This is a genomic window from Bacillus sp. AFS017336 (assembly GCF_002555445.1).
Taxonomy (GTDB): Bacteria; Bacillota; Bacilli; order Bacillales; family Bacillaceae_G; genus Gottfriedia.
The window spans coordinates 57,672-152,552 of the sequence record NZ_NUCO01000017.1 but is presented as its reverse complement, the minus strand read 5'-3'; the positions used below and the strand labels follow the sequence as shown (position 1 = coordinate 152,552).

Genomic DNA, 94,881 nt, shown 5'->3' with positions numbered 1-94,881 from the left:
ACTTAGGTTGACATTTATAATAAATAAAGTAAAAGTTTAAATAAGTGTATATATAAAGTATAGTTATTTTTCTTCGCTATAAGTAGTCCAGAGTCTGTGCCATGAATAAGCTCTTCGATATTAGATGAACCACCATCAAATGAACTTCGAATATAACCTTCTAATGAAAGTAAATATGATGCAGATTCGGAATCCTTCAGTAACATCGATTCTTTGTAGTATTTACTAGCATCCTTATAATGTTTACCTCTATATAATTCATAAGCTAAGTTATGCAGTACTTTTGCTTTTCGCTCAGGTGCATTGCATAGTTCGCAACTTCTAATTAAATTTTTAAAACGATTAATAATTTCTTCATCTAATGTATCACCTTGAACTTGTATAATCATCAACATTTCAGCGTCAATCACTCTAAGATAGTTATTGATTTGTTTGAAAAAATGATGAGATTTTTCAGCATAATAATAGGCTAGTACAGGAGCATTTAAAGTATGGTAAGCCGATGCTAAATGGTAATTATATTCAGGGTTTTTATAAATTGTATTATCGATCGATTTTAAAATTTGGATTACTTTACTATATTCTTGTTTTGCTAAATAATAAATTCCTAAAATATGCTTTAATAAATTTCTTTCATATTGTGCTAATTTATCTTCTTTTTTTTGAATCTTTTTGATGATTTTAAATGCTTCATTACATTTATCATACACTAGAAAATATTTAGCTCTTAGCAGCTGATACATATCATTATATTCAGAGATTTGAATTAATTCTTCCATTTCAAATTCATAATAGATTTGATCCATCTCTTCGAATAATTGCATGATAATAACATCATGCCAATGAAGTAAACGTTGTTTTATATTCGTAAAATTTGTTACTTCTAATTCCATATCAATGCCAAGTCTTTGTGATAATAAATTTAGTATTTCTGGTGCGTACTTTGTTTGAGCACACTCTATTTTACTTATATGGGTAACGGAGCAAATGTTTTTTCCTAATTGTTCTTGCGTTAGCTTGTACTTTTCTCGATAAAATTTAATGATTTTTCCTTCATACATAACTAAGTCCTCCTCCCATTCTAGGTTTCAAAAATAGTACCTAATACTAAAATTCTACATTTAACAACAAAATTAGTATATTTAGAATAGTGGTATAGCATGTGAAGTAATACTTAAAGATATGTTAAGAACTGGTAAAAAGGAAAAAGCAGGAAAAGAAAGGGGGAGAAGGAAGTAATTTTTTGCCATCCCTTTCCCGAACTTCATTTTTTTACCTTACGTTGAATTATTTCTCTATTTTATTACCGATTCTAAAGAGCATAGATAGTTGCTTTGCTAGATATTGCGGAGTATAGGGCATATCATTTCTTAACCAAGATACAATTGTACCGATCAATGCTGATGATCCGTACCAAATAATAATATCCTTTTGAATATCAGTTTTAATATGTAAGGAATCAATTTCTCTTCTTTGCGTTATTGTTTCGGTAATGATTTTTAATAATTGCTCCGTAAAGATAGGTGTTTTAGTAGAGGCAAGAACTACTTTATAAAATTTAGCATTCTGAGCTATATGTTCGAGCAATTTTAAAAGCTTCACTGAATCTGTTTCTTCTATAGATTTATAATCCGTTGAATCCCTCATAATTTGGCCAAGCTTTTCGCCCATTTCCAAAGCCATATTCTCCATCATATCTTGTATGTCACGATAATGTAGATAGAATGTAACTCGGTTAACGGTTGCACGCTCAGCAATTCGATTAACTGTGATTTTGTTTAGATCCATTTCATGAAGTAGATCGATAAATGCATCTTTAATCAATTGGCGTGTACGAATGATCCTAGGGTCTACTTTTATTTTATCCTTCAAATCAAATCACCTTTTCCATAAAATTTACAATTTTTTTAGATGTGTATATTAAGTTGGATTTTTGCTACAGAACTAAAAAGTGTGATAACTACAATACATTTCTACAAATATTGTTGGTTGTAAGAACTAACTATATAACTATAATTAATTTATATCATGTTAATTATTAAACACTTTGTAAATTATGTCCATGATAAAGATAGAAGGAGTTGATGGGGGATTGAGTAAAATTACTGTTTCAGACACAAATTCAATAAAAAAAGGACCTATTATGTTCATATTGATTTTAGGTGCTTTTTTAGCAACGTTAAATCAAACGCTTATGAGTGTTGCCATTCCTGAGCTAATGGTTGATTTTCAAATCAAGGCAGCAACAGCACAGTGGTTAACAACAGGTTACATGCTAGTAAATGGTGTGTTAATCCCGATTACAGCATATTTAATGCTACGTTTCACTACGCGCCAGCTTTATCAAGCTTCAATGATTATCTTTTTAGCAGGAACAATTGTATCGGCAATTGCGACTGACTTTCCTGTTTTGTTAACAGGGCGATTGATTCAGGCTGCAGGTGCAGGAATTATTATGCCACTACTTACGAATGTTATTTTGACAATATTCCCACCAGAAAAACGTGGGGGAGCAATGGGGATGGTCGGGCTTGCGATTATTTTCGCACCAGCAATCGGACCTACTCTTGCAGGTTACATTATGGAAAACTACAAATGGGAAACGATGTTTTACGGAATGATTCCATTTGCTATTTTAGTAATCGTACTTGGGTTTATTTATTTACGTAACGTATCCGATCGTGTCGTAACAAAATTTGATTTACTTAGCGTAACATTATCGACAGTCGGTTTCGGTGCAATGCTATATGGTTTCAGTCGAGCTGGAAGCCTAGGCTGGAAGAGCGCCGAAGTCATTACTACGATTGCTGTTGGAATTTTAGCGCTTGTACTTTTTTCTTGGAGACAAATAGTTTCAAAAAATCCTTTACTTGATTTGCGTGCATTCAAGTTTAGTATGTTCTCATTAACGACAGTTATTAATATCGCAGTAACGATGGTCATGTATGCAGATATGATGCTACTCCCTCTTTACTTACAAAATATTCGTGGCTATACACCTGTTGAGTCGGGTCTACTATTACTTCCAGGTGCATTGGTAATGGGCTTTCTTATGCCAGTTACTGGAAGGCTTTTCGACCGAGTGGGTGCGAAATGGCTGGCTATTTTCGGGATGATTATTACAATTGCAACAACACTTGGCTTCACAAACTTAACGGATTCAACGAGCTACACTTACCTAGTTCTAATGTCCACTGGACGCCGAATTGGAATGGCCTTAATGATGATGCCGATTCAGACAGCTGGTTTGAATCAACTTCCAAAGCAATTAAATGCTCACGGTACAGCAATTACGAATACAATCCGTCAAGTTGCTGGGGCAGTGGGTACATCACTTCTAGTTACAGTTATGACAGACCGTACAAAAACACATATTCAAGAATTAATTCCTACAGCGGCAACTAAAGGTTTAACACAAGCTCAGCTTATAAAAGAAGCTTCAATAAATGGAATAAATGACGCTTATTTAGTGATTGTTGGAATAGGAATTCTTGGATTATTGCTTTCTTTCTTTATTAAAAGAGGGAAACAAACAGCTTCTGAAGACGCATCTATTAAGTTAGATAAAGTAACAGTTAAAGCATAAAACATCATAATTAATTGGAGGAATAATCGTGAGACTTCAAAATAAAGTAGCTGTAGTAACTGGTGCAGGTTCAGGTATGGGGAAAGCAATCGCTGTCCTTTATGCAAAGGAAGGTGCAAAAGTAGTAGTATCTGATATTAATGTAGATGCTGCTAAAGCAACCGTTGAAGAAATAAAATCAAACGATGGAGATGCAATAGCTGTAATGGCAAACGTTGCACTCGAAAATGATGTTCAAAACTTAATTGATTCTGCCGTTAATACTTTTGGCACATTAGATATTCTAGTTAATAATGCAGGAATAATGGATAACTTTGAACCTGCAGGTGATATTGAAGATGAAAAATGGGAAAGAGTTTTTGCAGTAAACACAACAAGTGTCATGCGCTCAACTAGAAAAGCCTTACCAATCTTTTTAGAAAAAGAGCATGGAGTTATTATTAACATAGCTTCCGCTGGCGGTTTACAAGGTGCTAGAGCAGGAGCGGCATACACAGCTTCTAAGCATGCTGTTGTTGGATTTACAAAGAATACTGGATTCATGTACGCAACGAATGGAATCCGTTGTAACGCAATTGCCCCTGGTGGTGTTGAAACAAATATCGGCTCATCAATGACAAATATCAACGAGTTTGGTATGGGACGAATTCAATCAGGACTAGGTATAAACCCTCGAGTGGGTAAACCAGAAGAGATTGCAAAGATCGCTTTATTCCTTGCTTCAGATGAATCGAGTTTTGTGAATGGTACTGTTATTACTGGGGATGCAGGTTGGACTGCATATTAAAGCAGGAATTTTATAGTAGGGTGCTATTAGTAAAAGTTTGCCTTTAAAATATCGAATCTTTCATGATCAAATTTGATATAAACATTGAAAAAACCATCATAAATCTAATTTTAGATGGTTTTTTCATGTTTTTGGATCTACTTCCAATTAAACTTTAAAATATAAAATAGAATGAGAATATCTTAGAGGTCCATTTCGAGCGGTGTCATTATTTGGGGATTTTCAAACAAACTATTGTTTCAAATATCTAGCTACTTTTTCTAAAACAACTTGATATTGAAATTATTAACAGAATCACGAAATACAGTACTATAAATGATGAAAGTAGTACTAAAAGACCGATGTAAAGTCCTTTTTCAAAAGCACTTAAAAACTGTTCGAAATTTAAAATTACTTGAATTACAGTCAGTGAAAACCAAAAAATGGTAGTGTAATAAAATGATTTTTTTGTTCTCTTAATAAATCGCTTCATATATTTTGTCCTTTTTTATTCAAAGTATCTTAATAGAGTAATAAAAATAGAAGCAATAATAAACAGTAAACCCCACTTATACCTCTTCATTTTAAAATTCAGAATGGTGATGGGTAAAAGAGCGAACATAAAAAAGAATGGGGCTAAAATAGAATTTGTACTAATTACTAGGCATAGGATTACAAAACTAATCGTGAAAGTAAATACAATTAACCTCTTTTTTATGGAATATGTCATTTTTAATCCCTCACTTTTTTAGCATATTAATAAGGCTTCGTGGCAAACCACCAACTCCCAATGCTGGTATAAACCGTATCAAAATTTTTATTTTTCATGTTAAATTTTGCACCGATGTTCTGATATCTGTATGCATAATGATTTGAACCGTATCCAGTTGGAACTAATCCAGTTGTTTGATATAGGCTATAATAACTTGAAACAGTCATTGCAAGTCCCCCAGCAAGTGCTGTGCTAAAACCAACTGCACTTACCCAATTTGAGATAGAAGTAGCTAATCTAGAAGATGATAATGAGCTACCAAGTAATGCACTTATGCCAATAATGCCTCCAATAACTGTGGCAATTTGTCCTATTGAATTAAAAGTTTTTAATACTCTATTCTCATATGTCGCTAAATATTTTGGTTCCCATGGTGAACTTGCTCGATTTAGAATATCAGTTCCTGTACTTTCTGCTAAAGTTAAGTCATAAGTGGATGTTCTTTGGATTTCAATTTTTTCTCCATCTAATATAAGGAAGTTATCACCTTCATTATAAGACAAATTATGTACCTCAGTTTCATCAGTAACTGTGTTAAATTGAAATGAAGAATCGGTAGTTTTCTTAACTTCGAAATCGATTTGAAGCTTTTCATTGTCTATTGAGAAGCTTGATGAATTATCAGTGGCTTTAAAATCAGAAACTATAGTATTTGTTGAATTGAGCGAGGCATTGGTTGTATCAATATTATTTATTTCTGCAAAAGTATAAGAGATTGGAGATAATGTCAGTACAGCAATAATTGAGATGGTTAGTAAATTTTTTTTCATCAATAGACTCCTCCTAATATTGAATTTTTTTATAATTTAACACATATTTAGCAAGGATGGAGAAGAGTATATTGAAAGTTTTGTGAATGTATTCACAAAATGTAAATTGATAGAACAAGAGTTTTTCATTCATTTGAAGAGATAATGAAAATCATGGGTGCCATTAAATAAAAGATGAATTAACCTGAGAATAAATTACTGAATTAAAAAGCAAAAACCATCATTCAAAGAATGATGGTTTTAATTTATTTTCCAACCTGCTTCTTAACATCCTTCTTCTCATCAATCCAAGCCTCTAACTGATCACGGCCAGGTATGTTATCAATCTGATCAGCAGAGAAAACAGGATCCAGACCTTGTTTCTTTTGAGAAATATAATCTATTAATAAGGCTTTTACTACTTTAGCTAAACGTGTAATTGCGTAAAGATTAACGATTACCATTAATCCCATGAAGATATCTGCTAAGGACCAAATTAATTCAGCGCTATATAGTGCTCCGAATAATACCATTCCAATTACTGCGAAACGGTATAGATAAATTGATTTTTTTGAATGCTTCATGAAGCTTATATTTGATTCACCGTAGTAATAGTTACCCATAATAGTACTTAATGCAAATAGGAATACTGAAATTGAGACGAATGTGGCAGCGAAGTCTCCAAGACTTGCGCGCAAAGATTCCTGTGTTAAAGGTATACCAGTAAGTTCAGTTGTTTTATATACGCCTGAAACTAATACGATCATTGCTGTCGATGAACAGATGATGAATGTATCTACAATTACACCTAAAGCTTGAATAAAGCCTTGTTTAACTGGGTGAGTTACTTCAGCAGTTGCTGCTGCGTTTGGAGCAGAACCCATTCCGGCTTCGTTTGAGAATAATCCGCGACGAATCCCGTGAAGAACTGCGGCACCCATTACGCCACCAAACATTTGTTTAAACGTAAAAATTCCTTCAGAGAAAATTGCACCGAAAACGCTTGGTAAAATATCAAAATTCGAAATCATTACCCATAAAGCTAAAATGATATATACACCAGCTTTAATTGGAACTAAAACAGTTGAGAATTTTGCAACTGAATGTACGCCACCAAAAATAATTAAAGCTGTAATAATTCCTAATACAATTGCTGTAGTTTTTGTATTTACACCGAATTCATTATTAATAGAAGCAGCAATCGTGTTTGCTTGTACTGCATTAAAAATAAGACCAAAAGATAACGTAATTAAAATACTAAAAATAACACCAAGCTTTCGATTACCTAAAGCTTTTTCCATATAATAAGCAGGCCCGCCGCGCCATGAAGAACCATCTTTCACTTTATAAAGTTGAGCTAAAGTACTTTCTACAAATGCTGAGGCTGAACCAATTAATGCCATTAACCACATCCAAAATACTGCGCCTGGTCCACCCAATGCTACTGCAGTGGCAACACCCGCAATATTACCTGTTCCAATACGTGCAGCCATTCCGATCATAAATGCTTGTAATGAAGATACCGTTTTTTTACTTTTGTCTCTGTTTCGACCATCAGCTAATAATCGAACCATTTCAGGGAAGAATTTAAACTGAATAAATCCTAAATACGCTGTTAAAAATAGGCCAATTGCAACTAATAAAATGACAATTAATTTAGCCCATAGATAGTCGTTGATTACTGTAACCAATTCTGTCATGAATCCCTCTCCTTTGTATGAATATTCGCAAAATTATACGATAATTTTGACTATAAAGTGTAATAATAAATTATTACGCTGATGATGACAATGGTTTTTTAATGAAATTTTAATGAAATTAGGTTGAATTAAAAAAAGATTAAAAAAGTGAGCGTTCACTTACTTTTTTGTTGACGAAATGATTTTCGGTTAATATACTAGAAAAGTGAATAAACACTTACTTTTTTTGAGGCATGCTAAAATATAGGTTTAATTCCTTTTTTAACATTAATTCGTAAGGAGGTAAATGGTGAATAAGGGTGAAAGAACAAAGCATCATATATTAGAACAATCTAAACAGCTTTTTGCGAAGAACGGCTATGATGGAACGACAATTAATCAAATTGCAAAGGAAAGTAAAATTTCTGAAGCAACAATTTATAAGTATTTTAAAAGTAAATTAGATGTATTAATTACTTGCGTAAAGCCTGATATTCAAGACGTTTGGATGGAAGAGGATTTTAGTAACTATTCGATTGAAGATTTGCTTAGATTATATGTAGAGAAACGAATTAAATGGGTAGAGATGAATCGAAATCAAATTGAAATTTTGATAAGCGAAACTTTACGCCATCCTGAGTTATCAGAAATTTTCTTTCAACAAATCTATCGCAAAACACCAATTGAAGAAGAAATTGAAGCTAGAATGCTCGCAAAAGAAACGAATCTGCATTTAGAAATTCCTATACTAAGCTTAAGTATGATTACGACAATTATATCGATTCTAAATCTGCAAAAGAGTGTAATGGGTAAAGATCCAATGCATATAACAGATGATGCTATCAATAAAATGGTGCAATTAATTTTATTTGGTTTAATAGGAAATAAAAGTCCTGAATAAACATGAATATGTATTTAGTTTTTAATGAATAAAACGGGAGAATGGTTTAGTATAACCTTTTATTTTTTTATAAAAGGGAGTATTAAACTATTTAAATGACAAAAATTGACCAAAATATAAATTCGGTCAATCAGTCTAAAAGGGGAGTGATATTGTGTTTAAACAAGAATGGAAAAATATTTTTAAGAAGCCAATGACTATAGCAACAATCATTGCAATTGGACTTGTACCGATGCTATACTCATTAATTTTCTTATCTGCTTACTGGAATCCTTATAACAAAACAGAGAAACTTTCTGTCGCAGTTATTAATAATGATAAAGGTACTGAGTTTAATGATAAAAAGCTTAATGTCGGGGAGGATTTTGTCGATGGTTTAAAAGATAATAAATCTTTTAAATGGAAAGTGACAAGTAAAAAACAGGCAATGGATGGACTAAACGATGAAAAATATTATTTGGTCATCGAAATCCCTTCTAATTTCTCTAAAAATGCAGCTACGTTATTAGACGAAAAACCGAAAAAAATGAAGTTAAATTATTACACGAATGCGGGCAAAAACTATGTAGGTGCACAAATCGGTACTAATGCAATGAAAGAAGTAAATGCTAATATCTCTAAAGAAATTACAGAGCAATATGCTAAATCTGTCTTTGATAACTTCAAGGATATTGGCGATGGAATGACAAAGGCAACTGATGGTGCTGGTAAAATCAATGATGGCGCATCAAAAATAACAGATGGAACAGATGTCTTAAATAAAAATTTAAAAAAATTAAATGATAGCATGCTAACATTTGAAAACGGAAGTAGTCAGCTTAAAAGTGGCGCAACACAACTTTCAGATGGGATTAAACAATCAAATGATGGAGCAAATAAATTAAACACTGGTTTAAACGCACTACTAGAAGGTACTGGCACATTAAAAGCCGGTTCTAGTGAATTAAATAATGGTCTGTCACAGTTAGTTGATGGTGGAACTAAAATTGAAGCAGGGTCTTCTAAGTTGGAATCTGGAAGTAATCAATTAAATGCTGGATTAAAACAATCTTATGAAGGTGCAAGCCAACTGCAAAAAAGCGAGGCAGGTTTTAATGAGAACCTTGGTGCTACAAATAACGCATTAAAATCAATTGTTAGTGGATTACAAGATGGCTCATTAAGTAAGGAAGATTTACAAAAATTACAAGCAATCTCAAATAGCTTAAATCAGCTTTCGCAAGGAAGTAACCAAATTAAAGCTGGTATCGATCAAGTTGCTACAGCGCAAGGTCAATTATATGAAGGCTCAAATAATTTACTTGCAGGACAAAAAGAACTAAATTCAAATTTAAGTTTATTTAATAGTAAATTGCAACAAGCGTCTAACGGAGCGAATCAATTAGCCGGGGGAAATAATGATTTATACAATGGCACTAAACAATTAAGTGAAGGAAGCTCATTACTTTCATCAGGTTTAGGTAAATTAAATACAGGTGGAGACCAACTAGTTCAAGGTATTGATCAACTAAATGATGGTTCTAAGCAACTATCTGATGGAACAAATAAACTATATAATGGGTCTGGAGACTTATTAAAAGGTGCAAGCGATTTATCAAAAGGAACGAATGAACTTCATAAATCATTAAAAGATGGTGGAGATGAAGTAAACAAAGTTAAAACAAGTGATAAAACCGATCAGTTCTTTGCACAACCAACAGAGTTAGTTGCTCATAAAATCAATAATGTTAAAGAGTATGGTGTTGGATTAACGCCTTATATTTTATCAATTGGATTATTTGCAGGTGGATTAATGTTCACTTCAGTTTATCCAATGAGAAAGAACTCAATCACTCCAACAACTGGTTTAGCTTGGTTCTTTAGTAAATATAGCGTTCTAATTTTTGTGGGGATTATGCAATCGATTGTAGCGGATATCGTTTTAATTTACGGTATGGGTCTTGATGTGAAAAACGTAGGATTATTCGTTCTGTTTACAATCATCACTAGCTTAACATTCTTCTCATTAATTCAATTCTTAACAGTTACATTAGGGAATATAGGACAATATTTTGTGTTTGTAATGATGTTATTACAAATTGGAGGAACTTCAGGTACTTTCCCAATTTCATTAACACCGACATTTTTCCAAACGATTCATCCATATTTACCGATGACATACGCTATAAAAGGATTTAGGGAGTTAATCTCAAATTCTGTTAGCAAAGGATTTGTATGGGATCAAGTCTACTATTTATGTGGATTTGCAGTGCTATTTATCATCCTAACAAATGTAACATTTGCAGTTAGCGTTAAATTATCAAAGAAAAAACAACTAAGTGAAATCGAAGCATAAATCATAAATTAATAAAAAGGATTGAAGTCTAACTAAAAAAAGATTTCAATCCTTTTTTACTATAAATGAAATAAAAATCCAGTATCTTTAGGGGAATATTTTATTGTAAAATTAGAGATGAAAAATGGGCATATTGAAGGAAAAATTTTAGTTTTGCTTTACATTGTAAAGTAATTATCGGTAAACTTTAACATGGTAATTATATAGGGGTGCATTTAAGTTCGATTAAATATAAAAAAACAAGGAAGCGTTTTCATTCGTAGGAAAAGTGGTGAATAAATGAAGTTAACTGAGGTTGATAAAAGAATTTTAGAGATGCTCACTAAAAATGGTCGGATGTCTTACGCCGATATTGGAAAAGAACTCAACTTATCAAGAGTTTCGATTCGTGAGCGTGTGAATCAATTAATAAAAAACGAGGTTATAGAGAGATTCTCGGTAGTTATTAATTCTGAAAAAGTAGGAAAAGGAGTATCTGCTTTCTTTGAGGTTGATTGTGAACCAGCTTTCTTAGTAGAAGTAGCTGAAGCACTCGTAGATAATCCTGTTGTAGCTAGTTGTTATCAAATGACGGGTCCAAGTACTTTACATATGCATGTATTAGTCGATGATTTTGTCAGATTAGAACAATTTATAAATAATGAATTATATGCTTTAGAAGGTATTACGAGAGTAGAAAGTCATATACTGTTGCGAAGATTTAAAAGTAGAAATGGACTAAAGTTATAGGTATTTTTAACCGAGAGATGTCGTATCTCTCGGTTTTTTTTACTATTTTTTGTAAAAATTCATAAAATTATAGAATATTCTGTCTACCGGGGGTATAATCGAAAATAATTAAATTTACATTGTTAGGTTATTTATTATCATTAGTTAACAAACGTATGTGATTTTAATTAATATACTTACAAATGGAGTAGGTGGAAAGATGGCAGCACTCATATTGAGAAGATTGTTCCAATTGTTTTTACTTTTACTAGGTATCTCTTTTTTAGTCTTTGCTTCGATGCATTTAGCACCTGGTGATCCAGCTGCAGTCATTGGAGGACCTACAGCAACGAAGGCCGATCTTAGTGCCATTCGAGAAAGCTTGGGATTGAATGATCCTTTTTTTGTTCAATATTGGCATTATTTATCAGGTGTATTACACGGGAATTTTGGATATTCCTTTCAAACGAAACAGTCAGTTGCAGAGGCAATTTCAATTCGTTTTCCCAATACATTAAGTTTAGCAATCGCGAGTATGGTTGTTGCGGTAATAATCGGAGTAGTAACTGGCATTATTTCTGCACTTAAGCAAAACTCGTGGATGGATGTATCAAGTACAATTATTGCACTTGCAGGTATATCAGTACCTAACTTTTGGCTAGGGGCGATCCTAATTCTCATATTTGGGGTTAACTTACAAATATTGCCTGTTGGGGGATTAGATTCACCAATTTGGACATTAGCCGGGCTGAAGCAAATTATTTTACCAGCCATCGCATTAGGGACAGCTTCAGCTGCTATGATTGCAAGAATGAGCCGTTCTTCTATGCTTGAGGTAATTCGAGCAGATTACATACGAACTGCTAGAGCAAAAGGTGTAAAAGAAAAATCGATTGTTTGGATTCATGCATTAAAGAATTCGATGATTCCAGTCATTACTGTAATTGGACTAAATTTCGGATTTCTTCTTGGAGGAACAATTATTACTGAACAAGTATTTGCGATTAACGGCGTTGGCAGATTGATGATTGATGCAATTGCATCTAGAGATTTTCCAATGGTTCAAGGGGCAGTATTACTAGTGGCAACTCTATTTGTAATCGTAAACTTATTCGTTGATATTTTATACGTATTTATAGATCCAAGAATTAGCTACGATTAATCAGTGAAAGGAGGAAGGGAATTGTCTACGGAAGTTGTCATTAATAATATAGGTACAAAACAAGTTAGTTCTAAAAAGAAAGAAAAATTTATTGTTCAAACGTTTAAACGACTAGTAAAAAATCGATTAGCCGTCTTTGGATTAATTATTATTATTTTACAAATTTTAATGGCAGTGTTCGCTCCATTAATTACGATTCACGATCCAATTAAACAACATTTATCATCAACGGAGCTACCAGTATTCTCAAGTGGACATTGGTTAGGGACTGATAATTATGGACGTGATATGTGGAGTCGAATTGTCTACGGATCACGAGTATCACTTCTTGTTGGGTTTAGCGCAGTAATTCTTGGCTTAATCGGCGGAATTACAATCGGTATGCTAGCAGGATATTACTCAAAACTAGATGGCTTGCTAATGAGAATTGTCGATTTACTCTTTGCTTTCCCAGGAATACTATTAGCTATGCTAATTATCGCAATACTTGGGACTAGCCTTGTAAATGTTGCAGTTGCGATTAGTATATGGGCAATACCTTCATGTGCGAGAATCGTTCGTGGTTCTGTATTATCAATAAAAAAGCAAGAATACATACAAGCAATGAAGACTTTAGGAGCTAGTGATTTACGCATTATGGTGAAACATATTTTACCAAACTGCATGGCACCAATAATTGTTTTTGGCACAATGAAGATGGCCACGGCTATTTTAGCAACGGCATCACTTAGTTATTTAGGTCTTGGAGCTCAACCGCCAACAGCAGAATGGGGGTCAATGATTTCGCAAGGGCAAGATTATATGTTTTCTTCACCACATATGACAATCGTACCGGGTATCGCGATTATGTTGATCGTTTTCTCTTTTAATGTCGTAGGTGATGGGTTAAGAGATGCTTTAGATCCAAATATGAATATAAACAATTAAGGAGATGGATATATGAAAAAGTGGATGTTTATCGTATTTAGTGCAATTCTTTTACTTGCTGGTTGTTCTAGTAAAACGACTGGATCAAATAGCACTAATGTTTCTCAAGAACTTACTTATGCTTCAACATCAGATGTAGTTGGTTTATCACCAATTTTAACAAATGACTCAGTTTCGGCTAATGTGATCAGTCAGGTTTATGAAACTTTATTTAAACGAGATCCAAAAACAATGGAAATTGAACCACTTTTAGCAGAATCATATACAAATCCAGACAATAAAACTTGGGATATTACGCTTAAAAAAGGAATTAAGTTTCAAGATGGAACAGATTTCAACGCAGAAGCAGTAAAGTACACATTCGATAAATTCCGTGACCCAAAAACGGCTGCTCCACGTGCTTCTTTATTAGAACCAGTCCAATCTATTAATGTAGTTGATGATTACAAATTAGAAATTAAAACGAAATATCCATACGGACCTCTTTTAGCGGCACTTGCTCACTCAGCTGCTTCAATTGTAAGTCCAACAGCAGATAAAAATGGAGATTTAATGAAAAAACCTGTAGGTACTGGGCCATTTAAGTTTGTTAGCTGGACACCTGGTGACCAAATCGTTCTTGAAGCGAATAAAGATTATTGGAATGGTGCACCTAAACTGAAAAAAGTTACGTTTAAAGTTGTTCCTGAAGTATCTACAGCAATCTCAATGTTACAAACTGGAAAAGTACAATTTATTGATGCAATACCAGCAGAGCAAATTAAACGTCTAGAATCAATTAAAAAAGTAAAAGTTACAAAAGCAGAAGGAACACCTGTTTATTATTTAGGATTTAATATGAAAAAAGCACCAATGAATAACTTAGCATTCCGTCAAGCAGTTGCTTATGGATTAGATCGTAAAGCGTATATTAATCAATTAAACGGATTAGGTATTGAAGGGAATAGTGTAATTGGTCCAAAAGTTTTCGGATATGACCAATCTGAAGAAGAAGCAGGCTATTCTTATGATGTAGAAAAAGCTAAGAAACTGATTAAAGATAATGGATTTGAAGGAAAAGAAGTGAAAATGTTAGTTCCAAACAGAGATATGTATATGAAAATGGCAGAAATTGCTCAAGCTCAAATGACTGATATTGGCTTAAAAGTTAAGCTTGAAACGATGGAATGGGGTACGTTCCTAGATGCAACAATGAAAGGTCAATACGATGTAACGTTCTTAGGATGGGCAAATAGTACAGGAGATGGTAGTGAATTATTATATCCAAACTTCCACTCTGACAATGTTGGAATATCTAACCGAATTTCATATAGTAATCCTGAGTTTGATAAGTTAGTGAATGAATCTCGTCAAACAATTGACCCAGATGCTCGAAAAGAAAAACTAAAAGAAGCGGATGATTTATTAGTAAAGGATGCTCCGGTCATCGTTATGAATCAAGGTGTAGTAACATCTGCAGTTGATCAAACGGTGAAAGGTTTAGTAATTGACCCTACTGGACAATGGTCTTTATATAACGTACACAGAGAGTAGGTAGCATGATGACGACAGAACTTCTATCTGTAAACAATTTAGTAACAACGTTTCGAACAGCTGACGGAGAAATCCCAGCTGTTCGAAATGTATCCTTTTCAGTAAACAAAAGCGAGACTTTATGTATCGTTGGAGAATCTGGTTGTGGGAAAAGCATTACATCATTATCCGTAATGGGATTATTGCCAAGTAATGGATCAATTAAAAGTGGCTCTATTCAATTAGAAGGAACAGATTTAACTAAGCTAACAAATGATGAACTAAGAAAAATTAGAGGTAATAAAATATCGATGATTTTTCAAGAGCCAATGACTGCTTTAAATCCTGTTATTACAATTGGGTATCAACTACGTGAACCACTAATGATTCACCAAAAGCTTACTAAACAAGAAGCAAATAAAAGAGGTATTGAACTTTTAAAACAAGTTGGTATTCCTTATCCAGAAAAAAGAATGCATCAATATCCTCATGAATTAAGCGGCGGAATGAGACAGCGGGTTATGATTGCCATTTCATTAGCTTGTACGCCAGGACTTTTAATAGCGGATGAACCAACAACAGCACTTGATGTCACGATTCAGTCACAAATTTTAGATTTAATCCATGATTTACAAGAACAGCTTGGAATGGGTGTCATCATGGTTACACATGATATGGGAGTCGTTGCTGAAATTGCTGATAAAGTGATGGTTATGTATGCAGGAGAAAAAATTGAAGAAGGCCCTGTTGAAGAGATCTTTAATAATCCAAGTCATCCATATACAATTGGTCTATTAAACTCTGTACCAAATGTTGATGATCCAGATTTTGAATTGGAAGCTATTCCAGGCTCGACGCCGAGCTTAAACGAACAAATAACTGGCTGCCGTTTTCATCCACGCTGTGAACGTGCCCTTGCGCGATGCAAAGTTGAAGTGCCAAAGGAATTTAAAATAAAAAATGGGCACACGGTTAAATGTTGGTTAAGTGAGGAGGATGCACTATGACTCTAGTAAAAAGTAAGTCACCTTTATTAGAGCTTCGAAATGTAAAAAAGTATTACCCAATTCGTGGAGGATTACTAAAAAAAGTACAAGGTCACGTTAAAGCCGTTGAAGCAGTAAGCCTTTCATTATTGGAAGGTGAAAGCTTAGGAGTTGTAGGAGAATCGGGCTGCGGTAAATCTACTTTAGGTAAGACAATTTTAGGTCTTGAGGAAATTACAGATGGAAAAGTAATTTTTAGAGATACAGAAATTCAGCATTTATCGAATAAAAACCGAAATGATTTTAAGAAGCAAATGCAGATGATTTTCCAAGATCCATATGCTTCATTAAACCCGAGACAACGAATTGGCGATGCGTTAGAAGAAGTATTTGTAATTCATACTAATCTATCAAAACAAGAACGAAAAGAGAAAGTAATCGGATTGCTTCGTGAAGTAGGTTTAAATGAAGATCATTACGATCGCTATCCCCATGAATTTAGTGGTGGACAACGCCAACGTATTGGAATTGCTAGAGCGATTGCTCTAAATCCATCACTAATCATTTGTGACGAAGCAGTATCTGCACTTGACGTGTCAGTACAAGCACAAGTATTAAAGCTCTTAAAATCATTACAAGCAAAATATCAATTGACTTATTTATTTATCTCCCATGATTTAGGAGTAGTTAGATATTTCTGTGATCGAGTTTTAGTAATGTATTTAGGTAATACTGTTGAGCTAGCTCCAGTAGACAAATTATATAAAAATCCACTACACCCTTATACAAAGGCGTTATTATCTGCGATTCCCCGTCCAAAAGTCGGAAAAAGACATGAGAAAATCCGTTTGACAGGTGAAATTCCAAATCCAGCTAATCCACCTTCTGGTTGTACATTCCGTACACGTTGTCCACTTGCGACAGATCTTTGTGGCCAAAAAAAGCCAGAGTGGAAGGAAGTAGAAGAAAATCATTTTGTTGCATGTCACCATGTAGAAGCATAAAGGAGAAGATACTAAATGCAGTTTGATCATTTAAATAATCCATATTCAGCACAACGTCATACAACATTTGGAAAAAATGGAATGGTGGCAACATCCCAGCCTTTAGCAGCACAAGCAGGGCTAGATATATTGAAAAAAGGTGGTAACGCAATTGATGCTGCAATTGCTACCGCAGCCGCTTTAACGGTAGTTGAACCAACATCAAATGGAATAGGTGGCGACGCCTTTGCATTAGTTTGGGTGAAAGGGGAGCTACACGGCTTAAATGGTAGTGGGCCAGCACCAAAATCAATTTCAATCGAAAAGTTAAAAGAACAAGGAATTGAGAAAATGCCAACTCACGGTGTTATTCCTGTTACAGTACCAGGAGTTCCTGCCGCATGGGCAGCATTATCAAAACGATTTGGTAAATTACCATTAGAAGAAGTTCTCCAACCAGCAATTACCCTTGCAGAAGAAGGCTTTCCGATCTCACCAATTTTAGGGAAGTTTTGGAATATAGCTTATGAAAAGTTTAAAAAACAATTTACTACATCTGAGTTTGACGAATGGTTCAAAACATTCACTCCAGATGATCGAGCTCCGGAAATCGGTGAAATGTGGTCATCCAAATCGCATGCTAAAACTTTACGAGAAATTGGAGCAACAAATGCAGAAAGCTTTTATCGTGGAGAGTTAGCAGAAAAAATTGCTTCATTTATGAAAGAGCATAATGGATATTTAAGTTTAGAAGACTTAAGTGAATATAAAGTGGAATGGGTAAAACCAATCTCTACTAATTATCGTGGATATGATGTATGGGAAATCCCGCCGAATGGACAAGGCATGGTCGCGTTAATGGCACTAAATATTGCCAGAGGTTTTAATTTTTCTACAAAAGATGAAGTTGATACATATCATAAACAAATAGAAGCTATGAAACTAGCTTTTACTGATGGAAAAACATTCATTACCGATTCAGAACATATGAATATCGATGTCGATGAGCTATTGTCTGAAGAATATGCTGCTTCACGCAGAGAATTAATTGGTGATAAAGCGATTGAACCAGAAAATTACACTCCTCCAAAAGGTGGTACTGTTTACTTAGCTACTGCTGATGGGGAAGGGAATATGGTTTCATTTATTCAAAGTAACTATATGGGATTTGGATCAGGAATCGTCATTCCAGATACGGGTATCGCACTTCAAAACAGAGGACATGACTTTTCGTTAATTCCAGAGCATTCAAATTCACTTAAACCAGGTAAAAGAACATATCACACGATAATTCCAGGATTTTTAACAAAAGATGGCGAAGCGGTAGGTCCATTCGGCGTAATGGGCGGATATATGCAACCACAAGGCCACGCACAAGTTGTAATGAACACGGTAGATTTTCTATTAAATCCTCAAAGTACATTAGATGCACCTAGATGGCAATGGATGGAAGGGAAAAAAGTGGTAGTTGAACCTCATTTTCCAAATCATCTTGCTCAAGCACTTGCTCGAAAAGGCCATCAAATTCAGATTGCTACGGATTGTAGCAGCTTTGGAAGAGGCCAAATTATATGGCGTAATTCACAGAACGGTGTGTTAATGGGAGGAACAGAATCTCGAACAGATGGCGCAATTGCAGTTTGGTAAAGGAATGATTCAATGTTAAATCAATGGCAACTTTTTTTAGCTTTTTTTAGAGTAGGAATGTTAGGTTACGGGGGAGGTCCATCTTCCATACCACTTATACATACAGAGGTTGTAGATAAGTATAAATGGTTAAATAAAGATGACTTTTCCGATGTATTAGCAATTGGAAATGCTCTTCCTGGACCAATCGCAACAAAGCTTGCGGGATATATTGGATGGAGGATAGGTGGGGTAGTGGGTATGCTAAATGCAATAATCGCAACAACGCTACCGACTGTCATCCTACTTATGATTCTATTATCAACGTTAAATCATTTTAAAGGCATTGCTTGGGTACAAGGTATGTCAAAAGCGGTTGTTCCAGTAGTAGGAGTGATGTTAGCGACTTTAACATGGGATTTTGTAGAAAAATCAAGAGAATCTCTCGGTTGGAAAATTACTAGTATAATTGTAGTAACTAGTTTTATCCTTCTCTATTTTTTAAATGTACATCCTGCAATACTAATCGGATGTTTAGTTGGATATGCCTTTTTCTCAAAAAGTAAAAATGAAAAGAAGAAGAAGGTGAAGGCATCATGATCTTTTGGAAAATATTCTTGGCATTTTTCTTACCTGGAATTTTCGGATACGGTGGTGGACCAGCCTCTATTCCTCTGATTGAGAATGAAGTTGTAGATAAATACGGATGGATGAGTTCAGTTGATTTTAGTAATGTGCTTGCATTAGCCAATGCACTACCAGGTCCAATAGCTACAAAGCTGGCAGGGTATATTGGTTATGCTAAAGGAGGAGCGTTTGGCGCATTTGTTGGATTATTTGCTTCAATCGCACCATCACTTATTTTGATGATTGCATTATTAAGCATATTAATGAAGCACAAAAATTCACCTAAAGTTAAAAAAATGACTGCATTTGTTAAACCGCTAATTGCAGTATTACTTGGCATTATGGCTTTTGACTTTTTCAATGATTCATATAATGGTGTAGGTGTAACTCAAACAATCATTATTAGTGTACTTTCTCTATTATTTTTGGAGCGTTGGAAAATTCACCCTGCATATGTAATCGGGGGAGCACTTGTATATGGAGCTGTATTCTTAGCATAGGTAGTGGAACATTATTGAAGCAACAGTTAATGTGGTGTTGCTTTAATAATGTTTTTTTGCGTGGAGTCTTTTTAAATTTATTACCATAATGTGAAGTGTCATAAAAATAGCAATTATTATAGCATGTAAAATTTATACACATCAACATTTGTGAATTTAGTCACAAAATAGACAATTTATTGACACGAATTTGACATATAAGATTAAGTCAAAAACCCTTTTAGAAAAGTAAACTATAAGTAACAAGAGATACCGTATGTGCTTCTCTAGAAATTACTTAATGAATTATTTGTGAAAAAATGTTCAAAGTTATCCTGAGCTTTATGAAATTTTTTTTGAAATATTCTTTATCCTAAGGGGGATGGACCGTGAGTGTGTTAGAACTTGCAAGATTACAATTTGGTTCCACGACGATTTTCCATTTTTTATTTGTACCACTTTCTATTGGTTTAGTATTTATGGTTGCAATTATGGAAACATTGTATGTTTTTCGAAATAACGAGACATATAAAAAGTTAACAAAATTCTTTGGGCACTTATTTTTAATTAATTTTGCTGTTGGTGTTGTTACTGGTATTATTCAAGAATTTCAGTTTGGTATGAACTGGTCTGAGTATTCTCGATTTGTAGGGGATGTATTTGGAGCACCGCTAGCAATTGAAGCACTTTTGGCGTTTTTTATGGAATCTACGTTTTTAGGAATATGGATTTTTGGTTGGGAAAAACTGTCTAAAAAAATTCATTTATTGTGTATTTGGCTAGTTGCATTTGGAACTGTCATGTCTGCATTTTGGATTTTAGCAGCTAATTCATTTATGCAGGAGCCAGTTGGTTATACGATCAAAAATGGACGTGCACAAATGAACGATTTCTTGGCAATCATTACAAATCCTCAGCTAAAAGTAGAGTTTCCTCACACGATTGCTGGCGCTTTAGCAACTGGTGCATTATTTGTAGCCGGTGTAAGTGCATATAAAATTTTAAAGAAACAAGAGATCGCAATCTTTAAGAAAGCATTCAATCTAGCAATGGTTGTCGCTTTAATAGCAGGAATTGGCGTGGCGTTTAGCGGCCATTCTCAAGCGAAGCATTTAATGGAATCACAGCCAATGAAAATGGCTGCAAGTGAGGGGCTTTGGAAAGATAGTGGCGACCCTGCAGGCTGGATGCTCTTTGGTCTGATCGATTCGAAAAAGAAAGAAAATAAATATGAGGTAGAAGTACCATATTTATTAAGTTATCTAGCTTACGAGAAGTTTGAAGGTAAAGTACCTGGAATGAATACATTACAAAAGCAATATGAGAAATTATATGGTCCCGGAAATTATATTCCACCAGTTAATACGACATTCTGGAGCTTTAGAATTATGGCAGGAGCAGGAATGGTCATGATTTTAATGTCGATGCTAGGATTATATTTTAGTTATCGTAAAAAATTAGAATCAAAAAATCTATTCTTAAAGGCAACGATTTTCCTTATTTCATTACCATTTATAGCAAATACAGCTGGATGGGTTATGACGGAAATAGGCCGTCAACCTTGGACTGTGTTCGGTTTAATGACGACAGCTGCATCTGTGTCACCTAATGTTTCAAAAGGATCACTTATATTCTCTATCATAACTTTTACTTCAATGTACGCAATTTTAGCAGCCGTTTTAGTTTACTTGTTTGTGAAAGAAATTAAAAAAGGAACACATCATGTTAAAAAAGAAGAGGTTCCTACTGTTGATCCGTTTGAAAGGGAGGCTACAATTGTATGATTGGGTTAAATGAATTATGGTTTTTACTTGTTGCAGTTTTATTTATTGGCTTCTTCTTTTTAGAAGGCTTTGACTTTGGTGTAGGTATATCTACGAAGCTACTAGCTAAAAATGATACTGAAAGAAGAATATTAATAAATACAATTGGACCATTTTGGGACGCAAATGAAGTTTGGTTATTAACTGCTGGTGGAGCAATCTTTGCAGCATTTCCGAATTGGTATGCAACGATGTTCAGTGGCTATTATATTCCGTTTGTATTCGTCTTAATGGCATTGATTGGACGCGGAGTTGCTTTTGAATTTAGAGGGAAAGTTGAAAGTTTGAAATGGGCAAAAGCCTGGGATTGGGTAATTTTCTTCGGTAGTTTATTACCACCATTTTTATTCGGTGTACTATTCTCTAGTATCCTTAGAGGGATGCCAATCGATAAAAATATGAATATATCTGCTGGATTTACTGATTATGTTAATTTATTCACTGTAGTCGGCGGTATAACTGTGACGCTTTTATGTCTATTACACGGATTAATGTTTTTAACATTAAAAACGGTTGGAGACTTAAGAGATCGTGCACGTTCTCTAGCACGTTTAGTAATCATACCAGTATTCCTATTCTTAGTTGCATTTACTGGTATGGCATTTTTTGAAACGGATATGTTTAAAGTAAAAGCGCAAATAACTGTGCCACTTATTTTATTAATCGTATTATCTTACGTTCTTGCTACAGTCTTCATCTTTAAGAAAAGAGACGGTTGGTCATTTACTATGACAGGACTTGGTATTGTACTTACTGTAGGAACTCTATTTACTTCTCTGTTCCCAAGAGTCATGATTAGTTCAATAAAAACAACTTATGACTTAACAGTTTATAATGCTTCATCAGGCCCATATTCATTAAAAGTAATGACAATTGTAGCATGTACACTATTGCCATTCGTATTAGGTTATCAAATTTGGAGTTATTATGTGTTTAGAAAAAGAGTGGATGAGAAGGATTTGACTTATTAATGGGAAGAGATCTTATTAAATACAAAGGGATAAAGAGTTTATTCATTATCTTATCTTTTTTAACAATTATACAAGTGGCGACAATTATTATTCAGGCATATATGCTTTCACAAGCTATTGTCAAATTGTTCAATGGAAAAAGTAGTAGCGATATTTTATACGCTACTATTTTCTTCATCGTCGCATTTGTCTGCCGATATATTGTCTCAACAATCAAACAGAAGTGTTCGGAAAGCTTTGCAGACATTGCATCGACGGAAATAAAGATGGAAGTGTTAGAGAAGCTTTTTAGACTTGGACCTAGATATGCAAGAAAATCAGGAACAGGAAGCATTGTAACACTAATTATGGAAGGAACTACTCAACTAAAACAATATTTAGAAATCGTTCCTTTGAAAATGATTAATTTAGCCATCATTTCACCAGTAATTGTGATCTATATTTTCTTTGTTGATAAAGTTTCTGCAATTATATTAATCGTAACATTTCCAATCATTATTATTTTTATGATCTTACTTGGATTAGCGGCTAAAAAGAAATCAGATAAACAATGGAAGATTTACCGAATTTTATCGAATCATTTTACAGATTCACTGCGCGGTCTGGAAACATTAAAATTTCTTGGATTAAGTAGAAAACATATTAAAAAAATTGAAAATGTAAGTGAAAGATACAGAGAAGCAACGATGGGAACTCTGAAAGTAGCTTTTTTATCATCATTTGCGCTAGATTTATTTACTATGCTTTCAATTGCTACAGTTGCCGTCTTTTTAGGTCTTCGCTTAATTGACGGAGTAATATTATTAGGTCCGGCACTTATGATTTTAATCTTAGCTCCTGAATATTTCTTACCAGTTCGCGAAGTTGGTGCGGATTATCATGCTACATTAAACGGTCAAGAAGCTGGAAAGGCAATGCAGAATATTTTAGATGAGCAGGAGTTTAAAGCTCAAGATATTGCTCCTCTTTCTGATTGGAGCCATAATAGTACCATTAATTTGCATGACCTATCCGTAAGCCCTGAGAAAGATGGTCAGACGATTTTATCGAATATAAATTTAAGTATTAATGGGTTTCAAAAGATCGGGATTGTTGGAGAGAGTGGCTCGGGTAAATCAACACTAATTGACTTGATCGGAGGATTTTTGGAGCCTTCACAAGGTGCTATTCAAATTTCAGGTAAAGAGGTATCGCATCTTCAATTAGCTGATTGGCATAAACAGTTAATTTATATCCCACAAAATCCGTACATCTTTTCAAAATCATTAAAAGATAATATAAGTTTCTATAAACCTACTGCAACTAACGAGGAAATTGAAGATGCAGCTACACAGTCCGGTTTAACTTCTTTAATGAACGAACTGCCGAATGGATTAGAAGAAAAGATAGGTGAAGGTGGCAGAGCGTTAAGTGGGGGACAAAGCCAACGCGTTGCACTCGCTAGAGCTTTTTTAGAAAATCGTCCAGTACTTTTATTGGATGAACCTACTAGTCATCTTGATATTGAGACAGAGTTTGAATTAAAACAAACAATGCTTAAGTTATTTTCAAATAAATTAGTGGTATTAGCTACACATCGCTTACATTGGATGAAAGAAATGGATCAAATTATTGTGATGAACGAAGGTAGCATAGTTGAAGTTGGTACGCACGAACAATTAATGATGAATAAAGGTCATTATTATCGACTAATTCATAGTTAGAGGGAAAAATATGTTAAATAAAAATGGATGGATTTTACCATATATAAAAGAAAATCGTCGTTTATTTATAGTTGTGATTTTCTTAAGTGCACTGACAATTTTTGCAGCGGCTTCACTTATGTACACTTCTGGCTATTTAATCTCAAAAGCAGCAACTAGACCTGAAAATATTTTAATGATTTATGTACCAATCGTAGCTGTAAGGACATTTGGAATTTTAAGGTCGGCATCTAAATATGTTGAAAGATTAGTCGGGCATCATACGATTTTAAAAATTTTATCTCGAATGAGAACTAGATTATTTAGCAATCTTGAACCGTATGCACTTAATATCAATTCGAAGTTTAAAACAGGAGATATTTTAGGATTGCTAGCGAATGATATTGAACATTTACAGGATATTTACTTGAAAACTATTTTTCCTGGCATTGCTGCATTATTTATCTATTTTATTTCGGTAATTGCACTAGGGTTTTTCTCAGTTCCTTTTGCCTTACTAACCGCAATTGTTTCATTTGTATTAATCGGAGTTTTACCACTTTTTTCATTATTAGTTGAAAAAGCACGGACACATCAAATAAAAAAGGAAAAAAGTCATTTATACGAAAACTTAACTGATGCTGTGATTGGTATTAGCGATTGGTTATTTAGTGGTAGGCAAACAAGCTTCATTAAAGAATATAGAGACATGGATGATTCCTTAAGAAATATCCAAGGCAAAGAAAAAAGATTTAGAAGATGGCGAGACTTAGCGGCACAATTCGTTGTAGCAACTTTAGTCTTAATGATGCTTTATTGGGCAGGTAATGAAAGTTTAGCTGGAGATATTCCAAAAACGTTTATTGCTGCATTTGTTTTAGTAATATTTCCTTTAACAGAAGCCTTTATTCCATTATCAAATTCTCTTGGCAGTGTCCCATTATATTCGGATTCAATCAATCGATTAGATGGGATTAAAGAGGTAAAACGTGTTGAGCAAATACCTGTTTTAGAAGGAAATATTGATGATTATAGACAAATCGAATTTAAAAATGTAAGTTTTCATTATCCTGAAAGCGAAAATATTTTAAACAATATTTCATTTACGATTGAGCCAAATAAAAAAACAGCCTTATTAGGACCAAGTGGATCAGGTAAATCAACGATTCTTAAACTAATTGAGGGAGTAGAGACTCCTACCCAAGGAAGCGTTAAATTGAATGGAATCGAAAGTGAATCATTCGGCGACCATATTTCGAAAGTTGTCTCTGTACTAAACCAAAAGCCATATTTATTTGATACTTCAGTTTTAAATAATATTCGTTTAGGAAATCCAACGGCAAGTGACGAAGAGGTAATAAGAGTAACGAAAATGGTTGAACTGCATGAATATATCGCATCACTTCCGGAAGGGTATCATACTTCTATGCAAGAAACCGGTGTAAGATTTTCAGGTGGAGAACGTCAAAGAATAGCATTGGCGAGAATACTCCTTCAAAATACACCAGTTGTCATTTTAGATGAACCAACAGTCGGACTGGATTCAATTACAGAAAGAAAATTACTCCAAACAATCTTTAAAGTTTTAGAAGGAAAAACAGTATTATGGATTACACACCATTTAATTGGTGCAGAAATGGCTGATCAAATCCTTTTCTTAGATAAAGGAACAATCGCAATGAATGGATCACATGATGATCTTTTCAGACACGAAACTAGATATCGGAACCTTTTTGAGTTAGATCGCCCATTTACCATAATAGAATAGATGCAAGTTAAAGGACTCTGACGAATTCGTCGGAGTCTTTTTTGTTCATCAAAATTACAATTTGACGGAAAATGATTTACATGATATATTTATCTCGAATTCGAGATATCTTGAATTCAAAATAAATTTTAATTAATTTTTTCAGTATTCTTCAGCTATAGATTCGCAAAATAAAAATGCTTATATACAAAAAAACTACTATTTGGAGGTATTCGTATGAACGGCTTAAAAGGTATACATCACGTAACAGCAATAACTAGCAGTGCAGAAAAAAACTATGAATTTTTTACTAATGTTTTAGGAATGCGTTTAGTAAAGAAAACAGTCAATCAAGACGATATTCAAACGTATCATTTATTCTTTGCAGACGATAAGGGTAGCGCTGGAACGGACATGACATTTTTTGACTTCCCTGGTATTCCAAAAGGAGCACATGGTACAAATGAGATTTCAAAAACATCATTCCGAGTACCAACAGATGCAGCTCTAGATTATTGGGAGAAACGTTTTGATCGATTAAATGTGAAGCACACAGGAATAAAAACACAATTCGGTAAGAAAACACTATCGTTTGTTGATTTCGATGATCAACAATACCAATTAATTTCAGATGAACATAACAAAGGAATTGCCTCAGGTACACCGTGGCAAAAAGGCCCAATTCCATTAGAATATGCAATAACAGGACTAGGCCCAATCTTTATCCGCGTAGCAAATTTTGCATTCTTTAAAGAAGTAATCGAAAAAGTACTTTTATTTAAAGAAATTGATAAAGAAGATTCATTCCACTTATTCGAAGTTGGCGAAGGAGGAAACGGAGCACAAATCATTGCTGAACATAATGAAATATTACCTCAAAGCTTCCAAGGCTTTGGTACAGTTCACCATGTAGCATTCCGTGTAGAAGATACATCCGTACTAAAAGAATGGATCAAACGTCTCGACTCATTCCGTTTACCTAACTCTGGCTATGTAGATCGTCACTTCTTCGAATCTTTATACGCAAGAGTAGCTCCACAAATCCTATTTGAATTTGCGACAGATGGACCAGGATTTATGGGTGACGAGCCTTACGAAACACTTGGTGAAAAACTATCATTACCACCTTTCTTAGAACCAAAACGTGATGAAATCGAAGGAATGGTTCGTCAGATTGATACTGTTAGAAGTACGAAGGATTTTGTTAAGGAATAATGTTTTAGAAAGGGCACTCACTTTTTAAGTGGGTGCTTTTTTTGTTTGCTGGTGACGCTGTGCTGCCGCGAAAGGCGAACACATTGTGTAATTTATTGATAAAGCTGTGAACTTTGTTGATATAATGGTTATTTTTGTTGATAAAGCATCTGTTTTTGTTGATATACTCGTTAAATTTGTTGATATCGGTATATATCACGCTCCGTTCGAGAGTATTGAGTGGAAAATCACACCTATGGTTAATCAAACTGTTAAAAATTACCTGAAAAAATTAATGCATAAAACGTTTTGTTATTCTAATGAAATATTTCACTGAATAAAAATCTTATGAACTAAAATATTTTTTTAGGAGAGGAAACATGAATACTACACCGGATAGGCATTTATCAAAGGATGAAATGGTAAATATAATCCAAAATGGACTAGTAAAGACAAATAATCCGAGAAAGATTGTTATAGTAGGAGCGGGAATATCGGGATTGGTAGCAGGATCTTTGTTAAAAGATGCAGGACATGAGGTAACCATTTTAGAAGCAAATGGTCGAGTGGGCGGTAGGATTTTTACGAAAAGAGCACCCTTTATTAATGATCAGTATTTAGAATTAGGTGCAATGCGTATTGCTTCAAATCACAAGCTTGTACTTGAATATATTAATAAATTTAAGTTGAAAATAAATGAGTTTATAAACGGAAAATCAGAGGATATTATTTATGTAAATGGTGTAAAAACAACGCAAAAGCTATATGAACAAAATCCAGATATTTTAGGTTATCGTGTAGCGGCCGATGAAAAAGGAGTTAATGTAGATCAGTTAATTGAAAGATCGTTGAAAACTGTAATTGACTTTATTAATCAAAATCCTGATGAGAACTGGAAGACCATTATCCAAAATTATGATAATCATTCAATGGATTCATTTTTAAGATATAATCCAATCGGAACACCACTGTCACCTGGTGCTGCGGAAAAAGTGAAGGTACTTCAAGGGATGGAAGGATTTCCTGAACTTGCCTTTACTGCTATTTTAAGAGAGTTCATTGTATTACTTTCAAAGGAAATTAAGTTATACGAGATTACCGGGGGGAATGATCTACTGCCTAGAAAGTTTTTAACACAATTAAAGGAGAATATATTCTTTGGTCAAAAAATGAATAAAATAGTGCAAGAAAATAATCAAGTAACAATTCATTCAGATCATTATACAAGCCATCTGCATTATCAAACTACTGCTGACTATGCCATTATTACCATCCCCTTTTCATTATTAAATTTCATTGAAGTGATCCCAAGAAACTCATTTTCTTATAATAAATGGAAAGCGATTCGAGAATTACACTATGTTCCTTCTACAAAAATTGGACTTCAATTTAAAAGTAGATTTTGGGAAAAGGATGGGACATTAGGTGGGAAATTAATTACGGATTTACCGATTCGGTTTGCTTACTACCCAAGTAATCATAATGGGAATAACGGGTCTGGAATCATTTTAGCTAGTTACACTTGGGAAGACGATGCATTGATTTGGGATAGTATGTCTGAAAATGACCGCATAATGAATGCTTTGAAAGATCTAGCAACCATACATGGAAGTCAAGTTTATACTGAATTTATTACAGGCTATACACATAGCTGGGCTCTTTATCCATACTCTGGTGGGGCTTTTTCTATGTTTAAGCCTGAACAAAATAGAGAACTGTCGCCATATATCTCCACTCCTGAGGGGAAAGTACACTTTGCTGGAGAACATACATCATCTGCTCCTGCATGGATTGAAGGTGCAGTCGAATCGGGCATTCGCTCGGCATTTGAGGTCAATAATCGGACTCTCAATGAAGGATAAAATTCATTTTTCGCATTTCCCGTGAATATAGTGGAGATAGTGGATGTTTTTTTTATTTGAGGGAGTGATCAGTTTGAACGAAAATAACCAAGGACTTCAATTTACCCCTGTTAAAACATATGATGTTTTTCATGGTCCAAATGACCCGTGTCCACCAATCGGGAAAAGATATTTTTCAACACCTCCACATTTATATTTAGGATTTCAGCCACCAGGTCTAGAGCAATTTTCATACAAAGAAGCTTTAAAAAAAGGTACTTTATGGAAGGTTTTTTATGACTATTACGAAAATCCATATAAAGCTAGGAGGGATTAAAAAATGACGCAGCAACTTCCTCCAGAGTATTATCAAGATTTAGAGGAACTTCAAGCAGTTGATTTTGTGCTTGTAGAATTAACTTTATATTTAGATACTCATCCAGATGATCAAAATGCAATCAATCAATTTAACCAATATGCCCAATATAAAAAGCAAATTGAAGCCAACTTTGAATCAAAATATGGCCCATTATATCAATTTGGTAGTAGTTTTTCAGATCAAAACTGGAACTGGCATAAAGGCCCGTGGCCATGGCAGGTTTAAAAGGAGGGAGTAACAATGTGGATTTATGAAAAAAAGTTACAATATCCAGTTAAAGTAAGTACCTGTAATCCCATGCTTGCCAAATTTTTAGTTGAACAATATGGTGGAGCGGACGGAGAATTAGCAGCTGCATTAAGATACTTAAATCAACGATATACAATTCCGGATAAGGTTATTGGACTTTTGACAGATATCGGGACAGAGGAATTTGCTCATTTGGAAATGATTGCTACGATGATTTATAAGTTAACAAAAGACGCAACCCCAGACCAAATGAAAGCAGCCGGACTAGATACCCACTACGCATCACACGACAGTGCACTCTTCTACCATAACTCAGACGGTGTGCCATTCACTACCGCTTATATCCAAGCAAAAGGCGATCCAATCGCAGATTTATATGAAGATATTGCAGCGGAAGAAAAAGCTAGAGCAACTTATCAATGGATCATTGATCTTTCCGATGACACGGATTTAAATGATAGTCTAAGATTTTTAAGAGAACGTGAGATTGTCCATTCGCAGAGATTTAGAGAAGCTGTAGAAATTTTGAAGGATGATCGACAGCAGCGGAAGATTTTTTAAAATTGAACCTGTTCCCGGTATTATAGGGAGCAGGTTTTTATTTTTTATTAAAGTATGTCACAAAAAAAGACCCCCAATCGTTATATATACGATTGGAAAAATAACAGAGGTAAAACCTAGCTCGAATAATACAAATTATTCCTAATGTCACAAAATGAATCACTTAGTCGTTATATATTCGAGTAGGTTCTCATATTTCCGACATAAATAAAAAAAGCGAGGTAATTAATTATGACACAACGTATTGATTATATGAAACAATCACCAGAATTCGTTAACAAAATGATGGCACTTAGCAATGCAGAGAATGAGAGTTCAATCGAAGAAACAATTCTTCATTTAGTACACATTAGAGCATCACAAATGAATGGATGTGGTTTTTGTACAGATATGCACGTTAAGCAAGCTAAAATGCATGGTGAGAGAGAGCTTCGTCTTTACCATATTCCTATTTGGCGCGAGTCTACATTATTCAGTCCACGTGAGCGTGCGGCGTTAACATGGACGGAGATTTTGACTAAATTACCTGAACACGGTGTGCCTGATGAAGTTTATAATGAAGTTCGTGAGCAATTATCGGAAAAAGAATTATCTGATTTAACATTCTCGGTTATGGCAATAAATGCTTGGAACAGAATTAGTATAGCGTTTAAAGCAGTACCTGGATCAGCAGATGTAGCATTTGGTTTAACAAAAGCTGGGCTAAAATAAAAATGACAAAAAAGCGCGTGAGCATTCCACGCGCTTTTTTTAATTCACGTTCCAAGATGTTTCAGCTTATCTGGGTTCCTGATTATATATACATTTTGAATTAAATTATTTTCGATATGAAGCATGCCGACTGTGTGAATTCCTTCGTTGGAACGGAGAATAAGAGCGGGTTGGCCGTTAATTTGACTGATTTCAATATGTGGAACTCCGTCAACCAATGATGCTTTACGTATTGCACCGAATAGGAATTTTGTAACGTGGTCACTTGATTTAATTGGATTCACAGCAGCGATTACTTTCCCACCACCATCTGCAATTAGTACAGCATTTTGGTCTAGCATCGATACGACTTGATTCAAGTTGCCGTTTTTGAGTGCGAGGATAAATTTATGCGTTAATTCTTGGGAAGCAGTGTCGGAATGAATTACTTCTTCAGTACCAATTCCCATTTTTGATTTTGCGCGACTGAATATTTTGCGGCAATTTGCTTCGCTTTTTTCTACTAGTTCAGCAATTTCGTAATATTCGAAGCTAAGTGCTTCACGAAGGACAAAAACGACACGTTCTGTAGGTGTTAGCTTTTCAAGTAAAACGAGCATTCCGTAAGATAATTGATCTTCAAGTTCGACTGAATCCATTGAATTGTCTTCAGCATAGTAAAGGAGCTCGGGAAGCCATTCTCCGAAATATTGCTCCCGTTTCTTGCGAGCTGATTTTTGTATGTCATGACAGCGGTTTGTTACCATTTTACATAGATATGCCTTAGGTTCGCCTAGTTTGTCTGGGGAAACGTCATATAGCTTTAAAAATACATCTTGGACTACGTCTTCCGCATCTGAAACCGATCCTAATAGCTGGTATGCAAGTTTAAACAATAACTTTTTGTACTTTTCGTAAAGATCTTGCATAGTTTCACATCCATTCTATTTAAACAATTTACTATTGAAGATTTTGTAGATAGGCTCTCTTATATAACGAGATAGGGTAGAATTTTGTGACAGGGTTGATTCTTAAATTTATCTATAACATAAATAACATATCCTAAAATGATTTAATTATGACTTTTAATTGGCAAACGTACGACGAGCGGTTGGTGAATACTCGTTTACAAAAAAACTCCACAAAGAAATTTTCTTTGTGGAGTTTTTTCTATATTGAGGAATTATATATCAACGTGATTTGCCATTATATCAACGGGAATCGGCAATATATCAACGAGAAACAGCGATATATCAACGGAGTTCACAACTTTATCAATATTGTTCACGATTTGTTCGTGTTACGTCCTCTTACTTTTTCTTAAGAAGCGCAATCAGTAAAGCAATCACAGAAAGAACAGCTGCTCCGATTGACATTACTAATGAAGTATTACTTGAATTTGACTTCTCAGAATCAGCTTTCTTAGTTGTATCTTGTGTTGTTTTAGCTGGTGCTTCGTTTACAGTCGTGTCCTTCACGATTGTTGTAATTGAGTGTGGTGATTCTGATTTTTCGTCACCAGTCCATTCTACGATACTACCATCTTTATAGTATTGGTAAGCATCCCATGCGCCGTTTACTTCTGAGTCAGGGTTTTTGGCCATGAATACAAATTGTTGAAATTGTCCTGGTAAAATTCCATCGTTTTGTGCAGTCCAAGTAACTGATGTGACAACTCCATTTGCATCTTTTGCTTCAGTTAAGTTCCATCCTGGTATTGCTTGGTATGAAACAAATTCAAATTTTGAAGGAACTTTAAGTGTTACTTTTGTTGTAGGGACATCTTTTTCTGTTGGTACTTTCATTGTATAAGTTTCCCATGCACCAGGTGTTGAAGTTTTTGGCATAACGACAACATGTGCACTAGCAATACCAGTAAATAGCAAAGTCATAGCGAATGCTGTGGCAATCGTTTTAGTTGCTTTTGAAATGAATTTTTTCATTTTTTATGTCTCCTTTGAATGTAATAAATCATCTACTACCCACGATATAGTTAAAGTTTACATCTACTGAATCAAGAGAATCCGTTAAAATATGGACCTTCACATTCCAATGTCCGGCCATATTTGTATAAAATCCTTTTGACTCGAAAACACCTGATGAAGCTTGTTTAGCTTGTGTTGTGTTATTACCCATATTCATATCAGTGTTTTTAAAGGTAAGTGTAACTTGTTGAATAGATGTGATGTTTTTATGATTTTTGTCTTTAATCTTAATTGTAAAAGTGTTTTTGCCGACTATATTTGGTGTAGCATGTAGCGATATTGAATAACCTTTATTTTGCTTTACGCCAGTAAATGGACCAGGTGATTCCATTGCAGTAGGCAGATTAGTTAGTAAGGATGATAGTGCGAGTACGATCATTCCGATACTTATTTCAATCCAAACTGATTTGCCTAATTTATTTTTACTACGTCTTCCTTTAATAAAATGGATTAAGCCTAATACCAACATGACAAGGAATAAAAGTATTTTCCCACATAAAACCTTTCCATAGTTTGTATGTAATAAAGAGTAAAGGTTAGGGATATAGTTTAAACTTGCATATATACCACTTACTAAAAGTAGTGTAACTGATATAGTTGCCCATTTTGAATATCGTTGGATGGTTTTCCAATAATCTGAGTTAGTCTCTTTTTCTATTTGTACTCTAGGAAGTAAATAACATATTCCTATTAATCCTCCTAGCCAAATTGAAACAGAAAGTAAGTGGATAAAATCAAACAGAATTGGTAAAAATTCATTTTCCGTTGCTGCATGACCAATAAATGCTTTTGCAAGGAATAAGAAAGCGCCGATTACAAATGCACTTAGCCACCAATAAAATGCGTTTTTTTGTTCCTTTTTACAAGCCATATACAATGAATTAGCTAGCACCATTAATAATAGAAGTTGGATGATCCAAACACTTCCAAACTTAGTGTTGTTTATTGTTTCCATAAGTAAGTTCTTATGAAAAACGGCTTGCCATGTTCCATTCGTATAATTTTTTGTCTCAACAATCAGGCTTAAAAGGACACTAAATAATAGCCCGAAATAGGAGAGTAACAATAAACCTTTTGTCTTATTAAAGGCCATTGTGCGATTGCTTTTATCGTTTTTGTAAACAAATAAGCCAAAAAATAATAGGCCAACAAATAAAAATAAACTAATGTATTCAATCCAATAAGTTCCCATTACATCCGTATTGGATAAAGGTTGTGTAGGTTTATTAGAGATATTGGTCTTACTGCCAGCATCTCCTACACTAAATGGAATGACCCCATTAACTGAATGTCCATCACTTGATATAACCTTCCAGACAATATGATAATTGCCATCAGGTAAATTTGGTTTTAAGTTTGCTTCTAAAATTGATTGATTTTGCTTATTAACTTTCCCATCATTTAAATCAACTCGTTTACCTAATTCATCTAAAACTTGTAAAGAATGAAATGCAGACTGTACTTGTTCATCAAATCGTATTTGAATATGTTGTGGAGATTTAGTAAAAGTCTCATTCTCGTAAGGTGTAGATTTTACGATATAGGCATGTGCTGAAGCAATGGATGGAAAATAAAGAGCAGCAATCAATAAAATTAAGAAAGAAAACCCTATTTTGCGAGATTTTATTATTTTGAGTCACCTCTATATCTACTTTTTGGTATGAGCTAGATGATCAACAACTTCTAAATTCTAAATTAAAATTGTGATAGAAGTGTGATAATCTATAAATATTTATTAAATTTAATTGGAATATTTTAATTCATACTACAAAAGTCCTCAGATAGTAAAATTATTTAACTGCATTTATTCCTTTATGCATGCTTATTTTAAATTACATGAAACAAAAAAAATCCGCAAGAAATCTAATTATCTTGCGGATTTTCACTATGACGAAGCCCTTGGACTTACATTTATTTTACAAGTAACTTACCAACTGAATTAGATGGTTCTAATGAAATTTGGTATTCCCCTTTTAAAGGATTATTTAATAAGAGGATATTTTTACCGGTTTTCAATGGAATATTAATACCCAGGTCTGCAGAAGTCAATTTTGGGTTTTCTGCGCTTCCTTTTTCTACATCAACAATAATTTTAGTCATTGTCTCAGGTTTAAAGATTGTATTCTTCGGACTAAAACCTGAAGCAGTTACGTGAATTGTTGCGTATTGAAGGTCATTTTGGTCATCTTGTTTCGCAGTCTGCTTCTGGGGTTGCCCAATTACACCAACTTTTACTTTATCGATATTTACTGTAAAAATGATTGCCCATATAAGAAGGGCTGAAATTAATAGTACTGTACTGTTTGATGAGCCAATCAGTATTCTCTTGTTTTTTCCTTCTATTATACGCTTCTTTTTTTGCGGTGAATTTGAAACTAGTTTTCGATCAACGAAAAATAATGATAAATAAATAAAAATGATAAACAGAACGTCCACAATAACGATCATTATACTTGATGTGAATGTCATATATCCGATCGTTGTCCCCACAAATGCTCCGAGTAGAGACGCTAACATGTCAGTAATTCCTTTATTAAATAGTTTCTTAGTTATACCTAAAATTAAAACTGCTAATAAGACGTCCAAAATGAAAGAGATTAGCAAATTGTAATTTATAGTTAAGATGAATAAGAAACTGATAGTAGCTGATGATACACCAACCATTAAAGAAATCATTGAATAGATCGTACTAGAAAATCGCTCTTTATTTCGATAAATGTGATTTAAACTATAATAAGTAAGAAGGAGTACTAAGAAAAGACTTCCATACTTTAATCCCATGATAACACCTCTAAAATAAGTTTTTTAACTATAGCTTTGATCCAAAGTTCCAGTCAGGATATACGTATTGAACACTTGGAGATTTAGCTGGCTCTGATTTTTCAACGTTTATTTTTATAACTGTTTGCCCATTAAAATTAGTGTTACCGATCGTACCAGTAATTGTTACCCATGAATTATTGACAAATTGCTGTGCATCAGTTGATTCTGCAATAATACCGAATGGTGAAATATCAGCGATACAGTGAGTCATTCCCATTCTTGCAATAATAAATTGATTTCCTGCTAATTTAGGATCTCGATAGATAAACCCCTTAATTTTAATTTGTTTATTTTGGAAATTGTCGACAAACGTATTCATTGATTGAAGTTTTTCGATAAACCATTTGTCTTTCATCTCGATGATATTCTGCTTGTATAATCGCATTCCAAGCTTTGCGTAATCTTGATCATATACATTTGTTTTGAACAGTTTCTTAAGCGCAGGGGCCTCATTTCCTTTTACTTCTACAGCATGTCCACTAGTTGAAGATTGAACAGCCAATCCTTTAAAATTCATTTCCTTATTACTAGCAAGAGAACTTGAGCTCGCATGGTTTGGTAACAGATACCCAAGAAACAGAGGTAATAAAAATAGACTATAAATCAAAATATCTTTCAAGATTGATTTTTTAAATAAATGATGGTGCTCATGGCCAAAAACTTGATCGTGACTATGATCATGACCACAATCACAAATAATAACATGTCTTTTTAATGAGAGAACGGCTATATATATTTGAGAAATTACGACAATAAACAGAATACCGGTTGCAATTTTTATATAGATTACAAGCTCAGGCACGATAAATTGAAGTATTTCGTCAGTAAGCGTTAATTGAAAAATATAGATAGCAAGTCCTAAGAGAATAGCAGCTTTAATAAAATGATGAATCGACGTGGAACTAATTTTATGCTTCAAAGTAAATCACTGCCTTTATAAATTAATAGATTGCAAGACTAACGTTCCAATTAATACAAAAATGAAAACCAATGTACAAAGAAGTAGAACAAATCGAGATTTAAACACTGCAAGCATCATCAGGATCCCTTTAATATTAATCATTGGCCCAAAAACCATGAAACCTATTAGTGAGCTCTTTGTAAAAATTGTTTGTAGAGATTGAGCAACAAAAGCATCTGATGTTGAACAAAGGGATAGAATAAAACCAAGACCCATCATAAGGATGTTTGCTGCAGGACCACTGTTTCCTAATTCAATTAAACTATTTTGAGAAACGATAATTTGAAGTAGGGCAACGATGATCGAACCAAATACTAAGTATTTACCCATATCAAAAAATTCACTTACTGCATGGCCCATAACCTCAATGAATTTGTTTTTAACTGGAAGAGATGCTGGATCGTGCTGATGATCATGATGGTGATGATTTTCTTTAGTTTGGTCAACTTGATCTCTTAATTGATTTGACTTAACAAATTGAAAAACGATCAGTCCGACGATTAGTGCAACAATGAATGCAAGTCCCATACGATAATATGCAACAACTGGCTGATTTCGAAAAGCAGTTAAAGTTGATAGAAATACAATTGGATTTAAAATTGGACCAACTAATATAAAAGTAACGGCAACATAAAGTGGCATTCCTTTTTTTATTAGTTTACGAATAGCAGGTACCATTCCACATTCACAAATCGGAAAAATGATTCCTAAAACACTAGCCGCAATGATACCTAAAAAAGGATTTTTCGGTATAAATCTTTGAACCATTTGATCCGTAACGAAAACCTGAAGGATTGCTGAAACGAATACACCGATTAAAACAAAAGGTAAAGCCTCGATAATAATACTAATAAAGACCATTTTAAAGACTTGTAGTTTTGCAGTTGAAAAAACAGAGCTCAAGCCTGAAGTAGAAGATAGATATAAAAGAAACACAATGATTAAACTAATAATGATTAGAAAATGTCGATTAGAGCTGGCAGGTTTTCGTTTTTCAATAGCAATGCTTCGCAAAGGATTCACTCTTTCCATTTAAGATATGATGCGTTCAAATAACCAAATTCCACCTAATATAAAAGCAAAGCTAGAGGTAGATATAATTGCCTTTCCTGAATACTTCGAGCGATGTAATTGTGTTAATAATGGTAATAATAAAAGAACAATTGAAAGCTGGATTACTTCAATTCCAAGGTTGAAGCTAACCAAATCTGCTGCTAATTCGCTTTTTGATAGATGCATCGCGGTTAATAAATCTGCAAAGCCCATTCCATGAATTAATCCAAAAATAAATGTTAATACCCAGCGATGATTGATGTTTTTACGGAATATATTTTCAATTGCTACATAACAAATACTCAGTGCAATTGCAGGTTCGACAATATAAGAAGGTATCGAAATAATTCCTAAGACGGTTAATGTTAATGTCAAACTATGTGCGACTGTAAAAGCAGTAATTACTTTTGCAAACTGCTTAAAGCTTTGTCTTGCGATTAGTAACGAAAGTAAAAATAGTAAATGATCATAACCCGTAAGAATATGATTCATACCGAGTTTTAAAAATGTCACCCATCCTTTAGAAGATGGACTTGTAGTAGAGTCCGGATTAGATTGTTTTGTTATGACAGGCTGTTGTTTTGTAGGTTGAATTGTATTGGTATCATTGCTTAGTCCCTCATATGCACTGTCACTTAGGATCATAGACCACACACGGCCTTCATCAGAAAGAGCGGCAGTACTACTTTCCTTCCCGTAGTTCACTTTCAATAAATCAACATAAGTGGTACTCGTGTTTGAATCATCTTTGTACAAACTATCAGATAGCATAATAGATTGAGAGGGTTGGATTGACGGGTAATCAACATTAACGATCAGTTGAGTAGCATCGCCTTTTCGATTAAGCTCCAGCTTATTTATTTTTGTCCAATTTTGTTTTTCTCCGTTAATTTTTAAAGTGATGTTGTTTTGGATAGTAGATTCAATTTTTTTCTTAATTGCCTCAAATTCATTTTGGTCTAACATTCCGTTCTTATTAACATCACCACCAGTTAATTCCATGACGGAAACTTCATCTAAAGCAAAGTTCATTGTAGTTTTTGATTTTAAAAGATTTAATGTCGTGTAGCTTGCGCTTAATGAGTGAGCTTCAACTGTTACAAATGATGTGCTAAAAAAAATAAGAATGCATAAAAATAGGGGAAAAGAACGACGTAATTTATTTGTTTTTAAGAAAAAAATACTATTTTTCATTTGTCTCCTCCGGGAAATAAAATAGAAAGATATTGTTATCGTACATAGTAAACATTACAGAATTGTTATATAATTGTAAAGAGTTTGTAATTTTTAGCAAATTTTGTAGAAATTGCTCGTTTAAACATAATATAGTTAATGGGCGATCACTATATTTGGTGAAGGGAGGGACGAAACTGAACCATTATTTCCCAATAGTAAAATAGTCTTGTGTTTTTGGAGAAAGATTTTAGTTGTTTTGAAATAATAATTAAAGTGGGGAAATTTTCATGCACAAAATAATGCAAAGATACAAAAGGTATTTGGGTCTTTTGACTACGATACTGTTGCTATTATCAACAGTTAGTCCACAAATGGCTAAAGCAGCCGCCGCAACTACTTTAGCGAAATGGGATTTTAGTAACGGACAAGTAACTACACCGTCCGCTGGAATTCCTGAAAATATGACTAGTAATATAACAACAACTGGTTCCAAAGTTACTGGATATAATGCCGGCCCATCTGGAATTCCAGTTATTAACGCAAATACATGGTCAAATAATAGTTCATATTGGGAAGTTTCGTTAACAACGAAAAACTATGAAAATATAACTCTTTCATCTAAACAATATAGTTCTGCAACAGGTCCGAAAGATTTTAAACTTCAATATAGTTTAGATGAAAATACATGGGTTGACGTACCCGATGGTTCTATTTCAAATGGAAGTGCTACATGGTCAAGTGGGGGACAATTAATCAATGTAGCGTTGCCAAGTGAAGTAAGCGACAAGAGCTCAGTTTACTTAAGATGGATTGTAAATTCAGCATTAGCTGCCAAAAATGATGGGTCTAATTTTAGTACTACGACAGGTACAAGTCGTATTGCTGACATCGTTATTAACGGTGAGTCGATTGGATCTCCAACATTAGAAAAAACAGCTACTCCTGACGCAACAAAAATAAATTATTCTACAAATTCAACAGTAACTGGAAATGCGGGAGCAGTCGCAAATAATTCCGTTGTAAAGGTTTATTATGATGACAATAAATTAGCTGGTACGACGACGGCTGCTGCGGATGGATCATTTACTACTACAATTACCAATTCACAATCAAAATCGGTTGTATATGTTACTGCACAAGAAAATGGGAAAGCTGAAAGTGATAAAGCTTCAGTAAATTTCTCAGGTACTATTGTTCAGAAAACAGCTGCTCCGATCGCTACAAAAATTTCTTTTGATTCGTATACAAATGTATCAGGTTCTGCCGGAGCAGTTGCAAGTAATGCAGTTGTAAATGTCTATTTTGATGACAGTACTATTGTAGCTACTACAACAGCGGCAGCAGATGGTTCATTTAACGTAACATTTGCAAATCCTCAAATGAAATCAGTCATTAATCTAGTTGCTCAAGAAGCAGAGAAGAGTCCTAGTGAAAAGACTGCCGTAAATTATACTGGTCCAACTGAAAACCCAAAAGTTATTTCACCAGGTGACGTAGCATTTAGCCAAATCTATGTAAATGGTGGTAATGGGGGAGCATTCTACAAAACAAAGTTTTTTGAACTCTATAATAATACAGATAAAGATATTAATTTAACGGGCTGGTCAATTGCTTATACTTCAGCATCAACAATGAACTTTGGAGCTGGGCAAGCATTATCAGGCGTTATTAAAGCATATGGTTACTTCTTAATAGCAGGTAGTACGGGTACGACAGGACAAGCACTTCCAGTTACTCCAGATATTACAACTACGTTAAACCCAAGTGGTTCAACAGGTGGCGCATTAGTACTTGCAAAGAAAACGACTGCTGTTACTGGTGTTGATGATCCAGATGCAGTTGATTTATTAGCATTTACGAATGGTACAGCAGTATACAAAAACCCTTTATATTGGGGAAGTCCAATTTCAGACTCTACAATTGGTGGAGGTACGATTCAACGTAAAACAAATATTGGTACAGACCCACGTTCAGCATACGGAATTGGAAACGGCTGGTTTACAAAAGACCCTTCAAAAGATTTTGTCTTAAATAAACCAACAAGTGCGAACTATTCCGATGAAATGGCTGTCCATAACTCAAAATTTATGCTTTCTCCAGATGATTCTAAAATAGCTTATACAAAAGCGAATGGGTCATCATCTGTAACAGGACAAGCTGGCTCAGTACCTGCTTCATCGACTGTAAAAGCTTATTTTGAGAATGAAGGTAAATTAACAAGTGCCGGGCAAGTAACAGCAGAAGCTGACGGTTCATTTACTTTAAGTTTGACAGATTCAAGTGATCATTCAGTAATCTATTTAACAGAAACTGATTCTTCACAACCTACTCCAAAAGAAAGTTATTACTCTAGAGTAGATGTGGCTGGTAATTCAAAATCAGTTACTTCAATTAGTGATTTAAGAAAAAATGATGACAAAGGATTTCCAATCAATAATGGCTATTCCACTACAATTGAAGGAGTAGCAACAACAGATAATCAGCCTAATGGTGATGTGAATACAAATTTCTTTATTCAAGATTCGACTGGTGCAATCAATGTTATTAATCACATGAATCCTTCAACTACGATTCAAGCTGGAAATAAATATAGCATCGATGGACGAGTTGTATTTACAGCGGGGATGACGGAATTTATTCCAACAGCTATTCGTTTCGTTGGAAATGATCAAACACCGGCAGCTAAAAGTATCACAATCGGTGAGCTAAATGAGGCAACTGAAAGTAAATTAGTGTCATTTACTGGAAAGGTCACAAATATTCCAACAGAAGGTCCAAATTACGATATTACAGTAAGCGACGAATCAGGCGATAATTTAGCAATCGTACGTATTCAAGGATCTTTAGATAATATCGAACAAGGTCAATCTTATACTTTTACAGGTATAGTTAACCAATATAAAAAAGCTGCACCTTTTACTAGTGGATATCTACTTATTCCAAGAAACGCAAGTGATGTAAAAGGGCAATTAGTGTTAACTCATACTCCGATTACAAAAGCTTATACAGGAATGGACGCTGCTTTTAATGCGATTGCAAAGAACGCAGATTCAGTTACGCTTTATTATAAAGGAGAAAATGAGGCTACTTATCATTCAGTAAATATGGACACTGCAGACCATATTAATTACAATGGAAAAATTTTAGAAGCAGATGTTCCAAAGTTAAAATTCTACTATTATATCGAAGCGGAAAATGCTGAAGGTAAACAAGCAGTAGGAAGTTCTTCAAAACCTTTAGAAGTAAATGTAGTAGATGACCAAGATGGTCCTAAATTCTATAATGAGTTACCTGCAAATGGTGATAAAACTGATTCTAGACATCCTGAAATCGTTGTAAAAATGGATGACCCAAGTGGAATTAATCTTTCATCAGCAACTATTTCAATCGATGGCCAAGATAAAACGTCAATCGCAACGATTAATGATACAGAAATTAAGTTAAATCTTACAACTGCTAATGAATTAGCTGAAGGTGAGCATACAATATTAGTGTCTGCAAAGGATAAATTAAATAATCCTTCTACCTTTACATGGAAATTCACAGTTACAGAAAGATTTACTGGTGGAAACCATTATCGTGGAACGACGCACAATCATACGAATATTTCACATGACGCTGCAGGAAGTCCTGAAGAAGCGTTAAAAGCAGCTGAAAAGTATCATTATGATTTCTTTGCTTTCTCAGATCACTCTCACGATATCGATGCAGACCTTGTTAATAAAGACACTGTCGATCGTAAAGGCTTTAAAGAGAGAACAGGCGGAGCAAACTGGCAGTTAACAAAGGATTTAGCAAAACAATATACGAAAGATGGTAAATTCGTTGTTTTCCCTGCGTTTGAAATGACATCAACTACTTGGGGTCACTCAAATGTATTCGGAACAGAGAACTTTATTGATCGCGTAGTAGATGGTGGAGCTTATCAAAATTTACAAAAGTATTATGGATGGGTATTAACGTACGACAATATTATAGCGCAATTCAACCATCCAAAAATGTCTGCAAATGCATTCGATAACTTCATCCCTTATAACAAAAATTTAGACAAGCTATTCACAATGCTTGAAGTAGGGAACGGATCAGGAAAGTACTCTTATGCGAACGCTGAAGATAGCTACTATAGTGCACTTGATATCGGCTGGCATGTTGCACCAACTTATGGTGAAGATAACCATGATGCTACATGGGGTCAAACGAAAAAGCGTACTGTAATCGTAGCAAAAGATTTAAGCCAAGATGCTTTACTTGATGCAATGAAAAACAGACGTGTTTATATGACAGAGGATCCAAACTTTTCATTGGATGTATCTGCAAGTGGTTTTTATATGGGATCAACAGTGGATACTGATACTTTAGATTTTAATATATCAGGTAAAGATCCAGTTTTAGAACAAGCAAGTGATTCTGATTATAGCTATATTAAAACTGCTTCTAACGATGCAATCGCTAAAGTAGAATTAATTACAAATCATGGAACAGTGGTAGATAAGTATGTTCCGACAAACGATTCAACTTCATTTAATTGGAAGCCAAGCTTTACTGTAGTTGGTGGACAACAATGGTTCGTTGTTAAAGTAACACAAAAAGATGGAGACCAAGTTTATTCAGCACCTATTTGGTCACAACAAAAAGACTTAGCAGTAAAAGTTAGTGATGTGACGACGAAAGATGGAGCGATTATTGGTGGACTTTCAGCTGATTTAACAGCGGGAATTAGTAATCAAGGAACTTTAGATGTTAAGCAAGTAACTGCTCATTTCTATTATGACAGTATTGATGCTAATCACTTTATTGCAGATGCTTCTATTGATTCACTTCCATCTAATACATCAGCAAGTGCTAGTGTTACATGGACGAACCCAGTTCCAGGTACACATAAAATTATTGTTGTATTAACGGCAGCTGACGGACATGACCTCGGTAATAATAAATACGAGCAATCATTTACGATTAAGGCTCCTTTAAACAAAGTTGTCATGATTGATGGATCTCATAATAATGAGAATTCGAAACAAGATACTGGCACATATAAAGACAATTTTAAATTATTCACAACTTTAATGAAGCAACAAGGCTATACTGTAGCAGAAAATGCATCGCCGCTTACAGAACAAGTATTGAAAAATGTTAGTGTGTTGGTCATTACACATCCAGCTTCAGCTTATTCTGCAAGTGAAATTTCTGATATTAATAATTTCGTGAAAAATGGTGGATCTTTATTACTAACAGAAAAGAGTAATTTTGGTGCAACAAATCAAAATGTAAATAGTATTTTATCTGGTGTAGGATCGAGTATTCTAGTAAACAATGATGGAGTTTTTGATGAAACAACTGACGGAAACTTCTGGGGTACACCACTGACAGCTAATTATGCTGTAAGATTACACCCAACACCGAACAAAAAAACGACGTTAACAGACTTCGTGCCAACTATTGAATTCTATAGTGGATCAAGTCTTGCTAAAAATGACGGTTCTGGAAATAAAGTCGCATTGACTGACAGTGATACTGTCACAGTTTTAGCTAAAGGAAATGAGTCTACATTCCAAGATACAACTACGATCAAACCGGATACTGTAAAATATAATGTTCAAACTTCTAATGGGAAAAATGGACCTCCACTAGATCAAGTTACTGGTGGTTCTAGCATTCCGATTATTGCTTCTGAACAAGTAGGAAATGGTAGAGTGTTTGTTTCAGGTATGAATATCTTTAATGATAAACAAATGGATCAAACATATAATCCAAAAGGAAATGACCCATTTGCTGTAAATGTTGTAAATTGGTTGTCTCAGATTAATCCAGAAGTAAAATCAATGGGTGATGCTCGTAAGCTTACGGAAGGTACGAATGTCGTTGTTGAAGGAACTGTTACAGCTACTTCATTCTTTGATGCAGCTTATATTCAAGACAGTACTGGTGGAATTATGGCCTTTAACGATGTACCAGCAGGTAGTTTAGAAGTAGGAGACAAAGTACGCGTATACGGTCATATAAAAATCTTTGAAAACAACTTCGAGTTAGAGTTTGGTAGTTTTGCAGAAAGTATTGTAAAGCTTGGCAAAGGAACGCCAATTGAGGCGAAGGTTGTTAGTACTAAAGATTCAAATATTGATGAAAATCAAGGTCAATTAGTTAAAGTAATAGGTAAAGTAGTTTCTAAGTATGACGATAATTCCTATGTGATTGATGATGGTTCAGGACCAACATTAGTTTTCACAGATGGATATGTTGTGAATCAAAGCGGTCCAGTACCAAACTTGAATATTGGAGATACTTTAGAGGCAACGGGACTAGCAGGTAAATTCTCAGAAGGAAACCGTATACGAGTTAGAGATACGAAAGAATTAGTGGGTACTCATACTGCAAAACCGAAAGCTCCAGTAGTAAATGCTCTATCTGATCAAGATGAAAAAATTACTGGAACGACTGAAGCAGGAACAAAAGTAATTGCAAAAGTAAATGATAAAGAAATCGCAAATGCAATAGCGGACAACTCTGACAACTTTGAAATGAAGATTACAAAGCAAGTAGCTGGTACGAAAATCGTAGTAACAGCGGTTGACTCAGCAAATAATGAAAGTGACGGAGTAGAAGTAATTGTTAGTGATAAGACAGCACCGAACGCGCCTGTTGTAAATGAAGTACAAGATAATAGTACAACTGTAACAGGTAAAGCAGAGGTGGGATCAACAATTACAGTTTCAAAAGGAAGTGTAATTCTAGGTCAAGCAGTAACAAATCAAGAGGGTAACTTTAGCGTTTTATTATCTTCAAAACAAACTGCAGGAACAAAATTATCAGTTGTTTCAACAGACAATGCAGGTAATGAAAGTTCTGCAACTGAAGTCATTGTAGTTGATAAGACAGCTCCTATAAAACCAGTAGTAAATGGTATATCTGATAAAGATGAGAAAATTACTGGAACGACTGAAGCAGGGGCAAAAGTGATTGCAAAAGTGAATGGTAAAGAAATCGCAAATGCAATAGCGGACAACTCTGGCAACTTTGAAATGAAGATTTCGAGACAAGTAGTTGGCACGAAAGTTGTGGTAACGGCAGTCGACTCAGCAAATAATGTAAGTGATGGAGTAGAAGTTATTGTAAGTGATAAAACAGCTCCAAACGCGCCTGTTGTGAATCAAGTACAAGATAATAGTACGGCTGTAACAGGTAAAGCAGAGCCAGGAACGACAATTTCAGTTTCAAAGGGAAGTGTGGTTTTAGGACAATCGGTAACGAAACAAGATGGTAGCTTTAGTGTTTCATTATCATCAAAACAACCTGCAGGAACAAAATTATCAGTTGTTTCAACAGATAACGCAGGTAATAAGAGTCCGGTAACTGAAGTCATTGTAGTGGATAAAACAGCTCCAATGAAACCAGTTGTTAATTTAGTAAAAGATACTGATACTCATGTAACTGGTACCGCAGAAGTAGGTTCAACAATATTTGTTTCTGTTGGAAATAAAGTTCTAGGTTCAGTAAAAACCAATTCTAAAGGAAGCTTTGATGTTTTAATTACAAAACAAAAAGCCGGAACAGTATTAACGGTTGTTTCCGTTGACTCAGCAGGAAATAAAAGTTCACAAGTTCAAGTAACAGTTGCAGATAAAACACCACCAGTGAAACCAGTTGTGAATGCAGTAAAAGATTCCGATACGAAAGTTTCAGGAAAAGGTGAAGCTGGTTCAACAATTAAGGTTTCTGTAGCAAAAACACTTGTAGGACAAGGTACTGCAGACAAAGCTGGAATATTCAGCATTACTTTAAAATCAAAGCTAAAAGCAGGTACAGTATTATCGGTTGTGTCTATTGATAAAGCAGGAAATAGTAGTTCAATAGTTCAAGTGAAAGTAATCGATAAAACACCTCCAAAGGCACCAAGTGTAAATTCGGTAACAGATAAAACGAAATCTATTACAGGAACGGCTGAAGCAGGATCTAAGGTAATTGTTAAGAGTGGTTCGACTAAATTAGGAGAAGCAACTGCTAATAGTAGTGGTAAATTTACGATTACAATTAAATCTTACTTAAAGGTTGGTACGACTTTAACAATAACAGCTACAGATAAGAGTGGGAACACAAGCCCAGTAACAAAGGTTAAAGTAAAAAAACCTGTATCAAACTCATTTAGTCAAAGTGTTGTAAAGTGGATAGCAAGTATACATTTTTGATTTTAGAGTAAAAAAAGTATTAGCGTAATGAAATGCACCTCGAAAGTTAGTCAACCACTAACGTTTAGAGGTGCATTTTTTTACTAAATTTAAGTAGATACTTTTTATGAATTAATACATTAGTAAAATCTGGGGGATGTTATATATCATTATGAATTCGCTAAAATAAAATATATAATATTACTAATATGTTCATAGTTTTTCAAAATCTTATATGATATTATGAAACTATAAATCACGGAAACGTGATTAATACATAATAAGGAGTGTTAATAGCATATGGCAATTTCTTTACAAAAAGGTCAAAAAGTCGACCTTACAAAAGGAAGAGCGGGACTTTCTTCTTTAACTGTAGGTCTAGGATGGGATCCAGTGAAAAAAAGTGGTGGTTTCTTCGGATTTGGTAAACAAGAAAACATTGACTGTGACGCTTCCGTTTTAATGTTAGATGAAAATGACAAGTTAAGAAGTGCAAGTGATGTAATCTATTTTGGTAACAAAAAAAGCTCATGCGGTAGCGTAGTACATTCTGGAGATAACCTAACAGGTGATGGAAACGGTGACGATGAGCAAGTCTTTGTTAATTTGAATAAGGTTCCTTCTTATGTCCATAAACTTGTATTTGTTGTAAACATCTATGCTTGCGTTCAACGTAAGCAAGATTTCGGAATGATTAAAAATGCATTTATCCGTGTAGTAGACAAAGCTTCAAACTCTGAGTTAGTAAACTATAACATCACTGATAGTTATTCAGGTTTAACTGCATTATTCACTGGTGAGATTTATCGTCATAATGGCGAATGGAAATTCTCAGCAGTTGGAGAAGGAACAAAAGATATAGCGCTTGAAAAAATCGTTCAACGTTTTCAATAAATAAAGTAATAAATAATATGAAGAAAAAAGGAGTGCAATTAAAATGACATTAAACTTATTAAAAGGACAAAAAGTAGATTTAACAAAAACAAATCCTGGTTTAACAAATATTGTTGTTGGTTTAGGTTGGGACACTAATAAGTACAATGGTGGAAATGACTTTGATTTAGACTCATCAGTATTTTTATTAAATGGCGCTAGTAAATGTGCTTCTGAACAAGATTTTGTTTTCTATAATAACACTGTAGGTGGAAATGGATCAGTTGAACACCATGGTGATAACAGAACTGGTGCTGGCGATGGAGACGACGAGCAAGTAACAGTAAATCTTACAAACGTTCCTGCTTCAGTTGAAAGGATTGCATTTGCGATTACGATTCATGACGCAGAAGCACGTAACCAAAATTTTGGACAAGTAAGTAACTCGTATGTTCGTATTTTAAACGAATCAAACGGTGAAGAGTTAGTTCGCTATGATTTAGGTGAAGATTTCTCAATTGAAACTTCAGTAGTTGTTGGTGAGTTATATCGTCATAATGGCGAATGGAAATTCAATGCAATTGGTAGTGGATACCAAGGTGGTTTAGTTTCATTAGTTAGAGATTACGGCTTAGACGCTTAAGGCTCCATCAGCATAGAAAGTAATAGTTAAAAGGGGAACGTTCAAATTCCCCTTTTCTTTATCGTTTAGTACATCTTTAGAAAATGAAGCTGCCATTAGAGGAGAGGAGTAGTCTAAAAATAGGTCAATTTTTGGATGAAACTTTGGCAAACAACGTCTATCTAAACAAGAACGAATTTCTAACGATGTCCTAGATTGTAAATAGTTAACTAAAAGAAATAGAAATAATTCCCTTAAATGGATTTATAATGCAATGAAATAACGGTTGTAATCACTTAAAAAGTAAATATAGGAATCTCTTGTTCCTATTATGTAATGTTCTCATACAGTATCACCCTTTGGTTCATGAGTTACATTTACCTCATAAGTATTATATTTGGATAATATGTAGATGTTAGGGGTGGGATTTTGAGTAAACAAAGAAATACGATAAATTTAAACGATCCAAGCTTACTTAGTTCGCGTCAGGCTTGTCAAGAATGGGGAATCAATGACTCAACATTAAGGAAAAGAATAACTGATTTTCCAGACGGTACGATACGTAAATTTGGTTCATCTTGGGTAGTAACTCGTGAAGGCATGTCAGTAGTTTTCGGGCAACCTAAAGCGAAATAATTACATCGGAAAGGAGTATTTAAATATGTCTGCGATTAACCCAAAAAAGATGGATATTAATCAGCATGATTGGTTGAGTAGTTTAAAACAACCATCTACATTAAGACGTTCTTACGAAGAGGAAAGCGAATCAATCAGTTTCAATCAAGTTGCTTGGCGAATTTTAGGGACAACCATTGACGAAGATGAGTATTTTGAAAATCTATACGAACTAGTACACGATGATTCACTAAATGCGTTTCTATTAAGTGAAGGCTTGGACAAGACAATTTCGAATGATCTGTTTCAAGCAGTACAAAGAATATTAACAATAAATACTGCTGAAAACGGGTTGTCAGTAAACAGACTTATTGCATTCCTTGATGGTGAGAGATTAATTCCTAAACATGAGAATCAGCATATACATAGATATATTCGCGAGCAAATTAAAACTGTATTTACTACGTTTAAAGATTCGCATAAAAATGGATTCCTAGATAGTAATTTTAGGAGAGTAATAGTTGATCTAGTGAAATGGTTACATAATCATGTGAATAAATGGATTGAGGATTTTCCTAAGAATTCACCCCTTATATTATGGTATGGCGACACGTCATTAAGTGAATGTTATTTCCTTTACTTACTAATATTATTAGGCTTTGATATTGCTATATTTCATCCTGAAGGGAAAGATTTATTAGCTAATTTGGTAGACCAAGAGAAAAATGAAATAACAATATTACCTTCATCGAGTGCGTTAATACCATTTCCAATTGAAAAACCAGTTAGAAAGAGTACGGTTGCTCATAGAGCATCTATGGAAATTGAGAAATTATTGCATACCGATGATTCATTATTATATAAACCATGGCAATTTAGAAATTATGCTCCAAGATCAATTACATTAAAGACTACCTATGACGAATTATTCATTTTACATAAGGAAAGAGCAATGTTACGCCCAAACTTCCAAGTAAAAGCTAATTTTGTTGAAATACCGGTTTTCTTTATTAAAATTTTAGGTGTAACGAAAAATCGCCGTGAGTATTGGGAAAAGATTAATCAATTAACTGAAGCAAATTTAACACTTAAAATAGATAAATTTCCTTTTAGTCAATTAGTTAAAGGGAACCAACAATATCATTATCAAAATGCTTTAGGTCCTGATGGCTTTCTTGACCCTAATAGTATGATGGCTAGTAATTGGTGGAGATATAAAGAACTTCCAAGTGGATTACAGTTTGGCCTTGCTTCTGCAATTTCTAGATATGTTGAACGCGCAAATATTAAAGTGTTACCGAACGAAACAAAAGAACAAACACAACTATTTTTATTTAGTCAATCAATGAATATACCAAACGAAGTGTTAAGATTACTACAACAATTTGATTACACTCAGCAAATACCGAAATTAATTATTTATAATACTGAAAAAGATGGCGAGCTAAGTAGAACTGATGCAGCATTACTTCTATTATTAAATGAGTTTGGAATCGATCTAGTATTACTTAATCCTACAGGTCAGAATGATATTGAATTATTCGTAGACGATAAGTCATTTGACTCTCATTGGCTTGATGAGGTTACTTTTGATAGTGAGTTTCAAGCATTACGTGCACCAGGACAGTCAATAATTAAAACGCTATTTAAAAAAATAGTTAAATAAAGGGGAGCTTAAAATGTCTGTAAATACACTTACTAGTTTAGAAAATCAAGATGAAATCATAAAAGCTAATCCAAATGAAATGAAATTAAAATTAAGAAACGAACCGGAAGTACATCGTTTAGTTAATTCAATCGATTACAAAAATCAAATTGCTTTATTAGAGTATGGAAAAGAACCAGCGAATGAAATTTCAAGTTTCTCAGGCAAAATATTAAATACGATTAAGGCTTCAAGTATGGAAGAATCTAGCGTTCTATTAAAGCAATTGGGTAAAATAATGGACCGCTTTGATGCGAAGGATTTTGCAGAGGAAAAAGGATTTCTTTCTAAAATTTTTAATCGCGGACAAAAGTTAATTGATAAGTTATTTGATAAGTATCAATCAATGGGGACTGAAATTGATAAGGTTTATATCGAAATTACAAAGTATGAACATGAAATGAAGTCATCTACAAATACATTAGAACAACTTTACGAGCAAAATGTCATGTATTATTTAGATTTAGAAAAATATATTGTAGCTGCAGAAATGAAAGCAGAAGAGCTAAAAACTCAGCTTCCTGCATTAACAGAAAGAGCTGGAACTGGTAATCAACTTGCTATGATGGAATTAGACACTTTAAAAAATGCGATTGAGCTAATTGAACAACGTACTTATGATTTAGAAATGGCGAAACAAGTGGCATACCAATCAGCACCGCAAATTCGTATGTTACAACGTGGTAATACAAAATTGATAGGTAAAATTAACTCAGCATTTGTAACAACAATTCCAATCTTTAAAACGGCATTAATTAATGCGATCTCGGCAAAGAGACAAAATTTAGTAGCTCAATCGATGGATGAGTTAGATAAGAGAACTAATGAATTATTATTACGCAATGCGAATACAATTTCACAGCAAAGTGTTGATATTGCTAGATTATCAGGTGCGCCTAGCATTAAAATCGAGACGATGGAAGAGACTTGGAATATCATTATGAAGGGTATGCAAGAAACGAAAGCGATTGAAGAAGAAAATAAAGTTCAACGCGAACAAGGTAAATTACGCTTAGAGCAGCTTCAGGAAAACTTCATTAAACTTAAGCAAGGAAACTAGGTTTTATAGCATCTAATTAATAGAAGTCAGTAGATAAACAGCTACTGACTTTTATTTATATTAAATAAGTAACTGTGCGGGTATTAACCAACTTTGTAAGTTAAAGAGTATTTGTTGCTTCCTGGCTAGTCTTTTTAGTTAATTTTTAATACTTTTATTTTGAAAAAATGTTATTATAATATAATGAGATGAAATGAAATGTTATTTCCTAATTACATATGTTACTAAAAAAGTTGATTAGATTCGATTCATTTATTAAATTGCTTGATTGATAATTAAACAATTCTGAAAGTTCAGTATCAACTGTGAAATGTATTGACATTGATTCTCGGTCCAGTATAATAAATAATTGAAAATGATTATCAACATCAACATATAATTAAGGAGAGACAGAAATGATTAGCAATATGAAAATGCCTAAAATACTTGGGATTGTAATGTCTTTATTATTAATAATTGGTCTAGTTGGCTGTTCGTCAGATTCAAGTAAAAAGTCTGATAAAAAGTCTTCAAATGAATCCGCTGTCACAATTGATACTAAATTTGGTAAAGTGGAAATCAAAGGACATCCTAAGCGCGTAGTAGCTCTAGGTTGGGGAGATGCAGAGACTGCATTAAGTCTTGGAGTTGAACCGATTGGTGCAAGTGACTGGCTTGCTTTTGGTGGAGACGGTGTTGGACCATGGTTAAAAGGTACATATAAAAAGTCACCAACTATTCTTGGTACAATGGAACTTGATTACGAGAAAATTGCTTCACTTAAACCAGATTTAATTCTTGATGTAAAATCTTCAGGTGATGAAGAACGATATAAACGACTTTCAGAAATTGCTCCAACGGTTGGAGTTCCTAAAGATGGAGATAATTATTTAACTTCTACTAAAGAACAAGTACAAATGATTGCTCAAGCTCTTGGTAAAGTTAGTAAAGGAGAACAACTTCTTAAGGATGTAGACGTAGCATTTGATAAAGCTGCTAAAGCAAATCCTGAATTTGCAGGTAAAACGATTGCAGTTGGTGCTTACGATTCTTCAGGTTTCGGTGCATACGTAAAAGGAGATTCTCGTGTTGATTTTGTAACGCGACTTGGTTTCAAAAATAAAGAAGAGATCGAAAAATTAGCAAAAGGTAATTTCTTTATTAAAGTTGCTGATGAAAAGTTAGATCTTTTAAACGCTGATCTTACTCTTGTATTACCTATTTTTGTTGATCCAAAAGAGATTACTAACAATAAACTTTATCAGAAGATTCCTTCTGTAGCTGATGGAAGATCATTAATTCTTGATACGAATTCATCAAACGCATTTTCAACGGGAACGGTTCCTGCATTATTATGGGCAATCGATAATTTACCAAAACAATTTAAAACAGCATTAGAAGGCGGGGAGTAATGGAGTGAGCGCGATGAAGCAACCAAAAAACAAAACGACTCAAGTAGTTGGGACAAATAAAAAGACAATTACTTCAATACGGTTGCAACGGTTTTTGGGCTTCATCGTAGCACTTTTACTTTTGGTAGCCGTAGTATTTTTAAGTTTAATGATCGGTGCGAAGTCTATTCCACCTAGAGTTGTGTGGGATGCGTTGTTTTCACCAAACAACAGCTATGACCATACGATCATTCTTACTACTCGGGTTCCTCGAACACTAATTGCACTTATAGTTGGACCTGCTTTTGGCTTAGCAGGTGCATTGATTCAAGTACTTACCAGGAATCCGCTAGCGGACCCTGGTATTCTTGGTGTTAATGCAGGTGCAGCTTTTGCAGTAGCTATAGGAGTTGGTGTATTTTCTGTTACATCGATGTCCGCCTATATGTGGTTTGCACTAGCAGGAGCATTAGTAGCAACAATTGCTGTGTATATTATTAGTGGAGGCGCAGGTAAAAAAGCACCTACGCCTGTACAAATTACATTAGCTGGGGTTGCGCTCGGGGCCACATTGAGCGGAATTACAACATCATTAACATTAATAAATAGTAAGGCATTCGCACGAATGTTGAATTGGAGCGTTGGGACATTAGCTAGAAGAAGTCTTGATGACCTTTGGCTTGTTCTTCCTATTTTAATAGTTGGAGCCTTACTTGCTTTTGTTATAACTCCGGCATTAAATGCGATCGCATTTGGAGACGATCGTGCATCATCATTGGGCGTAAATGTTGGTGTGACTCGTACAATCGGATTAATTGCCATCACTTTATTGGCCGGTGGTGCAACAGCAATAGCTGGCCCAATTGGTTTTATAGGCTTGATGGTGCCACATTGTGTACGATGGTTTGTTGGCCCAGACCAATTTTGGATCTTTTTATACTCAATTGTAGCAGCACCGATTCTACTCATTTTATCGGATATTATTGGTAGGGTTGTATTGTTACCTTCTGAAGTTCCAGTAGGGATTATCACAGGATTGGTTGGTGCACCGATTCTACTGATTCTTGTTCGTAGACGTAAAGCGAGTGGATTATAATATGAAAATGATTTGTGGCATAAGTTTGAAAGTAAGAAGGAGTGAATGTTATGCGCCCTATTAATTATGGTCGGCACTATATACAACTTAAATGGCCTATAAAGGCGCGCATTGATGTGAGAAGCATAATTGTAACATTAATCCTTCTTATAGCCACGATTGCAATTGCAATGTTTGCGTTAATGGTAGGTACACTGAAATTAAGTATAAGTGAAGTTTTTTCTGCTTTAATTGGTCAAGCGACAGGTATGACACAAACTGTTGTAGTGGATTGGCGTTTACCAAGGGTACTTGCTGCTATTATTTTTGGAGCAGGTTTAGCAGTAAGTGGAATGATTTTTCAATCAATTACTAGAAATCCATTAGGGTCGCCTGATATCATAGGTTTTACATCAGGCTCTTACACTGGAGCGCTTATTGTGCTTCTTGTCGCTAAGTCAACTTCCTACATAAGTGTAGCTAGTGGAGCTTTAATTGGCGGATTCACAACAGCCCTCCTTATTTATTTGCTAGCTTTTCGTAAAGGAACACAAAACTTCCGTCTAATTATTGTCGGGATAGCGATTTCGGCTCTTTTAGGGAGTGTCAACTCTATGCTCCTTATTAAAAGTGATGCAGAGGTCGCATTAACTGCGGCAGCTTGGGGAGTGGGATCCTTAAACGGTATTGATTGGAAGCAAATGATTCCGCCAGCAATTGCTGTTTTTCTTCTAATAATTTGCGCCGGTATAATGAACAGACCATTGCGTGAAATGGAGCTTGGGATGGATACAGCAAAATCTCATGGTGTTCGAATTGATCGATCTCAACTCGTGTTGATTCTAATTGCCGTTGCTTTGACGGCTGCACCAACAGCAGTAGTTGGACCAGTTAGCTTTGTTGCACTAGTTGCGCCACAAATCGCTAAACGGATCACGAAATCCGAGGAGAGTTTGTTACCTGCAGCGATGATGGGATCTTTTCTATTACTAGGAGCGGATGTACTTGCTCAAAGAGTAATTCCAGGAACAATTTTTCCAGTTGGTGTAGTAACCTTATCATTAGGCGGAATATACTTAGTGTGGCTATTATTTAGACAGGCACGTTCAGCAGCTTAAATAAAGTAGAAATTTGCAAGGTAGTAGGTCCTTTCTAAAAAAGGTTTCCCGTATTACGATATTCTGATTGAAAGAAGTTGAGTTTGAAATATGAAGTTAACAGCAGCAGAAATTCAAAGCCAGAAAATGTCCAAAACAGAGTCTAGGCTTTGGACAGAAAACATTACAATCAAATATGATAATCGAGTAATTTCCAGAAACCTTTCAGTACAGATTCCAGACGGATCATTTACAGTAATTGTTGGTCCAAATGGTTGTGGGAAATCAACCCTACTGCGAACTCTTTCAAATTTGCTTAAGCCGTCTGCTGGAGAAATTTTACTAGACGGGAAAGCTATTACATCTTATAAATCAAAGGAAGTAGCTCGTAAACTAGGTTTGTTGCCACAATCTTCAACTGCACCAGATGGGATTACAGTTGCGAATTTGGTGTCACATGGTCGATATCCATACCAGAATCTTATAAGGCAATGGACTGATGAAGATGAAGCAGCAGTAATGTCTGCAATGGAGCTTACAAATACGAGCGATTTATCGCATCGATATGTCGATGAACTTTCCGGTGGGCAAAGACAAAGAGTTTGGGTTGCTATGGTGCTAGCTCAGCAAACACCAATGCTACTTCTTGATGAACCAACGACATATCTTGATATTGCTCATCAAATTGAACTGCTAGAACTATTTAAAGATTTGAACCAACAAGGGAACACATTAGTTGCCGTTTTACATGACTTGAATCACGCTGCAAGATATGCAGATAATATTATTGCCATGAAAGATGGCCAAGTCATAGCACAAGGTGATCCTCGTGAAATCATTACCGAAAAACTTGTTGAGGAAGTATTCGGCTTAAAATGTATAATTATCGAAGACCCAGTTGCCATGACACCGTTAGTAGTTCCATTAGGAAAAGACCGATAGCTTATGGTTCGTTTAATATCACTAATAAAAAAATAAGNNCTTATTTTTTTATTAGTGATTTTTTACACATTAAGAAAGTATAGATTGGCAGGCGGTGAAGATCAGTCGACGTAGATGCCAATTTTAGGTATAAGTATAAGTGCAACTACCCCTCTGTCTTCGCCAATCGGCGAGTTTTCTTTATATGGCATATTAATTATTTTTGCGATTAAAAACCTGCTTTTATTAAAAAAATTTAATTGAACTAATTCAATTAATTTGAAATAATCATAATGGGATCAAAAAGTATTTAATACAAATTGTTCTAGTAAACAACAAAGCGGAGAATTCATATGAATAAAGAAATGGAAGTAGTCGATCATCTTGAAGAACTGCGTAAAAGAATTATTATTACAGCAGTTACTTTTATTGTTCTATTTATTATTGGGCTTGTTTATGTTGAACCAATCTATAAATTCTTAACGAGGTCTTTAACATATAAACTAGTCGTACTAAGTCCCGGAGATATATTATGGGTGTATTTTTCAATATCTGCTGTTTTTGCGGCCGTATTCACGATTCCAGTGGCAACATGGCAAACTTGGCTATTTGTGAAACCTGGTTTACATCCTTCAGAGCAAAAAGGGATTGGATTTTATATTCCGGCATTATTTTTTCTTTTTATTTTTGGATTAGCAATTGGCTATTATTTTGTTTTTCCAAACATCCTAAAGTTCCTAACAGTAATGGGACAAGGTATGCTTGAACAAAATTATACAGTAGAAAAGTATTTCTCATTTCTTTTTAATCTTGTTGTTCCATTTGCTGCGTTTTTTGACATGCCAGTTGTCATTATGTTTTTAACGAAGATTGGCATAGTAAAACCTAGCTACTTACAAAAGGTTAGAAAATACGCATACTTTATATTAGTAATTGTAGCATGCTGTATTTCACCACCAGATTTTATTTCTCATATTTCAGTTTCAATACCATTAATTTTATTATACGAACTAAGTATTTTTACATCTAAATCGGTTTATAGAAAAAAAGAGGTAAATGAGTAAAAGCTCATTTACCTCTTTTTTTTCACATTAAGAAAGTATAAATTGGCAATTTTGAAGAAAAGCATCTATCTTCGTCCGACGGCTCATCAATCGGCGAGTTTTCTTTATCTATATCTATTAATCGTTTTATTAATAAAAATTTAAACTTTGAACAAGTTGAATATTCATAAATTCATCATAGGTTATAAAAAGCTAGGCAAACACCCTTTGACAGAAAATGAATGGAGTTAGGAGCATACACTATGCAATATTCAATTTGGTTCACTGTTTTATTTCTCGCTTTTTCATCTAGTATAGATAATTTTGGAGTAGGAATAACTTATGGAATCCGTGGAATAAAAGTTGGTATATTAGCTAATTTAATTATCTCAATCATAGCGTTTATTTTCAGTGAAGCGGGAATTGTTTCAGGGCAATATATTTCAAAAGTATTCCCTGGAACACTATCCAATGTAATCGGAGCATTTTTTTTATTAGTTATTGGACTTAGAATTGTCCTTCTTACGATTCCAAGAAAAAACAAAGAAGAAATTATAAATGATCATGAAGATGAATCAAATACTAATGGCCTTACAAATTATTTAAGCTCACCAGAAAAGGCCGATGTCGATCATTCTGGAGATATTAGTAGCTTTGAGGCAATCATACTCGGTACAGCAGTATCGATGAATGCACTTACGAACGGCTTAGGTGTTGGATTAATAGGACTTTCACCATTTGCCATCTCAATAGCAGCCAGTATTTTTAGTTTCGTAGCGATTTGGTTAGGAGTCCTTTTAGGGAAAAAAGTTGCGAATGTAAAAATAGGTGGATGGTCACTTGGACAATTTAGTTCCATTATAAGTGGGATTATTTTAGTGTTAATTGCGATACACAATCTCCTTTAACAAGGGATTTAGATAAAGAAAAGAAGCTGATGGAAAAATTTCAACATCAGCTTCTTTTATTTGTGAGATCCTATGCAATTGTAGAATGTGATTCTTCGTTATCACTTACTTTCATTACATCTTTTTTTGAAATAGAAAGATAAGCAACTAAAATGATGATAATAATCGATAATACTAGGCTTACTGGTCCACCACCGAATCCAAGTCCACCATGCTTCTGAGACACAGAACTCCAATCAGAAAAAGATGCTCCAACCGGTCTGGTCATAATATAAGCAAACCAAAAAGAGAAAATTTCATTTAACTTGAAGAATTTTTTTCCGATTACCGGTATTGCTAGTAAAATCGTGAACAGAATACCTGATGAAAAATAACCTAAATGCATTGTTGATGCAGTCATATCACCAGCAGCTGTTCCTAAAGCGAAAGTTCCCATAACAACCGACCAATATAAAACCTCACGGCGTTTTGTGTATATACTGTGTATAGAAAGAGTTTTTTCCTTGCGATACCAAACCGCAAAAATAATTGCTAACAAAACAGCAAAAAACAATGTTGATGCTACGTAAGGCACACCAAGACCAACGTGTACAACGTCTGCAGCAACTGTACCAAATACACTAATCATTACAACAACAAGCCAATAAATACTAGGTATATATTTGCGGACTTTAAACTGTAAAAATAAAGACAGTATTAGGACTATTAATGCTACTGCAACACCGATTACTGGCGTTAAAGTTTTTACGATATAATCAGAAAACACTTCACCCATACCCGTTGTTAATAGCTTAGTGATCCAGAAAAAAATCGTTACCTCTGGAACTTTTTTTAACATATTTTCTATTTGTGGATTTATTGTCTTATTTGTATGCTTTTTTTCAATTGTTTCCATTTCATGTCCTCCTTATTGGATTTAAATAAAATGTAAACAAGTTTTATGAAAGTAAAATGAAAATGGACAAGAAATTTAATGAAATTTACTTATAGAAAATTCATAATTTAGAATTTTTGATTGTATAACACAGTGTATTCTATTAGAATCAGTAAAAAGAAAATAGGTGATATGATGATTAGGTATCCTGTTCTAAAAAGTGGTGCAACGATAGGGGTGACTGCACCGTCATCAGGTTTAAAGGAGCAGTTCCATGGATTGATGAAGCAATCAATTAGTCGCATGGAAAGAGATGGATTTAAGTTGGAATGTGGAGAGACAGTTTGGACACATGACAAGGCTAAATCAGCAAATGCCCACACGCGTGCAAGCGAGTTAAATCGAATGATGAAAGATGAAGAAATAAACCTAATTTTTCCGCCGTGGGGTGGAGAGCTTGCGATTGAAACCCTCGATAAATTGGAGTTCGAAAACTTTAAAGAAAAATGGATTTTAGGATATTCAGACACAAGTATTCTATTATTAGCATTTACATTAACAACAGGGATCGCAACTGCCCACGGTACGAACTTAATCGATTTAAGAGGAGAATACTCTGATGAGACAACGGCAATGTGGCAGAAGGTTTTAACAACTAAGTCCGGGGGCTCTATTACTCAAGCTTCCTCACCAATGTTCCAAGTGAAATGGCAGCATGATAACTCAACGCCTTATGTATTTCATTTGTCTGAAAAAACAAAATGGAAAACAACTTCGACTAAAGCTGAAAAAGCTCAAGGAAGATTGCTTGGTGGATGTATTGACGTGATTAGACATCTTGTTGGGACTCCTTATGGTGATGTACGATTATTTAGTAGTAAATACATTAGCGAAGAACCGATTATCTGGTATTTTGAGAATTGTGAAATGAATACAACTGACCTAAAAAGGTCCCTAGTACAAATGAAACTTGCAGGATGGTTCGAAAATTGCTCTGGAATATTATTTGGACGTAGTGCAGCAAATCAAGCTGTAGATCACTATACAATAGAAGATGTATACAATGAATTAAATGAAGAATTAGAAATACCAATTATATACGATATTGATTGCGGTCATGTGCCACCTCAAATTACTTTCATTAATGGAGCATTTGCAGAAGTAGAAGTGAATGATGGGAAAGGTGTAATTGTACAGTCCTTTATTTAATTCAACACTAAAGCGTTTTTTAAGAAAAAGAACGCTTTTTTAATATTTAAAGAAGAAAACAAGTGCAAATATTGTAATAAACACAGTGATAATCCCAATCACGACTTTTGTGTAGAGAATATATTCATCAGAAAGGTCAGGTTCTTCATTATACATCCATATTCTGCCCATTAATAAACTTTCTCTTGTTTCAAAAAAAGACCATACCAAAATTACATAAAAAGGCATTAATAATATAAAAAATACAATTTTTTCAACCATATTTTTCAACCTCTCAAAATTATCTGAACTTTTATTTAAGGTAATTATATCTCAATTATGGATAAGGAAATTGGGGGTTCTGTATAGATCTGTGACTTATATAAAATTTAATTTTAGTTTGTAAGGAGTATTTTAGAAAATGTATTATGACCCATAGTAGCAATCAAAGAAGCTAAAAAGAGGGTATTTAAATAATTCTCATGAAAGGTTATTGATTTGGTGTGGCTCTTTTTAAATAGAAAAAGTTGTATAAGTGCTTAAAAGACTATAACATAGTAATATTATGGCATAATAAAAGAAAGACATATTATTAAATAGAATCAGGAGCAGTAAAATGATTATAAATAATGAACAAGAATTAGAAGCTTTAAGAAAAATAGGTCGTATCGTAGCGTTAGCAAGAGAAGAAATGAAAGCAAAGGCTGTCGCTGGAATGACAACGAAAGAATTAGATGAAATTGGTAGAAACGTGTTAGATGAGCATGGCGCAACTTCGGCTCCACAAAAAGAGTATGATTTTCCTGGTACAACATGTATTAGTGTAAATGAAGAAGTAGCTCATGGAATTCCCGGAGAACGAGTACTTCAAGATGGAGACTTAGTTAATATTGATGTTTCCGCAGCATTAGATGGTTATTATGCTGATACTGGGATTTCTTTTGTAATTGGAAATGGTGATTTATTAAAAGAAAAACTTTGTAAAGTTGCAGAGGATGCTTTTTGGGCTGCTATGAAAAAAACAAAAGCAGGGGCAAAGAAAAACCAAATTGGTAGAGCAGTATTCAATGAAGCAAGTAAAAATGGTTTAAATGTAATTGAAAACTTAACGGGCCACGGAATTGGTAAAAGTCTTCATGAAAGTCCTCAACATATTTTAAATTATTTCGATCCAATGGATAAGGCATTATTAAAAGATGGTCTTGTATTAGCAGTAGAACCATTTATCTCAGCAAACGCGGATCATATCATTGAGTCTGGGGATGGCTGGACATTTGTAACTCCAGATAAAAGCTTAGTAGCGCAATGCGAACACACAATTGTTGTAACAAAAGGTGAGCCAATTATCTTAACGCAATTGTAAGGGAATAGGAAAAGCGAAGAATTTTATGTTCTTCGCTTTTATTTTTGCTCATACTTACTTCGAGTAGTTTAGCTCCCAAGTAAATCCGTTTTTATCTTTTACGACTGCAAATCTAGCGTTCCAAAATGTATCTTGCAGTTCCATATGAACTTCTCCGTCTTTTAATAACTTTTCATAAATTGTATTAATTTCATCTTCGGAACTCATTTCAAGCGTTGTCCAAACATTGTCGCCTTTAACTAATGGTCTAAAAACATCTGCGAAATAAATTACACAGGTTTCATTGATATGTAATTCAGCATGAATATACTTTCCTTCATGGCCATTAAACATTGCCATTCCATCACCAGTTTGTGTATTCTTGATCTCACCACCAAAAATTTGCTTGTAGTACTCAAGCTCTTCTTTACAGTTTTCAACGTAAATATGTGGTAAAATTTTTTTCATTTTATCTCCTCAATTCCCTTAGTTTGTTGTTGAAGAATAAATATGTATAAATTTCGAATATAACTCACAATTTAAGTATAGCCAACTATAATAGGTATTGTGCTAAAAGTTAAAATATTTTATAATTTAAATAAATTTATGTTCGAAAAGGAGGTGTAGAGAAGATGTTACGTTTTCAAATGGTTTGCGCACAAATGATAGAGTTTTTATATTATTGTCGTGCAAAATTTGCGTGTTTAGCTGTTAACGGGATAGCTGTGTCCTTTTTTAATAATTTAACAACTCAAATAAAACGAAAACGTACTCTTTCCTACGACTTCAATTGATAAAATAATTGTGTGATACACACTTCTATTAAGTCACGATTTAAGCCATGGATGAGTTCTATGGCTTTTTTCTATGGATTGGTACGGAAAATAGAAGGAGAATTAATCATGATTGCATGTAGTATAGAAAAAATTTCAAAAATGTTCGGTGGAAATTCACTTTTTACGGAATTATCATTTCAAATTCATCAAGGTAGCCGCGTCGGTTTAGTTGGAGCAAATGGTAGTGGTAAAACTAGTATTTTTAAACTTTTAACAGGTATTGAATCGCCTGATAGTGGCTCAATTCACTTTAAAAAAGGAATAAAAATTGGCTATCTAGCGCAGATCCCTGTTTTTCAGGACGAGATGACAAGTAGAGATGTATTATTAACAGTTTTTGAAGAATTACGGAAAATAGAAAATGAAATGAAGCAATTGGAAATAAAGATGGCCAATACGATAGATGAACGTAATTTAGAACAATTGTTAGTAAGTTATGGATCATTACAAGAGAAATTTAGTAATAACGGCGGATATGAGATGGAAGCTTCGCTCTCGAAAATTGCTAATGGGTTAGGAATCAATGACTTACTTTCAAAACAATTTTCTTCTTTAAGTGGTGGAGAAAAAACCAAGATTGGATTAGGAATCGTCCTTTTACAACAACCAGATTTATTATTACTTGACGAGCCAACAAATCACCTAGATTTATCAGCCATTGAATGGTTGGGCTCTTACTTAAAGGAGTATGAAGGAACAATCGTTGTCATTTCTCATGATCGATATTTCTTAGATGAAGTGGTCAATCATATTTTAGAATTAGAAGACGGAGAAATTATTGCTTATCATACAAATTATTCAATGTATGTTGTTCAAAAAGAGGAAAGATTATTAAGAGAGTTTCAGGCTTACGAAGAGCAGCAAAAGAAAATTCAAAAAATGAAAGAAACAATCAAACGTCTGAGAGAGTGGGCTAATCAGGCAAATCCACCAAATGCTGGTTTGCATAGAAGAGCTAGAAGTATGGAAAAGGCTCTAGAACGAATTGAAAGATTAAAGCGTCCTATTTTACAAAAAAAGAAAATGGCATTTCAACTAGAGGAATCTGGTCGAAGTGGAAAAGATGTCGTTGTAGCTGAAAATCTTTCAAAATCTTTTGCGGAAAAAGCTTTATTTAAACAGCTTAATTTCTCATTATTCTATGGAGAAAGAGCAGTTATAGTAGGAAACAACGGTACCGGAAAATCAACTTTATTAAAGATGATTTTAGGCCAAACCGCAATAGATGAAGGGAAATTAAGGCTTGGCAGCAGTGTGAAAATTGGTTATTTATCGCAACATTATGAACCAATCCATTCTGATCACACAGTACTACAGGAATTCAGAGAAGAAGTACATGTGACTGAAGGTGAAGCGCGAAATATATTAGCTGGTTTCTTATTTTATGGTTATATGGTTTATCGAAAAGTAAGCCAACTTAGTGGTGGAGAGCGAATGCGATTAAGATTGGCTCAACTTATGTACCAAGATATTAATTTATTAATCGTAGATGAGCCTACTAACCATCTAGATATTGAATCTAGAGAAGTATTAGAAGACGCTTTAGAAAATTTTAAAGGAACGATTCTTTCTGTCTCGCATGACCGTTATTTCATAAATAAGCTATTTTCAAAAATTTACTGGCTAGAAGATGGGTTTCTATTCGAGTTTATTGAAGAATACCAAGTCGCCAAAGAAAAAATGACCGTATATCGAAATAAACTTGAAAAGGAAAAAGTGGTAAAAACAAATCCTGAATCTAAACCAGCAAAAAAGATCAATACAAAATCACGAAATATAGGAGACATTGAAAATGAAATCTATCAGTTAGAAGAAGCAATCAGTGAAATTAATAAGCAAATGATGCTTGAAAGTGAACTAAACAGTTTGCAAAAATATCATCAAGAATTGGAAGCATTAGAATTAAAAAGTATGGCTTTATATAAAGAACTTGATGAATGTATTGAATGAGAAAAAATGGTAAGTATTTATTAATGAATACTTTTAATACGTATAGGCGTAATCATCAATTGATAGGTAAATGACATAGTACTTGCTCATGTCTCAAATAGAATTAATAAGCTATAAAGATTACGATTCTATTTAGGTGGTGAGTATATGTTTTATGATGATCTGTATAGTAGATATCCAGGACCAGGTCAAGCACAACCAGTACATGGCCCAGGTCAAGGGCATGGACCAGGCCAAGGATCAGGACACGGACCAGGATATGGCCCAGGTCAAGGACAAGGACACGGACCAGGTCAAGGGCCAGGGCATGGACCAGGATATGGCCCAGGACAAGGACAAGGACACGGGCCAGGGTATGGCCCAGGTCAAGGACACGGACATGGACCGGGGTATGGCCCAGGACACGGACCAGGTTATGGTCCGGGACATGGATTTCCTGGACCAGGAGGTTATTGGTCAGGAAGCTATTACATCCTGAATGGTAGAAGATGGTACTATGTTCCTAACGTGGGATGGGTTGTTGTATATTAAAAAATAATAGAGCTGATTGATTTTATCAGCTCTTCTTACATAACTAATCGAAAAATATGACCAAAGGAGTAGTGTGCAATGGGAAAAGTGATTAGATTTGAACTTCAAGTACCTAATATTGAACAAGCAATCGATTTTTATTCAAAGAGCTTTGGATGGAAATTTACAAAAATGCCAGGTCAGCATGAATATTATTTTATTCAAACAGGAGAATCAACTGATAAAGGAATCGATGGAGGATTAATGCTTTCACCTGATGGGCAGACTCGTACTACGAATTCAATTGATGTAACTTCGATTGATGAAGCGATTGATAAAGTATCGAGCAATGGTGGAAATATAGTAGTTCCTAAAACGGCTATTCCTCAAATGGGTTATTTTGCATACTTTATTGATAACCAGGGCTTACTTTTTGGACTTTCAGAAGAGAACACTAGCGCTCAATAATTCAAAAAAAATACCAGTATCCAACTAATCGGATAACTGGTATTTTTATTAATTTTTTTCTACCCCAAAAACAATGCCGCCTTTTTTTCTAGCGGTTTCAGTTACAGTTAAAACTACCTTACTATGCTCCTTTAAATTTTCATACTCTGCTTGATTAGATTCTTTAATAATGCGAGTAAAGTCCTGGATCTCATATAACATATCATTTTCTACTTGGTTAACTTCCAGTGACTCTCTTTGCTTTGACTTATGGTTAATCAAAGTAATTTTTGAAATTGGAGATGGTTTATCAATCACTAAAGACCCGATTTCACCTGTAATTTCACTTTCAATATAAGATTGGGAGACTTTAGAGCATTGAATGCTACAAGTAAAGTCTTCATAATTTAACACTAATGTTCCACTACCATCAATACCGGTACGAAGTTTTACAGGTGTATAATCTACAGAAGACGGTTTTCCGAATAAACCAATCAATACATAAACTGGGTAAACACCTAAATCTACTAATGCACCACCTGAAAATTCTGGAGAAAATACATTTGGATTTTCCCCTCTAAGGAACGCGTCGTATTTTGAAGAGTATTGTAAATAATGCAGATTAGCACTTCTTATTTGACCGATTTTTGCAAGACCTTCTTTTAAAGCTGTGAAGTTTGGAGAGTGGAAGTTACGAATTGCTTCAAATAAATATACCCCGTTTTCTTCTGCAACTTTAAATGCGTGATCTAATTCTTTTGTTGTAGAGAAAATTGGTTTTTCACAAATAACGTGTTTTTTATTTTGCAGTAATAAAATTGCTTGTTCATAGTGTAGTGAGTTTGGTGATGCTATGTATACTATTTCAACCTCAGGGCTTTTTGCTAATTCTTCGATGTTCGTAAAATAATTAGGTGCATTGTGCTTTAAGGCAAATGCTTTAGCACTTTCTTCATTTCTCGAATAAATTGCAGTTAAGTTAAGCAATTTACTATCCTTGGCTGCTTCAATAAAACTTTCTGTAATCCAGCTTGTTCCAATTGTACCTAAATTCATCTTTTCATCTCCTAAAAAAACATAGTTAACTTTATCTTTACAATCCTAATCGAAAGATATGTTAAAATAAAGTAAAATACATCGAAGGAAGTGACATTTTATGAAGAAAATTTGCGTTTATGCTGGTTCAAATCTTGGGAATAGAGAGTCATTTAGTCTTCAAGCTAAAAAACTAGGTGCTTTATTTGCTAGTAACAATATAGATTTAATTTACGGTGGATCAAGACTAGGAATTATGGCAGAAATCGCAAATGAAGTTTTAAAACAAGGTGGAAATGTCATTGGCATTATGCCTGGTGGACTATTTCGTGGAGAAGTTGCTCATAAAGGGCTGACGCAATTCATTGAAACAAAAACAATGCATGAGCGTAAAGCTTTAATGAACGAAATGTCCGATGGTTTTATCGCGCTACCAGGTGGAGTTGGTACTTTCGATGAATTATTTGAGATCATTTGTTGGTCACAAATTGGAATCCACAATAAGCCAATCGGTTTATTAAATGTTGATAACTATTTCACTCCAGTCTTAGATTTACTTAGACATGCTGTAAAAGAAGGATTTATGGGTGAAAATACCCTTTCACTATTCGTTGTTGCAGAAAATGCGGACGACTTATTAAAACTAATGCAGGATTATGAGCCACCTGTTATCCAAAATAAATGGAAGCAGTTAGAAGGTAAATAAAACCAGAGGTGAACCCACGATTTTGTGGGTTTTTTTTTTCGTTTTTGAATCGTAATCCTCAAATTCTTGCTGGCTTTTTAGAGAATTCCAGCGAAAAGAAGTCGATTGATCCAAAACATCAACAAGATTTGTTAACATATCAACAGGTTTGGTCGGTAAATCAACGAGATTTTCCAGTATTTCAACAGGCTTGGTGGGTAAATCAACGAAATTTGCCGTTATATCAACAGGCTTGGTCGTTATATCAACGAGATTTGCCTGTAAATCAACAGTTTTGGTGGATAATTAACGAGATCTGCCAGTATATCAACAGGTTTAGTCGATATATCAACGGGATTTGGCAGTATATCAACGGGTTTAGGCGTTATATCAACGAAGTTCACAATTTTATCAACAATGTTCAATTTATGTTCGCAATTTTCAATTTGAATTGGTTAGTTATCAACAGAAAGATACTGCCAACTAACTTTATGCACGAAAGTCGGCGATTTATGAACAAAACACAGTGGTTTATGCACAAACGGCGCTTTATGACAAAATACAGAGGTTCATTCACAACCAATCATTTGCCATAAACAATAAAAAGGGTGTCTCTTAAGTTAAGAGACGTCCCTTCAATTAGTTTTCTTGCTTTCTTCTATTTTTAAGCCACTTCGCGGGATTCAATTTTTTGCGATAGTTCGTCATTACATCTTTACCCACAAATACTCCACCAATCCAAAACATTGCTTCTCCTAGAATAACTAATAGTGCGATTAGACCAGCTTTTAAGCCGCCGGAAACATGTAAAAAAGGTAAAGTGAAGATTAACAAATATGGAATAAATGAGCCAAATACTAAGTAGTATGGTATTCTTTTCATAAAGTTCTCCTTTCAATTCCTTTCATGAGAATAGCATTAATTATTCAGAAAAGGAAGGGGAAAACTTAATAGGTCGTAATAATTTATTACATAATTAGGAGGCTTCAAGATGAATCAGGATGTTGTTCTTGAGCTGAAAAACGTAAATAAGACAATTAAGAATCAGGAGATTATTAAAGATATTAGCTTTGATTTACGTCAAGGTGAGGTTTTAGGTTTATTAGGTCCAAATGGTTCAGGAAAGACGACGACAATGCGAATGATTGTTGGTCTTATGAGTATTACAAGTGGTGAAATTTATATAAAAGGTCATTCAATTAAGGATCATTTTAAAGAATCGATTAAGCATATTGGTGCTATGATTGAAACGCCTGCTTTTTATCCTTTTTATAGTGGGTATAAAAATCTAATGTATTTTTCTCGAATGCTAGAAGGTGTTTCAAAAAAAAGAGTGCATGAAGTAATTGATTTACTTGGACTTTCAAATGCAATTCATAAAAAGTTTTCAACCTATTCTTTAGGGATGAAGCAGAGATTAGGCATTGCGCAAGCTTTATTACATAATCCTTCGATTTTAATTTTAGATGAACCTACTAATGGATTAGATCCGGCTGGGGTAAGAGAAATTCGTGATTATTTAAAACGTATAGCTGAAGTTGAACAAACGGCAATTTTGCTATCAAGCCATTTATTATCTGAAATAGAATTAATATGTGACCGTTCAATTATTATTCAAAACGGTCAATTTGTTGAGTCAATTGAGTTAAACGATCAAAGTGGTGAGAAGTTATTTATTGAAGTAGTTGTTAAAACTACAATCGATTTTGAAAGTAAATTTACAAATCTAGATAAAAAGTACAAATATGAAATTATGAATAATCAATCATTAATCTTTGAGATTGATGAAGAAGAGATTCCTTCTTTAATGAGAGAGTTAGTAATGGCTGAGGTAGAGATTTATTATGTAACTCGAAAAAAAGAAAGACTAGAAGACTTATTTATTCAATTGACAGGAGGAAATGTCATTGAGTAATTTTATAGGATTAATTGATAACGAACTACGCAAAGTCTTCGTTCAAAAATCATTTATTATTTCGCTAATAATATTATTTATACCAATCATCGTTCTAGGCAGATGGGATTATGTTGAAAAGGTGAGAGGAGCGGATAAGGCTAAAAATTGGAGAACAGAATTAAAAATAGAAAATAAAAAGATCGAAGAAGAGTTGGTAGCGCAAAACCCGTCAGATTTACCATCTCTTGCAAAGGAACAAAAAGAGATGTATGAAATCAACAAGTATCGTCTTAAACATAATATCTCAACGATTCAACAACATACTGTTTTGGACTTTATGAAAAAAGGTGCGGCCATAACGAACTTTATCGGAATCCTTCTTATTTATTTTGCGAGTAATATGATGTCAAAAGAGTATCAATGGAAAACGATTAATTTCTTGCTAGTTAAACCATCAACAAGAAGAATGATTTATTATGCAAAATTTATAAGTTTGGCAATTTTATATTTCATCTTTTCGTTTGCAATCATTATTTACTCTTTTATTATAGGTAGCGCACTCAACGGGCTAAGTTTTAGCACACAACCAGTTTTACAATATGTAAATAACCACGTAGTAGAACAGAGCATTTTACCAAGTTTAATACATGATTATATCATCAATCTACTACCTTACTTATTTTTCGTGGCAGTTGCATATTTCTTGTCAACAGTTTTAAGGACGAGCAGTGTTTCATTATTAATAAGCATAATTCTGCTGTCAACATCGGATGTGATCGCAACATTGTTAAAAGTAAAAGACTGGTCGAAGTTTCTACCATTTATGCATACCGATTTATCAGTTTACACAAATGGCGTCAATATTGAAAATGGGATGAGAATTGAATTCTCTATTACAGTACTAGTCATATATATATTGTTAGTCCTCGTCACTGCTGGTGAAATCTTTAAAAAGAGGGATGTTTAGGGATCAAGAAAGGAAAAAGGATAAGGCATTTGCCTTATCCTATTCTTTTTAACTTATTCATGCTTTACCATTGTTCCATACGGTATGTCGTTGGTAGTGGATGCTTTGTACATAGAGCAAACTTCTAGCTGTGCTGATTTGTTATATTCCCACTTTAGACAGGCGTTTTGGTTGTACTCTGTTGATGAATCTGTTGTGAAAAAAATCGTCGCTAAACTGAAAATGGTAAATCCTCCAATTAGACCTCGCTTAATCTCATCGCCATTTTCTTTTATCCATAGAATAGTTTTGCGCATATGCTCCTCCAAGGGAAAAAATTATTAATAAGTAATTCATTCTATGAACAAAAAGAGTAAGATAATACAAATCAGTAGATAAGTTTAGTTGGAAGAATCTTCTAAAAAAAGCACCATTGCTTAATAGCGCAAAGGTGCTTTTTTTTAGCTGCAATTACTCTTCATCCTGCTTCAATAATCCATATAAGAATAAATTCATAATTTCATCTACTACGTCTTTTTGTTGGATATATTGTGAGGTTGTTGGATCCATATTCATAAAGGCTTGGCTTATAACTTGAATATAGATAAGTAGTGTTTGATTTTGTACTCCGCCCCTAACTAAACCGAGAGATCGTCCTTCATCGATTAGCGAGGTCAACACTTTGAAAGATTTGTTCATTGTAAAGTCTAAAACTAATTCTTGCAGTTCGGGATCTTTCTTCATTAAAGCTGTAAACATTTCCAAATTAATAATATCGAGTCCTTGTTTTTTGCGAATAAATAATTCTTTAATTTTCTCATTAAAAGGGATGTCACTTGAAACGACCTGTTGGTATTCCTCATATTTTTGGTTCATTAATCGAATAATTGTTGCCTTCAAAAGTGCTTCTTTACTGCCATAATAATTGTAGATTGAAACTTGAGATACATTTGCTAATTTGGCAATATCTGCAATTTTTATATCATTTAATGGTAGTGTCAATAGTTCAGTTGTACTTAATTCAATGCTCTCCATTTTCTGCAGAGTTCGTTTTTTATATCCGTCCAATATTTATACCTCCGTCAATATCTATCTAATAGTATATCATGTTTTGAAATATCCTATTAAAAATATTTCAAAATGTATTCTCTTTTGAGAGAATGAGGTATATACTAGTTTTGTAATAATCATATTAAAATATTTCAAAACAATGCAGGAGGTTTATTTTATGTACGCGATTGAAATCAACAATTTAACAAAGACCTACGGCAATTCAAGGGGAATATCGGATATTAGTTTTAATATAGAAGAGGGAGAAATATTTGGTTTTATTGGTCCAAATGGTGCTGGGAAATCAACAACGATTCGAACTTTATTATCTTTAATTTATCCGACTAGTGGTAGTGCAAAAATATTTGGTAAGGACTGTATTCAGTTTGCACCAGAAATAAAAAAAGAAATCGGCTATTTACCTTCTGAAGTTTTTTATTATGACAATATGAAAGTAATGGATTTGTTAAAATACTCAGCTAGTTTTTATAAAAAGGATTGCACGAAGCGAATTAAAGAATTAGCTGAAATTATGGATCTTGATTTAACAAAGAAAATTGATGATTTATCTTTAGGAAATAAAAAGAAGGTGGGGATTGTTCAAGGATTGCTTCACGAACCGAAGTTAATCATATTGGATGAACCGACTAGTGGCCTTGATCCTTTAATGCAACAAAGATTTTTTGACTTACTAGAAGATGAGAATAAAAAGGGAGCTACTATTTTATTCTCATCACATATTTTAAGCGAAGTACAGCGTCTATGTGATCGAGTTGCCATTATTAAGGAAGGTAAAATTGTTACAGTTGAAAAAATCAGTACATTACAAGAAAACAATTACAAACGTTTTAAAATAGATATTCTAAATGCGGTAGATCCAAACTTCTTCAATATGCCAGGTGTAAATAATATAGAGATAAAAGGTAAAACAATCAGCTTTATTTTTAAAGGAAATATAAACAACGTTTTGAGAAAAATAGCAGACATTGAAATTGAAAATCTATGGATTGAAGAGCCTGACCTGGAGGAAATTTTCTTACATTATTATGAAAAGGAGGCCTAATAAGCAATGAACATTTTTTTACACGAATTAAAAGCTTATCGGAAATCCACTTTCATTTGGACGGTTTCTTTAATGGCAATCGTTGTGTTTTTCTTATCTCTTTTTCCAGCTATTGCAAAGGACTATGCAGAGTTTACAAAAGTTTTGGAGGGCTATCCTGAAGGCGTTAGAAAAGCACTTGGAATTGAGATTGAGAGCTTTGGAAATATAGTAGGATTCTATTCGTATGTATTTGTCTATATTTCACTATGTGGTGCGATACAGGCAATGATTTTAGGTACATCGATTGTGTCAAAAGAAGTACGAGAAAAAACAGCTGATTTTCTTTTAACTAAACCAGTGACCCGAACAAAAGTTATCACTTCTAAGATTTTTGCAGGTGCCGTCTCTTTAGCCATTACAAATATCTTCTATCTTGTAGCAACTATACTTATGGCACAACATGTAAAAACAGCTGATTATAGCAATAAATTAATTATATTACTTTCTATTTCTCTATTTATTGTTCAACTAATATTTTTTGGAATTGGAATACTTGTTTCGGTCATCTTTTCAAAAATAAAAGCAGTCCTATCAATTTCACTTGCTGTTGTGTTTGCATTTTTTGTTGTTGGAATGGTAGTGGCTACAGATGAAAGTAATGCTAAACGATATTTATCACCGTTTAAATATTTTGAACCAAAATATATTATTGCTCATTCAAAATTTGAAACTTCATTTTTAATTTTGTCGATCGGTATTATTTTCGTTTCGATCATTGCGAGTTTTGTAATTTATAAGAAAAAGGATGTTCATGCAGTATAAATTTAAAGAAAAGGAGGGGTGGAGTTGAATCTATTTTTTAGAGAAATGAAGACATATCGTAAATCTATTATTTTTTGGTGTATTGGGATTGTATTTTTAGTTGGAAGCGGAATGGCAAAATATAAGGCTACTGCATCAAATGGGCAAATAACTGAGATTTTTAATCAAATGCCTAAATCTTTACAAGCAATAATGGGATCAGGTGCACTTGATTTATCAAAGGCAAGCGGCTATTTTGGCATATTAGTTTTATATTTATATTTAATGGCAACCATTCACGCCGCCATGTTAGGGGCCAACATAATTGCTAAAGAAGAACGTGATAAAACGGCAGAGTTTTTATTTGCAAAGCCTATTTCAAGAAATAAAGTCATAACGTCTAAATTATTAAGTGCTCTAGTAAACATTCTTATTTTTAATGGTATTACGTGGATATCCAGTGTATTAATAGTTGGGAAGTATAGTAAAGGTGAGGATGTATTCGGTAATATAGCTGTTGTAATGGTCGGTATGTTTATACTACAGCTACTATTTTTAGTAATTGGCTCGGCTATAGCAGCAGTTAATAAAAACGCCAAAAAAGCAGCATCCTATGCAACAGGTATTCTATTAATCACATTTATCTTGTCGATCGCAATTGATTTGAATGATCGGATAGAAGGATTGAAATATATTACGCCATTTAAGTACTTTGAAGCGAAAGATATAATGTACGGTGGAGGGTTTGACGTTATTTATACAACGATCTCAATTGGATTGATCATCCTATTAACAGTTATTACTTATGTTTCGTTTAAAAATCGGGATTTACATTTATAACGAAAAGTAAATAAATTGTGCCAAAATCTAAGATAGGGATATTTTGGATTTGTTGGCACTTTTTTTATTTAATATTATATTCAGAAAATATTGACATGTATTAATAATCGCAATACCTTTAATATAGTAGGTTATTTATTGCAAGGGGGTAAAACAGGGGGATGTTTCAGCCAACAAAAGAATTTGCAGAATTTCTAGATCAAAAAGATTCTTTATCAATTTATCGTAATGAGTTCTATTTACAGCCTAATACAATCTATTTAGATGGTAATTCTCTAGGGCTTCTTTCTAAAAGAGCCGAACAAAGTTTATTAGATCTATTAGATTCATGGAAAACACTTGCAATCGATGGATGGATGCAAGGTGATCATCCATGGTATTATTTTGCTGAAAAATTAGGAGTATTAAGTGCACCTTTAGTTGGGGCAAAAGAGGATGAAGTGATTGTAACTGGGTCTACGACTTCGAATCTTCACCAATTAATCGCATCTTTTTATGAGCCAAGCGGCCAAAAAACAAAAATTTTAGCAGATGAATTAAATTTTCCATCTGATATTTATGCTATTCAAAGTCAATTAAAATTAAAGGGCTTTGATCCAGAAACACATTTAATCCAGGTGAAGAGTCGCGATGGTCGCACAATTAGTGAAGAAGATATCATTGAAGCAATGACTGAAGAAATTGCATTAATTATTCTTCCTACTGTTTTATATCGAAGTGGACAGTTATTAGATATAGAGCGATTAACAAGTGCTGCTCATGAACGTGGAATTATAATAGGATTTGATGGTTGTCATTCTGTTGGAGCAATTCCTCATCAATTCCATGAATGGGATGTGGATTTTGCTTATTGGTGTAATTATAAATATTTAAATAGCGGACCGGGTGGAGTAGGAAGTTTATTTGTTCACGAAAAGCATTTTGGCACAATGCCTGGATTAGCTGGTTGGTTCGGTTCAAATAAAGAAAAACAGTTTGATATGAAGCATGAATTTACTCCTTCGAATACAGTTGGAGCTTATCAAATTGGTACGCCACATGTGTTAAGTATGGCGCCACTTGCTGGCTCACTTGAAATGTATAAAGAAGCTACAATTGATCGAATTCGTGAAAAGTCATTACACAGTACAGCCTATTTAATGAGCTTAATAAATGAAGAATTAAACAATTTTGGTTTTACAATTGGTAATCCACTTGAAGATTCAAAACGAGGTGGACATGTTTGTCTTGAGCATGAAGATGCTGCAAGGATCTGTAAAGCGTTAAAATTAAATGGAATTGTTCCTGACTTTAGAGCACCAAATGTAATCAGACTAGCTCCAATTGCATTTTATACTTCTTATGTGGATGTATGGAATAGTGTACAAATTTTAAAGAAAATTATGGTTGAAAAGCAATACGAGCAGTTTAAAAATGAGCGCGAAATCATTGCTTAGGAGTTGTTTGGAATGTCATTAATCGATATATCAAGAAGATTGCAAAATGGTATGCCTGTATGGCCAGGTGATACAAATTTTTCATTCGAATTAAGCTGGACAAAAGAAGAAAGTGGTTCGGTCAATGTTGGTAAATTGACTTTTAGCGCTCATACAGGCACACATATCGACGCGCCTTTTCATTTTGATGAAAATGGCAAGAGAGTGATCGATTTAGATCCTAACTTATATGTGGGAATCGCAAAAGTAATTGAGTTGATTGAAGTAGACTCTATTAAAAAATCAGATTTAGAAACTTTTCAACTAGATGGCGTGGAACGTTTATTAATTAAAACAAACTCGTGGAAAAATGATAGCGTTTTCCCGGAGAGTATTCCACATATTGAAAAGGAAGCAGCAGAGTACTTGCACACAAAAGGAATTAAATTAATTGGAGTAGATGTACCTTCAGTGGACCCACTTGATAGTAAGGAACTAGAAGCACATCATGCTCTACATCACGCAGGTATTCATATTTTAGAATCAGTTGACCTAAGAGATGTTGCTTCAGGAGAGTACGAGCTTATAGCATTACCACTACCTTTAACAGATGCTGATGGTAGTCCGGTACGAGCAGTTTTACGTAAATTAGTTTAGGGAGATATGAAAATGATACAAGAGCAAAAAAAACTGACAGATTACGAGAAATATATTCGCACAGAAGAATTATTAAGTTTACAAAAACCTGATGAAGAATTATTTTGTCCAGATGAATTAACGTTTCAAACAGTTCACCAAATTGCCGAGTTACATTTTAAATTAATCATCCAATCGATTCATTTTGCGGATAAACATATGCGTGCAAAAGAGGTGACAAGAGCAACTCATCACTTACAACGTATTAATAATCACTTAGTACACTTACCAGCAGTTTTTGACATGGTAAAACTAGTAAGTCCAAGTGATTATCACATAATTCGTTTAGCTTTAGGAAGAGGTAGCGGTCAAGACTCTCCTGGATTTAATGAAATTTTAAAATTAGGACCAACACTTTGGCAGCCTTTCAAAGATCTATTAGATGAAAATTTACTGACAACAGTACAATTACACCAAGATGCTGCTAAAAACTTTGAGTTATTCCAATTAATGCAAGAGCTAACATGCTTCGATGAAAGATTCCAATCATTCCGCAGACAGCATATTCAACTTGTACGTCGCATGATTGGTATGAATACAAAGAGCTTAAAAGGTGTACCAGCAGAAGCATTAGAACGTGCTGTTCGCTTCGAATTTTATCCAGAATTATGGCAAACGGTTTGTGATTTAACAGATTTAACTGGATCTAGTTATAATCCAAAGCCATTATAAAGTAGAGAAGGGCGGATTCGATTTTTCGAGTCTGCTTTTTTTGGGGGCATTTTTCGATCTGTTGATAGTAACACGTGATATCAACAAGAGTTGGGGATAGATCAACGAAGAATGGGGTGATATCAACAAAACTGGTGAATTTAACGACGAAGAATGGGGTGATATCAACAAAAACCAGTGTTATATCAACAAAAACCAACGTTATATCAATAAAGTTCACAACTTTATCAACAAAGTTCACATAGTGTTCGCTTTTCTTTTTGTTGTCCACAGTATTTATAAACCCATTGATGAAAGCAGATTCTGCTTTTTCTTTTTACTTAAAATGGAAATTTTGCATTATGGGTAAGATAATGCCATATGATTTTTTATTAGGGCGGGTGAGTTTATGGAGAAGGGGCTTCAAAAGCAGTTAGATTTTGCAGCTTTGTTGAGTATTGTTTCCTATTTGGTTCTTGCGTCGGTCAAAGTGCTTGTTAGTTTTTATACAGATTCTAGCGCTCTTTTAGCTGATGGACTTAATAATGTGACTGATATTGGTGCGACGTTGGCCGTGTTTATTGGGATAAGGATTGCAAGAAAACCAAGAGATTTAGATCATCCATATGGTCATTCAAGAGCAGAACAAATCGCTACTTTGATTGCGTCTTTTATTATGATGTCAGTTGGTTTACAAGTAATCATTGAAAATATTCGGAAGCTATTCGTTGGGGAATATGGGACTCCGAATAAATTAGCTGCTGTAGTTGCATTTGCTTCTGGGATCTTTATGTTTGGTATTTATTTTTATAATAATAAGGTTGCAAAGAAAACGAAGAGTAAGGGGCTTGCGGCTTCAGCTAAAGATAATTTATCTGATGCATTAGTTAGTTTGGGAACGACTATTGGGGTACTCGGAGCTTCATTTGGTTTTCCGATTATTGACCCAATCGTTGCCATTTTAGTGGGTGTTATTATTTGCAAAACTGCATGGGAGATTTTTTATGATTCAACTCTTCTATTAACTGACGGATTTAATCCTGATGAAATGATTTTATTTAGTGAAACCGTTGATCAAGTACCAGGTGTACATAAAGTAGTTGATCTAAGAGCGAGAATGTACGGAAATACAACGATTGCAGACGTAGTAATTGAGGTGGATGGCGGTATTGATGTGAGTAAAAGTCACAATATAACGGACCAAATCGAAATGATTCTACAAGAACAGCACGGGATTCATTATACACATATTCATGTAGAGCCAAAGAGCAGTTTAAAGGGAAGAGATGGAGTAAGGGAATAGGAAAAGACTTTTATTCTTTTCCAATCCCCTTACTCCATCTTAATTCATATCTTGTTTAACAAATACAATGAAAGAGATTAGTAATGCTAATAGTCCCCAAATGGATAAGTTCATTAGGGAGAAGTGCATGTTTAATCCTTCTATGGAAGGAAGCTGGCCAGCTAGGTAGTCTGTTAGTCCGAGATTTACACTAAAAAAGTATTTTGCTCCTGACCAAGATGTAGCCAGACCACTAAGGACACTACCCGTAATTAGTGCTGCTAGCATAATGCCCATTGCAGCGGGTGTAGTTCGGACTAATACTGATACCATAAATGATAGCGTTCCAATTATAATGCATACGAACCATGCAAGTCCAAAGGCCATGATAATGTATTGCCATTGTGGAATCAGTTGAACTGAATCTGTTATTAGCTGATTATTTTTGATGACAAATCCTGTTAGCACAGGGACGGTCCAGCCCTTAAAACTGAATACAAATCCTGAAGCAATATAGGCCATTACACCGTATAGGACTAGAAGAAAAGAGATTAATAAACAGATGGATATATATTTACTAAGTAAGACCTTCCATCTTTTAATAGGACGAGTTAACAGTATTTTTATCGTACCGTCGCTTCGCTCTCCAGATATGATATCAATTGTAATGACCATAACCAATAAAGGTAGAAGTAGCCATCCAATACTTTGTTCAATTAGTTTACGTATAAATGTAGGCGCACCAGGAGTTGTTGGATTTATATCATTATCCAAATAATATTGTTCTTGATCGATTTGAACTTTTAACCAACTTTTCCATTCATCAGGAATTCCTGTTGAGTTTAATCTATTTTGCTGGTCGACTATTTTTTGTTGAAGTGATACTTTCCAATTATCCGTTCCGAGTCTTTTTATTGTTTCTTCCGTTTGCTGCAATTGAGCATAAACAAAAATTGGAATGAGTACTGCTAAAATGATAAAAATAACAAGTATTCTTCTTTTCCTTACCATTTTTTCAATTTCGTTAAAGACGAGTCTAACTAGCTCAGCCACGAACTTCGCCTCCTGTCATTTCCATAAATAAATCCTCTAATGTATCGGACATCGTTTTAACGCCGTTAACCTGAATGTCTTCAGCTACGAATCGTTGAATAATCTCGTTAATTTTTAAAGGTGACATTCGGCAAAGAATGAGATCATCTTTTACGTTTATATCTTGAATTGTAGAATCCTTTTTTAATAAATCTATTGCTTTTTGTGTTGGAGAGACTCGCCATTCAACACGTTCAGCCGCTTCTTTTACTAAATCTTTTACAGTAGAGACTCTTACCATTTTTCCTTTATTAATAATTCCTACTCGATCACAGATCATTTCAATTTCACTCAATAAATGACTTGAAATAAATACGCTTATATTTTGCTCTTTGACTAGCATATGAATAAATTCGCGTAATTCACGAATACCAGCCGGATCTAAACCATTTGTCGGTTCATCTAATATAAGAAGCTTTGGTCTTCCAAGTAAGGCTTGGGCAATACCGAGTCTTTGTTTCATTCCTAATGAATACGTTTTTACTTTTTCGTGAATTCTTTCGCTCAATTTCACGAGATTTACGACTTCGATGATCTTTGTATCATCTTTAATTCCTAACATTCTTGCAAATTGATTTAAGTTTTCCCATCCAGTTAAATAGCCGTATAATTCGGGATTCTCTACAATACATCCAATTTGTTTCATTGCTTCTTTGAAGTGCGTATTAACGGGAAATCCAGCAATTTCAATCTTACCTTTTGATGGTGCTATTAGACCGACTAACATACGAATAGTTGTTGTTTTACCAGCTCCATTTGGACCAAGAAAACCAAATACTTCACCTTCGTAAACTTCAAATGAAATTTGGTCAACTAGTACTTTACCTTTAATGCTTTTTGAAACGCCTTCTAATTTAAGTACTTTATTCATTCGACTCACCTCGAAGCTGACTTCCGATTTTACTAGTTAAACGATTTGCCATTTCTATATAACCGTCTTTGTTTGGATGAAAATGGTCAGTGTATAAATATTGATCTTCTTCGTTATAAAATAAATCAAATGTTGGAATTACGTAAGCATTTTTAACTTGAAGAGTTGCTAATTCAAGTAGATTATTCCATCTATAAACGAAGCTTGAAGATGCATCGAGACCTTGAACATTATGAAACGGATTATAATAACCAAAAGCATAAATAGACGCATTTGGATTTTGTTGATGTATTATTTTAAAAATCGAATTTAAATTATTTTGAAATGTTTTTTCATCAGGTCGATACGTTTTTAAAAATTGTTCATTCATTTGATTCGCACCTGGAAATAAATCATTGCTACCAATGGAAAGAACGACTATATTTGCAGTGCTTAGTGTTTCTTGAATATTTTTTTTCTTTAAATCATGAAGTAAATCTGATGTTTTTGCACCACTAACAGCTAAATTCGATATAGACGTGGACTGTTTGTACTCTTTTTGAAGATCGTTTTTTAATCTCCCTACATAGCCTGTCCCTTCATCGTCACCAACTCCTCGAGTAAGTGAGTCACCTAATGCAACGATCTTTAGTTGATCGCTTTTATGTACGTTATCATCATCTTTCTTCTTTTGTGTATTATTGCTTGCAATTAGTTTGCCTTTTTGCGGATTTAGAACAGTATAAGCACCTTTTGCAAAGCCGTAAGCTAATAAAAAGAAACAAAGTAAAGAAATGAACATAATGAATCGAACAAATTTATTGTATTTCAATTTTCACACCACCAGAAAAGGAAATATTTTCATTTATTAATCATTATTACCATATTAAATTTAGAATTGCACGAAAAAACCTGCCTTCTAAAAATGAAGACAGGTAGACATACTTTATGAAGCGCGTTTTAATTCTTTTACTTCTAATTTTTTTTCATTGTTTAAGAAGTAATAAGCCATTCCGACACCTACAGAACCACCTATAATATTACCGAATGTAACTGGGATTAAATTATGCAGTACATCACCAAATGTAAACGTCACTTCATGTGGTAAAATATATGATAATACAAAGACAGCAATATTTGCGATACTATGTTCATAACCAGAGAAGAAGAAAGCAAATACTAATAAGAAGACCAGCAATATTTTAGCAAGGTCATCTTTAAATCTAGTTGGTAAGAAACAAGCAAGACAAACAAGCCAGTTACATAAAACACCTTTAAAAAATAAGTGGAAAAATGATGCATGAATTTTATGGTCAACTACACCATTTAAAAAATGATCAGCAGGGAAATCTTTCGCTAAACCAGTTAAATAATATATAAATGCAAAAATAAGCGCACCAATAATATTGCCTGAGTAACATGCAATCCAATTTTTTACTAAATCAAGTTTAGACGTTTTTTTAGCTAATGTTGAGAAAGTAAAATACATAGTATTACTAGTAAATAATTCCCCACCACCGTAAATAATCATAATTAATGCTGTAGCGAAAACGAATGGATATGCTATAGATGAAAATGGCGAATCCTGTAATCTAAATAATTCAGCTAATTTTAAACAGACAATCAAAATAAAGCTTATATAAATTGAGGCTAATGCAGCACGAGTTAAATATTTAATTAAGCTTTGATCTAATATTTTCTTTTTTTTAAGAGCTAAATCGATACAATATTGGATACTATCTCGTTCCAATTGGTTTCACTCCCTATGGGTTCTTTAAACACATTCATAGTATACAAATAAAAAACGATTAAAAGTTTGTGAAACTGTGAACAAATTATGAAAAGTAAAATTGAATACATCAATGCAATATTATCTACGAAAATAACCATTCTTTATTATTTTTACTTTACAATTGTAAATAATCGTCTTAGTACTGGTCGAAGATATACTATAATTTTAAGGAAAACAAATATGAGTTTGAAGACAAGAAGGGATCGTAATTAATAAAAATTACTATTCAGTTTTAAGTTGCGGGTAAAGACTATTTTATGGGAAGGTGATTTTGATGGAAAATGAGTTTGAAGCAAAATTTGATGCATTACTAAAAAAATACACAGAATTGTTATTAGGGGATTGGTCAGAGGAAAAGCAAGCAAAAGTAGAGAAGTGGGTTATGTACACATACATATCTAAATCAATGCCTGCTTTAGTAAAGCACTGGAATGATACGTACCCACAAGCAAAAGATGAAGTCGTTAATTTAATAAAAGAAATTAAAACATTAAATGATCAGCATAGAGAGGCTATGGCTAATAAAAACAAGCAATAATACTTATCCATAATTTTCAAAGATGACGGCATCAATAAATTATGATAATATAATTTTAAGTAAGGGCATACAATTTTCAATAAACAAAATTCGACAAATTATTAAATAATTGTTTTAACAAATTTCATAAGATGATACATTAATATTATATATAGAGAGAAAAGTTAAGATTAATTCTGGGGGTAGAGTAATGGAACAAGTTATGAAGAATGCTTTTTTATTTATGTCTAAAAATAAGTTTTTAACTAAAATGGCTAAGAAATATGGCCTAAGATTTGGTGCAGGGCGTTTTGTTGCAGGCGAAACAATCGATTTAGCTACAAAAGTTATTAAGGACTTAAATAAAAAGAATTTAAAAGTAACAATTGATTATCTTGGTGAATTCGTAGACACTGTTGAGGAAGCAAATGAAATGGCTACTTCTTGTATTGAAGCAATTGAAGCGATTGGTAAAGAGAAATTAAATTCTCAATGCTCGCTAAAAATGACTTCAATGGGTCTTGATATTTCGGACGAGCTAGTATTAGCGAATATGCGTCGTATTTTAGAGGCAGCTAAAAAGAATGGCGTATTTGTTACAATCGATATGGAAGATTTCTCTCGTTGTGAAAAAACGATTCGTATCTTTAAACAATTAAAATCTGAGTACGATAATATCGGAACGGTTATTCAAGCTTATTTATACAGAACTGAAAGCGACATTACAGATCTAAACAGTTTAAACCCAAATTTACGTTTAGTAAAAGGGGCTTATAAAGAGCCTGCTGAAGTAGCATTCCCAGAGAAAAAAGATGTGGATGAAAACTTCAAAAAAATCATTAAAATGCACTTATTAAACGGTAACTTTACTGCAATTGCTTCTCATGATGAAGCAATGATTGAGTACACAAAACAATTAGTAAAAGAGCATAATATTCCAAATGAACAATTTGAGTTCCAAATGTTATACGGAATTCGTACAGAGCGTCAATTAGAGCTTGTTAAAGAAGGATATAACATGCGAGTTTATGTTCCTTATGGTACTGACTGGTATGGATACTTCATGCGTCGCTTAGCAGAGCGTCCTGCAAACGTAGCATTCGTATTAAAAGGTATGTTCAGTAAATAATTTTAAAATTAAAGGCTAACTAAAAAGGATTGAGTGAGGATCCTTTTTAGTCAGCCTTTTTCTCTTTATTTACAGGATTTTTTTGTGATAAGTAAGTTATTAGTAAAACAACATTATTCATATAATTGCTAAAATCATAATTGTCCTAGTTTTGCTATTAAGTATTTTAGTGAAAAAGTTTACTGCCCCATGTTTTTTTTACCGTACTGTTGATTGTTACTTTGTCTTCCTTTTTCTTGCCCTTGATCTCCATGACTCGCATTACCTTGAACACTTGCTGCACTAACTCCACCCTTTGATGGGTTTCTTTCACGTTTCATTTCTTATCACCTCCATTTCTTAGACTAACCTAATTAAATAAACTTATTAGTAAAAAATGGTTTTAGATGAAAAAAATAAAGGAAAAGGAAAATGGTTTAAGGTCGAGAAAAAGACTTTAAACTAAATTGTAAAATTTTATTAATTTGAACTTTTTGTTTATTGCGAAAAATGAGAATTTATCATATAGTGAAAGAAGAGGTGCTCATTTGCTACGGATTGTTCTATCTTGAAAGTGAATGAGTATTCATTCAAGAAACGAGGAGGAGAAATGCATATGATCCAAAGAATTAAAAAAGCCGCTGTACTCGGCTCCGGTGTGATGGGATCTGGTATCGCTGCACACTTGGCAAATATAGGTATTCCAACATTACTACTTGATATTGTACCAAGAGAACTATCTGAGGAAGACGCTGCAAAAGGTCTTACTACAGACTCCATAGAATTCCGTAATCGATTTAGTCAAACGGCTATTCAGAAATTATTGAAACAAAAGCCAGCTCCTCTTGCATCAAAGAAAAACTTATCATTAATTCAAGCGGGTAACTTTGAAGACGATATGAGTCGTTTAAATGAAGTTGACTGGATTATTGAAGTAGTTGTTGAAAATTTAGCAATTAAAAAACAAGTATTGGCTAAGGTAGATGCATTTCGCAAACCTGGTTCAATCGTAAGTTCAAACACATCTGGTATTTCCATTGAAGCAATGTCTGAAGATTGTTCAGATGACTTCAAAAAACATTTCTTAGGCACTCACTTTTTTAACCCACCACGTTATTTAAAATTATTAGAAGTTATTCCTACTAAACATACATCTGAAGAAGTACTTACATTTATGAAAGCTTTTGGAGAAGACGTCTTAGGGAAAGGCGTTGTATTAGCTAAAGATACTCCTAACTTTATTGGAAACCGTATCGGAACATATGGATTACTTGTAACTGTACAAGAAATGCTAAAAGGCGGATACAGTGTTGGAGAAGTTGACTCTATTACTGGTCCAATGATTGGGCGTCCTTCTAGTGCAACATTCCGTACATTGGATGTAGTTGGATTAGATACATTCATCCACGTTGCAAACAATGTATATGACCTTGTAGAAGGCGAAGAGAAGGAAGTATTTAAAGTTCCTGAATTTATGAAAGAAATGGCAAATCGTAAATGGCTTGGAAGCAAGTCAGGGCAAGGATTTTTCTTAAAGCAAGGTAAAGAGATTTTAGAATTAGATCCAAGCACATTTGAATATGGGGAAAGAAAAAGCTTGCGTACGGCATCAACTGAAAGTATTAAACAAGTTAAGGGCTTAGCCAATAAATTGAAAGCGCTTGTATATGCTGATGATCGTGCAGGTAATTTCTTATGGAGCATCATTAGCCCGGTGTTAGTGTACTCTGCTGAATTGTCTGGTGAAATTTCTGATAACATCGTTGGAATTGACCAAGCAATGAAATGGGGATTTGGTTGGGACTTAGGACCGTTTGAAATTTGGGATGCAATTGGTGTATCTAAATCCGTTGTTCGAATGGAGAGCGAAGGTTTAACTGTCCCAAATTGGGTTAAGAGTATGATCGATAATGGCAACGAAACTTTCTACAAGCAAGACAACGGAGTTACTAGCTTCTATCACAATGAAAAGTATGAAGAACTAGTAAGAAATGATAAAGAAGTTAAGTTAAGCGTCTTAAAGGAGCAAGGTCGAATTATTAAACAAAATTCTGGAGCAAGTTTAATTGACCTTGGAGATGGAGTTGCTTGTTTAGAATTCCATACGAAGAGCAATGCAATTGGTATGGATATTACGCAAATGGTTAACTTCGCAGTTGATGAGGTTTCCAAGAATTATAAAGGCTTAGTGATTGGTAACCAATCTAAGAATTTCTGCGTTGGTGCTAATTTAGCCATGATCTTAATGGAAGCACAAGATGACAACTACTTTGAAATTGAAATGGTTGTGAAAGCATTCCAACAGGCAATGATGAAAATTAAATACTCTGATAAGCCTGTAGTAGTTGCTCCTTATGGAATGTCACTTGGCGGCGGTGCTGAGATTTGTTTACCAGCTGCTAGTGTAGTAGCGTCAGCTGAAACTTATATGGGGTTAGTAGAAGTTGGAGTAGGCTTAATCCCAGGCGGTGGCGGTAGTAAAGAGCTTTATATTAAACAATTAAAAGAGTTCCCAGAAGGAGTTCAATTTGACCTACAAGCCCTTGCTAATCGAGTATTTGAGACGGTTGCAATGGCAAAAGTTTCTACTTCTGCTCAAGAAGCATTTGAAAATGGTTTCTTAAACCATAATGACCGTAAAGTGTTTAATGCAGATCATTTAATTTATGAAGCAAAGCAACGTGTACTTGAGTTATATGAAGGTGGATATAGTGCACCTATTCGCGAAAAAGTACCTGTAGTTGGTGAATCTGGTTATGCCACTTTATTAGCTGGTGCAAATTCTATGTATTACTCTGGCTATATAAGTGAGCATGATTTAACAATTGCTAAAAAACTAGCGTACGTAATTGCAGGTGGTAAAGTACCGTTTGGAACGCTTGTAGATGAAGAGTATTTATTAAATATAGAGCGTGAAGCATTTATAAGTTTAATTTCTGAAATGAAATCCCAAGCACGTATGCAACATATGCTTGTTAAAGGAAAACCGTTACGTAATTAATGGGAGATGGAGGGAAGAACATGAGAGAAGCTGTTATTGTAGCGGGTGCAAGAACACCTGTAGGTAAATCGAAAAAAGGATCACTAGCAACGGTTCGTCCAGATGATCTAGGGGCATTAGTTGTAAAGGAAACATTAAAACGCGCAGGAAATTATGATGGTCCAATCGACGATATTATTTTTGGTTGCTCTTCACCAGAGGCTGAGCAAGGATTTAATATGGCACGAAACATTGGTGCATTAGCGGGATTATCACATTCAGTGCCTGGAATTACAGTTAACCGTTATTGTTCTTCTGGCCTACAAAGTATTGCTTTTGCTAGTGAACGTATTATGTTAGGTCACTCTGAGGCTATTATTGCAGGCGGAGCAGAATCAATGAGCTTACTTCCAATGGGAGGGCATGTTGCTCGTTTAAATAGTAGATTAGTAGAAAATGCACCTGAATATTATATGGGAATGGGCCATACTGCAGAGCAAGTTGCTAATCGATATGGTATTTCGAGAGAAGATCAAGATGCTTTTGCAGTACGCAGTCATCAGCGTGCGGCAGCTGCTATTAAAGAAGGCCGTTTTGTTGACGAAATCGTTCCAGTTGATGTAACTCTTCGTTCAGTAAACTCGAATCATAAATTAGAAGAAAAGCATTTCACTTTCTCTCAAGACGAAGGTGTTCGAGAAGGGACTTCTTCTGAAGTATTAGCTAAATTAAGACCGGCATTTAATGTGAGAGGTTCTGTGACAGCAGGAAATTCTTCACAAACAAGTGATGGTGCAGCAGCGGTATTAGTAATGGACCGTGAAAAAGCGGAGGCTGAAGGGTTAAGCCCTCTATTAAAATTCCGATCTTTTGCAGTAGCTGGAGTAGCTCCTGAAGTTATGGGAATTGGGCCAGTTGAAGCAATTCCAAAAGCGTTAAAATTAGCAGGATTAAGCATATCTGATATCGGCTTATTTGAACTAAATGAAGCATTTGCTTCTCAATCAATTCAAATTATTCGTCATTTAGGACTTGATGAGAACCGAGTAAACGTAAATGGAGGGGCTATTGCTTTAGGTCATCCACTTGGCTGTACTGGTACTAAGTTAACTTTATCATTATTGCATGAGATGAAGCGTCGTGGTGAGCAGTTCGGTATTGTTACGATGTGTGTAGGTGGCGGAATGGGTGCCGCTGGAGTATTTGAATTAATTTAATCGATCGGTGTTAATAGATTGCTAAAATAGGTTTTCAAATAATTACTTAATTAAATAGGAGGAGTTATTGATGGAAAAAACAATTGGTGATTTACTTAAAGGCGGAAGCTTCTTAACGAATGAAGTGACATTTGATAAAGTTTTTACTCCTGAGGATTTTTCAGATGAGCATAAATTAATTGCGAAAACAACTGAAGAGTTTGTCATTAATGAAGTATTACCTGAGTTAGAGTATTTAGAGCAACATGAATTTGACCGCACAGTAAGATTGTTAAAACAAGCAGGTGAGCTTGGACTTTTAGCTGCGGATGTACCTGAAGAGTATGGTGGAATTGCATTAGACAAAATTAGCTCTGCATTAATAACTGAAAAAATATCCCGCGCCGGCGGCTTCTCACTTTCTCAAGGAGCTCACGTTGGAATTGGAACACTTCCTATCGTATTATTTGGAAATCATGATCAAAAGCAAAAATATTTACCTGGTTTAGCATCAGGCGAGAAATTTGCTGCTTACGCATTAACTGAACCAGGTTCGGGGTCAGATGCATTAGGAGCTAAGACTGTTGCTAAATTAAATGCTGAAGGAACTCACTATATTTTAAATGGTGAAAAACAATGGATTACAAACTCAGCTTTTGCTGATGTATTTGTTGTTTATGCAAAAATTGATGGAGAGCACTTCTCAGCATTCATTGTTGAAAGAGAATTTGAAGGTGTTTCAACTGGCCCAGAAGAAAAGAAAATGGGTATTAAATCTTCTTCTACTCGCACATTGATATTAGAGGATGTAAAAGTTCCAGTAGAAAACCTTTTAGGTGAAATTGGAAAAGGTCACGTTATTGCATTTAATATTTTAAATATTGGTCGTTATAAATTGGCTGTAGGTACAGTTGGTGGTTCAAAACGTGCTTTAGAATTATCAGCAATCTATGCGAATCAACGTCAACAATTCAAAACGCCAATTGCTAAATTTAGTTTAATTCAAGAAAAATTAGCAAGTATGGCTACAAAAATTTATGCGAGTGAAAGCTCAGCATATCGTACTGTAGGACTTTTTGAAGACCGCTTCAGTCAATTAACAGAAGAGCAAGCAAAAGATCCTAAAGCAGTTGCAGCAGCTGTGGCTGAGTACGCTATTGAATGTTCATTAAACAAATTCTTCTGTTCAGAAGTATTAGACTATGTAGCTGATGAAGGCGTACAAATCCACGGTGGATATGGTTTCATGGCTGAATACGAAATTGAGAGAATTTACCGTGATTCACGTATTAATCGAATTTTTGAAGGTACAAATGAAATTAATCGTTTAATTGTACCAAGCACATTCCTTCGAAAAGCAATGAAGGGAGAACTACCATTACTTCAACAAGCACAACAAATTCAAGAAGAATTAATGATGTTAATGCCATCAGAAGTTGGGGATGCGCCGTTAGAGCAAGAAAAATATCTAGTACGTAATGCAAAGAAAATTGCGATTATGATCGCAGGTTTAGCGGTTCAAAAGTTCGGTAAAGCATTAAGTAACGAACAGGAAATTCTAGTAAATATTGCAGATATCGTTAGCAATGTATACGCAATGGAATCGACAGTTCTGCGTACTGAAAAAGCAATTAATAAAGTAGGGCTTGAAAAATCAAATCAAAAATTACTTTATACTCAAGTATTCTGCCAAGAAGCATTTAACGAAATCGAAGCACATGCTAAAGAAACACTTGTAGCTGTTGAGTCTGGAGATACTTTACGAATGATGACTTCAGCACTTCGTAAGTTTACACGCCACACGCCAATTAATGTAATTGCGAAAAAGCGTGAAATTGCAGCTAATGTATTAGACGAGGAACGTTATACTGTATAATTTAAAAAAACTGCTGATTTTAGATCGGCAGTTTTTCTTTAATTTAATTCGTTTAAAAGGATAATTTTCCCATGGATTGTGCCATACTAGTATAAGTTGAGTTATATTTAAGTGATTAGTCGAAGGTTTTTGGGAATTACCATGGTATTTTAGAATAATATATGATTTTTTGTTAAAAAATGTATCAAAACACGAACGTTCTACTAGTGAAACGTGATTATTATGCTATAATATTGATGTGCGACAAATTATTACAGAATTTTCGAACGGAAGTATTTTAACTCGCATATTCCCTGTGATAAAATAGAATTTGGGAGGAGTTGCTAAATGAGTATCATTTTTTATACATATCCAAAATGTGGAACTTGTCGAAAAGCTGCTTCATGGCTAAAAGAACATAATATTACAGTAGAAGCAATTGATATTACATTAAATCCACCTTCAAAGGAATTACTTGCTGATATTTATAAAGCAAGTGGACTTTCTATAAATAAATTATTTAATACAAGTGGCGTTAAATATCGTGAGCTTGGATTGAAGGATGTTATTCCAACAAAAACTGAGGACGAGCTATTAGAACTACTAAGTTCCGATGGTAAATTAATTAAAAGACCTCTAGTTTTTAATGGAGATCAAGCAACAGTTGGTTTTAATGAAGAAGTATTTGAAAAAGTTTGGTTATAAAATAACTATAAAATTTAAGGTAATTAATCAGAGGAGGATTTCACAATGTCAATTCCAAAGGAACTACGTTATTCAGAAGAACATGAGTGGGTAAAAGTTGAAGGTAATAAATACTATATCGGTATTACTCATTTTGCTCAATCAGAGCTTGGAGATATCGTATTTGTTGAGCTACCAGAAGTAGGCGACGATCTTACTATCAATGAGCCATTCGGTAGCGTTGAGTCTGTAAAAACAGTATCTGAACTTTATGCTCCAATCAGCGGTAAAGTAATTGAAGTAAATGCTGATCTAGATGAAAATCCTGAATTCGTAAACGAATCTCCTTACGAAAAAGCATGGATGGTAGTTGTTGAAGCTACAAACGCTTCTGAACTTGATGAGTTAATGACTGCTGGTCAATACGAAGAAATGATTAACCAAGACTAATTATCTTACATTAAGCGTCCTTTTGGGGCGCTTTTATTTATAGAAATTTCATTGATAAAACATCAAGACAAGTTGGATGATTCAGAGCGGCGTTATACTAGGCAGTAATTAGAATCGCAAACAGTTGAAGTAACGAAGAACGCGTGCGTTTGCCAATAGTCTGAAGTGTCCACATGGGTGTTTTTTTAAATTTATGTGTATAATTGCAGTAATAAAGCTTAACTTATTTACATAAAACATAATTTAAAGGGACATTTTCATTTAGGGAAAAAAAGGAAACAACAAAGGGAAAATCGAATATACTATATACAAAAGATTTTTAGTCAAAAGTTTTTGAGTCCTATACATTAGGTGATGCCCAGTGAATATTGAAGATCAAAGAAAAGTTATCATTGTCGAAGGTACTACTGATAAGAGAAAAATACAGACGATTATAAAGGAGCCTGTAGATATTATCTGTACGAATGGTACAGTTGGTACTTCAAAGCTAGATGAGCTTGCTGAAATGTTAGATTTAAGAGAAATTTATGTGTTAGTCGATGCAGATGAGGCTGGTGAGAAGCTTAGAAGATTGTTAAAAAGAGAATTTCCACAGGCTGAACATCTGTACATTGATCGAAGTTATCGAGAAGTAGCAACAGCTCCAAGTCAACATTTAGCAAGTGTATTATTAGGAGCGGATATTTCAGTATTTACGGATTATTTACGAACAAATTAAAGAGGAATAATGATCATGCAGCAATGGACAAAGACAGATTTAATGCAAAGAATACAGTCAAAAGAGACTACCGTGATTTATATATATACCGCAATGTGTGGTACATGCCAAGTAGCATCAAAAATGCTAGAAATTGTTAACGAGATTCTGCCGAATTTACCAATGAGTAAGGTAAATATTAATGAAATTGTGGAGGAAGCTCAAAGCTGGAAGATCGAAAGTGTACCTTGTTTACTTATTTTTGAAAATGGGGAAATGAAACAAAAAATCTACGCTTTCCAATCTGTTCCATATTTACATGAACTGTTAAAAAAATATAATTTATATATTAAACGATGAGCGCATTCAAAATGATGCGCTCTTTTTTAATTGCCTTAAACTATTTCCTGTTTTTAGACATATTTCTCGGGAAATGAGTTGAATTGTGTAGAAATAATATTAAATAATAGATTTTTATCAAGTAAATGTCGAGCGAAATATAAAGAACACACCTCTAATCTATGAGAAAATAGATTAAAGAATCCAAAAAGAGGTGTTTAAGATGGAAATTAAGGAGTGGGTTGGACAAGCTAAAAACTTATTTATAAAAAAAGAATATTTACAAATTATTTTACCAATTGAAGAAAAAATAGTAGAGTTTAACGGAATAAATGAAAAACTATTTGTTAGATTTAGCAAAAAGGCACCTTTTATTGAGGTAATCGATCGCTCAATACCTCAACTTAGAGTTAACTTTACAAAAGATGGATGGGAATCGCTATATTCAGGTTCGCAGAGATTAAGTCTATTGTTAAAGCTAAAGGATGCTTCATTTGATGGGAATTACCGCTTATTACTACTGATTGAAACAATTTTTCAATATACAAGTGTAGAAAGTGATAAAAAACTTTTGGAAAATTGTTGACAACTTGTGTCTAAGTTTGTAGAATTGGACTTACGTTAAAGAAATACGTTAAACAACTTAATATATCGTAAGATTAACTCTTATCGAGAGAGGTGGAGGGACTGTGCCCTATGAAACCCAGCAACCGTCAATGATCGTCATTGAAATGGTGCTAATTCCTGCAAAGCAAATTGCTTTGAGAGATGAGAGAAAGGAATACTTTTTGTATGTAAAACCTTTCTGCTCATGTGAGTTGAAAGGTTTTTTTGTATTATGCGACTAAAAAAGTACGTTCTTACAAAAAATTGAAGAATGAGTTGTTAGAATGTTTTGAAAGGAGAACTAGTATGATTCAAATAAATAATGTAAGTAAAATATACAAGGGTAAAAAAGGCACAGTTACCGCGGTACAAAATGTATCGTTAACGATTAGTGCAGGTGAGATTTTTGGCATGATCGGATATAGCGGCGCAGGGAAAAGTACGCTATTACGTATGCTAAACGGACTTGAATCACCAACATCAGGTGAGGTTATTATTAATGGTCAATCTATTTCGAAATGTTCATCTAGTCAATTAAGAAAAGCAAGACAGAAAATAGGAATGATTTTCCAACATTTTAATTTATTATGGTCAAGAACTGTATTAGAAAATATACTTTTCCCACTTGAAATTGCTAAAGTACCTAAACAGGAAAGCATTACTCGTGCGAAGGAATTAGTCAAACTAGTGGGACTTGAAGGAAGAGAAAATGCTTATCCTTCTGAACTAAGTGGTGGACAAAAGCAACGTGTTGGAATTGCAAGAGCATTAGCTAATAATCCAGATGTTCTTTTATGTGATGAAGCAACTTCTGCATTAGATCCAGAAACTACTGATTCAATCTTAGCTTTGCTTACAAATATTAATAAGCAGTTAGGTATTACGATTATTCTAATCACACATGAAATGCATGTTATCCAGAAAATTTGCCAACGAGTTGCCGTAATGGAAAATGGACAAGTTGTAGAAGAAGGCCATGTTGTAGATGTATTTACACGTCCTAAACAATCAATTACGAAGAAATTTGTAAAGCAAATTAAAGGCACAGATGAAGAATTGGACAATGAAGTGATTTCTAAAAGTGTTGGGAATGATAATACTTACAAGCTAACGTTTAAAAATGGACAAGCAGACCAACCGCATATTTCTGAAGTAGTAAAACACTTTGAAATTGAAGTTAATATTTTGCAAGGGAAAATTGTTCAAACCGCTGAAGGATCTTATGGGACTATGAAAATTCAACTTGTTGGTGATAGAAATAACATCAAAGAGGCAATTTCTTATTTAGAATCAAAACAAGTTGAAGTGGAGGTAGCATAAGATGGCACAACTTTTTCAAAATGTCGATTGGGAAGCGATGCGAATAGCCACTCAAGAAACATTATTTATGACAGTTATAGGTGCGGTGGCAACGTTTATTTTTGGAATAATAATCGGTTTATTCTTATTTTTAACTAGTAAAGACCAACTTCTTGAAAATAAATTTTTTAATACAATCCTAGCAGCGTTTGTAAATATTTTTCGTTCAATACCGTTTATCATATTAATCATTTTACTAATTCCATTTACAATCTTTATTCTTGGTTCAATGCTTGGTGCAAAAGCAGCATTACCTGCACTTATAATCGGTGCTGCACCATTCTACGCAAGAATGGTTGAAATAGGCTTACGTGAAATAGATAAAGGTGTAATTGAAGCTGCAAGAGCAATGGGAGCTAGTACTTTCACAATCATCGTAAAAGTGTTAATTCCAGAAGCGTTACCAGCAATTATTTCAGGTTTAACTGTTACTACTATTGCAATTGTTGGTTATACAGCAATGGCAGGTGTAGTAGGTGGTGGTGGACTTGGTAACTTAGCATTTATGGAAGGGTACCAACGTTCAAATAACGAAGTTACATTTGTTGCGACAGTTATTATTTTATTAATCGTGTTTATTCTTCAATTTATTGGTGATTTAATTACAACAAAAATAGATAAAAGAGCTTAATGATATTAGGGAGGAAACGACAATGAAATTCAAAAGAATCGCAGGCGTTTTAGGAGCAGGTGTATTAGCATTATCTTTAGCAGCATGTGGTGCTAATAGTAAAGATAAAGAATTAGTAGTAGGTGCATCAAATGTACCTCACGCAGTTATTTTAGAACAAGCTAAACCAATTCTTAAAAAAGAAGGAATTAACTTGAAAATTGTTAAATTCCAAGATTATGTTTTACCAAATAAGGCATTAGCTTCAAAAGAATTAGATGCAAACTATTTCCAACACATTCCTTATTTAGAGTCTCAAATGAAAGAAAATGGTTATAAATTTGAAAACGCTGGTGGTATTCACATCGAGCCAATCGGTGTTTACTCTAAAAAATATAAGAGCTTAGATGATCTACCAGATGGAGCTAAAATCATCATGAGTAGCTCTGTAGCTGACCATGGTCGTATGTTAAGCTTATTACAACACGAAGGTTTAATTAAACTTAAAGCAGGTATTGATCCAACTACTGCTCAAATTAAAGACATCGCTGAGAATCCAAAACACTTAAAATTCGAAGCTAATGTTGACGCTGGTATGCTTCCAAAAGTTTATCAAAACAATGAAGGTGACGCAGTATTAATCAACACAAACTATGCAATTGATGCTGGACTAAATCCAATGAAAGATGCAATTGCTTTAGAAGGAAAAGATTCTCCATACGTAAACATTGTTGCTGTTCGTAAAGGTGATAAAAACAAAAAAGAAATCAAAGAACTTGTTAAAGTATTACACTCTAAAGAGATTCAAGATTTCATTATTAAAAAATATAAAGGTGCTGTAGTGCCTGTAAGCCAATAATGAATTAGAGGGGATG

The 94,881-nt window shown here is 34.2% G+C and carries 87 protein-coding genes and 1 riboswitch; of the genes, 64 read left to right on the top strand and 23 right to left on the bottom strand.

The window, feature by feature from the left end:
- Window positions 1-14: 14 nt before the first annotated feature.
- Window positions 15-1,061, bottom strand: a complete 1,047-nt coding sequence (locus tag CN601_RS09075; protein WP_098170843.1) for a helix-turn-helix domain-containing protein — start codon at window positions 1,059-1,061, stop codon at window positions 15-17.
- Window positions 1,062-1,287: 226 nt separating this feature from the next.
- Window positions 1,288-1,872, bottom strand: a complete 585-nt coding sequence (locus tag CN601_RS09070) for a TetR/AcrR family transcriptional regulator (RefSeq protein WP_098118683.1) — start codon at window positions 1,870-1,872, stop codon at window positions 1,288-1,290.
- Window positions 1,873-2,143: 271 nt separating this feature from the next.
- Between CN601_RS09070 and CN601_RS09065 the strand changes: the two genes are divergently transcribed.
- A complete protein-coding gene (locus CN601_RS09065; RefSeq protein WP_373604965.1) occupies window positions 2,144-3,586 on the top strand; it encodes a DHA2 family efflux MFS transporter permease subunit in 1,443 nt (480 codons plus the stop codon).
- Window positions 3,587-3,614: 28 nt separating this feature from the next.
- Window positions 3,615-4,373 carry an SDR family oxidoreductase gene (locus CN601_RS09060; protein WP_098170841.1) on the top strand — a complete coding sequence of 253 codons (759 nt, stop codon included), beginning with the start codon at window positions 3,615-3,617 and terminating at the stop codon, window positions 4,371-4,373.
- A 735-nt stretch (window positions 4,374-5,108) separates the two neighbouring features.
- On the opposite strand, the gene CN601_RS09055 is transcribed toward CN601_RS09060, so the two are convergent.
- Complete coding sequence (locus CN601_RS09055) at window positions 5,109-5,894, bottom strand: hypothetical protein (protein ID WP_098170840.1); 786 nt, start codon at window positions 5,892-5,894, stop codon at window positions 5,109-5,111.
- A 245-nt stretch (window positions 5,895-6,139) separates the two neighbouring features.
- Entirely contained in the window at window positions 6,140-7,573 is a 1,434-nt protein-coding gene (locus tag CN601_RS09050) for an alanine/glycine:cation symporter family protein (RefSeq protein WP_098118680.1), read from the bottom strand.
- Between the two features lie 289 nt (window positions 7,574-7,862).
- Between CN601_RS09050 and CN601_RS09045 the strand changes: the two genes are divergently transcribed.
- The 21 genes from CN601_RS09045 (at window position 7,863) to CN601_RS08940 (ending at window position 30,956) form a co-directional block, all read left to right on the top strand.
- Window positions 7,863-8,453 carry a TetR/AcrR family transcriptional regulator gene (locus CN601_RS09045; RefSeq protein ID WP_179865498.1) on the top strand — a complete coding sequence of 197 codons (591 nt, stop codon included), beginning with the start codon at window positions 7,863-7,865 and terminating at the stop codon, window positions 8,451-8,453.
- Between the two features lie 154 nt (window positions 8,454-8,607).
- The gene (locus CN601_RS09040) at window positions 8,608-10,788 is read left to right on the top strand and encodes a YhgE/Pip domain-containing protein (protein WP_098170838.1); all 2,181 of its coding nucleotides are present in this window, start codon (window positions 8,608-8,610) and stop codon (window positions 10,786-10,788) included.
- Window positions 10,789-11,067: 279 nt separating this feature from the next.
- Window positions 11,068-11,517 carry an Lrp/AsnC family transcriptional regulator gene (locus CN601_RS09035; protein WP_098170837.1) on the top strand — a complete coding sequence of 150 codons (450 nt, stop codon included), beginning with the start codon at window positions 11,068-11,070 and terminating at the stop codon, window positions 11,515-11,517.
- A gap of 199 nt (window positions 11,518-11,716) precedes the next feature.
- Window positions 11,717-12,658: an ABC transporter permease gene (locus CN601_RS09030; protein ID WP_098118676.1), complete on the top strand. Its 942-nt coding sequence runs from the start codon at window positions 11,717-11,719 to the stop codon at window positions 12,656-12,658.
- A gap of 39 nt (window positions 12,659-12,697) precedes the next feature.
- Window positions 12,698-13,585, top strand: coding sequence for an ABC transporter permease (locus tag CN601_RS09025; protein WP_098119103.1), 888 nt, complete (start codon window positions 12,698-12,700; stop codon window positions 13,583-13,585).
- Between the two features lie 12 nt (window positions 13,586-13,597).
- Window positions 13,598-15,118: a glutathione ABC transporter substrate-binding protein gene (locus CN601_RS09020; protein WP_098170836.1), complete on the top strand. Its 1,521-nt coding sequence runs from the start codon at window positions 13,598-13,600 to the stop codon at window positions 15,116-15,118.
- A gap of 8 nt (window positions 15,119-15,126) precedes the next feature.
- Window positions 15,127-16,104: an ABC transporter ATP-binding protein gene (locus CN601_RS09015; protein ID WP_098118674.1), complete on the top strand. Its 978-nt coding sequence runs from the start codon at window positions 15,127-15,129 to the stop codon at window positions 16,102-16,104.
- On the top strand, window positions 16,101-17,087 hold the full coding sequence (locus tag CN601_RS09010) for an ABC transporter ATP-binding protein (protein ID WP_098118673.1): 987 nt from the start codon (window positions 16,101-16,103) through the stop codon (window positions 17,085-17,087). The genes CN601_RS09015 and CN601_RS09010 overlap by 4 nt, the downstream gene beginning before the upstream one ends.
- A gap of 15 nt (window positions 17,088-17,102) precedes the next feature.
- On the top strand, window positions 17,103-18,713 hold the full coding sequence (gene ggt / locus CN601_RS09005) for a gamma-glutamyltransferase (RefSeq protein WP_098170835.1): 1,611 nt from the start codon (window positions 17,103-17,105) through the stop codon (window positions 18,711-18,713).
- 12 nt (window positions 18,714-18,725) lie between these two features.
- Window positions 18,726-19,292 carry a chromate transporter gene (locus CN601_RS09000; RefSeq protein ID WP_098170834.1) on the top strand — a complete coding sequence of 189 codons (567 nt, stop codon included), beginning with the start codon at window positions 18,726-18,728 and terminating at the stop codon, window positions 19,290-19,292.
- Window positions 19,289-19,819: a chromate transporter gene (locus tag CN601_RS08995; RefSeq protein WP_098170833.1), complete on the top strand. Its 531-nt coding sequence runs from the start codon at window positions 19,289-19,291 to the stop codon at window positions 19,817-19,819. The genes CN601_RS09000 and CN601_RS08995 overlap by 4 nt, the downstream gene beginning before the upstream one ends.
- Before the next feature lie 368 nt (window positions 19,820-20,187).
- Window positions 20,188-21,582: a cytochrome ubiquinol oxidase subunit I gene (locus CN601_RS08990; protein ID WP_098170832.1), complete on the top strand. Its 1,395-nt coding sequence runs from the start codon at window positions 20,188-20,190 to the stop codon at window positions 21,580-21,582.
- A complete protein-coding gene (cydB, locus tag CN601_RS08985; protein ID WP_098170831.1) occupies window positions 21,579-22,592 on the top strand; it encodes a cytochrome d ubiquinol oxidase subunit II in 1,014 nt (337 codons plus the stop codon). Before CN601_RS08990 ends, cydB begins: the two co-directional genes overlap by 4 nt.
- Complete coding sequence (cydD, locus tag CN601_RS08980) at window positions 22,592-24,295, top strand: thiol reductant ABC exporter subunit CydD (RefSeq protein WP_098170830.1); 1,704 nt, start codon at window positions 22,592-22,594, stop codon at window positions 24,293-24,295. The genes cydB and cydD overlap by 1 nt, the downstream gene beginning before the upstream one ends.
- A 10-nt stretch (window positions 24,296-24,305) precedes the next feature.
- Complete coding sequence (gene cydC / locus CN601_RS08975) at window positions 24,306-26,042, top strand: thiol reductant ABC exporter subunit CydC (RefSeq protein ID WP_098170829.1); 1,737 nt, start codon at window positions 24,306-24,308, stop codon at window positions 26,040-26,042.
- Between the two features lie 216 nt (window positions 26,043-26,258).
- Window positions 26,259-27,236: a ring-cleaving dioxygenase gene (locus CN601_RS08970; RefSeq protein WP_098170828.1), complete on the top strand. Its 978-nt coding sequence runs from the start codon at window positions 26,259-26,261 to the stop codon at window positions 27,234-27,236.
- A gap of 359 nt (window positions 27,237-27,595) precedes the next feature.
- Complete coding sequence (locus CN601_RS08960) at window positions 27,596-29,077, top strand: flavin monoamine oxidase family protein (protein WP_098170826.1); 1,482 nt, start codon at window positions 27,596-27,598, stop codon at window positions 29,075-29,077.
- A gap of 73 nt (window positions 29,078-29,150) precedes the next feature.
- On the top strand, window positions 29,151-29,393 hold the full coding sequence (locus CN601_RS08955; RefSeq protein ID WP_172446201.1) for a spore coat associated protein CotJA: 243 nt from the start codon (window positions 29,151-29,153) through the stop codon (window positions 29,391-29,393).
- A gap of 3 nt (window positions 29,394-29,396) precedes the next feature.
- Window positions 29,397-29,660 (top strand): spore coat protein CotJB, encoded by a 264-nt coding sequence (locus CN601_RS08950; RefSeq protein ID WP_098170825.1) that lies wholly within the window; start codon window positions 29,397-29,399, stop codon window positions 29,658-29,660.
- Between the two features lie 15 nt (window positions 29,661-29,675).
- Complete coding sequence (locus tag CN601_RS08945; RefSeq protein ID WP_098118661.1) at window positions 29,676-30,245, top strand: manganese catalase family protein; 570 nt, start codon at window positions 29,676-29,678, stop codon at window positions 30,243-30,245.
- A gap of 231 nt (window positions 30,246-30,476) precedes the next feature.
- A complete protein-coding gene (locus tag CN601_RS08940; protein ID WP_098118660.1) occupies window positions 30,477-30,956 on the top strand; it encodes a carboxymuconolactone decarboxylase family protein in 480 nt (159 codons plus the stop codon).
- Window positions 30,957-31,000: 44 nt separating this feature from the next.
- Here the strand turns inward: CN601_RS08940 and sigJ are convergent, their stop codons facing one another.
- The 7 genes from sigJ to CN601_RS08905 all read right to left on the bottom strand — a co-directional run bounded on the left by sigJ (window position 31,001) and on the right by CN601_RS08905 (window position 38,951).
- Entirely contained in the window at window positions 31,001-31,864 is an 864-nt protein-coding gene (sigJ, locus tag CN601_RS08935) for an RNA polymerase sigma factor SigJ (protein WP_098170824.1), read from the bottom strand.
- A gap of 381 nt (window positions 31,865-32,245) precedes the next feature.
- Window positions 32,246-32,878 carry a YcnI family copper-binding membrane protein gene (locus tag CN601_RS08930; protein ID WP_098170823.1) on the bottom strand — a complete coding sequence of 211 codons (633 nt, stop codon included), beginning with the start codon at window positions 32,876-32,878 and terminating at the stop codon, window positions 32,246-32,248.
- A gap of 28 nt (window positions 32,879-32,906) precedes the next feature.
- Window positions 32,907-34,508 (bottom strand): copper resistance protein CopC, encoded by a 1,602-nt coding sequence (locus CN601_RS08925; protein ID WP_098170822.1) that lies wholly within the window; start codon window positions 34,506-34,508, stop codon window positions 32,907-32,909.
- Window positions 34,509-34,831: 323 nt separating this feature from the next.
- Window positions 34,832-35,701, bottom strand: coding sequence for a hypothetical protein (locus CN601_RS08920; protein WP_098170821.1), 870 nt, complete (start codon window positions 35,699-35,701; stop codon window positions 34,832-34,834).
- A gap of 28 nt (window positions 35,702-35,729) precedes the next feature.
- Window positions 35,730-36,662: a TIGR03943 family putative permease subunit gene (locus CN601_RS08915; protein WP_098170820.1), complete on the bottom strand. Its 933-nt coding sequence runs from the start codon at window positions 36,660-36,662 to the stop codon at window positions 35,730-35,732.
- A 15-nt stretch (window positions 36,663-36,677) separates the two neighbouring features.
- Window positions 36,678-37,718, bottom strand: a complete 1,041-nt coding sequence (locus CN601_RS08910) for a permease (protein ID WP_257131655.1) — start codon at window positions 37,716-37,718, stop codon at window positions 36,678-36,680.
- Between the two features lie 18 nt (window positions 37,719-37,736).
- The gene (locus CN601_RS08905; RefSeq protein WP_098170819.1) at window positions 37,737-38,951 is read right to left on the bottom strand and encodes a HupE/UreJ family protein; all 1,215 of its coding nucleotides are present in this window, start codon (window positions 38,949-38,951) and stop codon (window positions 37,737-37,739) included.
- A gap of 269 nt (window positions 38,952-39,220) precedes the next feature.
- Here CN601_RS08905 and CN601_RS08900 point away from each other — a divergent pair, with 269 nt between their 5' ends.
- The 12 genes from CN601_RS08900 to ytaF all read left to right on the top strand — a co-directional run bounded on the left by CN601_RS08900 (window position 39,221) and on the right by ytaF (window position 58,381).
- The gene (locus CN601_RS08900) at window positions 39,221-47,113 is read left to right on the top strand and encodes a DUF4350 domain-containing protein (protein WP_098170818.1); all 7,893 of its coding nucleotides are present in this window, start codon (window positions 39,221-39,223) and stop codon (window positions 47,111-47,113) included.
- A 279-nt stretch (window positions 47,114-47,392) separates the two neighbouring features.
- Window positions 47,393-47,986, top strand: a complete 594-nt coding sequence (locus CN601_RS08895; RefSeq protein ID WP_098170817.1) for a TerD family protein — start codon at window positions 47,393-47,395, stop codon at window positions 47,984-47,986.
- 43 nt (window positions 47,987-48,029) lie between these two features.
- On the top strand, window positions 48,030-48,608 hold the full coding sequence (locus CN601_RS08890) for a TerD family protein (protein WP_098118651.1): 579 nt from the start codon (window positions 48,030-48,032) through the stop codon (window positions 48,606-48,608).
- Between the two features lie 408 nt (window positions 48,609-49,016).
- Entirely contained in the window at window positions 49,017-49,223 is a 207-nt protein-coding gene (locus CN601_RS08885) for a helix-turn-helix domain-containing protein (protein ID WP_257131654.1), read from the top strand.
- A gap of 25 nt (window positions 49,224-49,248) precedes the next feature.
- A complete protein-coding gene (locus CN601_RS08880) occupies window positions 49,249-50,868 on the top strand; it encodes a YceG family protein (RefSeq protein ID WP_098170816.1) in 1,620 nt (539 codons plus the stop codon).
- A gap of 13 nt (window positions 50,869-50,881) precedes the next feature.
- Complete coding sequence (locus CN601_RS08875; RefSeq protein WP_098170815.1) at window positions 50,882-51,967, top strand: toxic anion resistance protein; 1,086 nt, start codon at window positions 50,882-50,884, stop codon at window positions 51,965-51,967.
- Window positions 51,968-52,362: 395 nt separating this feature from the next.
- Complete coding sequence (locus tag CN601_RS08870; protein WP_098118648.1) at window positions 52,363-53,358, top strand: iron-siderophore ABC transporter substrate-binding protein; 996 nt, start codon at window positions 52,363-52,365, stop codon at window positions 53,356-53,358.
- A 13-nt stretch (window positions 53,359-53,371) separates the two neighbouring features.
- Window positions 53,372-54,433 carry a FecCD family ABC transporter permease gene (locus tag CN601_RS08865; protein ID WP_257131653.1) on the top strand — a complete coding sequence of 354 codons (1,062 nt, stop codon included), beginning with the start codon at window positions 53,372-53,374 and terminating at the stop codon, window positions 54,431-54,433.
- Between the two features lie 50 nt (window positions 54,434-54,483).
- Window positions 54,484-55,530 carry a FecCD family ABC transporter permease gene (locus tag CN601_RS08860; RefSeq protein WP_098170814.1) on the top strand — a complete coding sequence of 349 codons (1,047 nt, stop codon included), beginning with the start codon at window positions 54,484-54,486 and terminating at the stop codon, window positions 55,528-55,530.
- Between the two features lie 90 nt (window positions 55,531-55,620).
- Entirely contained in the window at window positions 55,621-56,451 is an 831-nt protein-coding gene (locus CN601_RS08855) for an ABC transporter ATP-binding protein (RefSeq protein ID WP_098170813.1), read from the top strand.
- A gap of 332 nt (window positions 56,452-56,783) precedes the next feature.
- Window positions 56,784-57,494: a twin-arginine translocase subunit TatC gene (tatC, locus tag CN601_RS08850; RefSeq protein ID WP_257131652.1), complete on the top strand. Its 711-nt coding sequence runs from the start codon at window positions 56,784-56,786 to the stop codon at window positions 57,492-57,494.
- A 242-nt stretch (window positions 57,495-57,736) separates the two neighbouring features.
- Window positions 57,737-58,381 (top strand): sporulation membrane protein YtaF, encoded by a 645-nt coding sequence (gene ytaF / locus CN601_RS08845; RefSeq protein ID WP_098118644.1) that lies wholly within the window; start codon window positions 57,737-57,739, stop codon window positions 58,379-58,381.
- 70 nt (window positions 58,382-58,451) lie between these two features.
- Here ytaF and CN601_RS08840 read toward each other — a convergent pair whose 3' ends face one another.
- Window positions 58,452-59,276 (bottom strand): COG4705 family protein, encoded by an 825-nt coding sequence (locus CN601_RS08840; RefSeq protein WP_257131651.1) that lies wholly within the window; start codon window positions 59,274-59,276, stop codon window positions 58,452-58,454.
- A gap of 174 nt (window positions 59,277-59,450) precedes the next feature.
- On the opposite strand from CN601_RS08840, the gene CN601_RS08835 reads away from it, so the two are divergent.
- Entirely contained in the window at window positions 59,451-60,464 is a 1,014-nt protein-coding gene (locus CN601_RS08835; RefSeq protein WP_098170812.1) for a S66 family peptidase, read from the top strand.
- 39 nt (window positions 60,465-60,503) lie between these two features.
- Here the strand turns inward: CN601_RS08835 and CN601_RS08830 are convergent, their stop codons facing one another.
- On the bottom strand, window positions 60,504-60,725 hold the full coding sequence (locus tag CN601_RS08830; RefSeq protein ID WP_098118642.1) for a hypothetical protein: 222 nt from the start codon (window positions 60,723-60,725) through the stop codon (window positions 60,504-60,506).
- 334 nt (window positions 60,726-61,059) lie between these two features.
- On the opposite strand from CN601_RS08830, the gene map reads away from it, so the two are divergent.
- Window positions 61,060-61,806 (top strand): type I methionyl aminopeptidase, encoded by a 747-nt coding sequence (gene map, locus CN601_RS08825; protein WP_098118641.1) that lies wholly within the window; start codon window positions 61,060-61,062, stop codon window positions 61,804-61,806.
- A gap of 54 nt (window positions 61,807-61,860) precedes the next feature.
- Here the strand turns inward: map and CN601_RS08820 are convergent, their stop codons facing one another.
- Window positions 61,861-62,253, bottom strand: coding sequence for a VOC family protein (locus tag CN601_RS08820; protein ID WP_098170811.1), 393 nt, complete (start codon window positions 62,251-62,253; stop codon window positions 61,861-61,863).
- Window positions 62,254-62,417: 164 nt separating this feature from the next.
- Between CN601_RS08820 and CN601_RS27875 the strand changes: the two genes are divergently transcribed.
- From CN601_RS27875 to CN601_RS08805, 4 genes are all read left to right on the top strand, one after another.
- A complete protein-coding gene (locus CN601_RS27875) occupies window positions 62,418-62,579 on the top strand; it encodes an RAxF-45 family protein (RefSeq protein ID WP_306659817.1) in 162 nt (53 codons plus the stop codon).
- A 108-nt stretch (window positions 62,580-62,687) separates the two neighbouring features.
- Window positions 62,688-64,571: a ribosomal protection-like ABC-F family protein gene (gene abc-f, locus CN601_RS08815; protein ID WP_098170810.1), complete on the top strand. Its 1,884-nt coding sequence runs from the start codon at window positions 62,688-62,690 to the stop codon at window positions 64,569-64,571.
- A gap of 147 nt (window positions 64,572-64,718) precedes the next feature.
- Window positions 64,719-65,102 (top strand): hypothetical protein, encoded by a 384-nt coding sequence (locus tag CN601_RS26905; protein ID WP_098170809.1) that lies wholly within the window; start codon window positions 64,719-64,721, stop codon window positions 65,100-65,102.
- Between the two features lie 78 nt (window positions 65,103-65,180).
- Window positions 65,181-65,549: a VOC family protein gene (locus CN601_RS08805; RefSeq protein WP_098170808.1), complete on the top strand. Its 369-nt coding sequence runs from the start codon at window positions 65,181-65,183 to the stop codon at window positions 65,547-65,549.
- Between the two features lie 48 nt (window positions 65,550-65,597).
- Here CN601_RS08805 and CN601_RS08800 read toward each other — a convergent pair whose 3' ends face one another.
- Window positions 65,598-66,584, bottom strand: coding sequence for a Gfo/Idh/MocA family protein (locus CN601_RS08800; protein WP_098170807.1), 987 nt, complete (start codon window positions 66,582-66,584; stop codon window positions 65,598-65,600).
- A 100-nt stretch (window positions 66,585-66,684) separates the two neighbouring features.
- Between CN601_RS08800 and CN601_RS08795 the strand changes: the two genes are divergently transcribed.
- Window positions 66,685-67,269, top strand: a complete 585-nt coding sequence (locus tag CN601_RS08795; protein ID WP_098118635.1) for an LOG family protein — start codon at window positions 66,685-66,687, stop codon at window positions 67,267-67,269.
- Between the two features lie 618 nt (window positions 67,270-67,887).
- Here the strand turns inward: CN601_RS08795 and CN601_RS08785 are convergent.
- Complete coding sequence (locus CN601_RS08785) at window positions 67,888-68,130, bottom strand: transporter suffix domain-containing protein (RefSeq protein WP_098118633.1); 243 nt, start codon at window positions 68,128-68,130, stop codon at window positions 67,888-67,890.
- Between the two features lie 109 nt (window positions 68,131-68,239).
- Between CN601_RS08785 and CN601_RS08780 the strand changes: the two genes are divergently transcribed.
- Both CN601_RS08780 and CN601_RS08775 read left to right on the top strand, forming a co-directional pair.
- Entirely contained in the window at window positions 68,240-69,163 is a 924-nt protein-coding gene (locus CN601_RS08780) for an ABC transporter ATP-binding protein (protein ID WP_098170805.1), read from the top strand.
- On the top strand, window positions 69,156-70,112 hold the full coding sequence (locus CN601_RS08775) for an ABC transporter permease (protein WP_179865497.1): 957 nt from the start codon (window positions 69,156-69,158) through the stop codon (window positions 70,110-70,112). Before CN601_RS08780 ends, CN601_RS08775 begins: the two co-directional genes overlap by 8 nt.
- A gap of 53 nt (window positions 70,113-70,165) precedes the next feature.
- Here CN601_RS08775 and CN601_RS08770 read toward each other — a convergent pair whose 3' ends face one another.
- Entirely contained in the window at window positions 70,166-70,408 is a 243-nt protein-coding gene (locus tag CN601_RS08770) for a hypothetical protein (RefSeq protein ID WP_098118630.1), read from the bottom strand.
- 154 nt (window positions 70,409-70,562) lie between these two features.
- Entirely contained in the window at window positions 70,563-71,159 is a 597-nt protein-coding gene (locus CN601_RS08765) for a TetR/AcrR family transcriptional regulator (RefSeq protein WP_098118629.1), read from the bottom strand.
- Window positions 71,160-71,319: 160 nt separating this feature from the next.
- On the opposite strand from CN601_RS08765, the gene CN601_RS08760 reads away from it, so the two are divergent.
- The 7 genes from CN601_RS08760 to CN601_RS08725 all read left to right on the top strand — a co-directional run bounded on the left by CN601_RS08760 (window position 71,320) and on the right by CN601_RS08725 (window position 77,892).
- Window positions 71,320-72,204 (top strand): ABC transporter ATP-binding protein, encoded by an 885-nt coding sequence (locus CN601_RS08760; RefSeq protein WP_098118628.1) that lies wholly within the window; start codon window positions 71,320-71,322, stop codon window positions 72,202-72,204.
- A 6-nt stretch (window positions 72,205-72,210) separates the two neighbouring features.
- Window positions 72,211-73,008 carry an ABC transporter permease subunit gene (locus CN601_RS08755; protein ID WP_098170804.1) on the top strand — a complete coding sequence of 266 codons (798 nt, stop codon included), beginning with the start codon at window positions 72,211-72,213 and terminating at the stop codon, window positions 73,006-73,008.
- 24 nt (window positions 73,009-73,032) lie between these two features.
- Window positions 73,033-73,827: an ABC transporter permease subunit gene (locus tag CN601_RS08750; protein WP_098170803.1), complete on the top strand. Its 795-nt coding sequence runs from the start codon at window positions 73,033-73,035 to the stop codon at window positions 73,825-73,827.
- Between the two features lie 161 nt (window positions 73,828-73,988).
- A complete protein-coding gene (gene kynU, locus CN601_RS08745; RefSeq protein ID WP_098170802.1) occupies window positions 73,989-75,263 on the top strand; it encodes a kynureninase in 1,275 nt (424 codons plus the stop codon).
- A 12-nt stretch (window positions 75,264-75,275) separates the two neighbouring features.
- The gene (kynB, locus tag CN601_RS08740) at window positions 75,276-75,899 is read left to right on the top strand and encodes an arylformamidase (protein WP_098170801.1); all 624 of its coding nucleotides are present in this window, start codon (window positions 75,276-75,278) and stop codon (window positions 75,897-75,899) included.
- A gap of 12 nt (window positions 75,900-75,911) precedes the next feature.
- The gene (locus CN601_RS08735; RefSeq protein WP_098170800.1) at window positions 75,912-76,610 is read left to right on the top strand and encodes a tryptophan 2,3-dioxygenase family protein; all 699 of its coding nucleotides are present in this window, start codon (window positions 75,912-75,914) and stop codon (window positions 76,608-76,610) included.
- Window positions 76,611-76,998: 388 nt separating this feature from the next.
- Window positions 76,999-77,892 carry a cation diffusion facilitator family transporter gene (locus tag CN601_RS08725; protein WP_098170798.1) on the top strand — a complete coding sequence of 298 codons (894 nt, stop codon included), beginning with the start codon at window positions 76,999-77,001 and terminating at the stop codon, window positions 77,890-77,892.
- A 39-nt stretch (window positions 77,893-77,931) separates the two neighbouring features.
- Here CN601_RS08725 and CN601_RS08720 read toward each other — a convergent pair whose 3' ends face one another.
- The 4 genes from CN601_RS08720 to CN601_RS08705 form a co-directional block, all read right to left on the bottom strand.
- Complete coding sequence (locus CN601_RS08720; protein ID WP_257131659.1) at window positions 77,932-78,891, bottom strand: ABC transporter permease; 960 nt, start codon at window positions 78,889-78,891, stop codon at window positions 77,932-77,934.
- 25 nt (window positions 78,892-78,916) lie between these two features.
- Window positions 78,917-79,834, bottom strand: a complete 918-nt coding sequence (locus tag CN601_RS08715) for an ABC transporter ATP-binding protein (RefSeq protein WP_098170797.1) — start codon at window positions 79,832-79,834, stop codon at window positions 78,917-78,919.
- A complete protein-coding gene (locus CN601_RS08710) occupies window positions 79,827-80,645 on the bottom strand; it encodes a GDSL-type esterase/lipase family protein (RefSeq protein ID WP_098170796.1) in 819 nt (272 codons plus the stop codon). Before CN601_RS08710 ends, CN601_RS08715 begins: the two co-directional genes overlap by 8 nt.
- Before the next feature lie 114 nt (window positions 80,646-80,759).
- Complete coding sequence (locus tag CN601_RS08705) at window positions 80,760-81,563, bottom strand: formate/nitrite transporter family protein (protein WP_098170795.1); 804 nt, start codon at window positions 81,561-81,563, stop codon at window positions 80,760-80,762.
- Between the two features lie 316 nt (window positions 81,564-81,879).
- Between CN601_RS08705 and CN601_RS08700 the strand changes: the two genes are divergently transcribed.
- On the top strand, window positions 81,880-82,143 hold the full coding sequence (locus CN601_RS08700; protein WP_097976287.1) for a DUF2573 family protein: 264 nt from the start codon (window positions 81,880-81,882) through the stop codon (window positions 82,141-82,143).
- A 190-nt stretch (window positions 82,144-82,333) separates the two neighbouring features.
- A complete protein-coding gene (locus tag CN601_RS08695; protein ID WP_098118618.1) occupies window positions 82,334-83,251 on the top strand; it encodes a proline dehydrogenase family protein in 918 nt (305 codons plus the stop codon).
- Window positions 83,252-83,430: 179 nt separating this feature from the next.
- Here CN601_RS08695 and CN601_RS08690 read toward each other — a convergent pair whose 3' ends face one another.
- Complete coding sequence (locus CN601_RS08690; RefSeq protein ID WP_098118617.1) at window positions 83,431-83,571, bottom strand: YuzL family protein; 141 nt, start codon at window positions 83,569-83,571, stop codon at window positions 83,431-83,433.
- Between the two features lie 278 nt (window positions 83,572-83,849).
- Between CN601_RS08690 and CN601_RS08685 the strand changes: the two genes are divergently transcribed.
- The 11 genes from CN601_RS08685 (at window position 83,850) to metQ (ending at window position 94,865) form a co-directional block, all read left to right on the top strand.
- Window positions 83,850-86,231: a 3-hydroxyacyl-CoA dehydrogenase/enoyl-CoA hydratase family protein gene (locus CN601_RS08685; RefSeq protein ID WP_179865500.1), complete on the top strand. Its 2,382-nt coding sequence runs from the start codon at window positions 83,850-83,852 to the stop codon at window positions 86,229-86,231.
- 20 nt (window positions 86,232-86,251) lie between these two features.
- Window positions 86,252-87,427: an acetyl-CoA C-acetyltransferase gene (locus CN601_RS08680; protein WP_098118615.1), complete on the top strand. Its 1,176-nt coding sequence runs from the start codon at window positions 86,252-86,254 to the stop codon at window positions 87,425-87,427.
- A gap of 70 nt (window positions 87,428-87,497) precedes the next feature.
- Window positions 87,498-89,282, top strand: a complete 1,785-nt coding sequence (locus CN601_RS08675) for an acyl-CoA dehydrogenase family protein (RefSeq protein WP_098170793.1) — start codon at window positions 87,498-87,500, stop codon at window positions 89,280-89,282.
- 327 nt (window positions 89,283-89,609) lie between these two features.
- Window positions 89,610-89,966, top strand: coding sequence for an arsenate reductase family protein (locus CN601_RS08670; RefSeq protein WP_098118613.1), 357 nt, complete (start codon window positions 89,610-89,612; stop codon window positions 89,964-89,966).
- 45 nt (window positions 89,967-90,011) lie between these two features.
- Window positions 90,012-90,395 (top strand): glycine cleavage system protein GcvH, encoded by a 384-nt coding sequence (gene gcvH / locus CN601_RS08665; protein WP_098170792.1) that lies wholly within the window; start codon window positions 90,012-90,014, stop codon window positions 90,393-90,395.
- Between the two features lie 367 nt (window positions 90,396-90,762).
- Entirely contained in the window at window positions 90,763-91,113 is a 351-nt protein-coding gene (locus CN601_RS08660; RefSeq protein WP_091023583.1) for a ribonuclease M5, read from the top strand.
- 15 nt (window positions 91,114-91,128) lie between these two features.
- Complete coding sequence (locus CN601_RS08655) at window positions 91,129-91,452, top strand: thioredoxin family protein (RefSeq protein ID WP_098118611.1); 324 nt, start codon at window positions 91,129-91,131, stop codon at window positions 91,450-91,452.
- A gap of 202 nt (window positions 91,453-91,654) precedes the next feature.
- On the top strand, window positions 91,655-92,017 hold the full coding sequence (locus tag CN601_RS08650) for a hypothetical protein (RefSeq protein ID WP_098118610.1): 363 nt from the start codon (window positions 91,655-91,657) through the stop codon (window positions 92,015-92,017).
- A gap of 77 nt (window positions 92,018-92,094) precedes the next feature.
- Window positions 92,095-92,206: riboswitch (SAM riboswitch) on the top strand.
- A 137-nt stretch (window positions 92,207-92,343) separates the two neighbouring features.
- A complete protein-coding gene (locus CN601_RS08645; protein WP_098118609.1) occupies window positions 92,344-93,357 on the top strand; it encodes a methionine ABC transporter ATP-binding protein in 1,014 nt (337 codons plus the stop codon).
- A gap of 1 nt (window position 93,358) precedes the next feature.
- On the top strand, window positions 93,359-94,027 hold the full coding sequence (locus CN601_RS08640) for a methionine ABC transporter permease (RefSeq protein ID WP_098118608.1): 669 nt from the start codon (window positions 93,359-93,361) through the stop codon (window positions 94,025-94,027).
- Between the two features lie 22 nt (window positions 94,028-94,049).
- Window positions 94,050-94,865 (top strand): methionine ABC transporter substrate-binding lipoprotein MetQ, encoded by an 816-nt coding sequence (metQ, locus tag CN601_RS08635; protein ID WP_098118607.1) that lies wholly within the window; start codon window positions 94,050-94,052, stop codon window positions 94,863-94,865.
- Window positions 94,866-94,881: the final 16 nt, after the last annotated feature.

What these genes read in the sequence shown, in the direction of transcription:
- CN601_RS09075 (WP_098170843.1), bottom strand. Translation starts at nt 1,061, where the DNA reads ATGTATGAAGGAAAAATCATTAAATTTTATCGAGAAAAGTACAAGCTA.
- CN601_RS09065 (WP_373604965.1), top strand. Translation starts at nt 2,144, where the DNA reads ATGTTCATATTGATTTTAGGTGCTTTTTTAGCAACGTTAAATCAAACG.
- CN601_RS09055 (WP_098170840.1), bottom strand. Translation starts at nt 5,894, where the DNA reads ATGAAAAAAAATTTACTAACCATCTCAATTATTGCTGTACTGACATTA.
- CN601_RS09050 (WP_098118680.1), bottom strand. Translation starts at nt 7,573, where the DNA reads ATGACAGAATTGGTTACAGTAATCAACGACTATCTATGGGCTAAATTA.
- CN601_RS09035 (WP_098170837.1), top strand. Translation starts at nt 11,068, where the DNA reads ATGAAGTTAACTGAGGTTGATAAAAGAATTTTAGAGATGCTCACTAAA.
- CN601_RS09030 (WP_098118676.1), top strand. Translation starts at nt 11,717, where the DNA reads ATGGCAGCACTCATATTGAGAAGATTGTTCCAATTGTTTTTACTTTTA.
- CN601_RS09020 (WP_098170836.1), top strand. Translation starts at nt 13,598, where the DNA reads ATGAAAAAGTGGATGTTTATCGTATTTAGTGCAATTCTTTTACTTGCT.
- CN601_RS09015 (WP_098118674.1), top strand. Translation starts at nt 15,127, where the DNA reads ATGACGACAGAACTTCTATCTGTAAACAATTTAGTAACAACGTTTCGA.
- CN601_RS09010 (WP_098118673.1), top strand. Translation starts at nt 16,101, where the DNA reads ATGACTCTAGTAAAAAGTAAGTCACCTTTATTAGAGCTTCGAAATGTA.
- ggt (WP_098170835.1), top strand. Translation starts at nt 17,103, where the DNA reads ATGCAGTTTGATCATTTAAATAATCCATATTCAGCACAACGTCATACA.
- CN601_RS09000 (WP_098170834.1), top strand. Translation starts at nt 18,726, where the DNA reads ATGTTAAATCAATGGCAACTTTTTTTAGCTTTTTTTAGAGTAGGAATG.
- CN601_RS08995 (WP_098170833.1), top strand. Translation starts at nt 19,289, where the DNA reads ATGATCTTTTGGAAAATATTCTTGGCATTTTTCTTACCTGGAATTTTC.
- cydB (WP_098170831.1), top strand. Translation starts at nt 21,579, where the DNA reads ATGATTGGGTTAAATGAATTATGGTTTTTACTTGTTGCAGTTTTATTT.
- cydD (WP_098170830.1), top strand. Translation starts at nt 22,592, where the DNA reads ATGGGAAGAGATCTTATTAAATACAAAGGGATAAAGAGTTTATTCATT.
- cydC (WP_098170829.1), top strand. Translation starts at nt 24,306, where the DNA reads ATGTTAAATAAAAATGGATGGATTTTACCATATATAAAAGAAAATCGT.
- CN601_RS08970 (WP_098170828.1), top strand. Translation starts at nt 26,259, where the DNA reads ATGAACGGCTTAAAAGGTATACATCACGTAACAGCAATAACTAGCAGT.
- CN601_RS08960 (WP_098170826.1), top strand. Translation starts at nt 27,596, where the DNA reads ATGAATACTACACCGGATAGGCATTTATCAAAGGATGAAATGGTAAAT.
- CN601_RS08950 (WP_098170825.1), top strand. Translation starts at nt 29,397, where the DNA reads ATGACGCAGCAACTTCCTCCAGAGTATTATCAAGATTTAGAGGAACTT.
- CN601_RS08945 (WP_098118661.1), top strand. Translation starts at nt 29,676, where the DNA reads ATGTGGATTTATGAAAAAAAGTTACAATATCCAGTTAAAGTAAGTACC.
- CN601_RS08940 (WP_098118660.1), top strand. Translation starts at nt 30,477, where the DNA reads ATGACACAACGTATTGATTATATGAAACAATCACCAGAATTCGTTAAC.
- sigJ (WP_098170824.1), bottom strand. Translation starts at nt 31,864, where the DNA reads ATGCAAGATCTTTACGAAAAGTACAAAAAGTTATTGTTTAAACTTGCA.
- CN601_RS08930 (WP_098170823.1), bottom strand. Translation starts at nt 32,878, where the DNA reads ATGAAAAAATTCATTTCAAAAGCAACTAAAACGATTGCCACAGCATTC.
- CN601_RS08920 (WP_098170821.1), bottom strand. Translation starts at nt 35,701, where the DNA reads ATGGGATTAAAGTATGGAAGTCTTTTCTTAGTACTCCTTCTTACTTAT.
- CN601_RS08905 (WP_098170819.1), bottom strand. Translation starts at nt 38,951, where the DNA reads ATGAAAAATAGTATTTTTTTCTTAAAAACAAATAAATTACGTCGTTCT.
- CN601_RS08900 (WP_098170818.1), top strand. Translation starts at nt 39,221, where the DNA reads ATGCACAAAATAATGCAAAGATACAAAAGGTATTTGGGTCTTTTGACT.
- CN601_RS08895 (WP_098170817.1), top strand. Translation starts at nt 47,393, where the DNA reads ATGGCAATTTCTTTACAAAAAGGTCAAAAAGTCGACCTTACAAAAGGA.
- CN601_RS08890 (WP_098118651.1), top strand. Translation starts at nt 48,030, where the DNA reads ATGACATTAAACTTATTAAAAGGACAAAAAGTAGATTTAACAAAAACA.
- CN601_RS08880 (WP_098170816.1), top strand. Translation starts at nt 49,249, where the DNA reads ATGTCTGCGATTAACCCAAAAAAGATGGATATTAATCAGCATGATTGG.
- CN601_RS08875 (WP_098170815.1), top strand. Translation starts at nt 50,882, where the DNA reads ATGTCTGTAAATACACTTACTAGTTTAGAAAATCAAGATGAAATCATA.
- CN601_RS08870 (WP_098118648.1), top strand. Translation starts at nt 52,363, where the DNA reads ATGATTAGCAATATGAAAATGCCTAAAATACTTGGGATTGTAATGTCT.
- CN601_RS08865 (WP_257131653.1), top strand. Translation starts at nt 53,372, where the DNA reads ATGAAGCAACCAAAAAACAAAACGACTCAAGTAGTTGGGACAAATAAA.
- CN601_RS08860 (WP_098170814.1), top strand. Translation starts at nt 54,484, where the DNA reads ATGCGCCCTATTAATTATGGTCGGCACTATATACAACTTAAATGGCCT.
- CN601_RS08855 (WP_098170813.1), top strand. Translation starts at nt 55,621, where the DNA reads ATGAAGTTAACAGCAGCAGAAATTCAAAGCCAGAAAATGTCCAAAACA.
- tatC (WP_257131652.1), top strand. Translation starts at nt 56,784, where the DNA reads ATGAATAAAGAAATGGAAGTAGTCGATCATCTTGAAGAACTGCGTAAA.
- ytaF (WP_098118644.1), top strand. Translation starts at nt 57,737, where the DNA reads ATGCAATATTCAATTTGGTTCACTGTTTTATTTCTCGCTTTTTCATCT.
- CN601_RS08840 (WP_257131651.1), bottom strand. Translation starts at nt 59,276, where the DNA reads ATGGAAACAATTGAAAAAAAGCATACAAATAAGACAATAAATCCACAA.
- CN601_RS08835 (WP_098170812.1), top strand. Translation starts at nt 59,451, where the DNA reads ATGATTAGGTATCCTGTTCTAAAAAGTGGTGCAACGATAGGGGTGACT.
- CN601_RS08830 (WP_098118642.1), bottom strand. Translation starts at nt 60,725, where the DNA reads ATGGTTGAAAAAATTGTATTTTTTATATTATTAATGCCTTTTTATGTA.
- map (WP_098118641.1), top strand. Translation starts at nt 61,060, where the DNA reads ATGATTATAAATAATGAACAAGAATTAGAAGCTTTAAGAAAAATAGGT.
- CN601_RS08820 (WP_098170811.1), bottom strand. Translation starts at nt 62,253, where the DNA reads ATGAAAAAAATTTTACCACATATTTACGTTGAAAACTGTAAAGAAGAG.
- CN601_RS27875 (WP_306659817.1), top strand. Translation starts at nt 62,418, where the DNA reads ATGTTACGTTTTCAAATGGTTTGCGCACAAATGATAGAGTTTTTATAT.
- abc-f (WP_098170810.1), top strand. Translation starts at nt 62,688, where the DNA reads ATGATTGCATGTAGTATAGAAAAAATTTCAAAAATGTTCGGTGGAAAT.
- CN601_RS26905 (WP_098170809.1), top strand. Translation starts at nt 64,719, where the DNA reads ATGTTTTATGATGATCTGTATAGTAGATATCCAGGACCAGGTCAAGCA.
- CN601_RS08805 (WP_098170808.1), top strand. Translation starts at nt 65,181, where the DNA reads ATGGGAAAAGTGATTAGATTTGAACTTCAAGTACCTAATATTGAACAA.
- CN601_RS08800 (WP_098170807.1), bottom strand. Translation starts at nt 66,584, where the DNA reads ATGAATTTAGGTACAATTGGAACAAGCTGGATTACAGAAAGTTTTATT.
- CN601_RS08795 (WP_098118635.1), top strand. Translation starts at nt 66,685, where the DNA reads ATGAAGAAAATTTGCGTTTATGCTGGTTCAAATCTTGGGAATAGAGAG.
- CN601_RS08785 (WP_098118633.1), bottom strand. Translation starts at nt 68,130, where the DNA reads ATGAAAAGAATACCATACTACTTAGTATTTGGCTCATTTATTCCATAT.
- CN601_RS08780 (WP_098170805.1), top strand. Translation starts at nt 68,240, where the DNA reads ATGAATCAGGATGTTGTTCTTGAGCTGAAAAACGTAAATAAGACAATT.
- CN601_RS08770 (WP_098118630.1), bottom strand. Translation starts at nt 70,408, where the DNA reads ATGCGCAAAACTATTCTATGGATAAAAGAAAATGGCGATGAGATTAAG.
- CN601_RS08760 (WP_098118628.1), top strand. Translation starts at nt 71,320, where the DNA reads ATGTACGCGATTGAAATCAACAATTTAACAAAGACCTACGGCAATTCA.
- CN601_RS08755 (WP_098170804.1), top strand. Translation starts at nt 72,211, where the DNA reads ATGAACATTTTTTTACACGAATTAAAAGCTTATCGGAAATCCACTTTC.
- kynU (WP_098170802.1), top strand. Translation starts at nt 73,989, where the DNA reads ATGTTTCAGCCAACAAAAGAATTTGCAGAATTTCTAGATCAAAAAGAT.
- kynB (WP_098170801.1), top strand. Translation starts at nt 75,276, where the DNA reads ATGTCATTAATCGATATATCAAGAAGATTGCAAAATGGTATGCCTGTA.
- CN601_RS08735 (WP_098170800.1), top strand. Translation starts at nt 75,912, where the DNA reads ATGATACAAGAGCAAAAAAAACTGACAGATTACGAGAAATATATTCGC.
- CN601_RS08725 (WP_098170798.1), top strand. Translation starts at nt 76,999, where the DNA reads ATGGAGAAGGGGCTTCAAAAGCAGTTAGATTTTGCAGCTTTGTTGAGT.
- CN601_RS08715 (WP_098170797.1), bottom strand. Translation starts at nt 79,834, where the DNA reads ATGAATAAAGTACTTAAATTAGAAGGCGTTTCAAAAAGCATTAAAGGT.
- CN601_RS08700 (WP_097976287.1), top strand. Translation starts at nt 81,880, where the DNA reads ATGGAAAATGAGTTTGAAGCAAAATTTGATGCATTACTAAAAAAATAC.
- CN601_RS08695 (WP_098118618.1), top strand. Translation starts at nt 82,334, where the DNA reads ATGGAACAAGTTATGAAGAATGCTTTTTTATTTATGTCTAAAAATAAG.
- CN601_RS08690 (WP_098118617.1), bottom strand. Translation starts at nt 83,571, where the DNA reads ATGAAACGTGAAAGAAACCCATCAAAGGGTGGAGTTAGTGCAGCAAGT.
- CN601_RS08680 (WP_098118615.1), top strand. Translation starts at nt 86,252, where the DNA reads ATGAGAGAAGCTGTTATTGTAGCGGGTGCAAGAACACCTGTAGGTAAA.
- CN601_RS08675 (WP_098170793.1), top strand. Translation starts at nt 87,498, where the DNA reads ATGGAAAAAACAATTGGTGATTTACTTAAAGGCGGAAGCTTCTTAACG.
- CN601_RS08670 (WP_098118613.1), top strand. Translation starts at nt 89,610, where the DNA reads ATGAGTATCATTTTTTATACATATCCAAAATGTGGAACTTGTCGAAAA.
- gcvH (WP_098170792.1), top strand. Translation starts at nt 90,012, where the DNA reads ATGTCAATTCCAAAGGAACTACGTTATTCAGAAGAACATGAGTGGGTA.
- CN601_RS08655 (WP_098118611.1), top strand. Translation starts at nt 91,129, where the DNA reads ATGCAGCAATGGACAAAGACAGATTTAATGCAAAGAATACAGTCAAAA.
- CN601_RS08650 (WP_098118610.1), top strand. Translation starts at nt 91,655, where the DNA reads ATGGAAATTAAGGAGTGGGTTGGACAAGCTAAAAACTTATTTATAAAA.
- CN601_RS08645 (WP_098118609.1), top strand. Translation starts at nt 92,344, where the DNA reads ATGATTCAAATAAATAATGTAAGTAAAATATACAAGGGTAAAAAAGGC.
- CN601_RS08640 (WP_098118608.1), top strand. Translation starts at nt 93,359, where the DNA reads ATGGCACAACTTTTTCAAAATGTCGATTGGGAAGCGATGCGAATAGCC.
- metQ (WP_098118607.1), top strand. Translation starts at nt 94,050, where the DNA reads ATGAAATTCAAAAGAATCGCAGGCGTTTTAGGAGCAGGTGTATTAGCA.